Source organism: Pseudomonas sp. NY11955 (assembly GCF_048068035.1).
Lineage (GTDB): Bacteria > Pseudomonadota > Gammaproteobacteria > Pseudomonadales > Pseudomonadaceae > Aquipseudomonas.
In genome coordinates this window covers 56558-170784 of the sequence record NZ_JBLUPS010000002.1, presented here as the reverse complement: position 1 = coordinate 170784, position 114227 = coordinate 56558, and the positions used below count along the sequence as shown (strand labels likewise).

Here is a 114227-nt window from a genome sequence, read left to right as displayed (position 1 = left end):
GGCCAGCGGGTAGGCCTTGGCCTTTTCGATGTCCTTGACGGTCATCATGCCCTTGAGGTTGAACTTGTCGTCGACGATCAGGACTTTTTCCAGGCGGTGCTTGTGCAGCAGCTCGCGGACTTCGTTCTTGTCGGCGCCTTCGCGGACGGTGACCAGGCGCTCTTTCGGCGTCATCACGTCGCGCACTTTGGCATCCAGACGGTTTTCGAAGCGCACGTCACGGGAGGTGACGATACCGACCAGGTCGCCGTTGGCCAGCACCGGAACGCCGGAGATGTTGTTCAGGCGGGTCAGCTCGAACAGATCGCGCACGGTGGCGTCGGCGTCGATGGTGATCGGGTCCTTGACCACGCCAGCCTCGAACTTCTTGACCTTGCGCACTTCGCCGGCCTGCTGTTCGATGGTCATGTTCTTGTGGATGATGCCGATGCCGCCTTCCTGGGCCATGGCAATGGCCAGACGCGCTTCGGTCACGGTATCCATGGCGGCGGAAACCAGCGGAATGTTCAGCTCGATGCCACGGGTCAAACGGGTCTTGAGACTGACTTCATTAGGCAGTACCTCGGAATAGCCAGGTACAAGGAGGATATCGTCGAAGGTCAGGGCTTCTTGGCTGATACGCAGCATCGCGGGGGCTCCCGGGCGGGAAAAATGGAAGCGCGCCATTATACTCATGCACGGCGCGCCGCTCAATGCAAAATAAGGGCCTTCGGTCAGCCTTGTGGCAGTTTTACCTGTACCACCGTCACCGGCTGGTCGAGCCAGTCGGCGAAGCTGTCGAGAAAGGCCGGGGTGAACCCGGCCTCGCCCCAGTTGTTGAAGATGAACCCCAGGTTGGAAAAGGCACATGGCTGCAGGTAAATGAAGCCATTGATGTCATCTTCGAAGCCGCACAGCGGGCAGGTGAAGTTGTCGCTCACTGCCGGCATCCACTCTTCCAGGCTTTCGAACAGCGGCTCGCCCACCTCGCGCCGGCACTCCGGGCAACCGGCTTCTTCGAGGAAGCCCTCGGTGGGGGTGTAGATGCAGCGTTTAAGCATCACTTCCAGGCCGTTCACCTGCTCGCCGAAGGGCAGTTTTTCCGGGTGCAGGGCCACTTTGCGCGCCCCCGCAGCCAGGGCATGGCCCATGCGGTTGCCGGTGCGGCCACAGGTGGTGAGCTGCTCCTCGACGACTTTCTCGCGCACCAGCCAGCGCAGAATGGCGCGGGCGCGGGCCTCGTGCACTGGGACGGTAGACAGTTTGGGAACGATGATGCTCTGGGTGTTCATGAACGGGACAAGCCTGAAAAACCGCGGTAATGACGCAATTCTACCGCTCAGGCGCTCAGGTAGCGACCGATCAACGCCAGGCCGCTGGCCAGCACCAACCAGGTGACCAAGCGCACGAAGGCTTCACGGGACAGCCGGCTGGTCAGGCGGCGCCCTACCCAGAGACCGACGAACATGACGGGCAGCAAGCAGGCGGCGAGCAGCAGCAGGCCTTGATCGGCATAGACGCCAGCGATCAGGAACAGCGTCAGGCGCACGACCGTGCTGCAACTGATCAGCGCGCTCTGGGTCGCACGCACCTGCTCCTTCACGTCCAGCCGAGCGCTCAGGTAGAGGGCGTACAAAAACCCGCCGCTGCCGAAAAGGGCACCGAACAGGCCACCTGCCGTTCCCATCGGCACGGCCCAGAGCCCGGACAAGCGGGCGGGCCGCACCTTCACCGCCAGCCCGTATAGCGCGTAGGCCGTGACGAACACGCCCATCAGCAGCAATAACAGGTCGGATTTGAGCTGCAGCAGGAACACCACGCCCAGCGTGCAGCCCACGGCCATGAACGGCAGCAGGCGCAGCAACTCGCCCCGCACCACATCGCGGCGCGATGGCAGCAGGTTGCCGAACGCGGCGACGAAGTCCAGCAACACCAGCAACGGGATGATCCGCGACAGCGGCATGAAGTGGATCAGCACCGGGCCGGCCACCAACGCGGTGCCGAAACCAGCGATACCAAAGACGATGTAGGCGATACCGACACCGAGCAGGATGGGTAGCCAGTCAAGGCCGGAGAACGACAATTGGGCAAGCATGGCAGCAGTTCCTGGGAAGACAGGCAAAGGTTAGCCAGGCACGAGAGATGCCGACTAATATGCCTTTATCGCCAAAGCCATCTCAAAAAGGCATGACATGACGTCGATCCGCCAGTTGCGTTACTTCGTGGAAATTGCTGAATGTGGCAGCTTCAGCGGTGCCGCCGAGCGGCTGTACATCGCCCAGTCGGCACTGAGCCGGCAGATCAAGGAACTGGAGCAGCAACTGGGCACGCCGCTGTTCGAGCGCACCGCACGCCTGCCGCGCCTGACATTGGCCGGCCAGGCCTTTCTGGAGCGCGCACGCCGCTTGTTGGCCGACCTGGCGCAAGCAGAGCGGATAACCCGCGACATCGGCGAAGGGTTGCAGGGCAGCCTGCGCCTGAATCATTCCAGTACCGTGCCACTGACCGGCCCCCTGCTGGCTCGTCTGGGGGGCTATCTGCGGGACAACCCGGGGGTTTCGCTGGAAATCGCGCAGCAGTCGTCAGAGGCCCAGCTGGAAGATATTGCCGCCGGGCGGCTGGATATCGGCCTGCTACGCTTGCCGGTGCTGCGCCAGCATGATGGCGTGGTGCTGCATGAACTGCTCAGCGAACCGTTGTCGTTGGCGGTCGCCGCTGGGCATCCGTTGGCCAACGCGCAGTGCGTTCAACTGGAGCAGCTGAAAGAAGAACGCTTCATTTCCATCCCGCATCGCGACCGTGGCGGGCTGAGTTATCTATCGGCTTCGTTGTGCATGGAGGCAGGCTTCTTCCCGCAAGCCGCACAGGTGCTGTCGCGCAAGACTACGCAGTTGCAGCTGATTCAGGCGGGGTTCGGGGTGGCGTTGCTGCCGGAATGCATGCGGGAGATCGCACCGGCCTCGGTCAGCTTCGTGGCGCTGGAGGGTGATTGCCAAAGCACCGTAGCGCTGGCCTGTCGGCGTGATGCAGGGCAAATGGCAAGGCAGTTCGTAACGGCCATGCAAGCATGAAGGGCCACAGGTACTGCGCCACCCTTCAGGTCGGCGCCGTGCCTGTAGGAGCAGCCTTGTGCTGCGAAGAGGCCATTGCAGCCGAGGAGGGTCTCTAGCCATACCGGCCTCTTCGCAGCACAAGGCTGCGCCTACACGGCGACAGGGCCGGGACAGACAACCGGGGCCGATGTCCTTTATGATGCCCGCCATGATCAAAGACCCCTTCGAACGACTCGGCCTGGACCGCGAGGTCCTTACCGTCAGCCAACTCAACGGCCGCGCCCGCGTGCTGCTGGAAGACGTATTCCGCAGCGTGTGGGTGGAAGGCGAGATATCCAACCTCGCCCGCCCGGCGTCCGGCCACATGTACTTCACCCTCAAGGACAGTGGCGCCCAGGTGCGTTGCGCGTTGTTCCGGCAGAACGCCACTCGGGTACGCCAAGCCCTGCGCGACGGCCTGGCGGTGCGCGTGCGCGGCAAGGTTTCGCTGTTCGAGGGGCGAGGCGACTACCAGCTGATTCTCGACACCGTCGAGCCAGCTGGTGATGGGGCCCTGCGCCTGGCCTTCGAGGCACTGAAGGAAAAGCTCGGGGCCGAGGGGCTATTCAGCGCCGAACGCAAGAAACCGCTGCCAGCCCACCCGCAACGCATCGGCATCATCACCTCGCCCACCGGCGCGGTGATCCGCGACATCATCAGCGTGTTCGGCCGCCGCGCCCCGCAGGTGGAACTGAACCTGATCCCAACGGCGGTACAGGGCCGCGAAGCGATTGCGCAGATCGTGCGCGCCATCCGCCTGGCCGACAGCCTCGGCTTCGATGCGCTGATCCTGGCCCGTGGTGGTGGCTCGCTTGAAGACCTCTGGTGTTTCAACGAAGAAGCCGTGGCCCGTGCCGTGGCCGCCTGCGTCACACCGATTGTCAGCGCCGTGGGCCATGAAACCGACGTATCGATCAGCGACTTCGTCGCCGATGTGCGCGCCCCCACACCGTCTGCCGCCGCCGAGCTGCTGGCCCCCGACAACAGCGGCCTGCAGCAACGCCTGGATGGCCTGCAACGGCGCCTGCTGCTGCGCATGCAGAACCGCCTGAGCCACGACCGCCTGCGCCTGGAGTCGCTGACTCGGCGCCTGCGCCACCCAGGCGAGCGTTTGCGCCAGCAGGCCCAGCGCCTGGACGACCTGGACATGCGCCTGCGCCGCGCCTTCATGCTCAACCTCAACCAGCGCCGCGAGCGCCTGGCACGCCTGGACACCCGCCTGGCCGCGCAGCATCCGGGGCGTAACCTGAAGCTGTTGAAGCAACGCTTGGACAGCCTGGCCGAGCGCCTGCCACGGGCCATGCGCGAAGTGCTCAAAGACCGTCGTCAGCGCTTCCAGGCGCAGCTGCAGACACTGCAGGTGGTCAGCCCGCTGGCCACCCTGGCTCGCGGCTACAGCATTTTGCTGGATGAACAAGGCCAGGCCATTCGCAGCGCCGAACAAACCCGCAATGGCCAGCGCCTGACCGCCCGCCTGAACGAAGGCGAGCTGCTGGTGCGGGTCGAAGACAACCACTTGACCCCGGTCACCCTCTCACTACTGGACTGACACATGCCCCGCCTGTTCGCGCCTCTGCTTGCCCTTTCCCTGCTGCTGCTGGCCGGCGGCGCCCAGGCCAGCTACATCACCCGCACGCTGAACAAGCCAGTCCCCGGTGGTGTGGCGGTGGTCGACCTAGGCCCCGCCGCCAGCGCGCCCAGTGCCCGTTTCGACGGCAAGCCGGTACTGGTGGTGAAGGAGCAGGACAACTGGCTGGCCATCGTCGGCATCCCGCTGACCCAGAAACCCGGCACCGCAATGCTGAACCAGGGCGGACGCGCCCTGCCTTTCAGCATCGGCAGTAAAAAGTACCCAGAGCAGCGCATCACCCTGAAAAACACCCGCCAGGTCAACCCGAACCCGGCCGACCTCAAGCGCATCGACCGCGAACTGGCCGAGCAGATCAAGGCCTACCGCAGCTTCAGCCCGAACCTGCCGAGCAACCTGATCCTCGACAAGCCGGTCAACGGCCCGCTGTCGAGCAAGTTCGGCGTGCGCCGCTTCTTCAATGGCGAAGAACGCAACCCGCATGCCGGGCTGGATTTCGCAGTGCCGGCGGGCACGCCGATCAAGACCCCGGCCAATGGCAAGGTGATCCTGGTGGGAGATTACTTCTTCAATGGCCGCACGGTGTTCGTCGACCATGGGCAGGGCTTTATCAGCATGTTCTGCCACATGTCGAAGATCGATGTGCAGGTCGGGCAGCAATTGAGCCGCGGCGAAGTGGTCGGGCGCGTGGGCTCGACCGGGCGGGCTACCGGGCCACACATGCACTGGAACGTCAGCCTGAACGATGCGCGGGTGGACCCGGCGATTTTCATTGGCGCGTTCCAACCCTGATATCGGCAGCGCCTGCTTCGCGGGCACGCCCGCTCCCACAGAAGCGGGCGTGCCCGCGAAGGGGCCAGCACCGCTGGTGTCAATTCCACTGGGTTGCGCCATCGAAAAATACCGCGCAACCATCGCTAAGCACTCTGTAAATTCCAGCCATAAAATCTCGCACAATCGTATTTTTTAAGCATTCCTCTCAATTTTCTCTGAACACTTGCCATCCCCCACCCCACTGGTTAGGGTTGAAGGCATGAAAACCTTCAGCACCCTCATCCTGCTCCGACAACATCGCAGCCTCTGCCTGGTCAGCGCCCGACTACCAGGCTGAATCGCGTCGCCTCGCCTCCTCATCTCGTTATCGCTCGGCAGGCCCGATCTCGGCCGCACACAAAAGGATTGCTTCCATGACCATGCTCAAAGACCCTTCGAAGAAGTACCGCGCTTTCCCGACCATCGACCTGCCTGACCGCACCTGGCCGTCGAAGACCATCACCCAAGCACCCATCTGGTGCAGCTCCGACCTGCGTGATGGCAACCAGTCGCTGATCGAGCCGATGGATTCGGAGAAAAAACTGCGCTTCTGGAAGACCTTGGTGCAGGTGGGCGTGAAGGAGATCGAAGCGTCGTTCCCGTCCGCCTCGCAGACCGATTTCGACTTCGTGCGGATGCTCATCGAAGAAGGCCACATCCCTGACGACACCACCATCCAGGTGCTCACCCAGGCCCGTGAAGACCTGATCGCTCGCACCTTCGAGTCGCTGCGCGGTGCCAAGAAAGCCATCGTCCACTTGTACAACGCCACCAGCCCGTCGTTCCGCCGCATCGTCTTCAATCAGGACAAGCAAGGCGTGAAGGACATCGCGGTGAACGCGGCCAAGCTGTTCGTCAAATACGCCGCCCAGCAGCCGGAAACCCACTGGACCTTCCAGTACTCGCCAGAAACCTTCAGCGCCACCGAAATGGAATTCGCCAAGGAAGTCTGCGACGCGGTCATCGAGGTGTGGAACCCTACCCCTGAGCACAAGATCATTCTCAACCTGCCGGCGACCGTGGAAGTGTCCACGCCAAACATCTACGCCGACCAGATCGAGTGGTTCTGCCGTAACGTTAGCCGCCGCGACAGCGTGATCATCAGCCTGCACTGCCACAACGACCGTGGCACCGGCATCGCGGCCACCGAGCTGGGCCTGATGGCCGGTGCCGACCGCGCCGAAGGCTGCCTGTTCGGCAACGGCGAGCGCACCGGTAACGTCGACCTGGTGACCTTGGCACTGAACCTCTACACCCAAGGCATCGACCCGTTGCTGGACTTCTCCGACATCGACGGCGTGCGCAAGGTCGTCGAAGAGTGCAACCAACTGCCGGTACACCCACGTCACCCGTATGTGGGCGACCTGGTCCACACCGCGTTCTCCGGTTCGCACCAGGATGCCATCCGCAAGGGCTTCGCCAAGCAGCAGGAAGGCGAATTGTGGGAAGTGCCTTACCTGCCAATCGACCCGGCCGACATCGGCCGCAGCTACGAGGCGGTGATCCGCGTCAACAGCCAGTCGGGCAAAGGTGGCATTACCTACCTGCTCGAACAGGAATACGGCATCAGCCTGCCACGCCGCATGCAGATCGAGTTCAGCCAGGTCGTCCAGGGTGAAACCGACCGCCTGGGCCTGGAAATGACCGCCCAGCAGATCTACAGCCTGCTGCACAAGGAATACCTCCAGGCCAACGCACCCTATGCACTGGTCAGCCATCGCCTGCAGGAAGAAAACGGCCACAGCGCCGTGGAAGTGGAAGTGGCCGGTGAAGGCGAAACCACACTGCACTGGCGCGGCAAAGGCAACGGCGCGCTGGAAGCACTGGTGGCCGGCCTGCCGATTGCCGTAGAGATCATGGACTACAACGAGCACGCCATTGGCGCAGGTACCAATGCCAAGGCAGCGGCCTACATTGAACTGCGCGTGGCCGGTGGCCGCCCGGTGCATGGCGTGGGCATCGATGAAAACATCACCACTGCAAGCTTCAAGGCACTGTTCAGCGCGCTGAACCGGTCGCTGAGCCAGCAGGAAGCCAAAGCGGCTTAAGCACTGTCGCACGCGATGAAGAAGCCCGCATTTTAGAATGCGGGCTTTTTTTTACCGCCTTTCAGTATTGACTCCCCGGACGGCTATAGGCCTTCCAGTCAAAGGCAAAGCGGCCACTATTGTTATCTACGTCGTAGCCCTGCATGAGCGCAGCGGCCTGTATCTCTTCCCACCGCAAGGGCGCAATGGAATACTTGGCCGCAACAGCCACGGTCGTTTCAGTCGCCACCGATGTCAGGAAATACAGGTCTTCCCGCTGATTGACCCGCCTGAATTTCGAATAATTGAAAAAGTCCACGTAGTTCCCCGCCGACGTAACACAATGCGCATACACATAATGCACTTGGTAGATATTGAAAACTCCGGGGCCTTCCATTTCAATTTTACGGGTATTGACCGAGGAACCATGAATGCCCTCAGTGGAACTGCTCGTCAACCTTCCACCCACTGCGCTGAGCAGAAAACCGGCCCCCAGGCCGATTTCCGTTTCCAGTGTCGACGTGAATGAGTGACTGTAGCCTTCTGTCACAGCCACTTCCTGCACATGTTTGACGCTGCTGGGTACGCGCACGGTATTCAGATGAACAAGATATGCCATGATCGGCGTGCTGTAGGTCCCCCAGTTCTGAGGCCCCAGCCGCATGTCGCCGTACACAGTCTTATCGTATACCCAACACCCTGCATTCACTGCCCCATCACTGCCGAACAGATAGTTTTCGATTTCATAAGCTCCACGCTTGTGCGGAAAGTTACCGATAGATTTGATCATCGCTTTGTCAATAAAACTCATAGGGCACCTCTTCTTGCCGGCCGTCGCTATTTATATCGATAGAAGGGAACGTCCTTAACCGATCTGTCAAACTGCAGGGCATCCTGGTGTAAGCGCTCGAGCACTGCCTGCTTGATCGACAGCCAGTCAGCAACATCAACTGCCTGTGACTCGGCGACAGCTACCAAGTTACGGGTAGCAATGGACGATACCAGCACTTGCTGCTCATTCACTTGCTCGAACGCAGCGCAAAACGCCGAGCTGTCTTGCCCGTCCGTATCACGGCAATGTGCATAGGCAATATTCACTTGGTAAATCAAGAAGGCTTGGCTGCCGCTCAAATAGATATCACGCTCGTACTCGAGGGGGTGCCCCCAGACCTCTTTCGCCGGCAATTCGGTGACAATACCGGACAGTGCGTTCATTCGATTGATTCCTTCACTCACTCGGAATGAAACACCAAGGTCCCCCACAAAGTCCGGGGCAAGCCCACACCAATAACGCTGCCGCCTGACATATTCATCCGAGCGATTTTCCTGCACCCTGGAACAATAAGAGAGGTAGGCATAGGCGGGGCGAGTGAAGCACGCTGCAGAGGCCCCACTCACTTCAACTCTGCCAAAAACCGTTTGCCCGGCAACCCACCCCCTGCCTGCACCCCAGACTCGCCGTAGAGGTAGCGTTCAATCTCATACGACCCCTTGAGTTCACATGCTTCAAAACTACTCACTGCGCCCACTCCTACAGACCAATCGAGCCACCAACCTAACGCTCGGCCAACCGGCCCATCAGCAGGAACACTTTCTTGCAGGCAAAAAAAAGGGGCGCCGACCAAGCGCCCCATAAGCCGTAAAGCACACAACAAATTCAGTTGGCGTCCAGCAGCGCCATCGCCTCCGCACTGCACGCCTCGATCCGCGCCCAGTCGCCGTTCTTGATCCAGCTGCTGTCGAGCATCCAGGTGCCACCCACGCACATCACATTGGGCAGCGCCATGTAGTTGCGCACGTTGGCCGGGTTCACGCCGCCCGTGGGGCAGAAGCGAATATCACCGAACGGGCCGGCAAATGCCTTGATCGCCGCCACGCCGCCGCTGATTTCCGCCGGGAACAGCTTGAAGCGACGGTAGCCCAGGGCGTAGCCCATCATGATTTCGGAGGGTGTGCTGATGCCCGGCAGCAGCGGGATCTCACTGTCCACACCCGCTTCGAGAATGTCCTGGGTAATGCCAGGCGTTACGACAAACTGTGCACCTGCGGCCTCGACAGCGGCGAACATGCTGCGGTCGAGCACGGTGCCGGCGCCGACGCACAACTCCGGGCGCTGCTCACGCAGCACCTGGATGGCCTTCAGGCCATGCTGCGAACGCAGGGTCACTTCCAGGGTACGGATGCCGCCAGCGGCCAGGGCATCGGCCAGCGGCAGAATGTCTTGCTCACGCGCAATGGTGATGACCGGCAGGATGCGTGCATTTTCGCAAATGGCGTCGATCCGCGCGGCTTTATCAGCCATCGAGAGCTTGGGCTGTGGGCGTTCGAGGGTGGTCATGACTGTGGATCCTTGGCTCATGGGCACCAGTAGATGTCCAGGGGGGCGTGAAGAAAAGCGCGAATCGGCATTTCAGTAAGGTCGTTGCCAGCCAGCGCGGCGCGCAGGGTAGCGAGTTTGCCCTGGCCTTGCACGGACAGCGCAATGAAGGCTGCACTGGCCAGCAGCGGGCGCGTCATCGACAGACGCTGATGTGGCACGCTCGGCGCAAGCAACGGCAGGCAGCGACGCGGGCTGGCCAGGTCCAGGCCTGGCTCCAGGTTAGGGCTGCCAGGGAACAGCGACGCGGTATGGCCATCGTCCCCCATGCCCAGCACCAGCACGTCGATCGGCGGTAGCCCGGCCAAGACCTGGTCGGCCTTGAACGCAGCGGCATCGAGGTTCTCCGCCTGTTGGTACAGGCCTACGAAGCGGGCCTTGGCCGCTGCGCCCTTGAACAGGTGGCGGGCCAGCAGGCCGGCATTGCTGTCAGCATGCTCCACCGGCACCCAGCGCTCATCGGCCAGGCTGACGGTGACCTTGGCCCAGTCCAGGCTTTCGCTGGCCAGCTTTTCCAGGAACGGAACCGGGCTGCGACCGCCAGACAGCACCACACAAGCCTGCCCCTTGGCGGCAATGGCCGCGCGCAGGCGCTCGGCCACATCATGGGCCAGGGTCGCGGACAGCGCCTTGGCATCCGCCAGATCATGCGCCTTCACGGCTGCCGGTAGTTTCAGTTCAGATATCCCCATACCACGCCCTCCCATCGCGTGTGATCAGTGCAATCGAGCTCATCGGCCCCCAGGAGCCCGCGGCGTATGGCTTGGGCGCATCGCCCGCGTTACGCCAGCCGGCGATCAACTGGTCGCACCACTTCCAGGCATACTCGATTTCGTCCTTGCGCACGAACAGGTTCTGGTTGCCGCGCATCACTTCGAGCAACAGCCGCTCGTAGGCATCCGGAATTCTTGCGCTGCGCCAGGTGTCGGAAAAATTCAGTTGCAGCGGGCCGCTGCGCAGCTGCATGCCTTTGTCCAGGCCCTGTTCCTTGGTCATCACCCGTAAAGAAATGCCCTCGTCCGGTTGCAGGCGGATGATCAGCTTGTTACCGATCTGCATACGCTGTTCCGGGGCGAAGATGTAGTGCGGCGTTTCCTTGAAATGGATGACGATCTGCGACAGCTTCTGCGGCATGCGTTTTCCGGTACGCAGATAGAACGGCACGCCCGACCAGCGCCAGTTGCGGATGTCGGCGCGCAGAGCGACGAACGTTTCGGTGTCGCTCTGCGCGTTGGCATTGTCTTCTTCCAGGTAGCCCGGCACCGGTTTGCCTTCGCTGTAACCTGCAATGTACTGACCGCGCACCACGCGGGTGCTCAGGCCGTCGCCGGTGATCGGTGCCAGGGCTTTGAGTACCTTCACCTTCTCGTCGCGGATGGCATCGGCGGACAGTTCGCTGGGCGGGTCCATGGCGATCAGGCACAGCAGCTGCAGCAGGTGGTTCTGAATCATGTCGCGCAGCTGGCCGGCCTTGTCGAAGTAACCCCAACGGCCTTCGATGCCGACCTTTTCCGCGACGGTGATCTCCACATGGGAAATGGAATTCTGGTTCCACTGGGTTTCGAACAGGCTGTTGGCAAACCGCAGGGCAATCAGGTTCTGCACCGTCTCTTTGCCCAGGTAGTGGTCGATGCGGTAGACCCGGCTTTCAGGGAAGAACCGTGCCACGGCATCGTTGACCCGGCGCGACGACTCCAGGTCGTGGCCGATAGGTTTTTCCAGTACCACGCGCGTGCGCGGGGCCAGCCCGGCCTTGTCGAGGTTTTCGCAGATTGCCCCGTATACCACGGCTGCCGTAGCGAAGTAGGCGATCAACGGTTGCTCGCCTGGCAGTCGTTCGGCCAGGCCCTGGTAGCCCTCGGCCTGAAGGAAGTCCAAGTGCTGGTAGTGCAGCCGGGCGAGGAAGCGCCCCAGCGCAGCAGGCTCGATATCGGCCTCGGGCACATGGCGGCGCAGGTGTGCCTCGATACTGTTCAGGTGCTCCTGCGCACTGCCGGCCTCGCGGGCCAGCGCCAGCAGGCGGGTGTCCGGGTGCAGCAAGTTGGCCCGGTCGAGCTGGTAGAGCGCAGGAAACAGCTTGCGCAATGCCAGGTCGCCGAGGGCGCCAAACAGGGCAAAGGTGCAAGGTTCGACACTGATCGCAGCCATGATGTTGGTTCTTTCCTAAAGTTGGTCTAGGAATACCGCTTTCACATACGGTTTTCAAGGGATAATGTAGTAAAAACCACAACATTACACACAAGTGTTACAGACAAGTGGTACGCCAACCGCACCGACAGTACGATAGACGACCGTGCAAAAAGCCTGCTGCTTCCACAGCCGGCTGTCTTCCCGACCCAAGGACACACCCATGGACCGCGTGCGAAACCTCCTGGAACAGATCCAGGGACGCCTCGACGAGCTGAACAAGGCCGAACGCAAAGTCGCCGAAGTCATCTTGCTCAACCCACAACAAGCCACCCGTTTCAGCATCGCTGCGCTGGCCCAGGCGGCCAAGGTCAGCGAACCGACCGTCAACCGCTTCTGCCGCTCGTTCGGCGTCAGCGGCTACCCCGAGCTCAAGCTGCAGCTGGCGCAGAGCCTGGCCAGCGGCGCCGCCTATGTCAGCCGCGCGGTAGAGGCCGACGATGACCCGGCAGCCTACACCCAGAAAATTTTCGCCAGCGCCATCGCCTCGCTCGACGGCGCCTGCCAGCAACTGGACCCGCAGCAGGTCAGCCGGGCGGTGGACATGATGATCCAGGCCCGGCAGATCCACTTCTTCGGCCTCGGTGCTTCGGCCCCGGTGGCCCTGGATGCGCAGCACAAGTTCTTCCGCTTCAACCTGGCGGTGTCGGCCCACGCCGACGTACTGATGCAGCGCATGCTGGCCTCGGTGGCGCATACCGGTGACCTGTTCGTGATCATTTCCTACACCGGGCGCACCCGCGAGCTGGTCGAAGTGGCGCGCCTGGCTCGCGAAAACGGCGCCTCGGTACTGGGCCTGACCGCCGCGGGCTCGCCGCTGGCCAATGCCTGCAGCCTGAGCCTGCACATCCCGCTGCCGGAAGACACCGACATCTACATGCCGATGACCTCGCGAATCATCCAGCTGACCGTGCTCGATGTGCTGGCCACCGGCATGACCCTGCGCCGCGGCGTGGACTTCCAGCCGCACCTGCGCAAGATCAAGGAAAGCCTCAACGCCAGCCGCTACCCGATCGAGGACGACGAACTCAACTGAGCCGGTGCGCCTGCAAGCGCAGGTGCGCACGCTGACCTGGCGCCAGGCTCAGCCCCTCACCACTGCCGCTGGTAGCCTCGACACAGACGAAGCGCTGGCTCTCGCGCCCGCTCACGCCCATCAGCGGGCGATTACCCGGGTGCCAGACCACGGTGTCGTCGCTGTCTCCGGTGTCGATGCACAGCTCGCGCTGCCAGGCCGGATCCTGCAGCTGCACGCGCGGTGTGCCCGGGTAGACCTTCTGGCAGCCGCCCCTGAGCTTCAGCGCGCCCTCTTCACGGCAGGTCTGGCGGCTGAGGCGGTCGTAGCCTTCGATATCCTCCAGCCCAGACAGCGCTATCTCAGACACGTCACTGATGCGCCAGTAAGCCAGCAGCGCATGGCTCAGCTGGCAGGGTTCGCTGTCCTGGTGCTCGGTACTCAGGCTCAGCTCCATGCGGCTGCCCAAGCGGGCATGCAGGTCGACCTGCCAGTCGCACAGGTCCAAGCGCCATTTCAGGGTCACGCCCTCCTCGTCTTCGCGGCTGTCCACCAGCTTCCAATCCAGCAACCTTGCCCAGCCGTGGGCCGGCCACAGGTCCTCGCTGGGGTGGCGGCCATACCACGGCCAGCACACCGGCACGCCCCCACGGATCGCTCCCACCTGCGGCCATTGCTCGGCGCACCACAGCCACGGCCGCTCACCCGCCGGTTGAAAGTGCAGCAACTGCGCACCCTGGCGGCTGAATACCGCCTGGCAACGGGGATGATCGATGATCAGCACATCGCGCTGCTGGTAACGCTCCCACTCGAATGTCGGCCGTGGCCGCTGCGAGGAAAAGAAGCGATGGAGCGGATGTTCAGGCATGGTTCAGAGCTCTTGTTGTTTGAGATAGCGCTGTCTCGGCCTATCCCCGACAACCACTGCAGGCCAGTGGGTGCCGGGAACCGAAAATGGATTGGCGTAAATTTACAACAATTGCCCTCAGAATGACGACTGAATCTTCAAGCCTGCGACCAGCGCGTTATCCACCTCGTCCACCCCGCCCGGGCTTTTGATGTACTGCAGGTTAGGCCGCACGGTCAGCCAGTTGGTGACGTGGAAGCCGTAATAGAGCTCGGCGTTGTACTCGGTGCGCTGCAGCGGCACGAAGCCTGGGTTGTCGTAATCGCTGATGCCGCTCTGGGCATTGAGCAGTTCGGCACGCTTCTTCACGTCGTCATTCACATGAATACGTGCCACGCCAAAACCGATGTCATCCTTGGGGCGAGCGTCGAAGGCGCCTTTGTAGACCAACCCCACCTGCTGGTAGTTGTCGACCACGTTGGTGGCCTTGTCATGCACGGTGAAGTTGGCGAACAGGCTGAGGCCACGGTTGACGTCGCCACCCTGAGCGGTGACCTGCTGCTGCGCCACCACCCACCAGCCGTGCTTGCTGGAATGCGACTTGAAAGCCTCGCCGCTCAGCGCCTGCGGGTTGCCGTTGACGTCGTCGAACACATCGTCGGCCTTGGCCGTGCTGTAGTAGTAGCCCAGGCGGTACTCGCCCGGCAGGCCGTTGACCTTGGGTGACCACACCGCTTCCACCGGCAATATCGCTCCCTTGGTGCCGCTGCCGCTTAACTTGAAGCCGTTGCCGGTTTCCAGGTTGGAGGGATTCTGCTCGAAGGCACCGACCTGCACGAAGAATTCCGGGGTGATGTTGTACTTCACTCGCAGCGCCCACTGGCTGACCGGCCAGTTGTACCAGATGCCGCCGACCCAGTTGCCCACCTGGGAGCCGCAGAAGGCCAGGTTCTGGAAGTCGCAAGGGAAGCTGTTGAAGTCTTCGCCCTCGCCGAAGCGGCCGAATTTCACATCCAGCGCGCCGTCGAAGTACTTCTGCTTGACCCACATCTGGCTCAGGCGCCAGGTCTGGCCACGGCCCCACACCTCCTGCACCGAGCTGAACTGCCCGGCGCGCGGGTCGCTGATGCGGTCGTTGGACAGGTTGCGGCCGCTGCGCTCGGTGATTGCCAGCTTGAACTCGGCATCGTGCCAACCGAAGATTTTCTGCAAGTCCAGGTGTGCGCCAAGGGCGAACTGGTCGCTGTAGCGTGCCGTCTTGTCGTCGTTGTAGCCACCGTGCAGGTTGCCGGCCACCTCGCCGACGTAGTCGAGGGTGAAATCGTAGCCCTTGTCCAACAGCTCGGTACGGGTGCCGCCCCAGTCGCCGGTCATCCATTTTGATTCGCTGGAAAAGGCCTCGGCAGCCTGAGCGCCGTTGCTGCCGACCACGGCAAGCAGGGCCAGCGATGCCAATGTCCTGATACGTTTGCGCTGTTCCATCCCTTTACGTCCTCTTTTTTCTTATTGGTGGTGTAGACGAGTCAACGGCCTTTGAAGTGAGCCACGTTGTCCTTAGCGGTTGTGGCAGTGCTGGCCAGGTGCACGCGCTCGCCGCTTTCGGCGTCGAACAGCAGCACCCGAGCCGGGTCGAATTGCAGGTTGAGGGTGTCCCCCACCCTGCACGCCACATCCGGCGCCAGGCGGCAGCACACCTTGGTTTGGTTGAGGGTGACGAACACCAGCAGGTCCGGCCCGGTGGGTTCGGTAACCTGCACCTCGGCGCGAATGCCCGGCAAACCATTGCCCTCTGCGGCACCCAGGGCAATTTGCTCAGGACGGATGCCCAGAATGATTTCGCGGCCATCGAACTCGTCAGCGGCCATTCCCAACGGCAGCTCGCAGCGCGCCTGGCCGCTGTCGAGCAGCGCCAGCAAGCGGCCATCCCGCCTGGCCAGGCGCACCGGAACGAAATTCATCGGCGGCGAACCGATGAAGCTGGCGACGAACTGGTTGGCCGGGTCGTTGTAGATCTGCTGCGGGGTGCCGAACTGCTGGATGATGCCGTCCTTCATCACCGCCACTTTGTCGCCCAATGTCATGGCCTCGATCTGGTCATGGGTGACGTACACGGTGGTGGTCTTGAGACGCTGGTGCATCAGTTTCATTTCGGTGCGCATCTCGACCCGCAGCTTGGCGTCGAGGTTGGACAGCGGTTCATCGAACAAATAGATCTTCGGCCGCCGCGCCAGCGCCCGGCCCATGGCCACGCGCTGCTGCTGGCCACCGGAAAGCTGCACCGGCTTGCGCGCCAGCAGGTGCTCGATCTGCAGCAGCTTGGCCACCCGCGCCACTTCCTCGTCGATGGCCACCTGAGGCAGCTTGCGGATCTTCAGGCCGAACTCGATGTTCTCACGCACGCTCATGGTCGGGTACAGCGCATAGGACTGGAACACCATGGCGATGTCGCGGTCCTTGGGGCTCATGCCACTGACGTCCTGCTCATCGATGAGAATCGCGCCGCCGGTGATCTGCTCCAGGCCCGCGATGCAGTTCATCAAGGTGGACTTGCCGCAGCCAGAGGGGCCGACCAGGATCAGGAACTCGCCGTCCTTGATCGACAGCTGGATGTCCTTGAGGGTGTCCGGCAGGCCGCTGCCGTAGGTTTTGTTCACATTGCGAAGTTCGAGCGTTGCCATGGCTTACCCCTTGACCGCGCCGGCTGTCAGCCCGCGCACGAAATATTTGCCTGCCACCACGTAGACCAGCAGGGTTGGCAGGCCGGCGATCATCGCCGCCGCCATGTCGACGTTGTATTCCTTGGCCCCGGTGCTGGTATTGACCAGGTTGTTCAGGGCCACGGTGATCGGTTGCGAATCGCCGCTGGAGAACACCACGCCGAACAGGAAGTCGTTCCAGATCTGGGTGAACTGCCAGATCAGGCAGACCATGATGATTGGCGTCGACATCGGCAGGATGATGCGGTTGAAGATGGTGAAGAACCCGGCGCCGTCCAGCCGTGCAGCCTTGACCAGCGCATCGGGAATGCTCACGTAGAAGTTGCGGAAGAACAGTGTGGTGAAGGCCAGGCCGTAGACCACGTGTACCAGCACCAGGCCGCTGGTGGTGCTGGCCAGGCCAAGCTTACCGAGGGTGAACGAGGCCGGCAGCAGCACGGTCTGGAATGGCAGGAAGCAGCCAAACAGCAGCAGGCCGAAGAACAGCTGCGAGCCACGGAAGCGCCACATCGACAGCACATAGCCGTTAAGCGCACCAATGGCGGTGGAGATCAGCACCGCTGGCACGGTGATCATGATCGAGTTCCAGAAGTAGCCGCTGACTGTGCCCCAGGCCTTGACCCAGCCAATGCCAGTGATCACCTGCGGCCAGCTCAGCAGGTTGCCGGTGCTGATGTCTTCCGGGCTCTTGAAGCTGGTCAGGAGCATTACCACCAGCGGCACCAGGTACAGCAGAACAGCGATCAGCAACAGTGCGTGGATGGCGATGCGGCTCGGACTCAGCGGTGTTTTTCCGACAGGGCTATGCATGGCGTTTGCTCCGCAGCTCCGAGTACAGGTAAGGCACGAGAATCGCCAGGATCGCGCCGAGCATGAGGATGGCGCTGGCCGACCCCATGCCCATCTGGCCGCGGCTGAAGGTGAACGAGTACATGAACATCGCTGGCAGATCAGACGAGTAACCCGGGCCGCCCGCCGTCATCGCCGCCACCAGGTCGAAACTCTTGATGGCGATATGCGAAAGGATCATCAGCGCGCTGAAGAACACCGGGCGCAGGCTGGGCAGCACCACGGTCCAGTAGATGCGCGGCAGGCTGGCACCATCCATCTGCGCAGCGCGGATGATCGACGGGTCGACACCACGCAGGCCGGCCAGGAACATCGCCATGATGAAGCCCGAGGCCTGCCACACTGCGGCGATCACCAGGCAGTACACCACCCGGTCGGGGTCGATCAGCCAGTCCAGGCGAAAGCCCTCCCAGCCCCAGTCGCGCAGCAGCTTGTCCAGGCCCATGCCGGGGTTGAGCAGCCACTTCCAGGCGGTGCCGGTGACGATCATCGACAGCGCCATGGGGTACAGGTAAATGGTGCGAATGAAGCCCTCGCGGCGGATGCGCTGGTCCAGCAGCACCGCCAGCAACACACCGATGGCCAGGCTGATGGCGATGAACAGGCCGCCGAACACCAGCAGGTTCTTGCTCGCCACCCACCAACGGTCGTTGTCGAACAACCGGGCGTATTGCGCCAGGCCCGCCCATTTGTAGGTGGGCAGGAAGGTCGAGGTGGTAAAGGACAGGACGAAGGTCCAGAGGATGTAGCCGTAGAAGCCCACCAGGACGATGAACATGCTGGGCGCCAGCACCAGTTTGGGCAGCCAGCGCTGAAGCGCGTCCAGGGGTGAGGCCCGCAGTTGGGCGGTCGTTGTGGTCATGGTTCAGATCCCCGTTCAGGAACGGCACGCACGCTTGTGTAGGAGCAGCCTTGTGCTGCGAAGAGGCCATTGCAGGCACAGCAACGCCTCAAGCCAGGGGGCCTATTCGCAGCACAAGGCTGCTCCTACAGGATGATTGCCAGCTTTACTGGGCAGCCTTGATCGCCGCTGCCAGCTTCTTCGCCGCATCGGCCGGGTCGGCCTTGGGGTCGTTGATGTAGTTGGTCACTACGTCGAAGAACGCGCCCTGCACGGCCAGCGTGGTGGCCATGTTGTGCGCCATGCTCGGCTGCAGGCCGCCATTTTTGGCGTCGGCCAGGAAGTCACTGGCAGAGCGCTGCGCACAAGCATCGAAGCCATACTTGCCCATGTCGGCAAGCATGTCGTTGCGCACCGGGATCGAACCCTTGTTGCTGCTGAAGACCTTCTGGAAGTCCGTACCCAGCACTTTGCGGGCGATGTCCTGCTGGCCGGCAGAGGTGCCGGCGTTGTTCTGCTTGAACACCACCAGCGAGTCGATGTTGTAGAGGAAGGCCTTGTCGGTGCCGGGGAACGGCACACACTGGTAATCCTTGCCGGCGGTTTTCTTCGCCAGGGTCCATTCGCTCTTGGCCCAGTCGCCCATGATCTGCATGCCAGCCTTGCCGTTGATGACCTTGGCCGCTTCCAGGTTCCAGTCCTGACCTTTGCCATCCGGGTCCATGTAGGTGGCGACCTTTTTCAGTTCGCTCAGCGCCTTGACCATGTCCGGGCCGGTCAAGGCCGCGTCGTCGAGGTCGACCATGGCCTTCTTGTAGCCATCGGCGCCCATCACCGCCAACACCACGCTTTCGAACACGGTGCTGTCCTGCCACGGCTGACCGCCATGGGCGAGCGGGATGAAACCGGCGGCCTTGAGCTTGTCGGCGGCGGCATAGAACTCATCGAGGGTGGCTGGCGCCTTGTCGATGCCAGCTTGCTTGAAGACTTCGGGGTTGATCCACAGCCAATTGGTACGGTGGATGTTTACCGGCACGGCGACATAGTCACCGTCGTACTTCACGGTGTCGGCGACCTTCTTGTCGAGCAATGTGTCCCAGTGCTCGGCCTTGGCCACATCCTTGAGCACATCGCCGTCGAGCAGGCCGGTGGCCGCCCAATCCTGGATGTCTGGCCCTTTGATCTGAGCGACGCCCGGCGGGTTACCGGCTACGGCGCGGCTCTTGAGCACGGTCATGGCCGTGGCACCGCCACCGCCAGCGACAGCGCCATCCTTCCACGTGAAGCCGTCTTTCTCGACCTGGGCCTTGAGCACATCGACGGCCGCTTTTTCACCACCGGAGGTCCACCAGTGCACCACCTCGACACTGCCTTTGGATTCGGCAGCCTGGGCGCTGAGCGGGAGTAAGGAAGCCAGGGAGATTGCGGCAGCGAGACGGAGCGAGGGGTTCATCGAAGCACCTTTCTTGTTGTTATACCGTGCAAGTCGGTCGCTTGCGTTACATGAAGTCTAAACAGACTGCCCGCCCCTCCAGGTAACGAAGCGATGCATCAATGTCATCGTTTGGTTACATTGCCGGCGCAGGCAACGCAGCGTTTCACTCCAGGCCCCGCGGCAGGTACAACGTCACCCGCAAACCACCCTCGCGCAGGTTCAGCAAGCTCACCTCGCCCCCATGGCTATGGGCAATATTGCGCGCAATCCCCAACCCCAGCCCATACCCCTGCTGCTGCCCGGCCAAACGGAAATGCGGCTCGAACACCTGCTCCAATTGCTGCTCTGGCACTCCCGGCCCCTGGTCGTCCACCTGCAGCACAAAGCCCTCGGCACTGTCGATGATGCGCAGCCGCGCCCGCTCGCCATACTTGATGGCGTTGTCGATCAGGTTGCCGATGCAGCGGCGCAATGCCAGCGGCTTGCCCGGATACGCCGCCAGCGCTTGGCCCTCGACGGTGATGCGGCCATCGCCCAGGTAAGGCTCGGCCAGAATGTCCAGCACCTGATTGAGGTCGACTGGCTCGATGTTTTCGTGGATGTCGGTGTCTTTCACACACTGCAGGGCACCTTTGACCAGCAGCTCCAGCTCATCCAGGTCCTGGCTGAACTTGGCCTGCAAGCGCTCATCCTCCAGCAGTTCGACACGCAGGCGCAGGCGGGTAATCGGCGTGCGCAGGTCATGGGAAATGGCGCTGAACAGCTGACTGCGCTCGGTCAAATAACGGCTGATACGCTCGCGCATGCTGTTGAACGCCCGGCTAACCTCGACCACTTCGCTGCCACCCCCTTCGGCCACCGGCGCCACGTCGGCGCCCAGCGACATCTCCCGCGCGGCCCGTGCCAGGCGCTTGAGCGGCCAGCTCTGCCAGTGCACCAGCAGGCCGATGAACAACAGCAGCAAGGCGGTGGTGAGCACGATGAAACCGATCTGCTGGCGTGGCAGGCGTTCTGCCTCCAGGCTGGTATAGGGTTCGGGCAGCAACGAGGCGATGTACAGCCACTCGCCTTCACCCAGGCGGATCTGCGTCACCAGCACCGGTGGGTTGAGCGGCTCCAGGGTCAACGAGTAATGCGCCCAGGAACGTGGCAGTTCGTCGAGCTTCAGGCCACTGTTGAAGATGCGCAGGTCGTCAGGGGCGACGAACTCCACGGAAATGTCCATCTGCGGCCCCAGGCGCTCGTGCAGCACCTGCTGGAACACGTCGATCACCGCCTGCTTGCGCGGGGTGATGGGCAGTACCGGCATGTCCAGTGGCTTGGCATTGAGCGACACGAAAAAGCGCGTGCCGCCCATGCTGCGCAGTTGGTCGAGCACCATCGGCCGATAGGCCACCGGCAACGAGCGGAAGTAACTGACACTGGCACTCATCGAGTGAGCCAGGCTGCTGGCACTGGCACGCAGGCCCTGCAACTGGCTGGCACGCAGTTGGGCAACCCAGATGATGCTCGACAAACCTTGGGCCAGCAGCACCACCAGCAGGGTCAGCAGCAGCATGCGCCCCAGCAGTGAGCGCGGCAGCAAGCGCCAGCGCCGCTCAGGGCGCACTGCAGACATGCGCCGCCAACAGGTAGCCACTGCCGCGCACGGTGCGGATCAGCCGGGGTGGTTTGTCGGTATCGCGCAGGCGCTGACGCAGGCGGCTGACCGCCATGTCGACGATGCGGTCCAGCGGCATCGGCTCGCGACCACGGGTGGCGTTGCCGATGGTGTCGCGGTCGAGAATCTGCTGCGGATGGTCGAGGAATAGCTTGAGCAGGGCAAAGTCGGCGCCGGAAAGCATCACCTCTTCACCGTCGTGATGGAACAGACGGTGGCTGACCGTGTCCAGGCGCCAGTCATCGAAGGCCAGCACCGCACCGCCCGGTGCCGTCTGGCCGAATTCGGCGCGGCGCAGCAAGGCCTTGATGCGCGCTTGCAGTTCGCGGGGGCTGAACGGTTTGCCCAAATAATCGTCAGCGCCCAGCTCCAGGCCGATGACCCGGTCGGCTTCGTCGGAGCTGGCGGTGAGCATGATGATCGGCACCCGCGCCTGGCGCGGATGCTGGCGCACCCAGCGACACAGGCTGAAGCCGTCTTCGTCGGGCAGCATGACGTCGAGGATGACCAAGTCGCAGGGGGTACTTTCCAGGGCGCGGCGAAAACCCTTGCCGTCGGCTTCGGCATGCACCTGGAAGCCGGAGCGGCTCAGGTAGGTTTGCAATAGTTCGCGTATTTCCTGGTCGTCGTCGACCATCAGGATCGATTTGCCGGCAGTGCTCAAGGTGGTCCGTCCTCTTGTTGATTGCAGGTCTTCGTTGCCTGCTTTTAGCTGGGCCGCAAAGCGGCCTCAGTCAGTGATCCAACGCCTGCTGCAAGGCCACCCCGGCCCCTAGCAACCCGGAAAACTCCGCCGTCACCAGCCACACGGGCACGCCAGCAAAATAACCACTCATGCAGCCCTTGTCGGCGAAGCTGGCGGCAAACCCACTGCGCAGGAACAGCTCGGCAAAGCGCGGAATCACCCCGCCAACAATATAAACCCCTCCCCGCGCGCCCAGCGTCAGCACATTGTTACCCGCCACGCGCCCAAGGAACCGGCAAAACTGTTCGACCACCGCCAGCGCTCGCGGCTCGCCGCCCAGTGCCGCATCGGTGATCTGCGCCGGGGTCTGGTGCCTGGGTGTATCACCGTCCAGCGCACAGATCGCCTGGTACAGCCGCACCAGGCCACCACCGCTGAGCACGGTCTCGGCACTGACATGGCCGATCTGGCCATGGATCTGTTGGTGGATCGCCGCTTCACGGGCATTGCCCACCGGCAGGTCCACATGCCCGCCCTCACCCGGCAGGGCTTGCCAGTGCTGCTCGCCGAGGCGCAGCAGCGAGCCCACGCCCAGCCCTGTGCCAGGCCCGATCACCAGCGCCGGCCGCAAGGGGTCGGCCTGGCCAGGGCATACTTCACGGAACTCCCCTTCGCGCAGGCGGGTCATGCCCAGCGCCATGGCGGTGAAATCGTTGATCAGTAACAGTCGCTCGACCTGCAAGGTCTTGCAGAAGGCCGTGCGGCTCAGGCGCCAGTGGTTGTTGGTAAAGCGAAATTCATCGCCATCGACCGGCCCGGCCACCGCCAGGCATACGGCCGCCAACCCGCCACGGGCGATACCCTGGCCTTCGAGGTAAGCTTCAATGGCCTGCTCCGGGCTGGTGTAGTCCGCAGTGGCGAAAACCTTTACCTCATGCAACTGGTTGTCACGCCACAACGCGAAGCGGGCATTGGTGCCGCCGATGTCGCCAACCAGCAGGTCCTTCATTTGAGGTTCTCCAGGGCCGAGGTAAAGGCACTGGCGCCCTGCTCTGCCGGGCTGAACGCCATGCGCATGAAGCCGAACAACTCTCGCCCGCAACCCAGGTCATTGCCCTGGGGCGCTGGCGGCAGGTCGCGGCTGGCCAGCTCCTCGGCCGACACCATGACCCGCAGCGTGCCTTCGACACCGTCGACCCGCACGATATCACCATCGCGCACCCGTGCCAGCGGGCCGCCGTCATAAGCTTCGGGGCAGACATGGATGGCCGCCGGGATTTTGCCCGAGGCGCCCGACATGCGACCGTCAGTCACCAGCGCCACCTTGAAGCCACGGTCCTGCAGCACACCCAGGAATGGCGTGAGCTTGTGCAGCTCTGGCATGCCGTTGCAACGCGGGCCCTGGAAACGCACCACGGCGACGAAGTCACGCTCCAGCTCACCGGCCTTGAACGCATCGGCCAGCGACTGCTGGTCATGGAACACCCGCGCCGGGGCCTCGACCACCTGATGCTCGGCGGCGACGGCGGACACTTTCATCACACCACGGCCCAGGTTGCCTTCCATCACCCGCAGGCCACCTTCGGCCGAGAACGGCCGCGCCACCGGGCGCAGGATGCTCTCGTCCAGGCTCTGCCGCGGTCCTTCGCGCCACACCAGCTTGCCGTTGTCGAGGAACGGTTCCTGGGTGTAGCGCCGCAGGCCGTGGCCGGCCACGGTGTTGACATCTTCGTGCAGCAAGCCGGCATCGAGCAGCTCGCGGATCAGGAAGGCCATGCCACCGGCAGCCTGGAAGTGGTTGATGTCGGCCTTGCCGTTGGGGTAGACGTGCGACAGGGTCGGCACCACTTCGGACAGGTCGGCCATGTCCTGCCAGGTCAGCTGAATACCTGCCGCCTGGGCAATCGCCGGGATGTGCAGGGTGTGGTTGGTTGAACCACCCGTGGCGTGCAGGGCGACGATGGAATTGACCAGCGCCTTCTCGTCGACGATTTCGCCCAGCGGCATGAAGCTGCCACTGGCCTTGGTCATGCGCGTCACCTGCTGCGCGGCCTCGGCGGTGAGGGCATCGCGCAGCGGCGTGTACGGGTTGACGAACGAAGCGCCTGGCAGGTGCAGACCCATCACTTCCATCACCAACTGGTTGGTATTGGCAGTGCCGTAGAAGGTGCAGGTACCGGGGCTGTGGTAGGAATTCATCTCCGACTCCAGCAGCTCTTCGCGGCTGGCCTTGCCTTCGGCATAGCGCTGGCGCACGTCGGCTTTCTGCTTGTTGGAGATGCCGGACACCATCGGCCCACCCGGGACGAAGATGGTCGGCAAATGGCCGAAGCGCAGCGCGCCCATCATCAGGCCGGGGACGATCTTGTCGCAGATGCCCAGCATCAGGGCCGCGTCGAACATGTTGTGCGACAGCGCTACCGCAGTGGACATGGCGATCACTTCACGGCTGGCGATCGCCAGCTCCATGCCCGGCTCGCCCTGGGTCACGCCGTCGCACATGGCCGGCACGCCACCGGCGAACTGGCCGACCGAACCGACCTCGCGCAGGGCCTGCTTGATCTGCTCGGGGAAGTGCAGGTACGGCTGGTGGGCAGACAACATGTCGTTGTAAGCCGAGACGATGGCCACGTTGGCCGCGTTCATCAGGCGCAGCGTCTGCTTGTCTTCGCTGCCGCAACCGGCCACGCCGTGGGCGAAGTTGGCGCACTGCAGGCTGGCACGCATGGGCCCTTCACTGGCCGCGCCGCGAATCAGTTGCAGGTAGCGTTCGCGGGTGGCACGGCTGCGCTCGACCAGCCGCTGGGTGACCTCAAGGATGCGCGGATGCATGTACTGGACTCCAGGCTAATTGTAAGGGCGGTTTACCGGGCATTTCCCCTCCAAACGATTGCGGCCTAGGCTCAAGGTTGGGAGCCCGCTGCATCGGTGGAGGCACGTCGCCCAACCACTCGTTGTATGTTTAAACAAAATACTGCCACTAAAAAGGCTTGTTTTCTATCAGCCAGTGAATAATCTTGTAATTCCAACAACAAAACCGTTTCAGTGAAGCTCCTTTGTGCCACAGGTTTCACTCGGACTGCCAGAGGTACTGCCATGACCCTTCGCATCGCCATCAATGGATTCGGCCGCATCGGGCGCAACGTCCTGCGCGCACTGTATACCCAAGGCTACCGCCAGGACTTGCAGGTCGTCGCCATCAACGACCTGGGCGACAGCGCCATGAATGCCCACCTGCTCAAGTACGACAGTGTGCACGGCACCTTCGACGCCTGCGTCGAGGCCGACCACGAAAGCCTGACGGTCAATGGTGACCGCATCGCGGTCAGTGCCATCCGCAACCCGGCCGAACTGCCCTGGAAGGCCGAAGCGATCGACGTGGTGTTCGAATGCACCGGGCTGTTCACCGACCGCGCCAAGGCCGCTGCCCACCTGGCCGCAGGTGCTGGCAAGGTGATTGTCTCGGCGCCGGCCAAAGGTGCCGACGCCACCGTGGTCTACGGGGTCAACCATGACATCTTGCGAGCCTCGCACCAGGTCATTTCCAACGCCTCCTGCACCACCAACTGCCTGGCGCCGATCGCCCAGGTACTGCACCGCGAGTTCGGCATCGAGCAAGGCCTGATGACCACCATCCACGCCTACACCAACGACCAGGTGCTGACCGACATGTACCACAGCGACCCCTACCGCGCGCGCTCGGCCACCCAATCGATGATCCCCAGCAAGACCGGCGCCGCCGAGGCCGTGGGCCTGGTGCTGCCGGAGCTGGCCGGCAAGCTGACCGGCATGGCGGTGCGGGTGCCGGTAATCAACGTGTCGCTGGTGGACCTCACCGTCAACCTCAAGCGCGAGGCCACGGCCGAGCAGGTCAACCAGCTGTTCCTTGAAGCCAGCAAGCATTCCAAGGTATTGGGCTACAACGCCTTGCCGTTGGTTTCCTGTGATTTCAACCACAACCCGCTTTCGTCCATTTTCGATGCCAACCATACCCGGGCCAACGGGCGCATGCTCAAGGTGCTGGCCTGGTATGACAACGAGTGGGGGTTCAGCAACCGCATGCTGGATAACTGCCTGGCGCTGAGCAACGCCCGGTGAGTATGACGGGGCATTTCGGGTGCCCGTGAGTCGAGCGCCGCCCGCGCGGCGCATCGCGAGCAAAGCTCGCTCCTACATTTGTTTCGGGCCAGTATCGCCTGTGGCAGGCGCGCGCGACCGCCTGGTTTGTACGACGCGATATCGAGCCATGCGCCAAAGGGCCGCGCGCCCTTGCCACAGGCATAATTGGCCCGAAACAAATGTAGGAGCGAGCTTTGCTCGCGATGCGCCGCGCGGGCGGCGCTCGATTTCACAGGCGCTGCAATAACTGCGGCGAACACAAAATCCCAACTGGCTCTCACAATCTTTACCTTTTCCTAACACTTCCACACTTGACCTTCGGCATAGATGATAAGCATTATCATTAACCTTTCGTCGGCCAGGTTCCCCCGTGAGTCAGTCCCGGTTCAACTCCGTCTTCCTCGTCCAGCGCCTTACCTTGCTGCGTACCTTGCAGCGCATGGTCGGTAACCCCAGCACGGCCGAAGACCTGCTGCAGGAAACCTACCTGCGGGTGTCCCGCGCCCTGGGTGAGCGGCCCATCGAGCACATCGAGCCGTTCGTGTTTCAGACCGCGCGCAACCTGGCGCTCGACCACCTGCGTACGCGCCGGGTGCAAGCGCGCATGCTGGTCGACGACGTGCCCGACGAAGTGCTGCACAGCGTGGCCGCGCCCGCCACCAGCAGCGAGGATGCCGCCCACGCCGAGCAGTTGCTTAAGCACCTGAGCATCAGCCTCAACCAACTGAGCGAACGCCAGCAGCGCATTTTCATCCTTAGCCGCCTGCATGGCGCCACCTATCTGGAAATCGCCGAGCAACTAAGTGTTTCGCCCAGCACCGTGCAAAAGGAATTGAAACTGATCATGGCGATCTGCATGGGTGTTGCCGAGCGCCTCAAATGAGCTGACCTCAGGCGAACGGTAACGCAAAGCCCTTGCCACACCCCGCCTTAGCCTTGATCATTCGCAAAAAACCATTCAAGGATTCACCGTGACCGACAGCCCCGCCCCTCGCCCGTCACCTGCCGGGCCTAGTGCCCGTGCTCGTGCCATGGACGAGGCGTTGGACTGGCTGGTACGCCTGCAATGCGCAGATGCCGCAGACACCCAGGCCTTTGAAGCCTGGCTGAGCGCCGCGCCGGAAAATGCCGAGGCCTATGTCGAGGCAGAGGCACTGTGGAACGGTACGCCGTTGCACCAGGCGGCCACACAGCTGCACCAGCAACAACGCCGTTCATGGCGCGGGCGCCTGCGCAGCCACTGGAAACCCCTGGCCACCGCCGCGGTGCTGCTGGTCGGGCTGTTCACCGTCGGCAACCTGCCCATGCGCCTGCAGGCGGACCACCTCACCGTGGTCGGCGAGCGCCAGCGCCTGCAACTGGAAGATGGCGCAAAAGTGCTGCTCAACACCAACTCGGCATTTGCCAGCGACCGCCAGGACGGTCGCCAGATCGCCCGCCTGCTGCAGGGCGAGGCATACTTCCAGGTCCCAGAGGGCGCGCTGTTGCCGCTGGAAGTGGAGGCCGGTCCCTTACGCGCACAGGTGCGCGATACCGATTTTGCAGTGCGCTACCTCGACGGCGAGGCCCAGGTGCGGGTGCAACGCGGCGATGTCGACCTGCAGGGCGCACGCGACCAACGCATCCGCCTGAGTGCCGGCGACAGCATCAGCGTCGGCCCGCAAGGCTTTGGCCAGCGCCAGCGCCCCGACATGCACAAGGACCTGGCCTGGATCGATGGCCGCCTGGTGTTCGAGAACTGCCCGCTGAGCCAGGTGCTGGCCGAAGTGCGGCGTTACTACCCGGGCTGGATCATCAACCGCAATGCGCAGCTGGAAGACGTCGCCGTCACCGGCAACTACCGTCTCGACCAGCCGCTGGAAACCCTGCGCGCGCTGGCCCACATCACCTCGTCACAGCTGCATGAGTACCCGTCGCTGGTCATCCTGAACTGACCTTGAAATTATTTTTACGCGGTCGTGCTACCCCGCTCGTCTCGTTATAGCTAATGCAACTGATTCTTGTTTGAAAACGAGAACAGTCATCACCTATAACAGTCCGCGCGTCTGGGAGCGCTTCCGATGTCCACTGGTCCTACCCGCTCGTCCACCCTACCCCGCCGTACAGGGCAACTGTCCCTGCTTACCCTGGCCTTGCTTGCCAGCGGTGCCTGCAGCCTGCCGGCGCTGGCCGCCGAACCCGCCCAGGCCAGCAGCCCGCGCATGGGCGACTACCGCTTCAGCATCGGCCAGCAGCCTTTGGTGTCGGCGATCAACGCCTTCAGCCAGGTCACCGGCTGGCAGGTCGGCTTCAGCGCCGAGCTGGCCGACGGCGTGGCCTCGCCAGGGGTACAGGGTTCGCTGCCGCCAGACGCCGCACTCAAGCGCCTGCTGCATGGCACTGGCCTGAGCTTTCGCAAGATCAGCAATGGCAACGTGGTGCTAGAGCGCCAGACCGGCAGCAACGTGATCGCCCTGCAGCAGGTGACCGTCAGCGCCACCCGTAGCGCCCAGGACGTCAGCCAGGTGCCGAGTACGGTCAGCGTGCAGACCCGCGAGCAACTGGACCGACAGAACGTCAACAACATCCAGGACCTGGTGCGCTACGAGCCAGGCGTGTCGGTGGCAGGTACCGGCCAGCGCAGCGGCCTGAACGGCTACAACATCCGGGGTATCGACGGCGAGCGGATCCTCACCCAGGTCGACGGCGTGTCGATCCCGGACAGTTTCTTCTACGGCCCCTATGCCCAGACCCAACGCAACTACGTCGACCCGGAAATCGTCAAGCGCGTGGAAATCCTCCGTGGCCCGGCCTCGGTGCTGTACGGCAGCAACGCCATCGGCGGCGCGGTTAGCTACTTCACCCTCGACCCGGACGACATCATCAAGCCCGGTAAAGACGTGGGTGCACGCCTGAAAACCGGTTACAGCTCGGCCGACGAAAGCTGGCTGACCTCCGCCACTGTCGCCGGCCGCCAGGGCGATGTCGACGGCCTGCTGCACCTGAGCCAGCGCAACGGCCACGAGACCGAAACCCACGGCAGCCACAGCGGCGCCGGCCTGTCGCGCACCGAAGCCAACCCGATGGACGTGCGCACCACCAACGTGCTGGCCAAGCTTGGCTGGAACTACGCCGACGACGCGCGCCTGGGTTTCACCTACGAGCGCTACAAGGATGACCGCGACCAGAACATCCTCAGCGCTGTGGGCGGGCCGTTCATTCCGGGCTTTGGTGGCATGGGCTACTACAAGGCGCGCAATGGTAACGACACCATCACCCGCGAACGCTTCGGCCTCAACCATGAGTTCGGCCTGGATTCGCTGGTTGCCGACCACGTCAAGTGGAGCCTGAACTACCAGATCGCCAAAACCGACCAGCACACCGAGGAAGTCTACGCGCCGCCTGGTCGCCAGGTGCTGCGTACCCGCGACACCACCTACAAGGACCGCCAGTGGGTGTTCGACGCCCAGCTGGACAAAGCCTTCAACATCGGCGCCACCGACCACCTGCTGACCTACGGCACCACGCTCAAGCACGAGAAAGTCACCGGTTCGCGCAGCGGCACCGGCACCTGCCTGACCATTGGCTCCGGTTGCACCGCCGTCGGCGCCGACCGCCCGGCAGACGGCCAGGCACTGGTCAGCGATTTCCCGGACCCGACCGTGAACACCTACAGCCTGTTCGTGCAGGACGAGATCCGCTGGAACAACTGGACCTTCATGCCCGGCGCACGCTACGACTACACGCGCATGGAGCCCAAGTTCACCGAGGAATTCCTGCGTGGCCTGGCGTCCAACGGCACGGCGCCTAGCTCCCAGGACGACTCGGACAAGAAATGGCACCGTGTCTCGCCCAAGTTCGGCCTGACCTACGCCTTCAACGACAACTACACGTGGTACGGCCAGTACGCCGAAGGGTTCCGCACCCCGACCGCCAAGGCCATGTACGGCCGCTTCGAAAACATCGAGCAAGGCTACCGCGTAGAGGGCAACCCGAACCTCGAACCGGAGAAGAGCAAAAGCTACGAAACCGGCCTGCGTGGCAACTTCGACGCCGGCAACTTCGACGTGGCGGTGTTCTACAACAAGTACCGCGACTTCATCGACGAAGACGCCGTGCAAAGCGCCAACCTGGAACAGACCTTCCAGGCCAACAACATCAAGCACGCCACCATCAAGGGTGCCGAGGTCAAGGGGCGCTTGAACCTGGACCACTTCGGCGCACCGCAGGGCCTCTATACCCAAGGCTCGATTGCCTACGCCTATGGCCGTAACGATGACACCGGTCAGCCGCTGAACAGCGTCAACCCGCTGAAGGGCGTATTCGGCCTGGGTTACGAGCAGCAGAATTACGGCGGCCTGCTGAGCTGGACGCTGGTCAAGCGCAAGACCCGCGTCGACGACAGCACCTTCTACTCGCCTGACGGTTCCACGTCGAAATTCCGCACCCCTGGCTACGGCGTGCTGGACCTGACCGGCTACTACAAGGTCACCGACGACGTCACCATCAATGCCGGGCTGTACAACCTCACCGACAAGAAGTACTGGCAGTGGGACTCGGTACGCAGCTACGACGGCCAGGGTGAAGCGGCTGTGACCCAGCCCGCCAACATCGACCGCCTGACCATGCCGGGGCGCAACTTCGGTATCAATGTGGTCTGGGATATTTGAGGCCTTTCGTTTTGCATTGGCTGTGAGATCGAGCGCCGCCCGCGCGGCGCATCGCGAGCAAGCTCGCTCCTACATTTGTTTCGGGCCAATTATTCCTGAGGCGCAGGCGCGCGGCCCTTTAGTGTCCGCCTCGATATTGTGTGGAACAAACAAGGCGGTCGCGTGCGTTGGCGCAAGCGTTACTGGCCCGAAACAAATGTAGGAGCGAGCTTGCTCGCGATGCGCCGCGCGGGCGGCGCTCGATTGCACAGACGCTATAGCTCTCCAGCCCAAAACCCAGTTTTTTTACTGTCCCACCCCCGCTATTTCGTCTTGTATCTAGACGCCCCTTTTTCCAAGGACTGCCCCATGACCGAACGCCCAGCCCCGCGCTCCCAGCGCCTGAACCAGATCACCCACGCCCCGCACGCCGAGCTGGATGCCCTGGTCAAATCCCACGCGCCCTTCGACAGCCGCGAGAGTTTCGCCCGCTTCGTCGTGGCCCAGTACCTGTTCCAGTCCGAACTGCAGGCCCTGTACAACGACCCGCAACTGATCGCCATCGTCCCCGACCTGGCCGAGCGCTGCCGCGCTGACCAGGCCCGCCTGGACCTGGCCGACCTCGACACCGAAGTACCGGCCGCCGTGCCCGGTGCCCTGGGCAACCCGAGCCTGGGCGAGGCAATGGGCTGGATCTTCGTCTCCGAAGGCTCCAAACTGGGCGCTGCGTTTCTGATCAAACGTGCCGTGGCCTTGGAGCTGTCCGACAGCTTCGGTGCCCGCCACCTGGGCGAGCCGGCCGGTGGCCGCGCCGAGGGCTGGAAGCAGTTCACGCGTATCCTGGATGGCCTTGAGCTGTCGGCCAGCGAGGAAGCCGCTGCCGAGCGCGGTGCAGTTGCCGCTTTCGAGCGTTTCACCGAGCTGCTCAAGCACGCCTATGCTGCAGATGCCGCGCTGGTTTGATACGCCGTAGCCGGCCACCCTTCCGGTGGCCGAACCGTTTTATGCAGTGAGAACATGACCCGACCCGCCCGCTCCAAACTCGCCCGCCTGTTGTATGGAATCCTGGCCTACGTGAGCCTCGGGGTGGGCCTGGTCGCCATCGTGATTCCCGGCTTGCCGACCACCGAATTCATCCTGCTGGCCGCCTGGGCCGCCACACGCAGCTCACCGCGCCTGTCCGCCTGGCTGGAGAACCACCGGTTGTTCGGGCCGATCCTGTACAACTGGCGCAACGGCAAGGTGATCCAGCGCCGGGCCAAGGTCAGCGCAACCCTCAGCATGCTGCTGTGCGCAGGGCTGATGCTGACCTTTCTGGAACACCACTGGCCGGTATTCCTGGCTATCGCGGGTATGACCCTGGGCAACCTGTGGATCTGGTCGCGCCCGGAGCACCCCTGCCCTGCTCCGTCACAAGCTCAGCAGCCCTGAATACAGGGCGTAGGCCGCCAGCGCAGCCCCCACCAGCACGGCGGCGAAAATGAGCTTTTCCCAGGTCGTGAACAAGGTCTGCCCCTGCTCATGCTTGGCCCTGGCGAACAGAATCACACCGGGGGCGTACAACAGCGCCGACAGCAACAGGTACTTGAGGCCGCCGGCATACAGCAGCCACACGGCATACAGCAAGGCAACCAGCGCCACCAGCAAATCCTTGCGCCGCAAACCCGGCTGCCCGGCATAGGTTTCCGCGCGCACCGCCAGCAGCACGGCATACGCCGCCGACCACAAGTAGGGCACCAGGATCATCGACGAGGCCAGGTAGATCAGGCTGGTGTACGTACCGGCCGAGAACAGCGTAATCAACAGGAAACCCTGGATCATGCAGTTGGTCAGCCACAGGGCGTTGGCCGGCACATGGTTGGCGTTTTCCTTGGCCAGAAAGCGCGGCATGGTCTTGTCCCGCGCCGTGGCGTAAAGGATCTCGGCACACAGCAACGCCCAGGACAGCAAGGCGCCGAGCAGCGACACCGCCAGGCCGATGCTGATCAGCAAGGCGCCCCAAGGGCCGACGATATGCTCCAGTACCGAGGCCAGCGAGGGGTTCTGCAGCCCGGCCAGTTCCGGCTGGGTCATCACCCCCAGCGACAGCACGTTGACCAGCACCAGCAGCGCCAGCACACCGAGAAAGCCAATGACCGTGGCCTTGCCCACGTCCGAACGGCGCTCGGCGCGCCCGGAATACACGCTGGCCCCCTCGATGCCGATGAACACGAATACGGTCACCAGCATCATGTTGCGCACCTGCTCCAGCACGCTGCCGAACTGCGGGTTGCTAAGGCCCCAGATATCCCGGGTGAAGATATCGGCGCGGAACGCAAACGCCGCGATCACCACGAAAATCAGCAACGGCACCACCTTGGCCACGGTGGTCACCTGGTTGATGAACGCCGCTTCCTTGATGCCGCGCAGCACCAAAAAGTGTACCGCCCACAGCAGCAGGGAGGCACAGCCGATAGCGATTGGCGTGTTGCCTTCACCGAAGATCGGAAAGTAGAAGCCCAAGGTGCTGAACAACAGCACGAAGTAGCCGACGTTGCCCAGCCAGGCACTGATCCAGTAGCCCCAGGCCGAGGAAAACCCCATGTACTCGCCAAAGCCGGCCTTGGCATAGGCGTACACCCCCGAGTCAAGCTCGGGCTTGCGGTTGGCCAGGGTCTGGAACACGAACGCCAGGGCCAGCATGCCGACCGCGGTGATGCCCCAACCAATCAGCACTGCACCCACATCGGCGCGCGCGGCCATGTTCTGCGGCAGCGAGAAGATCCCGCCACCGATCATCGAGCCGACCACCAGCGCGATCAGCGCGCCCAGGCGCAGCTTCTGTCCCGGTTCGCTCATGAGCCTCCCTTTTTCACGCCCTGTCATACGTTTGAAACAGCCTTGCGGGCCATATAAATGTTGTTACTTATTCTGAAGCTGCAGGTTCAACCTATAGCACTAATAACTGCTTTGTCTATGCACCCTCTCATTCAAAATTAGCAGCAGTCCAGCAACTAGAAAAGAAACTGATAAAACTCGAAATTCTTGTGAAAAATTTGCGAAAGCGGCAAAAGCGGCTAGTTTCAAGCATCGCAGGCTGAACAGAGCGTTTGCTCTAGTAGGACATGGAGGTGCCAGCGCGCAAGGCCTGCAGCTTAAGCTGTCGGCACTCTCCAGGAGCACCCGTGAAGGAAATTTCCCACCTTCACGTCGCCTTAAACTGACGCAAGTCAGCTTACGGCAAAGGCGTCGGATCTATTCTGTCGTCAACTTTCTCCTGGCAGGAGTTGTTAAATGTCTGATTCATCCGGAAAACTAAAGCTTGGTGCGTTAGTTGCACTTGTCGTCGGCTCGATGATTGGTGGCGGGATCTTCTCGCTGCCGCAAAACATGGCCGCCAGCGCTGGGGTTGGCGCTGTGCTGATCGGCTGGGGCATCACCGCGGTCGGCATGCTGACCCTGGCGTTCGTGTTCCAGACCCTGGCCAACCGCAAGCCTGACCTGGACGGCGGGGTGTATGCCTATGCCAAGGCCGGCTTCGGCGACTACATGGGCTTCTCCTCGGCCTGGGGCTACTGGATCAGTGCCTGGCTGGGCAACGTCGGCTACTTCGTATTGTTGTTCAGCACCTTGGGCTACTTCTTCCCGATCTTCGGTGAAGGCAACACCCCGGCCGCCATCATTGGCGCGTCGATCCTGTTGTGGGCCGTGCACTTTTTGGTACTGCGCGGTATCAAGGAAGCAGCGTTCATCAACCTGGTCACCACCGTGGCCAAAGTGGTGCCGCTGGTGCTGTTCGCCCTGATCTGCCTGTTCGCCTTCAGGCTCGACATCTTCACCGCCGACATCTGGGCCGTAGGCACACCAGAACTTGGCAGTGTGATGAACCAGGTGCGCAACATGATGCTGGTCACCGTGTGGGTGTTCATCGGCATCGAGGGCGCGAGCATCTTCTCGTCACGGGCGGAAAAGCGCTCTGACGTGGGCAAGGCCACGGTCATCGGCTTCGTTACCGTGCTGCTGTTCCTGGTACTGGTCAACGTGCTTTCGCTGGGCATCATGACCCAGCCAGAGCTGGCCAAGCTGCAGAACCCGTCGATGGCCGCGGTGCTGGAACATGTGGTCGGCCACTGGGGCGCGGTGCTGATCAGCGTCGGCCTGATCATCTCGCTGCTGGGGGCCCTGCTGTCGTGGGTGCTGCTGTGCGCCGAGATCATGTTCGCCGCCGCCAAAGACCACACCATGCCGGAGTTCCTGCGCCGCGAGAACGCCAACCAGGTACCGGCCAACGCCCTGTGGCTGACCAACGCCATGGTGCAGATCTTCCTGGTGATCACGCTGTTCTCCAACAGTACCTACCTGTCGCTGATCTACCTCGCCACCTCGATGATCCTGGTGCCCTACCTGTGGTCGGCGGCCTACGCGTTCCTGCTGGCACTGCGCAGCGAAACCTACGAACAGGCCCTGGCCGAACGCAAGAAAGACCTGATCATCGGCGGTATCGCCTTGTTGTACGCCGTCTGGCTGCTGTACGCCGGCGGTGTGAAATACCTGCTGCTCTCGGCCCTGCTCTACGCACCTGGCGCCATCCTGTTCGCCAAGGCCAAGCGTGAGGTAGGCCAACCTGTCTTCACCAACGTGGAAAAACTGATCTTCGCAGCCGTGGTCATCGGCGCCCTGGTGGCAGCCTTTGGCCTGTACGACGGCTTCCTGACCCTTTGACCCACGTCTTCGTTCAATTGGAGGAATGAAACCATGTCCGCTGAAAAACAGAAGTACGGTGTCCACTCCGAAGCCGGCAAACTGCGCAAAGTGATGGTTTGCGCCCCGGGCCTGGCGCACAAGCGCCTGACGCCGAGCAACTGCGACGAACTGCTGTTCGACGATGTGATCTGGGTCGACCAGGCCAAGCGTGACCATTTCGACTTCGTCACCAAGATGCGCGAGCGTGGCGTGGATGTGCTGGAAATGCACAACCTGCTGACCGACATCGTGCAGAACAAAGAAGCCCTGAAGTGGATCCTCGATCGCAAGATCACCCCCGACACCGTCGGCGTGGGCCTGACCAACGAAGTGCGCAGCTGGCTCGAAGGCCTTGACCCGCGTCACCTGGCCGAATTCCTGATCGGCGGTGTGGCTGGCCAGGACCTGCCACAGAGCGAAGGCGCCGATGTGGTCAAGATGTACAACGACTACCTGGGCCACTCCAGCTTCATCCTGCCACCACTGCCCAACACCCAGTTCACTCGCGATACCACCTGCTGGATCTACGGCGGTGTAACGCTGAACCCGATGTACTGGCCGGCGCGACGCCAAGAAACCCTGCTGACCACCGCCATCTACAAGTTCCACAAGGAGTTCACCGGCGCCGACTTCCAGGTGTGGTACGGCGACCCGGACAAGGACCATGGCAATGCCACCCTCGAAGGCGGTGACGTGATGCCGATCGGCAATGGCATCGTGCTCATCGGCATGGGCGAGCGCACCTCGCGCCAGGCCATTGGCCAATTGGCGCAGAACCTGTTCGCCAAGGGCGCCGTCAAGGAAGTGATCGTCGCAGGCCTGCCGAAGTCCCGCGCCGCCATGCACCTGGACACCGTGTTCAGCTTCTGCGACCGCGACCTGGTCACGGTCTTCCCGGAAGTGGTGAAAGAGATCGTGCCATTCATCATCCGCCCGGACGAAAGCAAGCCTTACGGCATGGACGTGCGCCGCATCAACAAGTCGTTCATTGAAGTGGTCGGCGAGCAACTCGGTCTCAAAGGTGGCCTGCGCGTGGTCGAGACCGGTGGCAACAGCTTCGCCGCCGAGCGCGAACAGTGGGACGACGGCAACAACGTGGTGGCCATCGAGCCGGGCGTGGTCATCGGCTACGACCGCAACACCTACACCAACACCCTGCTGCGCAAGGCCGGCATCGAGGTCATCACCATCAGCGCCGGCGAACTGGGCCGGGGCCGTGGCGGCGGCCACTGCATGACCTGCCCGATCGTGCGCGACCCGATCGACTACTAACGACCATTACGCCCGGCCGCACCCACGAAGTGGCGGCCGGGACATCACCGAACTCAAGGAGAAACTGTCATGGCGTTCAACATTCACAACCGCAACCTGCTCAGCCTGGAACACCACACCACGCGCGAGTTGCGCTACCTGCTGGACCTGTCCCGCGACCTCAAGCGCGCCAAGTACACCGGCACCGAACAACAGCACCTGAAGGGCAACAACATTGCCCTGATCTTCGAAAAAACCTCCACCCGTACCCGCTGCGCCTTCGAAGTGGCCGCCTATGACCAGGGCGCCAACGTCACCTACATCGACCCCAACTCCTCGCAGATCGGCCACAAGGAAAGCATGAAGGACACCGCCCGTGTGCTCGGGCGCATGTACGACGCCATCGAGTACCGTGGCTTCAAGCAGGAAATCGTCGAAGAGCTGGCCAAGTTTGCCGGCGTACCGGTATTCAACGGCCTGACCGACGAATACCACCCGACCCAGATGATCGCCGACGTGCTGACCATGCGTGAGCACAGCGACAAGCCGTTGCACGACATCAGCTACGCCTACCTGGGCGACGCCCGCAACAACATGGGCAACTCGCTGCTGCTGATCGGCGCCAAGCTCGGCATGGATGTACGCATCGCCGCGCCAAAGGCCTTGTGGCCACACGACGACCTGGTCGAGCGCTGCAAGAAGTACGCTGAAGAAAGCGGCGCGCGCATTACCCTCACCGAAGACCCGAAAGCCGCGGTCAAGGGTGTGGACTTCGTGCACACCGACGTGTGGGTATCGATGGGCGAGCCGATCGAAGCCTGGGGTGAGCGCATCAAGCAGCTCAAGCCTTACCAGGTGAATGCCGAGCTGATGAAGTCCACCGGCAACCCACGGACCAAGTTCATGCACTGCCTGCCGGCGTTCCATAACTCCGAAACCAAGGTAGGCAAGCAGATCGCCGAACAGTACCCGGACCTGGCCAACGGCATCGAAGTGACCGACGACGTGTTCGAGTCGCCAGCCTGCATCGCCTTCGAGCAGGCGGAAAACCGCATGCACACGATCAAGGCGATCCTGGTTTCGACCCTGGCTGACCTTTGACGGCGTACCTCGCCCCCTCGCGGGGCGAGGTGTACCCCTCTTCTGCAAATGCAAAGGACATTCCCCATGCGTATCGTTGTTGCATTGGGCGGTAACGCCCTGCTGCGTCGCGGCGAGCCCATGACCGCTGACAACCAGCGCGCCAATATCCGCACCGCCACCGAACAGATCGCCAAGATTCATCCCGGCAACGAGCTGGTCATCGCCCACGGTAACGGCCCGCAGGTCGGCCTGCTGTCGCTTCAAGCCCTGTCCTACAAGCCCGACGAGGCGTACCCGCTGGACGTGCTGGGTGCCGAAACCGAAGGCATGATCGGCTACATGATCGAACAGGAACTGGGCAACCTGCTGGCCTTCGAAGTGCCGTTCGCCACCTTGCTGACCCAAGTGGAAGTGGACGCCAACGACCCCGCCTTCAAGGACCCGACCAAGTTCATCGGCCCGGTCTACAGCAAGGAAGAGGCCGAACGCCTGGCGAAGGAGAAGGGCTGGGTGGTCAAGGCCGACGGCGACAAGTACCGCCGCGTGGTGGCCAGCCCGAAACCCAAGCGCATCTTCGAAATCCGCCCGATCAAGTGGCTGCTGGAAAAAAGCAGCATCGTGATTTGCGCCGGCGGTGGCGGCATCCCCACCATGTACGATGAAAACCGCAAGCTCAAAGGCATCGAGGCGGTGATCGACAAGGACCTGTGCTCGGCGCTGCTGGCCGAGCAATTGGAAGCCGACCTTTTGATTATCGCCACCGACGTCGATGCGGCCTACATTGACTGGGGCAAACCGACGCAGAAAGCCATTGCCCAGGCCCACCCGGACGAACTCGAACGCCTGGGCTTCGCTGCCGGCTCCATGGGACCGAAAGTTCAGGCAGCCAGCGACTTCGCCCGCAACACCGGCAAGGTCGCGGTGATCAGCTCGCTGGAAAACATCGAGGGCATCGTCAAAGGCACCGCCGGCACTCGGGTTTCCACCGCGAAGCCTGGGATCAGCTACCGTTGAATGCAGTCGGCGGGCTCACGCGGCCCGCCATTTTCGACCTTCCAAAGGAGCTAGCCATGGCCCAGTACCACCCCGGTCATGTACACATCGAGCGCACAGCGCTGAACAGTGCCGACCACAGCTATGACCTGAACATCGAGTACGAGGCAGTGTCGGACCCCAAGGAAGGCAGAGGCATTCAGTTCCACATGCATGGCAGCATCGAAGGCAAGACGGTGGAAGAAAAGTTCTTCCTGGCCAAGGACCAAGTCTTGCCCAGCTTCCTCATGCTGCTGACCCGCAAGGCGCAGTCGTACCTGGCGCCACCGAAGAAATTCGAAACGCTGAGTTCGCCGCACAAGCTCTATGACTACATGTTCGCCGACATTCGCGAAAAGCTCGATGTGAAATCAGGCGACCCGATCAAACCTGAACATCTGGAGTGATTGCGCAAACGAGTGCTGCTCTGCAGCCCATTCGCGGCACAAGGCCGCTCCCACAGGCCCAAAGCTGACGCGATCCCTGTGGGAGCGGCCTTGTGCCGCGAATGGGCCGCACAGCGGCCCCAGCGATGTTGAGGCATACTACCGCCCTCTCTCCAGCCAAAATCCCATTGCCCCATGCGCATCCACGTCAGCTTCATCGACCGCGTCGGCATCACCCAGGAAGTCCTCGCCCTGCTCGGTGCCCGCAACCTCAACCTGGACGCCGTGGAGATGGTCCCGCCGAACGTCTACATCGACGCCCCCACCCTCAGCCCCGCCGTGCTCGAAGAACTGCACGACGCGCTGTTCGAAGTTCACGGCGTGCAATCGGTGGATGTGGTCGACATCCTCCCCGGGCAACGCCGCCACCTGCAACTCGATGCCCTGCTGGCCGCCATGAGCGACCCGGTGCTGGCAGTGGACAGCGCAGGCCTGGTACTGCTGGCCAACCCGGCGCTGATCGAGCTATGCGGCCGCGAATCCGCCGGGCGCTCGGTGGGTGAACTGTTTGGCGACCCGGCACTGCTGCAAGCCCTGCTGGACAACAACTTCCACCTGCCCATGCGCGAAATGCAGCTGAACGGCCAGAGCCTGTTGCTGGACGCCATGCCGATCACCAACGCCGGGGGCCTGCTGACGCTGTACCCACCGTCGCGCATGGGCGAACGCCTGTCGGCCCTGCACCACGACCACGCCGATGGCTTCGATGCCTTGCTTGGCGAATCGCCGGCCATTCGCACCCTCAAGGCCCGCGCCCTGCGCGTGGCAGCGCTGGATGCGCCGCTGCTGGTGCATGGCGAAACCGGCACCGGCAAAGAGCTGGTAGCCCGCGCCTGCCATGCCATCAGCAGCCGCCACGCGGCACCGTTCCTGGCCCTGAACTGCGCCGCACTGCCGGAGAGCCTGGCCGAAAGCGAGCTGTTCGGTTACGCCCCCGGCGCCTTCACCGGCGCGCAACGCGGTGGCAAGCCCGGGCTGATGGAGCTGGCCAACCAGGGCACGGTGTTCCTTGATGAAATTGGCGAAATGTCGCCGTACCTGCAGGCCAAACTGCTGCGCTTCCTCAGCGATGGCAGCTTCCGCCGGGTGGGCGGCGACCGCGAAGTGAACGTGGATGTGCGCATCATCAGCGCCACCCACCGCGACCTGGAGCGCATGGTCGCCGAAGGCAGCTTCCGCGAAGACCTGTTCTACCGCCTGAATGTGCTCAACCTGCAGGTGCCGCCACTGCGCGACCGTGGCCAGGACATCCTGATGCTGGCGCACTTCTTCATGCAGCAGGCCTGCACGCAGATCCAGCGCCCACCCTGCCGACTGGCCCCGGCCACCCATTCGGCCCTGCTGGCCAACCCTTGGCCGGGCAATGTGCGACAGCTGCAAAACGTGATTTTCCGTGCGGCAGCCATCTGCGAGAGCAACCTGGTGGACATCGGCGACCTGGACATCGCCGGTACCTCGGTGGCCCGCGGGCAAGATGGAGAAGTGGCCAGCCTGGAACAGGCCGTGGGCGATTTCGAGCGCGAACTGTTGCAGCGCCTGTATGCCAGTTACCCATCGACGCGGCAGCTGGCCGGGCGCCTGCAAACTTCACATACCGCTATCGCCCAGCGGCTGCGTAAATATGGGATACCCGGAAAACCATGAAACCCATGGTCAAAACCGTTGATTGAATCAGACTTTTCCTAGCCGCCCAGCCGCAATTAACTGGAGTGCTCACCGTAGAATGGCGACATTGAAATTTCGCATGTCACCCTGAACGAAGAGTACCTGATGATTGAACTCGATTTTTACGGGACACTTGTAGCCGCTTCTTTAGTATTGCTGCTGGGGCGCGGTTTGGTTGCACGCGTGGGTTTCCTGCGCACTTACAATATCCCGGAGCCTGTTGCTGGCGGCTTGGTCGTTGCCGTGTCACTTTTGGCGTTGCGCAGTTTCGATGTACACGTCCAGTTTGATACCTCGTTGCAAACACCGTTGATGCTGGCGTTTTTCGCCACCATTGGCTTGAGTGCAGACTTCGCCAGCCTGAAAAAGGGCGGGCGCGTGGTCGCGGTGTTCCTGCTGGTGGTGACGGGCATGCTGCTGGTTCAGAACGCCATGGGCATCGGCCTGGCAACAGCCTTGGGGCTCGACCCACTGATGGGGCTGCTGGCCGGTTCGATCAGCTTGTCGGGCGGCCACGGCACTGGCGCTGCCTGGGGCGCGACCTTTACAGAAAAATTTGGCCTGGCTTCGGCATCTGAACTGGCAATGGCCTCTGCCACTTTCGGTCTGGTGCTGGGCGGTTTGATAGGTGGCCCCGTTGCCAAGTTGCTGATCAAGCGCGTCAAGACGCCGGCTATCGAAGAAGAAGTGCCGCAGTTGCCGAAGGGCTTTGAGCAGCCACACAAAGAGCGCCTGATTACATCGTTTTCATTTATAGAAACCTTGGCACTTATTGCCGTCAGTTTACTGGCTGGCACTTTACTCAACGGCTTTTTGAAAGGCACGGCACTCGAACTACCGACGTTCGTTTGCGTACTGTTCGTCGGCGTATTGCTGCGCAATGGGCTTTCGGCAATCGGCTTTTACCGTGTATTCGAGCGGGAAGTTTCGGTACTGGGCAACGTGAGTTTGTCTTTGTTCCTGGCCATCGCCTTGATGTCCCTCAAACTATGGGACCTGGCGGCCCTGGCGTTACCTTTCTTCATCTTGTTGGCCGCACAGACACTGGTCATGGCGCTGTTCGCAATCTTCGTGACATTCAGGGTGATGGGCCGAAACTACGATGCGGCCGTCCTGTCTGCCGGGCACTGCGGCTTCGGCTTGGGTGCGACACCGACAGCCATCGCCAACATGCAGGCGGTGACCCAGCGCTACGGCGCCTCGCCTATGGCCTTCCTGGTCGTGCCGATGGTGGGCGCGTTCTTCATCGACATCATCAATGTCATCGTCATCAAGCTGTACCTGGCATTACCCTTTCTGACGGGCGGATGAAGCCCGACAGCGCGCCACGTATCGATTTCAATACAGCGGATTGAAATCGATACACGGCCATCCAAATGCGTCTACGCAAGGGTTTGATCGCAAAACCTTTTCCCTTGCCTCGCCAGCTGTAGCGTTATCGTTCCAAAAGAATTTCGAACGCATCATGGAAATATTTTAACTATATGATTTATAACGATTTTTAGTGATTGGCCGCATTATTGCTTAGGGAATCCCAACCCAAGAGCGCGGAGCCACCGCGCCCAACGCCCTGCTTCCCGAGGATTCCCCATGAGCGAGTTGCGTTTCACTGAAGATCACGAATGGCTGCGCGTCGAAGCCGATGGCAGCGTCACCGTGGGCATCACCGCCTACGCCCAGAACGCCCTTGGCGATGTGGTTTTCGTGCAACTGCCAGAGTTGCAGCAGTATGAGAAAGGCAGCGAAGCGTCCACCGTCGAGTCGGTCAAGGCCGCCAGTGGCGTCTACATGCCGCTGACCGGCGAAGTGGTCGAAGTCAACGGCCAGCTCGAAGACAGCCCGGAACTGGTCAACGAAGACCCGATGGGCGAAGGCTGGTTCTTCCGCTTCATCCCTGCCGATACCAGCGCCGTGACCGCCCTGCTCGACCAGGACGCCTACGACCGCCTGCTCAAAGCCAACGACGACGCCTGAGGAACCCCGCCATGACCATCAACCTCGGCACCGCCAACGAATTCATCGCCCGTCACATCGGCCCGCGCGCCGCTGACGAGCAGGCCATGCTCGCCGCCCTGGGCTTCGACTCGCTGGAAGCCATGACCGCCGCGGTCATCCCCGACAGCATCAAAGGCACCAGCGTACTCGGCTCGCACGACGGCCAGAGCGAAGCCGACGCGCTCGCCGCGCTCAAGGCCATCGCCAGCAAGAACCAGCTGTTCAAAAGCTACATCGGCCAAGGCTACTACAACACCCACACCCCGGCGCCGATCCTGCGCAACCTGCTGGAAAACCCGGCCTGGTACACCGCCTACACCCCGTACCAGCCAGAAATTTCCCAAGGCCGCCTGGAAGCACTGCTGAACTTCCAGACCCTGATCAGCGACCTGACCGGCCTGCCGATCGCCAACGCCTCCCTGCTCGACGAGGCCACTGCCGCCGCCGAGGCCATGACCTTCTGCAAGCGCCTGTCGAAGAACAAGGCCAGCCACGCCTTCTTCGCCTCCGTGCACTGCCACCCGCAAACCCTGGACGTGCTGCGCACCCGTGCCGAGCCGCTGGGTATCGAGGTGGTGGTCGGCGACGAGCGCGAGCTTAACGATGTCAGCGCCTTCTTCGGTGCCCTGCTGCAGTACCCTGCCAGCAACGGCGACGTATTCGACTACCGCGACGTGGTGCAGCGCTTCCACGCCGCCAACGCCCTGGTCGCCGTAGCCGCCGACCTGTTGGCCCTGACCCTGCTGACCCCACCTGGCGAATTCGACGCCGACGTGGCCATCGGCAGCGCCCAGCGCTTCGGCGTGCCACTGGGCTTCGGTGGCCCGCACGCGGCCTACTTCGCCACCCGCGACGCGTTCAAGCGCGACATGCCGGGCCGTCTGGTCGGCGTGTCGATCGACCGCTTCGGCAAGACCGCCCTGCGCCTGGCCATGCAAACCCGCGAGCAGCATATCCGCCGCGAGAAGGCCACCAGCAACATCTGTACCGCCCAAGTGCTGCTGGCCAACATCGCCAGCATGTTCGCCGTGTACCACGGCCCGGCCGGCCTCAAGCGCATCGCCGAGCGTACCCATGCGCTGACCGCGATCCTGGCCGCCGGCCTGAAGGCACTGGGTGTATCGGTAGTGGGCGCCAGCGCCTTCGACACCCTGACCCTGGCCACCGGCACTGCCACCGCTAACCTGCATGACAAGGCACGCGCCCAGGGCATCAACCTGCGCCAGATCGACGCCGCCCACCTGGGCCTGTCGCTGGACGAAACCAGCAGCCAGGCGGACGTCGAGTCGCTGTGGCAGCTGTTCGCTGGCGACCAGGCTCAACCTGACTTCGCCGCCCTGGCCGCCAGCACCGGTTCGCTGTTGCCCGCTGCCCTGCTGCGCCAGTCGGCCATCCTCGAACACCCCGTGTTCAACCGCTACCACAGCGAAACCGAACTGATGCGCTACCTGCGCCGCCTGGCCGACAAGGACCTGGCGCTGGACCGCAGCATGATCCCGCTGGGCTCGTGCACCATGAAGCTGAACGCCGCCAGCGAAATGATCCCGGTCACCTGGGCCGAGTTCGGCAACCTGCACCCGTTCGCCCCGGCCGAGCAGAGCCAGGGCTACCTGCAGATGACCACCGAGCTGGAAGCCATGCTGTGCGCCGCCACCGGCTATGACGCCGTGTCGCTGCAGCCCAACGCCGGTTCCCAGGGCGAGTACGCAGGCCTGTTGGCCATCCGCGCCTATCACCGCAGCCGTGGCGAAAGCCACCGCGACATCTGCCTGATCCCATCGTCGGCCCACGGTACCAACCCGGCTACCGCACACATGGCGGGCATGCGCGTCGTCGTCACCGCCTGTGACGCCCGTGGCAACGTCGATGTCGAGGACTTGCGCGCCAAGGCGATCGAGCACCGCGAGCGCCTGGCCGCGATCATGATCACCTACCCGTCGACCCACGGCGTGTTCGAAGAAGCGATCGGCGAAATCTGTGCGATCATCCACGACAACGGTGGCCAGGTGTACATCGATGGCGCCAACATGAACGCCATGGTCGGCCTGTGCGCCCCGGGCAAGTTCGGCGGCGACGTCTCCCACCTGAACCTGCACAAGACCTTCTGCATCCCGCACGGTGGTGGCGGCCCGGGCGTCGGCCCGATTGGCGTCAAGTCGCACCTGGCGCCGTTCCTGCCTGGCCACGCGCAGCTTGAAAACACCGAGGGCGCGGTTTGCGCCGCGCCGTTCGGCAGCGCCAGCATCCTGCCGATCACCTGGATGTACATCCGCATGATGGGCGGGGCCGGCCTCAAGCGTGCCTCGCAGATGGCGATCCTCAACGCCAACTACATCGCCCGCCGCCTGGAAGAGCACTATCCTGTTCTGTATACCGGTGGCAATGGCCTGGTGGCGCACGAGTGCATCCTCGACCTGCGCCCGCTGAAGGACACCAGCGGCATCAGCGTCGACGACGTGGCCAAACGCCTGATCGACTTCGGCTTCCACGCACCGACCATGTCCTTCCCAGTGGCCGGCACGCTGATGATCGAACCGACCGAAAGCGAGTCCAAGGAAGAACTCGACCGTTTCTGCAACGCGATGATCCAGATCCGCGAAGAAATCCGCGCGGTCGAGAACGGTAGCCTGGACAAGGACGACAACCCGCTGAAAAACGCCCCGCACACGGCGGCCGAGCTGGTTGGCGAATGGGCCCATGGCTACAGCCGCGAGCAGGCGGTTTACCCACTGCCGAGCCTGGTGGAAGGCAAATACTGGCCGCCAGTCGGCCGGGTCGACAACGTGTTCGGCGACCGCAACCTGGTGTGCGCCTGCCCGTCGATCGAGAGCTATCAGGACGCCTGATAGCCCCTGCCCCGCCACCTGTATCGGGTGGCGGGCGCTGTAGGAGCGGGTTCACCTGTCCGCCCACTAAACCTGGCAGGAGGTCACCATGTCATTGAGTGTCTTCGACCTGTTCAAGATCGGCATCGGCCCCTCCAGTTCGCACACGGTCGGCCCGATGCGCGCCGCCGCGCGCTTCGCCGAGGGGCTGCGCCGTGACGGCCTGCTGACCCGCACCGCCAGCGTCAAGGCCGAGTTGTATGGCTCACTGGGCGCCACCGGCAAAGGCCACGGCAGTGACAAGGCCGTGCTGCTGGGCCTTGAAGGCGAACACCCGGACATTATCGACACCGACAGCATTCCCACCCGCCTGCAGGCCATCCGCGACAGCGGCCGCATCAACCTGCTGGGCGAGCACAGCATTGCGTTCATCGAAAAGCAGCACCTGGCAATGATCCGCAAGCCGCTGGACTACCACCCCAACGGCATGATCTTCCGCGCCTTCGACGAGGCCGGCCTGCAAATCCGCAGCCGCGAGTACTACTCGGTGGGCGGCGGTTTCGTGGTCGACGAGGACGCCGCCGGCCATGACCGCATCGTCGAGGACAGCACCGTGCTGGCCTATCCGTTCAAGACGGCCAAGGAACTGCTCGGCCATTGCGGCGCAATGCAGCTGTCGGTCAGTCAAGTGATGCTGGCCAACGAGGCCGCCTGGCGCCCCGAAGCGGAAACCCGCGCCGGGCTGCTGCGCATCTGGCAAGTGATGCAGGATTGCGTCGAAGCCGGTTGCCAGCATGAAGGCATATTGCCAGGAGGGCTGAAGGTCAAACGTCGTGCGCCAGCCCTGTACCGCCAGCTGAGCCGTCACCCGGAAGCCAGCCTGCGCGACGCCCTGTCGGTGCTTGACTGGGTCAACCTTTACGCCTTGGCCGTGAACGAGGAAAACGCCTACGGCGGGCGTGTGGTTACCGCACCCACCAACGGCGCGGCGGGGATCGTCCCGGCGGTCCTGCACTACTACATGCGCTTTGTACCGGGTGCCAGCGAGGACGGGGTGGTGCGCTTTCTGCTCACCGCCGCAGCCATCGGCATCTTGTACAAGGAAAACGCCTCCATCTCCGGCGCCGAAGTGGGCTGCCAGGGCGAAGTCGGCGTGGCCTGCTCGATGGCTGCCGGGGCGTTGTGCGAAGTGATGGGCGGCAGCGTACAGCAGGTGGAGAACGCCGCCGAAATTGGCATGGAACACAACCTGGGCCTGACCTGCGACCCCATCGGCGGGCTGGTTCAGGTGCCCTGCATCGAGCGCAACGCCATGGGTTCGGTGAAAGCCATCAATGCGGTGCGCATGGCCTTGCGCGGCGACGGGCAGCACTTCGTGTCGCTCGACAAGGTCATCCGCACCATGCGCCAGACCGGCGCCGACATGAAAAGCAAATACAAAGAGACCGCCCGAGGCGGCCTGGCCGTCAACATCATCGAATGTTGACCCGACAACAACAGCAAGGAGTCACCGATGTCCGAAACACTGCTCAAGACCCCACTGCACGCCCTGCACCTGGAACTGGGTGCGCGCATGGTGCCATTCGCTGGCTACGACATGCCGGTGCAGTACCCGCTGGGCGTGCTCAAAGAGCACTTGCATACCCGCGAGCAGGCCGGCCTGTTCGATGTCTCGCACATGGGCCAGATCATCCTGCGCGGCGCCGATGCCGCCAAGGCCCTGGAAAGCCTGGTGCCGGTGGATATCATCGACCTGCCGGTGGGCATGCAACGCTATGCCATGTTCACCAATGAGCAAGGCGGCATCCTTGACGACCTGATGGTCGCCAACCTGGGCGACGACACCCTGTTCCTGGTGGTCAACGCCGCCTGCAAGGACCAGGACCTGGCCCACCTGCAAAAACACATTGGCCACCGTTGCGCAGTGCAGCCGCTGTTCGAGGAGCGTGCCCTGCTCGCCCTGCAAGGCCCGGCAGCGGTCAACGTGCTGGAGCGCTTGGCCCCGGAAGTGGCCGGCATGACCTTCATGCAATTCCGTCCGGTAAAACTGCTGGATGAAGACTGCTTCGTCAGCCGCTCGGGCTATACCGGCGAAGACGGCTACGAGATCTCTGTACCGGTCGCCGCCGCCGACGCCCTGGCCCGCCGCCTGCTGGCCGAGCCGGAAGTACAGCCAATCGGCCTGGGTGCACGCGATTCGCTGCGCCTGGAAGCCGGCCTGTGCCTGTATGGCCACGACATGAACAGCAAGACTACCCCGATCGAAGCCAGCCTGCTGTGGGCGATTTCCAAGGTGCGCCGAGCCGATGGCGCACGCGCTGCAGGTTTCCCGGGCGCCGAGGCGATCTTCGCCCACCAGCGCGACGGTGTGACGCGCAAACGTGTCGGCCTGCTGCCACAAGAACGCACTCCAGTGCGTGAAGGTGCGGACATTGTCGATGCAAACGATAAACCGGTAGGTAAAGTGTGCAGCGGTGGCTTTGGCCCGACACTCGGCGCCCCTGTCGCAATGGGTTATATCGATAGTGAACATACTGCACTCGACACTGCCTTGTTTGCCGTGGTGCGCGGCAAGAAGGTGGCCTTGAAAGTCAGCAAAATGCCTTTCGTGGCACAACGTTACTACCGTGGCTGAAACGACTTTGTGAAGGTTGTGGGCAGGTTCCACATATTCGTTTTCGAACCTGCCCAATAACTTTTGAACATGACCCCAGGCCAGGCGCCATGCTGTTTCCGACAAAGCGGTCGGTTATCGGCAAACGGCCAGTTTTCCATACGACCAAGGGCTTGTTTTTCGCTCGGGAGTTGGCGTAGAGTCACTGCACTGTGTTTGCATGGGTCGCAACAGTTCGTGACCTGGGCCAGTAGCCGAGATTTGCTACAACCCGTTTGACGTCTCTTACTTTCCTGCAACCCAGCCCAGTAATCTTTCGCTTACACACAAGTGCGAAAGTAACTGTCATCAAAATTCAAGCTTCATAGGAAATAAGACAATGGCTGAGCGTCAGAACGGTACCGTCAAGTGGTTCAATGACGAGAAAGGTTACGGTTTCATCACCCCAGAAAGCGGTGCTGATCTGTTCGTGCACTTCCGCGCTATCGAAGGCAACGGCTTCAAAAGCCTGAAAGAAGGCCAGAAGGTTACCTTTGAAGCAGTCCAGGGCCAGAAAGGCCTGCAGGCTGACAAGGTTCAGGTCGTCGCCTAAGCGAATACCAGACACCCAAAAGCCCCTGCCAAGTGCAGGGGCTTTTTTTTGCCCGTAGAATAGTGGCTTCGTCTTCTGGAGCCGTCCTGCATGTCCAAGCCTCTGCTCACACCCCAGGGTGATTTTCCGCCGGTCGGCCTGGGCCGGCGCCTGGCGGCGATGTTCTATGACTTTTTGCTGTGCACGGCGCTGCTGATCGTGACCGCCGGTGCCTACAAGATGATCCAGATGTCGATTATCGGCGAAGCACGCATGCGCGAGCTGACCGAAGCCGGCGCACTGGATGGCGACCCGCTGCTGTCAACGGTGTTGCTGTTTGCCCTATTCGGCTTCTTTGCCAAGTTCTGGACCCACGGTGGGCAGACCCTGGGCATGCAGGTGTGGGGGGTGCGGGTGCAGAACGCCGATGGCTCGGCCATCAGCCTGTGGCAGGCGCTGTTGCGGTTTGTGGTATCGATCGCCTCGTGGCTGTGCCTGGGGCTGGGGTTCTTCTGGGCGCTGATCGACAAGCGCAAGCGCGGCTGGCATGACATCTACTCGGAAACCCAGCTGGTGCGGGTGCCGAAGCAGAAGAAATAGGCCGAGGCCATCGCAGAATCGAACCCATGAAAAAGCCGACCCTGAGGTCGGCTTTTTTGTGCTGCTCAGGCCTCTACCCGGCCCGGCGCAACAACCACACACCGGCCAAGGCACAGATCCCCGCCGGGATCACCACCGCCAGCAACGGCGGGAAGCCAAAGACCTGGCTCGAAGGCCCCAGCAGGTCCTGGCCGATGCGGAACACGAAGCCCACCAGTACACCGGTGAACACGCGCTGGCCAAGGGTCACCGAACGCAGCGGCCCAAAGATGAACGAGATCGCCATCAGCACCAGCGCCGCCGTCACCATCGGCTGCAGCACCTTGGTCCAGAATGCCAACCAGTAACGGGCATTGTTCAGGCCCTGGTCGGACAAGTAATGGATGTAGTCCCACAGCCCGGTGATCGACAGCGACTCCGGCGCCAGGATCACGGTATTGAGCAGCTCAGGCGTGAGCGAAACGTCCCAACGTTCCTGAGGCGCGTTGACCACTTCGGTGTGGTCGCCACGGAAGTAGGTGGTGCGCACGTCGGCCAGCAGCCAGTGATCGTCCTGGTACTGCGCGCGGCGGGCGAAGCTCGAGGTGACGATCTTGCGCTCGTTGTCGAAGCGGTAACGGGTCACACCCAGCAGCAGGCCGTTGGGCTGCACGGCGTTGATGTGCACGTACTCCTCGCCCTGGCGGTGCCACATGCCGCGCTTGGAACTTTGCGCTTCACCGCCGCCCTGGGCCAGGGAACGGTCGGCCTGGGCCTTGTTCTCGGTCACCGGTGCCACGTACTCGCCAATCAGCAGACCAACCAGCATCAGCACCAGCATCGGCTTCATCACCGCCCAGACGATACGGCCGATGGAAACACCCGCCGCACGCATGATGGTCAGTTCGCTGCTGCTGGCCAGGCTGCCCAGGCCGATCAGGCAGCCGATCAATGCCGCCATCGGCAGCATTTCGTACAGCCGCCGTGGTGCGGTAAGCAGGACGAAGTTGCCCGCTTCCATCACCGTGTAGGTGTCACTGAGGTCGCTCATCTCATCGATGAAGGCGAACAGCGAGGCCAGGCCGAGGATGATCCCCAGCACCGCCAGGATGGCCAGCAGCACGCTCTGGCCGATGTAGCGGTCGAGCTTAGCCATGGGCCACCTCCGCACGGCGGGCGGCGCGCTTGAGGCGCAGCGGCTCCCAGTACATCAGGCCAAGGCCGATCAGCAGGAACAGGCCGTGGACCCACCACATGCCCAGGCCAATCGGCAATTTGCCCTTCTCGAGGGCGCCGCGTACGGAAATCAGCATTGTCAGGTAGGCCATGTACAGAAGAATTGCCGGCAACAGCTTGAGGAAGCGGCCTTGGCGTGGGTTAACCCGCGACAACGGTACCGCCAGCAGGGTGACGACGAACACCAGGATCGGCAGCGACAACCGCCATTGCAGCTCGGCGCGCTCGCGCAGGCCCTTCTTGCCGATCAGTTCGGAGGTCGGGATGGCTTCGCGCTCGGTCACTTCCTCGGCGACCTCCGGCTTGGGCAGCAGCACGCCGTAGGTGTCGTACTTGATGGCGCGGTAGTCGGCCTGGCCCGGGTTGCCGTCGTAGCGGTAGCCGTTTTCCAGCACCAGGTAGCGGTTGCCGTCGGCCTGGATTTCCTGGTGGCCTTTTTCGGCGACCAGCACCGACGGGGCGCGGTCCTTGGTCTTGTCCTGGTTGAAGCGCTTCTCGGAGATGAACACCCCGGCCAGGTTGATGCGGTCATCCGACAGCTGCTCGGTGTAGGTTACCCGCGAGCCATCGCGCAACGTCTGGAAGCGGCCCGGCACCAGGGTGTCGAACTCGGTCAGGGCATCCTGCTGGCTGATGATCTGCTGCACCTGGGCCACGCCCAGCGGTGCCAGGCTCAGGCTCAGCCAGGCCACCAGCAGGGCGACGAGGGCGGCTGGCGCCATGGTCAGGCCCAGCAAGCGTTGCTGGCTCATGCCGGTTGCCGACAGCACGGTCATCTCGCTTTCCAGGTACAGGCGCCCGTAAGCCAGGAGAATGCCGAGGAACAGCCCCAACGGCAGGATCAGCTGCAGGAAGCCCGGCAGGCGGAAGCCCATGATCAGGAACAGCACACCCGGATCGAGCACGCCTTGGGCAGCCTGGGCCAGGTACTTGATGAAGCGCCCGCTCATGATGATCACCAGCAGCACAGCGCTGACGGCGCTCAAGGTCACCAGGACCTCGCGGGACAGATAACGAAAGACGATCAAACCAGACACTCCTGGGTTGTCAGGGCGGACTGCCATGCAATGGCGCCAAACAATGACTTAGTACATCCAAGACCAATGCCGGTTCGCCAAAGGCGAACCTCCATGTAAAGTGCGCGCATTATCCTGTGATTGACCGCCCCTGTCACTTGGCCGCGCATGAAGGTGCACAACGGGGTTGTCAGCACGCTTGCCGCAGGCTCAAACTGGCAGCTTTTCCGCTGGTGCGCGACGACGCGGCCAGGCCCGTCCAGAGCGCTGGAACACACAGCGCCATTCGTATCGATCATTCGGGGACCCTGACATGGAACTGGTTGTAAAAAGCGTAGCTGCTGCATCCGTAAAAACCGCCACGCTGGTTATTCCGGTAGGTGAAAATCGCAAGCTCGGCGCTGTTGCCAAGGCAGTCGACCAGGCCAGCGAAGGTGCCATCAGCGCCGTGCTCAAGCGCGGCGACCTGGCCGGCAAGCCGGGCCAAACCCTGCTGCTGCAAGCCCTCCCAGGCCTGAAGGCCGAGCGCGTGCTGCTGGTGGGCAGCGGCAAGGACGAAGCCCTGGGCGACCGCGCCTGGCGCAAACTGGTCGCCAGCGTCGCTGGCGTGCTCAAAGGCCTGAACGGCAGTGACGCCGTCCTGGCCCTGGATGATATCGCGGTCAGCAACCGCGATGCCCATTACGGCAAGTACCGCCTGCTGGCCGAAACCCTGCTCGACGGCGAATATGTGTTCGACCGCTTCAAGAGCCAGAAGGCTGAGCCGCGCGCCTTGAAAAAGGTCACCCTACTGGCCGACAAGGCCGGCCAGGCCGAAGTGGAGCGCGCGGTCAAGCACGCCGGCGCCATCGCCACGGGCATGGCCTTCACCCGCGACCTCGGTAACCTGCCGCCCAACCTTTGCCACCCAAGCTTCCTGGCCGAACAGGCCAAAGACCTGGGCAAAGCGCACAAGGCGCTCAAGGTTGAAGTGCTGGACGAGAAAAAGATCAAGGACCTGGGCATGGGCGCGTTCTATGCCGTGGGCCAGGGCAGCGACCAGCCGCCACGCCTGATCGTGCTCAATTACCAGGGCGGCAAAAAGGCCGACAAGCCGTTCGTGCTGGTCGGTAAAGGCATTACCTTCGACACCGGCGGTATCAGCCTCAAGCCAGGCGCCGGCATGGACGAAATGAAATACGACATGTGCGGTGCCGCCAGCGTGTTGGGCACCCTGCGTGCGGTGCTCGAGCTGCAACTGCCGATCAACCTGGTGTGCCTGCTGGCCTGTGCCGAGAACATGCCAAGCGGTGGCGCCACTCGCCCAGGTGACATCGTCACCACCATGAGCGGCCAGACCGTGGAAATTCTCAACACCGACGCCGAAGGCCGCCTGGTGCTGTGCGACACCCTGACCTACGCCGAGCGCTTCAAGCCGCAGGCGGTGATCGACATCGCCACCCTGACCGGCGCCTGCATCGTGGCCCTGGGCAGCCACACCTCCGGCCTGATGGGCAACAATGACGACCTGGTCGGCCAACTGCTCGATGCCGGCAAGCGCGCCGACGACCGTGCCTGGCAGTTGCCGCTGTTCGACGAATACCAGGAGCAGTTGGACAGCCCGTTCGCCGACATGGGTAACATCGGCGGGCCGAAGGCCGGCACCATCACCGCTGGCTGCTTCCTGTCGCGCTTCGCCAAGGCCTACAACTGGGCGCACATGGATATCGCTGGCACCGCGTGGGTAAGCGGTGGCAAGGACAAGGGCGCCACTGGCCGTCCGGTGCCCCTGCTGACCCAGTACCTGCTCGACCGCGCTGGCGCCTGACGCCGTGAAGCCGGTGGTGCCTTGCGCGCCACCGGCCGGTGATTCCGACCATGAGCAAAGTCGACTTCTACATTTTGCCCACCGACTCGCTGTCGGCGCGGCTCGATTTCGCCTGCAAGCTGTGCGAAAAGGCCTGGCGCCTCGGCCACCGTGTTTATCTGCACTGCCAGGATGCTGAACAGCGCAGCGAGCTGGACCAGCGCTTGTGGCGCTTCAAGGGCGAGGCGTTCGTGCCCCACGACCTGGCCGAGGTGCATGCCGATGCTGGCGTTGCGCTGGGCCTGGCGGACACTGCCGGCGAGCACCATGACCTGCTGATCAACCTGGGCGCCAGCGTACCGGGCTTTGTCGGCCAGTTCGACCGGGTGGCCGAAATCGTCGTCGAAGCGCCTGGCATCCGCCAAGCAGCCCGTGAGCGATTCCGTTTCTACCGTGAACAGGGCTATGCTCTGCAAGACCACCGCTTACAGCGACTTTGACGACGATGGACAAGCCCTCCCCTTTGCCCGACTCCGCCCACCTGCTCGATGACCTCGAGTCGATCCGCCAACTGCTTGGCGACGCCGACCTGCAACCGCCGCTGTTGACCGAGACGGTGGAGCAGATTCCATTGCTGCTGGAAGAACCTGCCGGCAATAGCGTACCTGTTGCCGAACCGGCCGCCGCCGAACCCGAGGACGACCCGCAGACCCGCCGCCAGGACACCCTGCTGCACCTGGAGAGCGAGTTGCGCGCAGCGGCGCAGATGATCATGCAGGACGTGATCAACGACTTTACCCCGCACATCGAGAACGAGATCAAGCGCCGTCTGGATGCGCGGATCGAGCGGTTGATCAAGCGTTCGGAATGAGATTCGGGGGCCGCGTTGCGGCCCATTCGCGGCACAAGGCCGCTCCTACAGGGATCGCGGTGCCTGTAGGAGCGGCCTTGTGCCGCGAATGGGCTGCAAAGCAGCCCCAGCGGCTGTCGCCTCAGCACCCCAGCTTGGTTATACTTCCCGGCTTTCCCGAATAAATGCACAGGGTCCCGCCGCGCATGGATAAGACCTACCAGCCGCACGCCATTGAAACTTCCTGGTACAACACCTGGGAGTCCGAGAACTATTTCGCCCCACAAGGTGCAGGCGAGTCCTACACCATCATGATCCCGCCGCCGAACGTGACCGGCAGCCTGCACATGGGCCACGGGTTCAACAACGCGATCATGGACGCCCTGATCCGTTTCCGCCGCATGCAAGGCCGCGACACCCTGTGGCAGCCGGGCACCGACCACGCCGGTATCGCCACGCAGATGCTGGTCGAGCGCCAGCTCGAAGCCAAAGGCCAGAACCGTCATGACCTGGGCCGCGAAAAGTTCCTGGAAAAGGTCTGGGAGTGGAAGGATCAGTCCGGTGGCAACATCAGCCGCCAGATCCGTCGCCTGGGCTCGTCGGTAGACTGGAGCCGCGAGCGCTTCACCATGGACGACGGCCTCTCCGAAGCCGTCAAAGAAGCGTTCGTGCGCCTGCATGAAGACGGCCTGATCTACCGCGGCAAGCGCCTGGTCAACTGGGACACCAAGCTGCACACGGCCATCTCTGACCTCGAAGTGGAAAACCACGACGAGAAAGGCCACCTGTGGAACCTGCGCTACCCGCTGGCCGACGGCGCCAAGACCGCCGAAGGCCTGGACTACCTGGTGGTTGCCACCACCCGTCCGGAAACCCTGCTGGGTGACGCCGCCGTGGCCGTCAACCCGAACGACGAACGCTACCAGGCACTGATCGGCAAATTCGTCGAACTGCCACTGGTCGGCCGCCGCATCCCGATCATCGCCGACGACTACTGCGACCCCGAGTTCGGTACCGGTTGCGTGAAGATCACCCCGGCTCACGACTTCAATGACTACGAAGTCGGCAAGCGCCACAACCTGCCGCTGCTGAACATCTTCGACAAGAACGCCTTCGTGCTGGCCAGCGCCCAGGCCTTCAACCTCGACGGCAGCGTCAACGAGCAGGTCGACACCCAACTGCCGGCCCAGTACGCCAACCTTGACCGCTTCGTCGCGCGCAAGCAGATCGTCGCCGACCTGGAGGCCCAGGGCCTGCTGGTGAGCATCGACGACCACGCCCTGAAAGTGCCGAAGGGCGACCGCTCCGGCACCGTCATCGAGCCGTGGCTGACCGACCAGTGGTACGTTTCCACCAAGCCGCTGGCAGAGCCTGCCATCGCCGCCGTGGAAGATGGCCGCATCCAGTTCGTACCCAAGCAGTACGAGAACATGTACTTCTCCTGGATGCGTGACATCCAGGACTGGTGCATCAGTCGCCAGCTGTGGTGGGGCCACCGCATCCCGGCGTGGTACGACGAGGCCGGCCAGGTCTATGTCGGCCGCGACGAGGCAGAAGTGCGTGCCAAGCACAACCTGGGCAGCGACGTGGCCCTGCGCCAGGACGACGACGTGCTCGACACCTGGTTCAGCTCGGGCCTGTGGACCTTCTCCACCCTGGGCTGGCCGGAGCAGACCGAATTCCTCAAGAAGTTCCACTCCACCGACGTACTGGTGACGGGCTTCGACATCATCTTCTTCTGGGTTGCGCGCATGATCATGCTGACCATGCACCTGATCAAGAACGAGGACGGCACCCCGCAGGTACCGTTCAAGACCGTGTACGTGCACGGCCTGGTACGTGACGGCCAGGGCCAGAAGATGTCCAAGTCCAAAGGCAACGTCCTGGACCCGCTGGACATCGTCGACGGCATCACCCTCGATGCCCTGCTGGAAAAACGCACCAGCGGCATGATGCAGCCCAAGCTTGCCGAAAAGATCGCCAAGCAGACCAAGGCCGAGTTCCCCGAAGGTATTGCCAGCTACGGCACCGATGCCCTGCGCTTCACCTTCTGCTCGCTGGCCTCGACTGGCCGCGACATCAAGTTCGACATGGGCCGCGTCGAAGGCTACCGCAACTTCTGCAACAAGATCTGGAACGCCGCCCGCTACGTGCTGGACAAGGGCGAGGACTGCGGCCAGAACGGCGAAGCCTGCGAACTGTCGCTGGCCGACCGCTGGATCATCTCGCAGTTGCAGCGTACCGAAGCCGAAGTGACCCGCCAGCTGGAGCAGTTCCGCTTCGACCTGGCCAGCCAGGCACTGTACGAGTTCATCTGGAACCAATACTGCGACTGGTACCTGGAGCTGTCCAAACCGGTACTGTGGGACGAAAACGCCCCGGTCGAGCGCGCCCGTGGCACCCGCCGCACCTTGGTACGCGTGCTGGAAGTGGCGCTGCGCCTGGCGCACCCGTTCATGCCGTTCATCACCGAAGAAATCTGGCAGCGCATCGCGCCGCTGGCCGGTATCGATGGCAAGACCATCATGCTGCAGCCGTGGCCGGTGGCCAATGAAACCCGCATCGATGCCGCCGCCGAAGGTGACATCGAGTGGCTGAAAGAGCTGATGGTCGGCCTGCGCAACATCCGCGCCGAGATGAACATCGGCCCCGGCAAGCCGCTGCCGCTGTTCCTGAAGAACGCCAACGCCGACGACCAGCGCCGTCTGCAGGAAAACGAAGCACTGCTGAAGAAGCTGGCCAAGGTCGAGTCGTTCACCGTCCTGGGCGATGCCGACGAAGCGCCGCTGTCGGCCACCGCCCTGGTGGGTGACCTGCAAGTGCTGGTGCCAATGGCCGGGTTGATCGACAAGGATGCCGAGCTGGCGCGCCTGAACAAGGAAATCCAGCGCCTGCAGGGTGAAGTGCAACGCGTCGGCGGCAAGCTGTCCAACGCAGCCTTCGTCGACAAGGCCCCGCCTGCGGTGATCGAGAAGGAACGCGCCAAGCTGGCCGAGTCCGAACAGGCCCTGGCCAACTTCACCGAGCAGCATGCGCGGATTGCAGCGCTGTAACCTGACATTGCTGATCTGACCAGCGAGGGCCATGCCCTCGTTCGCGGCACAAGGCCGCTCCCACAGGAATGGCGCAGCCTGCAAGGCGCACCACTATCCTGTGGGAGCGGCCTTGTGCCGCGAATGGGCCGCACAGCGGCCCTCTGTCCAGCACATGCAACACCGGACCCAAGCATGACCCAGAACAAACCCACCCTGCACCCGCGCAACCGCCACCAGGGCCGTTACGACTTCCCCAGCCTGATCAAGGCCCACCCTGACCTGGCTCGCTTCACCATCACCAACCCCCACGGCAAACCCAGCATCGACTTCGCCAACCCCGAAGCCGTGCGGGTGTTCAACCGCGCCTTGCTCAAGGCCCAGTACGGTATCCAGCACTGGGATATCCCGGCCGACTACCTGTGCCCACCGATCCCTGGCCGCGCCGACTACATCCACGTGGCCGCCGACCTGCTGGCCGATGACAACGCCGGCGAGGTCCCCAAGGGCGCTCAGGTGCGTGTGTTGGACATTGGCGTAGGCGCCAACTGCATCTACCCGTTGCTGGGTCACAGCGACTACCGCTGGCGCTTCCTGGGCTCGGACATCGACGCTGTGGCCCTGGCCTCGGCCAAGGCCATCGTTCAGGCCAATGGCCTGGGCAAGGCCATCACCCTGCGCCAGCAAGCCAACCGCGCCCACATCCTCAGCGGTCTGCTGCAGGACGACGAGCGCTTCGAGCTGACCCTGTGCAACCCGCCGTTCCATGCCTCGCGCGAGGAAGCCACCCGCGGTAGCCAGCGCAAGTGGAAGAACCTCGGCAAGCAGGACCCCAAGCGCAAGCTGCCGGTGCTGAACTTTGGCGGCCAGAACAACGAACTGTGGTGCGAGGGCGGCGAAATCCGCTTTGTCACCCAGTTGGTTGGGGAAAGCGTGCAGTACGCCGAACGGGTGCTGTGGTTCACCAGCCTGGTGTCCAAAGCCAGCAACCTGCCGGGGATAGAGGCGGCGTTGAAGAAGTCTGGCGCCAAGGCCGTGCGCATCATAGAAATGGGCCAGGGGCAAAAGCAGAGCCGCATGGTCGCCTGGAGCTTCCATGACGATGCCGCGCGCCAGGCCTGGCACGCCCGGGGTAAATCACAGGCATGAAAAAACCGCGCCCGGGCAAGCCGGGCGCGGTTTCGTCAAAGCTTCAACAATTACTTGTTGATAGCGTCGGTCAGCACTTTGGCTGGAACGAACTTGACGACTTTCTTGGCAGCGATTTCGATGGCAGCGCCGGTCGAAGGGTTGCGGCCGGTACGGGCAGGACGCTCGGAGACTTTCAGTTTGCCGATGCCTGGCAGAGTGATTTCAGCGCCGTTTTCCAGTTGGTCGGCAACGATCTGGCCCAGTTGCTCCAGAGCGTTCTTGGCGGTGGCTTTTGGCGCGGCGATCGATTCGGCGATGTCGGCAATCAGTTGGTCTTTGGTCAATGCCATGGTGGTGTTCCTTCCCTATCAAATTCGATGGTTATGCAGCGAACTACGACGTTATCGGGCCAGCCCCTTTAAGTGGAGGGCCGCGCCAATCGCGTATGTAGATACGTAAATCGGCGTTTGGTTCGACACGACGAAAGCACGCTGCCAGCAATGCGCCACACGAGGGGCGCAAGACCGCGCAAAACTACCACAGGAATGGATAAATATCCGCTGCGCACTTCGATTTAATGCAGGTTTTTCGGGGGTTTTAGCTTAAATCGCACAAAATTGAACAAAAAACGAACAACCGACATATCTGCCAACATACGGCCACTGCATCACCTTGTGTCTAGGGTAAACTTGGCAACTTTTGCAGCTCGCCGAGAATTCCATGCCAATCCGTCATTGCATCGTTCACCTGATCGACAAAAAGCCCGATGGCAGCCCCGCCGTGCTGCATGCTCGCGACTCCGAGTTGGCTGCCTCCGACGCCATCGAGAACCTGCTGGCCGACCTCAATGACAGCTATAACGCCAAGCAAGGCAAGGCCTGGGGCTTTTTCCACGGCGAGTCGGGGGCCTATCCGCTCAGCGGCTGGCTGAAGCAGTACCTGGATGAGGAAAAGGACTTCACCGCCTTCAGCCGCGTGGCCGTCGAGCACCTGCAAAAGCTGATGGAAGAGTCCAACCTGTCCACCGGCGGCCACATCCTGTTCGCCCACTATCAGCAAGGCATGACCGAGTACCTGGCGATCGCCCTGTTGCACCACAGCGAGGGTGTGGCGGTGAATGCCGAGCTGGACGTGACCCCGTCACGTCACCTCGACCTTGGCCAACTGCACCTGGCGGCGCGCATCAACCTGTCGGAGTGGAAGAACAACCAGAACTCCAAGCAGTACATTTCGTTCATCAAGGGCAAGAACGGCAAGAAGGTCTCGGATTACTTCCGCGACTTCATCGGCTGCCAGGAAGGCGTTGACGGCCCGGGCGAAACCCGCACCCTGCTCAAGGCCTTCAGCGATTTCGTCGAAAGCGAAGACCTGCCGGAAGAATCTGCCCGCGAAAAGACCCAGACCCTGGTCGAGTACGCCACCACCCAGACCAAGCTAGGCGAGCCGGTGACGCTGGAAGAGCTGTCCAGCTTGATCGACGAGGACCGGCCCAAGGCGTTCTACGACCATATCCGCAACAAGGACTACGGCCTGTCGCCGGAAATCCCCGCGGACAAACGCACCCTGAACCAGTTCCGCCGCTTCACCGGGCGTGCCGAGGGGCTGTCGATCAGCTTCGAGGCGCACTTGCTGGGGGACAAGGTGGAATATGACGAAGCGGCAGGCACCTTGATCATCAAGGGGCTGCCGACGACGTTGGTGGATCAGCTGAAACGCCGCAAGGACTGATTCCCGCAAAGCCGTTGAAGGAGGCCACCAGCGCCTCCTTCGCCGACTTGCGCAGCCGCTTGACCAAGCGCTCCTGGCGCAACGCCTCGCCCTTGTCCGGCCACTGCTCCACATACACCAGCGCCTGGGCCGGGCTGGTTTTGAAATAGCGGGCGCCCTGCCCTTTCTGGTGGGCCATGAAGCGCCGCAGCGGATCGTCGCTGATACCGCAATACAACGAACCATTGGCCGCCCTTACCAGGTAGACAAACCAGGGTTTAGCAACGACAGGTGCGACGACTTCACTCACCCTGGGCCTGCTGGAATGCGCGCAACCCCTTGAATGCCTGCAGGCGGACCTTGTTCTGCAGCAGCGGCGACCAGCCCAGCAACAGGCCGGGCACCCCAAGCGCTTGCCGCGACCAGCGCCACAGGTCGAAGGTGTCGTCATGCTGGCAGATCAGCCCATCGCGAATGACAAAGCGCGCCTGGATGTCGTTGACCACGATGCGGCCAGTCTGGCTGAACAGGTAGGTTGCCACCCAGTGCGCAGCGCCAGTGCGCTCATCGGCGCGGACGCTGTCGAATGTCAGGGTGAAGTTCTTGGCGCGGCTGGTGAGCATCCGCCACATATCGCCTGCGTCCTTGCCGCGCAGGGTGCCGAACACCGGGTCGCTGAAAACGATATCGTCGCTGTAGCAGGCCAGCATGGCGTCGGCATCCAGGCGCTGGAAGGCCTGGTAGAAGCGGGTGATCAGGTCGCGGTTGGCATCGCTCATGGGGGCTGGTCCGTGCTCGGGTCGAAGACAGCACGATAATCTGCCCCGATGGCTTATGCCAGTACCGGCCTCTTCGCGGGCACGCCCGCTCCTACAGGTTGAATGCTGCCGCTATCCCTGTGGGAGCGGGCGTGCCCGCGAAGAGGCCAGTACCGCACACACAGGCCTCAGACCTTTTCGCAGGTCACCTGCACGTGCAGCGCACGCCCGGCCCCCAGGCCGAACACAATGGCGCCAATACCCAGCACGGCGAAGATCCACCCCACTGCCGCCCAGCCCCCGGTCAGGTCATGCACCAACCCCACCGCGAACGGCCCCATCGATGCCAGGGTGTAACCCACCCCCTGGGCCATGCTCGACAGGTTTGCCGCCACGTGAGCGTCCTTGGAGCGCAGTACGATCAAGGTCAGCGCCAGGGCAAAGGTCCCGCCCTGCCCCAAGCCGAGCACCACGGCCCATCCCCACAGCCCGGAAAGCGGTGCATACAGGCAACCGAACAGCCCCGCCAGGGTGATCAACATGACCACCACGATTGCCAGCCGCTGGTCCTTGCCACGGGTGGCCAGCCAGGGTGCACTGAGCGAGCTGATCAATTGCACGATCACCGAGCCCGACAGCACCAGCCCCGCCTCGGTCGGGCTCAAGCCACGGCCGATCAGGATCGACGGCAACCAGCCGAAGACGATGTAGGCCAACGACGACTGCAGGCCCATGTACAGGGTCACCTGCCAGGCCAGCGGGTCTCGCCACAGGCCACGCACGCGATAGGCGACCTTGTGCAGGCCATGCCCCTGGCGGGCCTGTGGCAGCCACACCAGCATCGCCAGCAAGGCCGGCAGCACCCAAAAGCCCAGCCCCAGCGCCCAGCTGCCGTCGAAATGCAGCGCCAAGGGTACGGTCGCCCCCGCCGCCATGGCCGCGCCCAGGCACAAGGCCATGGTGTATACACCGGTCAGCGTGCCAGCGTGTTGCGGGAAATCGCGCTTGACGATACCCGGCAGCAGCACGCCGATAATGCCAATACTGGCACCCGCCATCAGGCTACCGAGAAACACCCCAACGGCACCGAAGCTGCTTCGCACCACGATCCCCAGCGCCAGGGTGACAAGGATGCCAAGGATCACTCGCTCGCTGCCATAGCGCCGCGCCAACGCTGGCGCCAAAGGCGCGAAAAGGCCCAGGCACAGCACCGGCAAGGTGGTCAGCAAGCCTGCCTGCGAGGCATTGAGCCCCAGGCCTTCGGCAACCTGGCCCAGCACCGGCGCCATGCTCGACAGCGCCGGGCGCAGGTTCAAGGCTACCAGTACCAGGCCCAGCAACAGCAGCCAGGGCCGCTGCAGCAGCACGGGTTGGTGCTGGACCTGCTCGTCGTCTGCTTCGGCGTCGATCAGCAGCTCATCGAGTTCCCGCGCTTTCGGCGGGGTATTGCGGGTAATGGATTCAGCCATGGCCTTCTCGGGGTCAGGATTCGATGAGGATACGGCTCAAGCGCTTGGCCCGCTCCGCATCACGTTGTTCGATGGCGTCGAGGATTTGCCCATGCAAGTCGAACGTTGCCTGGCAACGCGGCACGGTTGCCATGTTGTGTTGCAGCGCGGCAGCCACTACCCCGGAAAAGTAGCGGTACAGCTCGCTTAGCGCCGGGTTGTGGGCGGCATCGACCAGACGCTGGTGGAACACCAGGTCACAGGACACATAGGTATCGACATCGCCATGAAAGTGCCCGGCACTCCCGTCCAGGGCGTCGCGCAACGCTTGCAGGTCGCCGTCGGTGCGGCGCAGCGCTGCCAGGCCGATGGCCTCGGTTTCGAGGATGTGGCGGGTTTCACGGGCCTGCTCAGGGGTGCAACGGGACATCGCTTGCACCGCCTGCAGCGGGTCCTGGGCGGTGCGCAGGTAACTACCGTCACCCTGGCGGATTTCCACCAGGCCGCTGAACGCCAGCACGCGCATGGCCTCGCGCACGGTATTGCGGCTGATGCCCAACTGCAGGGCCAGCTCCGGTTCGGTCGGCAGCCGCTGACCGACCTGCCAGTCGCCCACAACGATGCGTTCGCGCATACGTTCGACCGCCAGCTCCACCAAGGAGCGCTTGGTCAACTCTGTACTCATACTACTCAACCAATCATCCGATGAATTTGCGCAGCTTACTGGATGGCGACCAACGCCGTAAACCACCTGTCATTTCTGCCAGTTGCGGGCAAGCGCCGTTGTTGCAACGCTCATGGCGAACTCTCAAGGGTGTATCTGGATGCGACTAGCGAGCCTGTGGATCCTGCTGGTACTCGCCCTTCTGCCAGCCTGCGAACCGGCCCGACAACAAAGCCGGCCGAAGGCCTTGTTCATCGGCCTCGGCGGCGTGCAACTGCAGCAGTACCTGCAACTGGGCGACGCCACCAACCTGAATCAGCGGCTTTACTACGGCAAAGCGTACGCCGGAGGCATCAATGGCAAGGCCAGCGAGCAACTGACCTTGAGCGGTCCCGGCTGGGCCACCTTGCTGACCGGCGTGTGGAGCAACAAGCATGGCGTTGATTCGGACGCCGACTCGCAACGGCTGAACCCGGCGTTTCCCAGCCTGTTCAAGCGGCTACGGCAAGCCTTCCCCAATGCCTACCTCTCCAGCATCGTCAACTGGCCCCCCATCAATACGGCATTTCTGCTGGAAGACGCGCATGGCGCCGATGTGCGCGAAAGTGGTTTGACCGATGCGCAGGTGATCGAGCGAACGTTGCAGATCCTCGGCAACACACCCGCCGACTTCACCTTCATTCAACTGGACGAACCTGACAAGGTCGGTCATCGCGAGGGTTACGGCGAGCGCTATCAGCAGGCACTGCGCAGGGCCGACAGCGAGATCGGGCGATTATTGGACAAGGTAGACCAGCGACGTCGCCTGTTCCCACGGGAAGACTGGCTGATAATCATCAGCACCGACCACGGCCGGGATTATTGGGGGAAAAACCATGGCAGCGCTTCAGAGCAGGAAAAGAGCATCTTCATCGCCAGCAACAAGCCGCTAAATCAAGAACTGACCGAGCCGAGCGTTCCCGTGGAAATGCCCGGGCCCCACAACCTGTACGGGTTACCCGCGCAGACCTCGGTAGCGCCCACTGTGCTGCGCCACATGGGCCTCAAGCTGCAGCCGGAGTGGCTGCTGGATGGTACGCCTTTACTGGGCGACACCGGCGTACGCAAGGCGCGGGCCGACGAGAACAAAGGGCAGTTACGCTGGAATAGCAACGCCAATGGCTACCTGACGATCATCAAGAACGGGCAGGTGGTTGCCCAGGTTGCGGCCAGAGACCAGCAATGGACTGATCCGGAGGGGATGGGGAAGCAGAACGACTACGTGCTGGTGCTGAATGACACACCGGCCGCGGTGCGCAACAAGCCGGCTACCAAGGCGGATGGACGGTTGCCCCCTGTAGGAGCAGCCTTGTGCTGCGAATGGGCCGCAAAGCGGCCCCGGCAATATCCGCACTCACGCTAAATGCGCAGATCCGCTTCGCAGCCCCTTCCCGCTCCAAGGCCGCCCCAAAAAACGAAAGCGTCAGCCCAAAGCATCCAGCAGCGCCTGGTTCATCTCCGGCGTACCGATGGTGATACGCAGGAACTGGGCAATGCGCGGCTGCTTGAAGTGGCGCACGATCACACCCTGCTCGCGCAGGCGTGCCGCCAGCTCACCGGCATCCTGCTGCGGGTGGCGGGCGAAGATGAAGTTGGCAGCCGATGGCAGCACCTCAAAACCTTTGGCCTGCAACTGACCGACCAACACCTCGCGGCTGTCGATCACTTTACGGCAGGTTTCCTCGAAGTACTCACGGTCTTCGAACGCCACCGCCGCGCCGACGATTGCCGCACGGTCCAGCGGGTAGGAGTTGAAGCTGTTCTTGATCCGCTCCAGCGCCTCGATCAGGTCCGGGTGCCCCACCGCCAGGCCAACGCGCAGGCCAGCCAGTGAGCGAGACTTCGACAGCGTCTGGGTGACCAGCAGGTTGTCGTAGCGGTCCACCAGGCTGATGGCCGTTTCACCCCCGAAATCAATGTAGGCCTCATCCACCACCACCACCGAATCACGGTTGGCCTGCAGCAACTGCTCCACCGCCTGCAGCGGCATCAGGCAGCCAGTCGGCGCGTTGGGGTTGGGGAAGATGATGCCGGCGTTGGGCTTGTTGTAGTCCTCGATGCGGATCTGGAACTGCTCATCCAGCGCCACCTGTTCGAAGGCAATACCGTACAGGCCGCAGTAAACCGGGTAGAAGCTGTAGCTGATGTCAGGGAACAGCAACGGTGCATCGTGTTGGAACAGGCCGTGGAAGATGTGCGCCAGCACCTCGTCCGAGCCGTTGCCAACGAACACTTGTGCCGGGGTCACGCCGTAATACGCGGCCACCGCTTGCTTGAGCCGGTCACCGTTCGGGTCCGGGTACAGGCGCAGGTTATCGTTCAGCTCGCCGCGCATGGCCTCCAGGGCCTTGGGCGACGGGCCATAAGGGTTTTCATTGGTGTTCAGTTTGACCAGGCGGGCCAGCTTGGGTTGCTCGCCCGGCACGTAAGGCACCAGGTCCTTGACGAAGGGGCTCCAGAATCGACTCATGCTCAGTTCCCCTTGTCTTGGGTCAGGATACGGTATTCAGCGCTGCGGGCGTGGGCGGTCAGCGACTCGCCACGGGCTAGGACCGAGGCAGTGTGGCCCAGTTCGGACGCGCCCTGCTCGGAGCAGAAGATGATCGACGAACGCTTCTGGAAGTCATACACCCCCAGCGGCGACGAGAAACGCGCAGTGCCGGAGGTCGGCAACACGTGGTTGGGACCGGCGCAGTAGTCGCCCAGCGCTTCGCTGGTGTGGCGGCCCATGAAGATCGCGCCAGCATGGCGAATGTGCGGCAGCCAGGCCTGCGGGTCCGCCACCGACAGCTCCAGGTGCTCCGGAGCGATACGGTTGGCCACGTCCATGGCCTGCTGCATGTCGCGCACCTGGATCAGTGCGCCACGGCCATTGATCGACTTCTCGATGATCTCGGCACGCTCCATGGTTGGCATCAGCTTGTCGATGCTGGCGGCAACGCGGTCGAGGAAGGCGGCATCCGGGCTGACCAGAATGGCCTGGGCGTCTTCGTCGTGCTCGGCCTGGGAGAACAGGTCCATGGCGATCCAGTCCGGGTCGGTCTGGCCGTCGCACACCACGAGGATTTCCGACGGGCCGGCGATCATGTCGATGCCTACCTGGCCAAACACGTGGCGCTTGGCGGTAGCGACGTAGATGTTGCCCGGGCCGACGATCTTGTCTACCTGCGGCACGCTCTCGGTACCGTAGGCCAACGCGGCGACGGCCTGGGCGCCGCCCACGGTGAACACGCGGTCAACACCGGCGATGCAGGCCGCAGCCAGTACCAGTTCGTTGACCTCGCCCCGCGGGGTCGGCACCACCATCACCACCTCGGCCACACCGGCAACCTTGGCTGGAATGGCGTTCATCAGCACCGACGACGGGTACGACGCCTTGCCGCCCGGCACATACAGGCCAGCACGGTCCAGCGGGGTAACCTTCTGGCCGAGCACGGTGCCGTCGGCCTCGGTGTACTGCCAGGAATCCTGCTTCTGCCGCTCGTGGTAAATGCGCACACGGTTGGCGGCCTTTTCCAGGGCTTCGCGCTGGGCCGGGGTAATTCGGGTCAGCGCCAGTTCCAGGCGTTCGCGGTTGAGGATCAGGTCGTCAATCGACTTGGCGTCGACACCATCGAAACGCTGGGTGAACTCCACCAGCGCCGCATCGCCGCGCTCGCGCACGGCCTTGATGATGTCGAGCACGCGCTGGTTGACCGCGTCATCGGACACACTTTCCCAGCTCAGCAGATGATCCAGATGTCGGGCGAAATCCGGGTCAGCAGCGTTGAGACGGGCAATTGCAGTGGACACGGTCATGGCGAGGGCCTCGATTATTAGCGAATGCTCAGGCGCCCTAGGCTACCAGTCCATCCGCGCGGGCACCTGAGAAAAATGGCTATGACGCGGATAGAGGGCGCGACAGCGAAGGCCGCGCACGTAGGTAGAGAGTTAACCGCGGTGTCGCGATTCGACCGCTCCGCGCAGCGTGTCGATCAAGCTCTGGATGCGGGCGTGCTGCATTTTCATGGAAGCCTTGTTGACCACCAGGCGCGAGCTGATCGTGGCGATCAGTTCCTGGGGCTCCAGGCCATTGGCACGCAGGGTGTTGCCGGTGTCGACCACGTCGATGATCTTGTCGGCAAGGTTGATCAGCGGTGCCAGCTCCATCGAGCCGTACAACTTGATGATGTCCACCTGGCGACCTTGTTCGGCGTAGTAACGCTTGGCTACGTTGACGAACTTGGTGGCCACGCGCAGACGGCCCTTGGGCTCGGGTGCGCCGACCGCACCAGCGGTCATCAGCTTGCACTGGGCAATCTGCAGGTCCAGGGGCTCGTACAGGCCCTGGCCGCCGTACTCCATCAGCACGTCCTTGCCGGCCACGCCCAGGTCGGCGGCGCCATGCTCGACATAGGTCGGCACATCGGTGGCACGCACGATCAGCAGGCGTACATCGTCCTGCGTGGTGGGGATGATCAATTTGCGGCTCTTGTCCGGGTTCTCGGTCGGCACGATACCGGCCTCGGCCAGCAACGGCAGGGTATCGTCGAGAATACGGCCTTTGGAAAGCGCGATGGTCAACATTGGAACGTCGGTCCTTAAGCGGCTGCTGCCGGCCAGGTCATCGACCTGGCCGCATTCAATTCGAAAGGTGCGTCCTTGCACCAGCGGGCTATTAGCCCGGTACGCGGCGGATTTTCGCGCCGAGCATCTGCAGTTTTTCTTCGATGCACTCGTAACCACGGTCGATGTGGTAGATGCGATCGATCAGCGTATCGCCTTCGGCAACCAGTGCCGACAACACCAGGCTGGCGGAAGCTCGCAGGTCGGTGGCCATGACCGGCGCGCCTTTCAACGCCTTGACGCCGGTGACGATGGCGGTGTTGCCTTCGACCTGGATCTGCGCGCCCATGCGGTGCATTTCGTAAACGTGCATGAAGCGGTTTTCGAAGATGGTCTCGATCACTGCGCCAGTGCCTTCGGCAATGGCGTTCAGCGAGATGAACTGCGCCTGCATGTCGGTCGGGAACGCCGGGTACGGAGCGGTACGCAGGTTGACGGCTTTCGGCCGCTTGCCGTGCATGTCCAGCTCGATCCAGTCTTCGCCGGTGTTGATGTCGGCGCCGGCTTCCTTGAGCTTTTCCAGTACGGCTTCAAGGATGGTCGGGTCGGTGTCCTTGACCTTGACGCGGCCACCGGTCACGGCAGCAGCGACCAGGTAGGTACCGGTCTCGATGCGGTCCGGCATCACGCGGTAGTTGGCCGAGTGCAGACGCTCCACGCCATCGATGGTGATGGTGTCGGTGCCCGCGCCCTCGACTTTGCCGCCCATGGCGTTGATGAAGTTGGCCAGGTCGACCACTTCAGGCTCACGTGCGGCGTTCTGCAGCACGCTGCGGCCCTTGGCCAGGGCAGCAGCCATCATGATGTTCTCGGTACCGGTCACGCTGACGGTGTCGAAGAAGAAGTGCGCGCCACGCAGGCCACCTTCCGGCGCCTTGGCCTTGATGTAGCCACCTTCGACTTCGATCTTCGCACCCATGGCTTCAAGGCCACGGATGTGCAGGTCGACCGGGCGCGAGCCAATGGCGCAACCGCCAGGCAAGGCCACTTCGGCTTCGCCGAAACGGGCGACCATCGGGCCCAGCACCAGGATCGAGGCGCGCATGGTCTTGACCAGCTCGTAAGGCGCGACCAGGGTCTTGATGGTGCGAGGGTCGATCTCCACCGCCAGCTTTTCGTCGATCACCGGCTCAATGCCCATGCGGCCGAACAGCTCGATCATGGTGGTGATGTCGTGCAGGTGCGGCAGGTTGCCCACGGTGACCGGGCCGTCGGCCAGCAGGGTCGCCGCCAGAATTGGCAGGGCTGCGTTTTTCGCGCCCGAAATGCGGATCTCGCCGTCAAGGCGAGCGCCGCCAGTAATAATCAGTTTGTCCATTGGAATCTCGCCGCCAAGTTGGCTCAGGTGCGCTCAGCCCAGGCTGCGCTGCTGAAAAATTTCATGGTTACCGCATGGATGCTGCCATTGGCGATCCACGGATTCAGGTGAGCATAGATCGCCTGCTGGCGTTTGACCGGGCTCAGGCCAGCCAACTCGTCGCTGATCACGTTCAACTGGAAGTTGCAGCCTTCGCCTTCAACTTCGACCCGGGAACCCGGCAATTTCTCTTCAAGGAAGCTTTTAACTTCTACGGCCTGCATGCTCAACCTCAATCGGCGCCCGATGCGCACGGGTCGGCCATCATACAAAAAAGCCCCTCGCCTGCGAAGCCCAACGAAGGCTTCGCTGACCGAGGGGCCATCATCCGTGCCGGGCCATCAGGTTGCCAGCACTTCATCGAGGTCATAGACCTCGGCAATTTCCCGCATGTCGTCGGGCATGCCACGCACCTCGCACACCTTGCCGGTGGCCTGGCCATCGCGCATGTACGCAAGCAGCAGCGACAAGCCGACACTCGACGACTTCTCGACCGCCGAGCAGTCAAGCACCAGGCGCGGCTCGCGAGAACCATCGATCAGCGCCTTGCCCTGCTTGCGCAAGGCCGGGCCGCTGCGGTAGTCCAGCACACCGGCCAGGCGCAGTACGCCCGGCTCGGCCATGCTTACAGCGGCCTCACTCATTTGACGGTCTTCTCTGGCGAGTTGTCGGCAGCCTGCTTGGCCTTGGCCACTTCGCCGGCCCAGCCGTCGATGGTCTTGTCCAGGTCGTTGCCGTTGCGCTGCATGGCGTCGGCGAACTGGTCACGGAACAGCTTGCCGATGTTGATGCCGTTGACGATCACGTTACGCACCTTCCACTCGCCGCCGATGTTCTCCAGGGTGTACTGCACCGGGTAGACAGCACCGTTGTTGCCGGTGACCTTCATGCCGACGCTGGCGCGCTTGCCGTCATCGGCCTTGGCCGGGTCGACGACGATACCCTGGTTGTTGTACTCGAGCAGGGCATTGCCATAGAACTGCATCAGGCTGCGTTTGAAGTTTTCCTGGAAGCGCTGCATCTGCTCCGGGGTGGCCTTGCGCGAGTACTTGACGGTCATGATGCTGCGAGAAATACCGTCGGCGTCCACCACCGGCCCGAGGATGCGGTTGAGCGAATCATAGAACGCGTTGGGGTTGGACTTGTACTGTTCCTTGTTGGCCTTCAGGTCGCCGAGCAGTTCGTTGGTGGTGCCCTGAACCACGTCGTGCGGTGTCTGCGCGGCCACGGTCAGCAGGGGGAAGGCCGCCAGCAGGACCAGCAGGCCACGTTGCAGGATCGAAATCATGGAAACTCCTTAATTAGCCGGTTGCGCTTCTTTCGGTTCCTTGCCAACGGAGTTGAGCAGGAACTTGCCAATCAGATCTTCCAGCACCAGTGCCGACTGGGTGTCATGGATGGTCGCGCCATCCTTGAGCACCTGGTCTTCGCCACCCACGCTGATGCCGATGTACTTCTCGCCAAGCAGGCCCGCAGTCAGGATCGAGGCAGTGGAGTCGGTCGGCAGGTTGTCTACCGACTTGTCCAACTGCAGCGTCACCCGACCGGTGTAGGAATCACGGTCCAGATCGATGGCGGTGACCTTGCCGATGGTGACACCGGCCATTGTCACTTTAGCTCTGACCGTCAAACCGGCGATATTGTCGAAGTAGGCATAAACTTTATAGGTATCGCTGCTCGGGCTGGCCGACAGCCCGCTGACACGCAGGGCCAGCAGCAGCAGCGCCAGGATCCCGGCCAGGAGGAACAGGCCGACACCGATTTCCAGGGTGCGGTTTTGCATCAGAAATCTCCAAACATCAAGGCGGTCAGAATAAAGTCCAGACCCAGCACTGCCAACGAGGCGTAGACCACGGTCTTGGTGGTGGCACGGCTGATCCCTTCTGAAGTGGGCTCACAGTCGTACCCCTGGAAAACGGCGATCCAGGTTGTGACGAAGGCGAACACCAGGCTCTTGACCAGCCCGTTGAGCACGTCGTCAGTGAAAGAAACGCTGTTCTGCATGTTGGCCCAGAACGAGCCTTCGTAGACACCCAGCCAGTCCACGGCCACCCACGAGCCACCCCAGATACCGACCACACTGAAGATCAGCGCCAGCAGCGGCAGCGAGATGAAACCGGCCCACAGGCGCGGCGCCACGATGTACTTGAGCGGGTCGACGCCGATCATTTCCAGGCTCGACAACTGCTCGGTGGACTTCATGTTGCCGATTTCGGCGGTCAGCGCGGAGCCGGCACGACCGGCGAACAGCAACGCCGTCACCACCGGACCAAGCTCACGCAGCAGGGTCAGGGCGACCATCTGCCCTACCGCCTGCTCCGAGCCGTACTTGGTCAGGATGCTGTAGCCCTGCAGCGCCAGCACCATGCCGATGAACACCCCGGAGACGACGACGATCGCCAGCGACAGCACGCCCACCGAGTACAGCTGCTTGGTCAGCAGCTGGAAGCCACCGCCAATGCCGCCACGACCGACCAGCGCATGGAACAGGAACAGGCACGAACGCCCGAGCACGGCCAACACGTCGATTGCCGAACGGCCCAGCAGGCGGACACGTTCGAGTAAGGATTTTCTGCGCATCAACGCGCCCCCAGCAGGTCGGCGCGGTAGTCAGGCGCGGGAAAGTGGAAGGGTACCGGGCCGTCCGGGTCGCCTTTCATGAACTGGCGAATCCGTGGGTTGTCCGAGCCCATCAGCTCATCGGGCGTGCCCTGGCCCAGCACCTGGCCATCACCGACCACGTAGATGTAATCGGCGATGCTGGCGGTTTCCGCCAGGTCATGGGACACCACGATGCTGGTGATGCCCAGGGCATCGTTGAGCAAGCGGATCAGGCGCACCAGCACCCCCATGGCAATCGGGTCCTGGCCGACGAACGGTTCGTCGTACATGAGGATCTGTGGGTCCAGGGCGATCGCCCGGGCCAGCGCCACCCGGCGCTTCATGCCACCGGAGAGCTCGTCGGGCATCAGGTCGATGGCGCCGCGCAGGCCCACGGCCTGCAGCTTCATCAACACGATGTCACGGATCATTTCGTCCGACAGCTGGGTATGCACGCGCAGCGGGAACGCGACGTTCTCGAACACGTCGAGGTCGGTGAACAGCGCGCCGCTCTGGAACAGCACGCCCATCTGCTTGCGGGCGTCGAACAGGTCGCTGCGCGACAGCGTCGGCAGGTTCTGCCCGGCAACCCATACCTCACCGCTGGACGGGCGCAGTTGCGCGCCCATCAGGCGGAGCAACGTGGTCTTGCCGCAACCCGATGGCCCCATGATGCCGGTGACCTTGCCGCGCGGGATGCGGATGTCGACGTTGCTGAAAATGCTGCGCGAACCGCGTTTGAAGGTAACCCCCTTCAACTCGACCGCGTAGGCGCTATCCACACTCATCTAGACTCCTTGCTAGTGCAGCCTCGTCCTAATGGACGCCGGCCTCCATCAGGAAGGCACACGCACCCCTGGCAGGCCGAATAGCGGCGAACTATAGCACCGCTCACAGCGCCGCCCCAAGGCCAGGCAAGCAGTCGTTCAGCCCCGCGACAGGCTTTGATGACATTCGCTACAGCAATCGAAGGGGTGAGGGTTTTCTTCATTGCGCGTATAATCGCGGCCTTTTCATCAGGCATTGCTTTTTCGACATGAGCCAATCCAGCGAGCTGATCCAATCCGCCCAACGCACCCTGCGCCTGGAACTCGAGGCCGTAGAGGCCCTGCTGGCGCGCATCGACGACAATTTCGTCAAGGCCTGCGAACTGATCCTGGCCAGCAAGGGCCGGGTCGTCGTGGTCGGCATGGGCAAGTCCGGGCACATCGGCAACAAGATCGCCGCGACCCTGGCCAGCACCGGCACCCCGGCATTTTTCGTCCATCCCGCCGAAGCCAGCCATGGCGACATGGGCATGATCACCCGCGACGATGTCATCCTTGCCCTGTCGAATTCTGGCAGCACCGCCGAAATCGTCACCCTGCTGCCGCTTATCAAACGCCTGGGCATCAAGCTGATCAGCCTGACCGGCAACCCCGACTCGCCGCTGGCCCAGGCCGCCGAGGTCAACCTCGACGCCCGTGTCGAGCAAGAGGCCTGCCCGCTGAACCTGGCGCCCACCTCTTCCACCACGGCATCGCTGGTACTGGGCGACGCGCTGGCCATCGCCCTGCTCGAAGCCCGCGGCTTCACCGCCGAAGATTTCGCCTTCTCGCACCCAGGTGGCGCACTGGGCCGTCGCCTGCTGCTGAAGGTGGAGAACGTGATGCACAGCGGCGAAGAGCTGCCCCAGGTGCCACGCGGCACCTTGCTCAAAGATGCGCTGCTGGAAATGTCCCGCAAAGGTTTGGGCATGACCGTGATCGTCGAGGCCGATGGCAAACTGGCCGGTATCTTCACCGACGGTGACCTGCGCCGCAGCCTGGACCGCAACATCGATGTGCACACCACCCTGATCGAGCAGGTCATGACCGTTCATGGCAAGACCGCGCGCGCCGAAATGCTCGCCGCCGAAGCCCTGAAGATCATGGAAGACCACAAGATCGGCGCCCTGGTGGTGGTGGACCGCGAGGACCGCCCGACCGGCGCCCTGAACATGCATGACCTGCTGCGCGCCGGCGTAATGTAAAGGAGCGATGGAATGAACCAGGACCTCATGCAACGCGGCAAAGGCATCAAGCTGGCAGTTTTCGACGTGGACGGCGTGCTCACCGACGGGCGCCTGTACTTCCTCGAGGACGGCAGCGAGTTCAAGACCTTCAATACCCTCGACGGCCAGGGCATCAAGATGCTGATGAACTCGGGCGTCACCACCGCCATCATCAGCGGCCGCAAGACCCCGGTGGTCGAACGCCGGGCGAAGAACCTCGGCATCCCCCACCTGTACCAAGGCCGCGAGGATAAATTGGTTGTGCTTGACGGCCTGCTCGCCGAACTGGGCCTAAGCTATGATCAAGTAGCCTACCTGGGGGACGACCTGCCCGACCTGCCGGTGATTCGCCGGGTAGCGCTGGGCATGGCTGTAGCCAACGCCGCACCCTTCGTACGCGAGCACGCCCACGGCGTGACCCAGGCACGTGGTGGCGAAGGCGCGGCCCGTGAATTCTGCGAACTGATCATGCAGGCCCAGGGCACCCTGGACGCTGCCAACGCCAACTACCTGTAAGGCTGCCCATGTTCAGCAAGAAAGCCCGAAACATTGTGCTGCTCGGGGCGATCGCCGCCCTGTTGGTAGCCATTGGCTACTGGAATGTCAGCCCGGAAAGCTTCCTCGACAAGCCGGTGGCCCAAGTCGACGAAAGCGCCATCGACTACTACGCGATCAACGCCCACAGCGTGCAGTTCCTGCCCGACGGCAAGCTGCAATACGAAATGACCGCCGACAAGGTCGAGCACCTCAAGGCCAGCGAAATCACCCTGCTGACCACGCCGGATCTGCACATGTACCGCGGCACCGAATACCCATGGCATGTGCAGAGTACCCGCGCCGAGGTCAACCCGGACGGCACCGAGGTCGAACTGATCGACAAGGTACGGGTTGCCCGCACCGACGAAAAGCAGCGTGAAACCATCATCACCAGCTCACGCATGACCGTGTTCCCGCAGAAGCAATATGCGCAGACCGAGCAAGCCGTTAGAATCGACGGCGCCGGTGGCACGACTACGGGCAAAGGAATGAAAGCGTATTTGAAAGAAGGCAAGATGGACTTGCTCTCTAACGTAAGAGGACAGTATGAGGCTCGTTAAAACCCTCCCCCTTTTGCTCAGCCTGAGCGCAGCACTGGGAAGCGCGAGCGCCCTCGCCCTGCCGAATGACCGTGACCAGCCTATCCGCATCCAGGCCGACAACGCCCACCTGGATGACAAGCAAGGCGTGGCCACCTACACCGGCGACGTGATCATCACCCAGGGTTCGATGATGATCAAAGGCAACACCGTGACCATCACCCGCTCCGCTTCCGGCGATATCGACGTGGTGACCTCGGTGGGCAACCTGGCCTACTTCGAGCAGCAGCAGAGCGCGGCCAAGCCGGACAAGATGAAAGGCTGGGGCGTGACCATCCAGTACCAGTCGCAGAAAGACCTGGTGATCCTCACCGATCGGGCCAAGGTCGAGAACGAAGGCAACACCACCGAAGGCGAGAAGATCGTCTACAACACCCAGACCCAGGTGGCGACCGCCGGTCGCGGTGGCAACGTGACTACACCGCGTCAGCGTATCGACATGGTGATCCAGCCCAAGAAGAAGGCCGAGTAAATGGCAACCCTCAAAGCCCAGCACCTGGCCAAGAGCTACAAGGGCCGGCAGGTGGTACGTGATGTCAGCCTGTCGATCGACAGCGGCCAGATCGTCGGCCTGCTCGGCCCCAACGGCGCCGGCAAGACCACCTGCTTCTACATGATTGTCGGGCTGGTCCAGGCCGAACAGGGCCGGGTACTGATCGACAACCTCGATGTCAGCCACCAGCCCATGCACGGCCGTGCTCGCGCCGGTATCGGCTACCTGCCGCAGGAAGCCTCGATCTTCCGCAAGCTGTCGGTAGCCGACAACATCATGGCCATCCTCGAGACCCGCAAGGACCTCGACCGCGAAGGCCGCCGCAAGGAGCTGGAAAGCCTGCTGCAGGAATTCCACATCAGCCACATCCGCGACAACCTCGGCATGAGCCTGTCCGGCGGTGAACGCCGCCGCGTCGAGATTGCCCGCGCCCTGGCGACCGCACCCAAGTTCATCCTGCTGGACGAACCGTTCGCGGGTGTCGACCCGATTTCGGTCGGCGACATCAAGCAGATCATCCACCACCTCAAGGCCAAAGGTATCGGTGTACTGATCACCGACCACAACGTGCGTGAGACCCTGGATATCTGCGAAACCGCCTATATCGTCAACGATGGCCGGTTGATCGCCGAAGGCGACGCCGAAACCATCCTGGCCAACGACCTGGTCAAAGAGGTGTACCTGGGCCACGAGTTCCGCCTCTGACCCTAGACGCGTCTAGAGTACTGGCAAATAGCCCTGAAACTGCGGGTAAAGTTGTTACGGTACTCTAGGCAAACGCTACAATTTAAGGCATAAAACTTGCTTGATCTGGCGCCTCGGCGCCCTCGTGTAGTGGATGGCGCATGCGCGCCGGCGAACAAGGTATTAAGCCCCTGCCATGAAACCATCGCTCGTCCTAAAAATGGGCCAGCAACTGACGATGACACCGCAGTTGCAACAGGCCATCCGTCTGCTCCAGCTTTCCACCCTGGACCTCCAACAGGAAATCCAGGAAGCGCTGGAATCGAACCCGATGCTCGAACGTCAGGAAGACGGCGACGACTTCGACAACAGCGACCCGATGGCGGACAACGCCGAGAACAAGCCGGCCGCCGAAGTACAGGACAACAGCTTCCAGGAAAGCACGGTCAGTGCCGACAACCTGGAAGATGGCGAGTGGAGCGAGCGCATCCCCAACGAGCTCCCGGTCGATACCGCCTGGGAAGACATCTACCAGACCAGCGCCAGCAGCCTGCCGAGCAACGATGACGACGAGTGGGACTTCACCACCCGCACATCGGCCGGCGAGAGCCTGCAAAGCCACCTGTTGTGGCAGCTGAACCTGGCGCCGATGTCCGATACCGACCGCCTGATCGCCGTCACCCTGATCGACAGCATCAACGGCCAGGGCTACCTGGAAGACACCCTCGAAGAAATCTGCGCGGGCTTCGACCCGGAGCTGGATATCGAGCTGGACGAAGTCGAAGCGGTACTGCACCGTATCCAGCAGTTCGAGCCCGCAGGCGTAGGCGCTCGCAACCTGGGCGAATGCCTGCTGCTGCAACTGCGCCAGTTACCCGCCAATACCCCGTGGATGACCGAAGCCAAGCGCTTGGTCACCGATTTCATCGACCTGCTCGGCAGCCGCGACTACAGCCAGCTGATGCGGCGCATGAAAATCAAGGAAGACGAGCTGCGCCAGGTCATCGAGCTGGTGCAAAGCCTCAACCCGCGCCCCGGTTCGCAGATCGAGTCCAGCGAACCCGAGTACGTGGTGCCTGACGTGATCGTGCGCAAGGACAGCGAGCGTTGGCTGGTAGAGCTGAACCAGGAAGCCATCCCACGCCTGCGCGTCAACCCACAGTACGCGGGCTTCGTGCGCCGCGCCGACACCAGCGCCGACAACACCTTCATGCGCAACCAACTGCAGGAAGCGCGCTGGTTCATCAAGAGCCTGCAAAGCCGCAACGAAACCCTGATGAAGGTTGCCACGCAGATCGTCGAGCACCAGCGCGGCTTCCTCGACCACGGCGACGAAGCGATGAAGCCGTTGGTGCTGCATGACATCGCCGAAGCGGTGGGCATGCACGAGTCGACCATTTCCCGGGTTACCACGCAGAAATACATGCACACACCGCGTGGCATCTACGAACTGAAATACTTTTTCTCCAGCCACGTCAGCACCTCCGAAGGCGGAGAATGCTCGTCCACGGCGATCCGCGCGATCATCAAGAAACTGGTTGCGGCGGAAAATCAGAAAAAGCCATTGAGTGACAGCAAGATCGCTGGTTTACTGGAGGCACAAGGCATCCAGGTAGCCCGTCGCACCGTCGCCAAGTACCGCGAGTCCCTCGGCATCGCACCGTCGAGCGAGCGCAAGCGACTGATGTAGCCCCTGAGATGTGCCACAGCGTTTGTGGGGCAGGTGCAAGATCTGCCTCTTTATGCACGGGCAACAAAGGAGAAGCTGTATGCAAGTCAATATCAGTGGACAGCATGTAGAAGTCACCCAGCCACTTCGCGATTATGTGCTTGAAAAGCTCGCTCGCGTGGAAAGTCACTTCGACAAGATCACCAACGTGCAGGTCATCATGAAAGTCGAGAAGCTGCAGCAGAAGGTCGAGGCGACCCTGCAGATTCCTGGCGGCGAAGTGGTAGCCAACGCCGAACACGAAGACATGTATGCAGCGATCGACGCCTTGGCCGACAAGCTCGACCGCCAACTGAAAAAACACAAGGAAAAACAGCAAAGCCTGCTGCAAGGTGCAGCTGCCCGCTGATCCCCCTCATCCATGATCCGACTTGAAACCATCCTGACCCCCGGCCGTTCCCTCGTGAACGTGCCGGGCGGCAGTAAGAAGCGCGCCCTGGAAAAGGTCGCCACCGTCATCGCCGAACAAGTGCCAGAACTGGAGATGCAAGACGTCTTCGAAAAGCTGGTCGCTCGGGAAAAACTCGGTTCCACCGGCTTCGGCAATGGCATCGCCATCCCGCACTGCCGGCTTGAAGGATGTTCTGCTCCAGTCAGCGCCCTGCTGCACCTGGAAGCCCCTATCGATTACGACGCCATCGATGGCGCGCCGGTGGACCTGCTGTTCGTCCTGCTGGTGCCTGAAGCCGCCACCGATGCGCATCTGGAACTGCTGCGTCAAATCGCCAGCATGCTCGATCGCAAGGAGGTCCGTGATCGGCTGCGTGCGGCCACCAGCAGTGAGGCCCTGTTCCAGGTTGTCCTGGACGTACAGAACGAGCACTGAACATGCGCCTGATCATTGTCAGCGGCCGGTCCGGCTCCGGCAAGAGCACCGCCCTCGATGTCCTGGAAGACAACGGTTTCTACTGCATTGACAACCTGCCCGCCGGGCTGCTGCCGCAGCTGGCGGAAGACGCACTGATCAACACCGAACTGCTGCAGCCCAAGGTTGCCGTGTCGATCGACGCACGCAACCTGCCCAGCCACCTGACGCGCTTCCCTGAACTGCTCGAAGAAGCCCGCTCGCGGAACATCCAGTGCGATGTCTTGTTCCTGGACGCCGACGAAGACATGCTGCTCAAGCGCTTCTCGGAAACCCGCCGACGCCACCCGCTGACCAACGCCAATCGTTCGCTCGCCGAAGCCATCCGGGTGGAAAGCGACTTGCTGGGGCCAATCGCCGACCTGGCCGACCTGAAGATCGACACCACCAGCCTGAACCTGTACCAGCTGCGTGACTCGATCAAGCTGCGCCTGCTCAACCAACCCGAGCCTGGCACGGCGTTCCTGGTCGAGTCGTTCGGTTTCAAGCGCGGCATGCCGGTCGACGCCGACCTGGTGTTCGACGTGCGCTGCCTGCCCAACCCCTACTGGAAGCCAGAGCTGCGTGAACACTCGGGCCTCGACCAGCCCGTGATCGACTACCTGGCCGCACAGCCGGATGTCGAAGACATGTACAACGACATTTCCACCTATCTGCTCAAATGGTTGCCACGCTTCGCCGCCAGCAACCGTGCCTACGTCACCATTGCCATCGGCTGCACTGGCGGCCACCACCGTTCGGTCTACATCACCGAACGCCTTGGCCAACAGTTGCAACAAACCCTGAAAAACGTCCAGGTCCGCCACCGCGACCTCTAGCCCAAGGATCCGCCCCACGATGCCCGCCCGCGAAATCACCATCATCAACAAGTTGGGCCTGCATGCCCGGGCGGCAGCCAAGTTCGTCGGCGTGGCCGGCCGCTTCCCCTGCCAGGTGCGGGTTGGTCGTGCGCCGGACAAGCTGGTGGATGGCAAGAGCATCATGGCGGTGATGATGTTGGCTGCCGGCAAAGGCACCCAGGTGCATCTGCATACCGAAGGCGAGCAGGACAACGACGCCATGGATGCACTGGTCGAGCTGATCAACAACTTCTTCGACGAAGGCGAGTAAGCTGCAGGGCCCGACAGAACACTTTCAGCGCCTGTTGTATCGAGCGCCGCCCGCGCGGCGCATCGCGAGCTAACGCTCGCTCCTACGTTTGTTTCGGGCCAGTCATGCCTGGGACAGATGTGCGCGACCCGCCGTGTCTTTACGACGCAATATCGCGCCATGCGTCAAGGTGGCGCGCGTAAATCCCACAGGACAAATTGGCCCGAAACAAACGTAGGAGCGAGCGTTAGCTCGCGATGCGCCGCGCGGGCGGCGCTCGATCTCACAGGCGCTGAAAATCTCCAGACGAACACTGCCGCCCAATCACGAAAGCGCGGTATCCATCACCATCATCAGACAGAAGCCGATACACAATCCCAGGCTGGCCAGGCGATGATGACCGTTGCTCCGCGATTCGGGGATGATTTCCTGGGTGACCACCAGCAGCATCGCCCCCGCCGCACAGGCCAGGCCCAGCGGCAGCAGCAGTTCGGCAACATTCACCAGCCAGGCGCAGATCACCGCCGCCACCGGCTCGACCAGCCCTGAGGCTGCGCCGATCAGAAAGGCTTTGAAACGCGGCATACCCGCCCCTGCCAGCACCAGCGCAATCACCAACCCCTCAGGCACGTCCTGCAAGGCAATGCCCATGGCCAAGCTGTCGGCGTCGGCCATGCCGCCCCCGGCCGACACGCCAATGGCCATGCCTTCAGGGATGTTGTGGGCAATGATCGCGATCACGAACAGCCAGATGCGCGCAGCAATGACCGGCTGGTTCTCCGTGCCAACCAAGGCCTCCGGCGAAGCACCGGACACCTTGAGATCGACCAGGAACAGGCACAACGCCCCGAACATGAGGCCGAAACTGATAAGGCCCCCTGCCCCCCAAGGGCTGAAGCCGATAGCCTGGGCTGCATCCAGGCCTGGAATGATCAGGGAGAATGCAGTGGCCGCCAGCATCACGCCGGCACCGAAGCCCAACAGCGTATCAGCCAGCGCCACGGGCATGTTGCGAATGACCAGTACCGGTACTGCGCCCAGTGCCGTGCCCAGTGCACACAAAGCACCGCCCTCCAGGGCGCGCAGCATGCGCGGCTCCAGGTCCAGCCAGGCGAGGCCACGCGCCACCAGCAGCGCGGTGCCGGCCAGCAACAACAAAGTCCCAAGCGCCAGGCGGAACAGGCGCACACTGCTGACAGACATTACCTCAGAGCGCATACCGGTCCGACTCACTTCAGGGCTTCGAGGTAACGGCGTTCCACTTGCGCCCAGTCAATGACGTTGTAGAAGGCACCGATGTATTCCGGACGACGGTTCTGGTACTTGAGGTAGTAGGCGTGCTCCCACACGTCCAGGCCCAGGATCGGCGTATTGCCGTGCATCAGCGGGCTGTCCTGGTTGCCACTGCTCTCAACCACCAGGGTTTTCTGTGGCGTCACGCTGAGCCAGGCCCAGCCGCTGCCGAAGCGGGTCAACGCGGCCTTGGTGAAAGCCTCCTTGAAAGCCTCGAAACCGCCCAGTTGCGCAGTGACAGCCTGCGCCAACTGGCCTACTGGCTCGCCACCGCCCTGTGGCGACATGACAGTCCAGAACAGGCTGTGGTTGGCATGCCCGCCACCATGGTTGGTCACTGCGCCACGCAGGTTTTCCGGCAGTTGTTTGACCACGCCGACCAGCTTTTCCACCGGCCATTCGGCCCACTCGGTGCCTTCGATTGCGGCGTTCAGACCATTCACGTAGGTCTGGTGATGCTTGGTATGGTGAATTTCCATGGTCTGGGCGTCGATGTGCGGCTCCAGCGCGTCATAGGCGTATGGCAATGCAGGCAAGGTATGGGGCATGTCAGTGAATTCCGTAGGCATGGGTTCTGGGCGCCACGACCGGCTGGGCAGCGAGTTCGCTGGCCCCGGCGCTGTGGCGGTTGAGCAGGCGCTCGGTGCGTGGGTACTGGCCGTACTCGGCAATGAAACTCAGCAATTCGGTGTAGGTGCGCCCGCTGTGGCGCAGGGCTGCATCACGCAGCGCCTGCGGCAAGCGCGCCTCCTGGCTGGCCTGCAACAACCGCTGGTGAACGGCGCACAGGTAGTCGGCGCTTTCCTGCGGCTGGTTCAGGCGCAGGTGCAGGTCGGCCAGGTTGTGGTGGGCGATAACGAAAGCGGCCACCGCTTCGTCGACGTCATGCCAGCGCTCGAACAGCACCTGGGCCAGCGCCAGGGCTTGCAGGTAATGTTCCCGGGCATCGACCAGCTCGCCTTGTTCGAACAGGCGGTTGGCGGTTTCCGTGGTGCGTTTCCAGTGCTGCATGGTTGCCTCCTGGGCGGTGGCGCAGTGTCAGATACCGCCGGCGGTGAGTTTTTCCGGGTCCAGCAACGCCTCCAGCTGGTCACGCGACAAGTCGGTGTGCTCCAGCGCCACATCGATGATCGGGCGGCCCTGCTTGTAGGCGGTCTTGGCGATTTCGGCGGCCTTGAGGTAACCGATGATCGGGTTCAGCGCAGTAACCAGGATCGGGTTGCGCGCCAGGGCCTCCTTGAGCTTGCCCTCGTTGACCTTGAAGGTGGCGATGGCCTTGTCGGCCAGCAGGCGGCTGACGTTGGCCATCAGCTCGATGCTCTCCAGCAGGTTGCGGGCGATCACCGGCAGCATCACGTTCAGCTCGAAGTTACCGGACTGGCCAGCGACGGCGATGGTGGCGTCGTTGCCGATCACCTGGGCGGCGACCATGGCAGTGGCCTCCGGGATCACTGGGTTGACCTTGCCAGGCATGATCGAAGAGCCAGGCTGCAGGCCTTGCAGCTCGATTTCACCCAGGCCGGCCAGCGGGCCGGAGTTCATCCAGCGCAGGTCGTTGGCGATTTTCATCAACGCAACCGCAGTGGTCTTGAGCTGGCCAGACAGGGCCACAGCGGTATCCTGCGACCCGATCAGGGCAAACAGGTTTTGCCCGGGAGTGAACTCGACTTGGGTCAGGCCACTGAGCTGGCGGGCAAAGCCGGCAGCGAACTGTGGGTGGGCATTGATGCCGGTACCCACGGCGGTACCGCCCTGGGCCAGCGCCTGCAGGCTCGGCAGGGTGGCTTCGAGGTGCGCCTTGGCGCCATTGATCTGCGCCGCCCAGCCATCCAGCACCTGGCTCATGCGCACCGGCATGGCGTCCATCAGGTGGGTGCGGCCAGTCTTCACATACGGGTGCACCTGAGCCGACTTGGCCTCGATCACCTGTACCAGGTGCGCCAGGGCTGGCAACAACTGCTCGTGCAGGGCCAGCGCGGCACTGACATGAATGGTGGTCGGGATGATGTCATTGCTGCTCTGGCCACAGTTGACGTGATCGTTGGCATTGACTGCCTCACCCAGTACACGGCTGGCCAAGGTAGCGATCACCTCGTTGGCGTTCATGTTCGAGCTGGTGCCGGAGCCCGTCTGGAACACGTCGACCGGAAAGTGCTGGATGAAGTCTTCGGCCAGCAGCTGCTCGACAGCCTTGACGATGGCTTGGCCCTGCGCGGCGGAAAGCTGCTCCAGTTCGATGTTGGCCTTGGCCGCAGCGGCCTTGGCCAGCAGCAAGGCACGAATGAACTGGGCTGGCATGCGCTGGCCACTGACCGGGAAGTTGTCGACCGCGCGCTGGGTCTGGGCACCGTACAGGGCCTGGGCCGGCACCTGCAGTTCACCCATGCTGTCACGCTCGATACGGGTATCACTCATCATCAAATCCTTGCATCAGTTCATCGGGGGAAATCGACGGCAGCAGACGGCAATTGGCCAACTGCAGGGCGTAGGGTTGCCAACGCTGGTTCTGCGCCTGGCGGTCGAGGTTGCGCAGGTCCAGCAGCGGACGCCAGGCCTGGTCCAGGCACTGGCAGCGCCAGTGCCACGGCAGCATGCGGTCGCAGGCGGTATCCAGCAGTAGGCGGAAGGAGGTCAGCGCCACCGTCCACGGCGAGGTTTCGGTGCAGCACACCAGGTAGCGGCCTTCGGCCAGGTAATGTTCGATCAGGCGCGGCTCGTCGGGCTCGAGCGCGCAGCGGATGCGCCGACTGAGCCAGCGCCAGTTTTCCAGGTAGGGCAGTTCGCGGAGGACGGGTTTCATGAACATCATCGCCGGGTGACTGGATAATGATATTCATTATTAAGTGATAACTAGAATCACTTCAAGTAGACAATGGTGAAAGAAAAACCCGGCGCGATGGCCGGGTCTTCGGTGCCACTGGGCATTTCTGGCGGCAATCAGCTACCCGCGACCGTCATCCGCTCGATCAGCACCGACCCTGTGTGGATATTGCTGCGAGTTTCAAGATCGTTACCGATCGCCACAATCTGCTGGAACATATCTTTCATATTGCCGGCGATGGTCACTTCTTGAACGGCATGCTGGATCTCGCCATTCTCGACCCAGAAGCCAGCCGCACCACGGGAATAATCCCCCGTCACCATGTTCAGCCCGTGACCCATCAACTCGGTCACCAGCAACCCGCGGCCCATACGGCGGATCAATGCGGCCTGGTCTTCGACGCCGTGAGTGACGAACAGGTTGTGCACGCCACCGGAGTTGGCCGTGCTTGGCAAGCCCAGCTTGCGCCCGGAATAGGTCCCCAGCAGGTACGACACCAGCTCGCCTTTGTCGACGAACGGCTTGGCGTAGGTGGCCAGCCCATCTCCGTCGAACGCAGCACTGCCCAACGCGCGCGGAATGTGCGGACGCTCGTCGAGGGTCAGCCAGGAAGGGAACAGGCGCTGGCCGATGGTACCTTCGAGGAACGACGACTTGCGGTACAGGTTGCCGCCGGAAATTGCGGAGAGGAAGCTGCCGAACAGGCCACCGGCCAGCTCGGCAGAAAACAGCACAGGCACCTCGCAGGTGGGCACCGGGCGCGCGCCCAGCCGGCTGGCGGCACGCTGGGCTGCGCGTACACCGATGCTGCGCGGGTCGGCCAGCAGGTTGCCTTGACGGTTCACGTCATACCAGTAGTCGCGCTGCATCTGCCCGTCGCCTTCGGCGATCATCACGCAGCTCAAGCTGTGCCGGGTCGAAGCATAACCGCCAATGAAACCATGACTGTTGCCATACACACGGCAGCCCTGGTGGGTATTGAGGGTAGTGCCGTCGGCGTTGAGGATGCGCGGGTCGGCATCGAACGCCGCGGCCTCGCATGCCAGGGCCATCTCGATGGCCTTTTCCGGTTCGATATCCCAGTCGTGATACAGGTCCAGGTCGGGGATGTCGCGAGCCATCAGCGCTGCGTCGGCCAGGCCGGAACATTCGTCCTCGGAGGTATGCTTGGCAATCGCCAGGGCAGCAGCGACAGTCTCACGGATCGCGTCCGGGCCACTGGCCGACGTGCTGGCCGAGCCTTTGCGCTGGCCCACATAAAGGGTGATGCCAAAACCTTGGTCACGGTTGAACTCGACCGTTTCAACCTCACGCTGGCGTACCGTGGTGGACAAGCCCTGCTCCAGCGACACCGCCACTTCGCAGGCACTGGCCCCCTGGCGGCGCGCCTCGGCGATGATCGCCTCGACCTGCTCCTGCAATGCTGGCAGGTCCTTCGGACCCACGCTCTGGACTGCACTCATGGTTTTCTCCACTCAAATTCTGCGTACGGCTTGGGGTCATTCTACGACCGGGCCGGACAAGCGGCCCCCGACTGGTTATCATGGCGGCGATTTCTAGCGGACTGCCACCATGGTTGATTCAAACAACGACGCCTTCGACGGCGAAAAAAGCAAAACCCAGATCAAGCGCGAACTGCATGAGCTGGTCGAACTCGGCGAGCGCCTTACCACGCTCAAAGCCGATACCCTGGCCCGCCTGCCGTTGACCGACGAGCTGCGCAAGGCCCTGGCCGAGGCCAGCAAGCACACCGCTCATGGTGCCCGTAAACGCCACATGTCGTTTGTCGGCAAGCTGATGCGCGTGCAGGACCTGGATGCCATCCATGCCTTGCTTGAGCAGATGGACAGCTCGACCCGCCAGTACAACGAGCGTTTCCACAGCCTCGAGCGCTGGCGTGACCGGTTGATCGACGGCAACGACGAGGACCTCGAGCGCTTCGTCAACGAGTACCCCGACACCGACCGCCAGCAGCTGCGCTCGCTGGTGCGCCATGCCCAGCACGAGAAGGCCCGGAACAAGCCGCCTGCCGCCGCGCGCAAGGTGTTCAAGTACATCCGCGACCTCGACGAGTTGCAGCGCGGGTTGCGTTGACAGACCGGGACCCTGTGGGAGCGGGCCCGCCCGCGAACACCGGCGAAGCCGGTGCCATGCACCGCGTCGCCTGCTTCGCGGGCATGCCTGCTCCCACAACGGTTCCCGAAGCCATCACGCCCCGGTACCACCCACGGTAATCGCATCCAGTTTCAAGGTAGGCTGCCCTACCCCCACCGGCACCGACTGCCCGTCCTTGCCGCACGTCCCTACCCCGCTGTCCAGCGCCAGGTCGTTACCGACCATCGACACCCGGCTCATCGCCTCAGGACCGTTACCGATCAGGGTCGCACCTTTCACTGGGGCGGTAATCTTGCCGTCTTCGATCAGGTAGGCCTCACTGGTCGAAAACACGAACTTGCCGCTGGTGATGTCCACCTGGCCACCACCGAGGTTGGCACAGTAGATACCCTTCTTCACCGACGCGATGATTTCCTGCGGGTCGCTTTCGCCGGCGCGCATGTAGGTGTTGGTCATGCGCGGCATCGGCAGGTGCGCGTAGGATTCACGGCGGCCGTTGCCGGTCACCGCCATGCCCATCAGGCGCGCGTTCAGCTTGTCCTGCATATAGCCTTTGAGCACGCCGTTCTCGATCAGCGTGGTGCATTCGGTCGGCGTGCCTTCGTCATCCACGCTCAGCGAGCCACGGCGGCCTTCGAGGGTGCCATCGTCGACGATGGTGCACAGGCTCGATGCCACTTTTTCGCCGATGCGGCCACTGAACGCCGAACTGCCCTTGCGGTTGAAGTCGCCTTCCAGGCCATGGCCGACAGCCTCGTGCAGCAGCACACCCGACCAGCCCGAACCCAGCACCACCGGCAAGGTACCCGCCGGCGCCGGGATCGCCTCCAGGTTGACCAGGGCCTGGCGCAGTGCCTCGCGGGCATAGCCCATCACCCGCTCTTCAGTGAAGAAGCGGTAATCGGTACGCCCGCCACCGCCCTGCCCGCCGCGCTCGCGACGGCCATTCTGCTCGACGATGACGCTGACGTTGAAGCGCACCAGCGGGCGCACGTCGGCAGCCAGGCTGCCATCGGCCGCTGCGATCAGAATGCGCTCCCAAACCCCGGCCATGCTCACGCTGACTTGCTGGATACGCGGGTCGAGGGCGCGGGTGGCGGCATCGACACGCTTGAGCAGCTCGACCTTTTCGGCACGGCTCAATACATCCAACGGGTTGTCCGCGGCATACAGGGCGGTCACCTCCTGACTGCGGAAGGCCTGCACCGTGCCGTTCTGCCCGGCGCGGGAAATCGAACGGGCCGCACGGGCTGCCGAGGTCAGCGCTTCGAGGTTGATGGCGTTGCTGTAGGCGAAACCGGTTTTTTCACCGGATTGGGCACGCACGCCCACGCCTTGGTCGAGGTTGAAACTGCCCTCTTTGACGATGCCGTCCTCCAGCGCCCAGGTTTCCGAGATCTGGCCTTGGAAATACAGGTCGGCGGCGTCGATGCCGGGGCCGGCCAACTCACCCAGCACGCTCTGCAGGCTGTCCAGGGTCAAGCCGCCTGGGGCCAGGAGTTGCTCACTGACGGTGGATAACATCTGGCTCATAGTCACTCCGAGGTGTGCGCAGGCCGCAACGCGCCCTGCGAGAAAAAGCGCCGGTGCGATACCACCGGCATGCGCGCCCGAATGGACGCTTGTTCGTCAATGTCGCGCTCGGCAAGCAGTACCGCTTCGCCTTGCGCCTGTTCTGCGACGATACGCCCCCAAGGGTCGACGATCGCCGCATGGCCATGGGTTTCCCGTGGGCCTGGATGGGTGCCTCCCTGCGCTGCAGCCAGCAGGTAGCACTGGGTTTCAATGGCCCGGGCGCGCACCAGCACCTCCCAATGTGCCGCGCCGGTCACGGCGGTAAAGGCAGCCGGCGCAGTGATCAGTTCCGCGCCAGCCGCGCGCAGTGCGCTGTACAGTTCGGGGAAGCGCAGGTCGTAGCACACACTCAACCCCAGCCGTCCTACTGGCGTATCAGCCACCACCACCTGAGCACCATGGGCGTAGTCATCCGACTCGCGGTAACGACCGCGGTTGTCGGCGACATCCACGTCGAACAGGTGCAACTTGTCATAGCGTGCCGCCACCTCGCCGTGTTCGTCGATAAGCAGCGAGCAGGCATGAGCCTTGGCCTCGGGCTGGCCGACCGGTGGCAAGGGCAAGGTACCGGCAACAATCCATAACTTGAGGTCGCGGGCGGTGCGTTTCAACCATGGCAGAATCGGCCCGTCACCCAAGGCTTCGGCACGGCCGATTGCAGCGGCGTCCTTACGGCCCATGGCGGCGAAGTTTTCCGGCAGCACCGCCAGCCGTGCGCCGCCCAACGCGGCCTGCTCCAACAGGGCACCGGCACGCTGCAGGTTGGCCAGCACGTCGTCCTGACTGACCATCTGGATTACCGCTGCCTTCATGGGCACTCCTAGCGGGATTTCTCGAAAGGTTTCACAAATGTGATTCTAGGCTCTTTCCACGGGCCTTCGACACGGTAGTGCACGCTGGCAAAGCGCGACACACGGTCACCGATCAGCCGGTCGACCAGGAACAGCGCGCCGCCCACAGCGGGTGCGCCGACGATCAACGCCGCCAGCGGCAGGTTGTTGGTCACCGGCAGGCTCACCTGCAGGTTGGCATCCACCCGGTCACGCACCATGTCCAACGTGCCATCCAGTTCGAAGTTGCTGGACGGGCCGGTCACGGTGATCGGTTCGCGAGTCACGTACACGCCGCTACTGGCGACCAGCAAACCCTTGACCCGGTCATAGGCCAGGCCCTTGTCGAACAGGTCGGAGAAGTCCAGACGCAGGCGCCGGCCAATCGAGTTGAAGTTGAGCAAGCCGAACACCCGCAGTGCCTGGGCGCTGCCTTCAACCTCGACGAACTGGCCCGTGCGCAGCGCCGCGTCCATGCTGCCCGAAAAATGCGTCAGGCTCACCGCAGCTGGCGAACCCGGCCAGCGGCCATCCACATCCAGGCGGAAGTCGCGGCTGGTCACGGTCGGAGCGAAGCCCCAGGCTTTGAGCACATCCGCCAGGTTCTTGCCGTCCAGACGCCCTTTGTACCAGCTGCTGGTTTTGCCCGTTTCACCTTCCCAGCCGCCACCGCCATCGATGCGCAAGCCTTTGAAGTCAAGGTCGATATCGCTGGCGGTAACGCCACGCGCAGTCGGCCGCAGCTTGATCGAAGCGCTGCCGAAGAGGTCGTCACCGCGGTAGAGCTTGTCGATGCTCAGGTCCAGCGCCGGGACCTTGCGCGGGTCGAACGAGGCCAGCGGGTCCGGGCCGTCTTCAGCCTGCTGTTCAGCAGCGCTGGCGGCGGGCAGGCGCAAGGTCTGCATGCGCACGACCATGGGCGCACCCTTGGCATCCGGCACTCGCGCGTTGCCAATGACTTCCTTGCTATCGAGGCGCAAGTCCCAGGCCGGGCCACCTCGGGCCAGCCGTACCACGGCCTGATTCAAGTCCATACCGAAGGCTTTCAACTGGCCGATGCTCAGGTCGACGCTTTGCAGGTTCTGCCGCGCACTGCCACTGGGGTCGTCACCGGCCAGGCGGGCCGCCTGCTCTTGCCAAGGGGCCAGGTCCAGGGCCTGCAAATGCCCGCGCACTCGCAGGCCCTGGCTGGCAGGTAGCTGGGCGTCACCTGTGCCCAGCAGTAACTCGCCACGGCCCTGGGCCAGCTTGTCGGCCGGTGCGGCATAGGCAAAGCGGGCCAAGTCGGTGTAGGCGGCATCGAAGCGCCGCTCCGGGCCTTGCAGGTTCATGCTGAAACGGCTGTCGCGGGCATCCGCCGCCGCCTTGCCAAACGGCGCCGGCAGGTCGATCGCCAGGCCCTTGAGGCTGGAGGTGACGCTCAGGGTGTTTTCCCGGCTGCCCAGGCTGACTTGCAACTGGTACGGCAGGTCGCCGGACGCCGGCAAGGACTGGTTGAACTGCAGCCAGTCGGTCAGCGCCTTGAGCGGCACCTGGCCATTGGCATTGATGCGGGTCTGCATCTGCCCAGCTTGGCCTTCAGCGGTAATTTGCGCCGTTACCGGCTTGCCGAAGGCCTGCAAGCTGATGCCCTTGCCACTCAGGCCCTTGTCGAAGTCGAAGCTGAAGTCACCCTTCAGGCGGTTCAATTCCAGGCTAGGTGGGGCGACTTTAAGCCGCGCATCGCTGGTGGCGAAGTCCACCTGCACTTTCGGCCGCTGCCCATGGGCCAGCGGGATGTCGAGCTTGACCTTGCCCTTGAGCGGCCCCTCACCTTCCCAGCCGGCGAAAATCTCACCGGTGCCGATTGGCGCTTCCTTGAGGATTTTCAGGCCATCGCCCAGGCTGCCGTCGAAATCGCCATCCAGGTAAAGGTGGCTGTGCTGATCGCCATCGACATGCGGGATATCGACCTGTACATCGCTGACCTTGGTGTCGAGCAACACGCCGCGCTGGGCCTTGATGCGCACGCCGCTGTCCTCGATGAACACATCGCCATCCACATGCTGCACTTGCGGCCAGCCGGGCTGGAAGTCCAGGGCCGCGTCATGCACCTTGAAGAACAGGCTGATGCTGCGCGCCTCTGGCGCCGCGCCATGATTCAACGAGCCCTGGTACTGGAAGTAACCTTCATCCACCGCACCTTTGACGATGGCGCTGCGCAGCCACTCGTCGAGCGCCGGGCTGAGCACTTCGGGCAGGTATTTGGCGGTATAGCGACCATCGCCGTCGGTCAGACCGACGCGCAGGTCCATGTAGTCCTCGCGGCCTTCCTCGAACAACAGGCGGATCAGGAAGTCGCCGGCGATTTTGCCCTCCTCGCCCAGCACCTTGAGGTACGGCGCGATCAGGGTGAAACCGTCCTTGTCCAAGGTCCAGGTCAGCTGTGCATTGGCCTTCTGGTAGTGCCAAGGTTTGGCGAAGATGGGGTACAGATGCAGCATGAACGCATCGGTATCCAGGCGCAGCTCACCGTGCCCCAGGTCACCGCTGATACTGCCACTGACGTTACCGGCGGCCGGGGCATTGTGGTAAGCCTCGAAGCCGACCTTTTCCAGGTTGGCGGCGAACCGCAGGCGCTGATCACCTTCGGCCTTGGGCCTGGCCTCCAGGCGCACATTGCGCAGCGCGCCGGTCACCTTCAAGCCATCGACCACCTCCATGACTTTGTTTGGCAGGGGTGCCAGGGCATCGATCAGCGGGGTCAGTGGCGTCAGGTCCAGGCGGTCGGCCTGCACTTGCCAGCTTTCATCGGCTGCACTCTGGCCAGGGCGCTGCTGCAGTTGCAGGTGCGATTCCCAGCGGGTCTTGCCGATGTCCATGGCCAACGAGTCGAGCACCACATCGAAGCCCTGCTCCCGGCGCTGGAACCAGGCACCCAAGGCCAAGTTATTCAGTTTGGCTGCCTTGCGTCCGGCGTAGGCGCCTTCTAGTTCGGGCGCGTTGAGCCGTACTACGGCCTGCTGCAACTGCCCCTTGCTCCAGTCGACCCAGAACTCACCACCCGCACGCAAGGTGTCAGCGTGCCACTGCCCCAGCAGGCTGGGCGGCAACCAATGCGACCAGTCGCTTTGCGGCAGGCTCAGATAAGCTTCGACCTGGCCATCGCGCCAGGCCTTGGCCGACATACGGCTGCGCAGGGTCAGCGCCAAGGGCTGGCCGTCAGGCAAGGTCGCCCGCAGGTCAACGGCCTGGCGTGTTGCCCCGGCCTGCAGGCCAGCACTCACATAAGTCAGGGTAAGCGGGTCGCGCTGCCAGGGGTGCAGGGTGACCTGGCTGTCGAATACATCGACGCGGCCTAGCTGGCGCAGGCGCTGCAGCAGGTCGGCCGGGTCCAGTGGCGCATCGTCCTTTTTCGGTAGGCCTTCGAGGTTCCAGGCGCCCTGCTCATTCTCGCGCAGAATCAGCTGCAGGCCGCCCAGCTGAATGCGCGCCAGGCGCACTTCGCGGGCGGTGAGGCTGGCCCAGACGTCGGGCACCACCATGACCTCATCCAGGCGCAGCGCCGTGGCGCCTTCGCCCAATTGCAAGTCGCGCACCCGCAGCACCGGTGCCAGCCCGCTCCAGCGGCCCTCCAGCGCGCCCACATGCACGGGCAGGCCCAGGGCCTGCTCGGCCTTGCTCTCTACATCGGCGCGGTACTCGGCCACCAGCGGCACCAGCTCGCGGCCGAGGCTGACATACAGCGCCACCAATACCGCCAGCAGGGCGCATATGCCCAGCCCCCAGCGGGTCAGGGCGACAAGAACGCGGTTCAGACGTCCCATGGCCGTGGCCCTCCAAGTCGTTTATCCATCATGGCCCGTAGTGCCGGTTTTGCCAGCCCGGCGATGCCGCGGCGTATTTCAGAAGGCCTCAGAGCAGCACCACGTCGTATTGTTCCTGCGAATACATCGACTCGACCTGGAAGCGAATGGTTCGGCCGATGAAGGTTTCCAGTTCCGCCACGTTGCCCGACTCCTCATCCAGCAGGCGATCGACCACCTTCTGGTTGGCCAGCACACGGTAGCCTTCGGCCTGGTAAGCACGGGCCTCGCGGAGGATCTCGCGGAAGATTTCGTAACAAATGGTCTCGGGCGTTTTCAGCTTGCCGCGGCCCTGGCAGGCCAGGCACGGCTCGCACAGCACCTGCTCCAGGCTTTCCCGCGTGCGCTTGCGGGTCATCTGCACCAGGCCCAGCTCGGTGATACCGATGATGTTGGTCTTGGCGTGATCGCGCTCCAACTGCTTTTCCAGGGTACGCAGCACCTGGCGCTGGTGCTCCTCGTCTTCCATGTCGATGAAGTCGATGATGATGATGCCGCCAATGTTGCGCAGGCGCAGTTGCCGGGCGATGGCAGTGGCGGCTTCGAGGTTGGTCTTGAAGATGGTCTCTTCGAGGTTGCGATGGCCGACGAACGCCCCGGTGTTGACGTCGATGGTGGTCATCGCTTCGGCCGGGTCGACCACCAGGTAACCGCCGGACTTCAGCGGTACCTTGCGCTCCAGGGCACGCTGGATCTCGTCTTCGACGCCGTACAAGTCAAAAATTGGTCGCTCGCCTGGGTAGTGTTCCAGGCGATCGGCAATTTCTGGCATCAGCTCGCCGACGAACTGCGTGGTCTTCTGGAAGGTTTCCCGCGAGTCGATGCGGATCTTTTCGATCTTGGGGTTGACCAGGTCGCGCAGGGTACGCAGGGCCAGGCCCAGGTCTTCGTAGATGACCGTGGGCGCGCCGCAGGTCTTGATCTGCGTGCCAATCTGCTCCCACAAGCGGCGCAGGTAGCGGATGTCCTGCAAGATTTCTTCGGCACGCGCGCCCTCGGCGGCGGTGCGCAGGATGAAGCCACCGGCATCCTTGATGTTCTCGCTGTCCATGCAGTCGCTGACCACCTGCTTGAGGCGCTCGCGCTCGGCTTCGTCCTCGATTTTCAGCGAGATACCGACGTGGCTGCTGCGCGGCATGTACACCAGGTAACGCGACGGGATCGACAGCTGGGTGGTCAGGCGCGCCCCTTTGGTGCCGATCGGGTCCTTGGTCACCTGCACCACCAAGGCCTGGCCTTCGTGAACCAATGCGGTGATGTTCTCCACCGCCGAGCCTTCGCGCTGGGATATTTCCGACGCATGGATAAACGCCGCGCGCTCCAGGCCGATGTCGACGAACGCCGCCTGCATGCCCGGCAGTACACGCACCACCTTGCCCTTGTAGATATTGCCGACGATGCCACGGCGCTGGGTGCGCTCGACGTGCACTTCCTGCAGCACCCCGTTTTCCACCACCGCCACACGTGACTCCATCGGGGTGATGTTGATCAGGATCTCTTCACTCATGGCAGGCTCTCGTCAAAGGTCTTTTGTAATGATGGATGGCGTATGCACTGCTGGCTACCGCGGGTTTGTTACCTCTGGCGTATGCGCGAGCGATTGCCAGCAGGTGATGCCGAACTGGCCAAGCAAATCGGCCGTTTCGCTGAGCGGCAAGCCGACCACCGCCGAGTAGCTGCCGGTAAGGCCGGTGACGAACACCGCGGCCAACCCCTGAATGGCGTAGCCGCCAGCCTTGTCCGCCGGCTCGCCACTTTCCCAGTAGCGTTGCGCTTCATCGGTGCCGATGGTTCGAAAACGCACCGTGCTGGTCACGCAAACGCTCTGCACACGCAGGCCTTCGACGAGAGCGACTGCCGTCAGTACCTGATGTTCGCGGCCTGACAGGTCGGCCAGCATGGCCAAGGCATCTTCGCGGTTTTCCGGCTTGCCGAGAATACGACCATCGAGCACCACCGCCGTGTCCGCGCCGAGCACCACAGCCGGGCCCTCGACATTGGCCAGGCCAGCGGCAGCCTTGGCCCGGGCCAGGCGTTCGACGTAGGCCGGGGCGCTTTCGTTGGGTAGCGGGGTTTCATCGATGGGCGCGCTGACAACGCTGAAAGGCACGCCGATCTGGGTCAGCAATTCACGACGACGGGGCGAGCCGGAGGCCAGGTATAGCGGGTTCATGCAGACATCTCCCTGTCAGTGGCGCGTTGCCGTCAGTTGATATGCAAGCGTCGGCGCAGGTCGCGCAGGGCGAAGCTGATCCACGGCCAGAGCAAGGCACTGATCACTGCAGACCAGACCAGCGCCAGGGTAGGCAGACGGTTGCCAGTCAATGCGCTGAGCCACAGCTGAATCAGCTGGGCGATGCCGAAGATCACCAGTATGACCAGGCTCTGCTGCCACATGGGGAACATGCGCAAGCGCTGCTGCAGGGACAGCACCAGGAAGGTGATGAGGGTAAGGATCAGCGCGTTCTGCCCCAGCAAGGTGCCATACAGCACATCCTCGGCCAGACCCAGCAAGAACGCCGTGGTCATGCCGACCTTGTTCGGCACGGCGAGGGTCCAGAACGACACCAGCAAGGCCAGCCACATGGGCCGGAACACTTCCATGAACTGCGGCATGGGCGAAACGCTGAGCAGCAGGCCGATGGCGAAAGTCAGCCAGATGACCCAGCCGTTGTTGCGGCGTGATGCAGCCATCATTGTCTCCGGGGGTGAGCGGGTGCGGCCGGCGTGGCCGGTGCGGCAACCGGGGCCGCAGGCTGCGCGACCGGTGTAGCCGGAGTTGCCGGTGTGGCCGGCACGGCAGGCGCAGCAACGGCAGGTACAGCCTGATCACCGGTAGTGGCCGGTTGGCCAGCAGGCGCAACGCCCTTGCGGTCGGCTTCTTCCTGGGCAATGGCGGCATCGGTGGCACGCTGCTCCGGGCTACGCCGGTCGCTGAACACCAGCAACATGTAGCGGCTGCGGTTGAGCGCGGCCGTGGGGATGGCACGGACGATGGCGAATGGCTGACCGGAGTCGTGGATCACTTCGTTGACCGTGGCCACCGGGTAGCCGGCCGGGAACCGCTGACCCATGCCGGAACTGACCAGCAGGTCGCCTTCCTTGATGTCGGCGGTGTCGGCCACATGGCGCAGCTCCAGGCGCTCCGGGTTGCCGGTGCCGCTGGCGATGGCACGCAAGCCGTTGCGGTTGACCTGCACCGGAATGCTGTGGGTAGTGTCGGTCAGCAACAGCACCCGCGAGGTGTAGGGCATCAACTCGACCACTTGGCCCATCAAGCCACGGGCATCGAGCACCGGCTGACCCAGGAACACACCATCACGCTCACCCTTGTTGATCAGGATGCGATGGGTGAACGGGTTGGGGTCGACACCGATCAGCTCGGCCACTTCGACCTTTTCGTTGACCAGCGCCGAGGAGTTGAGCAACTCGCGCAGCCGCACGTTCTGCTCGGTCAGGGCCGCCAGCTTTTGCAGGCGCCCTTGCAGCAGCAGGGCTTCGGTCTTGAGCTTCTCGTTTTCGGCGATCAGCTCGGTGCGGCTACCGAACTGGCCGGCCACGCCTTGCCAGGCACGCTGCGGCAAGTCGGTGATCCAGTACGACTCCATCAGCACCAGGCCCATCTGGCTGCGCACGGGCTTGAGCACGTCGAAACGCGCGTCGACAACCATCAACGCGACAGACATCACCACCAGAACGAGCAGGCGAACGCCCAGCGAAGGGCCCTTGGAGAAAAGCGGTTTAATGGGCCGTTCCTCGTGGACGACTCAGGAGGTCATTGGACATGGGACAACGCACCAGCCTGGTTGCGGGTTGACGGATACGGCGCCGCAAACGGGCGCCAGCCCAGCACATACAGGTAGCACTGTGCGTACTACCTGTAAACCGGGCGCTCGTGAACAGCGAGCGGGATCACTCGCTGGAGAGCAGGTCCATCGCGTGCTTGTCCATCATTTCCAGGGCGCGACCGCCGCCACGGGCGACACAGGTCAGCGGGTCCTCGGCAACGATCACCGGCAGGCCGGTTTCCTGGGCCAGCAGCTTGTCGAGGTCACGCAGCAGCGCACCACCACCGGTCAACACCAGGCCACGCTCGGCGATGTCCGAGGCCAGCTCCGGCGGCGATTGCTCGAGGGCGCTCTTGACCGCCTGGACGATGGTCGCCAGCGACTCCTGCAGCGCTTCGAGCACTTCGTTGGAGTTCAGGGTGAAGGCACGCGGTACACCTTCGGCCAGGTTACGGCCGCGCACGTCGACTTCACGTACTTCGCCGCCTGGGTAGGCAGTACCGATTTCCTGCTTGATGCGTTCGGCGGTGGACTCGCCGATCAGGCTGCCGTAGTTGCGGCGCACGTAGGTGACGATGGCTTCATCGAAGCGGTCGCCGCCAACGCGGACGGACTCGGCATAGACCACGCCGTTCAGCGAGATCAGGGCGATTTCAGTGGTACCACCACCGATATCGACGACCATCGAACCACGCGCCTCTTCGACCGGCAGGCCGGCACCGATGGCAGCGGCCATAGGCTCTTCGATCAGGAACACTTCACGGGCACCGGCACCCAGTGCCGACTCGCGAATGGCGCGGCGCTCTACCTGGGTCGACTTGCACGGCACGCAGATCAGCACACGCGGGCTTGGCTGCAGGAAGCTGTTCTCGTGAACCTTGTTGATAAAATATTGCAACATTTTTTCGCACACGCTGAAGTCGGCGATTACGCCGTCCTTCATCGGACGAATGGCAGCAATGTTGCCGGGCGTGCGGCCCAGCATGCGTTTGGCTTCGGTACCGACGGCGACGACGCTTTTCTGGTTGCCATGGGTACGGATGGCAACAACCGAGGGCTCATTCAGGACGATACCGCGCTCACGCACGTAAATAAGGGTGTTGGCAGTACCCAGGTCGATGGAAAGATCGCTGGAAAACATGCCACGCAGTTTCTTGAACATGGGAAAGTGACCCTGGGGAAAGCGTGGGTAAAAAAGTGCGGCAAACTCTAACAATGGCAGGGATTTTGGGCAAGGAGCCAATATGTTAAATTGGCTGTTTTTCCGAGCACGCCAGCAGAAATTCGCGGCCGTTAGACCGTCAGAAAGCTGACATGTTCCTCACCGCGGACCCAAATTCCGTTCTTTGTTTCCCTTGGAGATCCTCATGGCGCTTGAACGCTGCGACGTGGAAAAGATCGCCCATCTGGCCCGCCTGGGCCTGAATGATGGCGAACTGCCACGCATTACCGACGCCCTGAACAGCATTCTCGGGCTGGTCGACCAGATGCAAGCGGTCGATACCACGGGTATCGAGCCCTTGGCCCACCCGCTGGAAGCCAGCCAGCGCCTGCGCCCCGACCAGGTCACCGAAAGCAACCAGCGTGATGCCTACCAGGCGATCGCGCCGTCGACCGAAAGCGGTCTGTACCTGGTTCCCAAAGTCATCGAGTAAGGGATAGAGCCTGCCATGCATCAATTGACCCTGGCCGAGATCGCCCGCGGACTCGCCGACAAATCGTTTTCTTCCGAAGAGCTGACCGGCGCGCTGTTGGCGCGCATCAAGCAGCTCGACCCGCAAATCAACAGCTTTATCAGCGTCACCGAAGACCTGGCCCTGGGCCAGGCGCGTGCCGCCGACGCCCGTCGCGCCGCTGGCGAAACCGGCGCGCTGCTGGGTGCGCCGATCGCCCACAAAGACCTGTTCTGCACCAACGGCGTACGCACCAGCTGCGGCTCGAAGATGCTCGACAACTTCAAGGCGCCGTATGACGCCACCGTGGTCGCCAAGCTGGCCGAAGCCGGCATGGTCACCCTGGGCAAGACCAACATGGACGAATTCGCCATGGGTTCGGCCAACGAGTCCAGCCACTATGGCGCGGTGAAGAACCCGTGGAACCTCGAGCACGTCCCAGGCGGCTCGTCGGGTGGTTCGGCTGCCGCAGTGGCCGCGCGCCTGCTGCCGGCCACCACCGGCACCGACACCGGCGGCTCGATCCGCCAGCCAGCGGCACTGACCAACCTCACCGGCCTCAAGCCGACGTACGGTCGCGTGTCGCGCTGGGGCATGATCGCCTACGCCTCCAGCCTCGACCAGGGCGGCCCGCTGGCCCGCACCGCCGAGGACTGCGCCCTGCTGCTGCAAGGCATGGCCGGCTTCGACGCCAAGGACTCCACCAGCATCGAAGAGCCGGTGCCGGACTACAGCGCCAACCTCAACGCTTCGCTGCAGGGCCTGCGCATCGGCCTGCCGAAAGAGTACTTCGGCGCCGGCCTCGACCCACGCATCGCCGAGCTGGTCCAGGCCAGCGTCAAAGAGCTGGAAAAACTCGGCGCGGTGGTCAAGGAAATCAGCCTGCCGAACATGCAGCACGCCATCCCGGCCTACTACGTGATCGCCCCGGCTGAAGCCTCTTCCAACCTCTCGCGTTTCGATGGCGTGCGCTTCGGCTACCGCTGCGAAGAGCCGAAAGACCTCACCGACCTGTACAAGCGCTCCCGTGGCGAAGGCTTCGGCGTTGAAGTACAGCGCCGCATCATGGTCGGCACCTACGCCTTGTCGGCTGGCTACTACGACGCCTACTACGTGAAGGCGCAGCAGATCCGCCGCCTGATCAAGAACGACTTCATGGCCGCGTTCAACGATGTCGACCTGATCCTCGGCCCGACCACGCCAAACCCGGCCTGGAAGCTGGGCGCCAAGAGCAGCGACCCGGTCGCCGCCTACCTGGAAGACGTCTACACCATTACCGCCAACCTGGCGGGCCTGCCGGGCCTGTCGATGCCAGCCGGCTTCGTCGACGGCCTGCCGGTCGGCGTGCAACTGCTGGCGCCTTACTTCCAGGAAGGCCGCTTGCTCAACGTCGCGCACCGCTACCAGCAAGTGACCGACTGGCACACCCGCGCCCCCAACGGCTTCTGAGGAATTCACACATGCAATGGGAAGTTGTGATCGGGCTGGAAATCCACACTCAGCTCGCCACCCAGTCGAAGATTTTCTCCGGCAGCGCCACCACCTTTGGCTCCGAGCCGAACACCCAGGCCAGCCTGGTTGACCTGGGCATGCCTGGCGTACTGCCGGTGCTGAACCAGGAAGCCGTGCGAATGGCGTGCATGTTCGGCCTGGCCATCGATGCCGAAATCGGCAAGCGCAACGTGTTCGCGCGCAAGAACTACTTCTACCCGGACCTGCCCAAGGGCTACCAGATCAGCCAGATGGACCTGCCGATCGTCGGCAAGGGCCACCTGGACATCGCCCTGGAAGACGGCACCATCAAGCGCATCGGCGTAACCCGCGCGCACCTGGAAGAAGACGCCGGCAAGAGCCTGCACGAAGACTTCAGCGGCTCCACCGGCATCGACCTGAACCGTGCCGGCACCCCGCTGCTGGAAATCGTCTCCGAGCCGGACATGCGCAGCGCCAAGGAAGCCGTGGCTTATGTCAAGGCGATCCACGCGCTGGTGCGCTACCTGGGCATCTGCGATGGCAACATGGCCGAAGGCTCGCTGCGTTGCGACTGCAACGTGTCGATCCGCCCGAAAGGCCAGGCCGAGTTCGGCACCCGCTGCGAGATCAAGAACGTCAACTCGTTCCGCTTCATCGAGCGTGCGATCAACAGCGAAATCCAGCGCCAGATCGACCTGATCGAGGACGGCGGCAAGGTGGTGCAGGAAACCCGCCTGTACGACCCGAACAAGGACGAAACCCGCTCCATGCGCAGCAAGGAGGAAGCCAACGACTACCGCTACTTCCCCGACCCGGACCTGCTGCCAGTGGTCATCGAGGACAGCTTCCTCGAAACGGTGCGCGCCGGCCTGCCGGAGCTGCCACCCCAGAAGGTCGAGCGCTTCCAGAGCCAGTACGGCCTGTCGGCCTACGACGCCAACGTGCTGGCTTCCAGCCGCGAACAGGCGGACTACTTCGAAGAAGTGGTGAAGATCGGTGGCGATGCCAAGCTGGCAGCCAACTGGGTCATGGTCGAACTGGGCAGCCTGCTGAACAAGCTGGGTGTGGAAATCGACCAGGCGCCGGTCAGCTCCGCTCAGCTGGGTGGCATGCTGCTGCGCATCCGCGACAACACCATCAGCGGCAAGATCGCCAAGACCGTGTTCGAGGCCATGGCCGCCGGTGAAGGCGATGCCGACAGCATCATCGAAAGCAAAGGCCTGAAACAGGTTACCGACACCGGCGCGATCGACAAGATGCTCGACGAAATGCTGGCAGCCAATGCCGAGCAGGTCGAACAGTACCGCGCAGCCGATGAGGCCAAGCGTGGCAAGATGTTCGGCTTCTTCGTCGGTCAGGCCATGAAAGCCTCCAAAGGCAAGGCCAACCCGGGGCAGGTGAACCAATTGCTCAAGGCCAAGCTCGAAGGGTGACCTGAAAATCGGCGAGGGCTTGGCCCTCGTTCGCGGGCAAGCCCGCTCCCACAGGTACCTGTGGGAGCGGCTTTAGCCGCGAATGGCCGCACTGGAGAGCACCTGACTTGCTAAAACGATCCCTCGGCACCCTGGCCCTCTTCTCCTTCCTGGCCGGCTGCGCCAGCCACGACATCGACCCTCGCGGCTACGACCAGACGGGCACCGCTTCCTATTACGGCTCGCGCCACCACGGCAAACGCACCGCCAGCGGCGAACCCTTCAACCAAAACGGCCTTACCGCCGCCCACCGCAGCCTGCCTTTCGGCACCCGCGTACGGGTCACCAACATGGCCAACCAGCGCAGTGTGGTAGTACGCATCAACGACCGTGGCCCGCACACCCGTGGTCGCCTGATCGACCTGTCACGCGCCGCCGCCGAAAAAATCGGCATGCTCCGTAGCGGAACGGCCCGCGTGCGAGTACAAGGGCTTAGCGACTGACACGACAGGAGTCCGACCATTTTCGACCTGGCCACCCTCCCTACCTTTAGCCTGCTGCAACTGGGCATCGCCCTGCTGTTGCTGATCGGCGGCGCCGAGCTACTGGTGCGCGTCGCGTTGCGCCTGGCGCAGCGCCTGCACGTGCGCCCGCTGATCATCGGCCTGAGCCTGGTGGCCTTCGGCAGTACCGCGCCACAACTGACCGTAAGCCTGCAGGCGGCCTACCAGGGCGCGCCAGATGTGGCGGTAGGCAGCGTGATCGGCAGCAACATCTTCAACGTCCTGGTGATTCTCGGCCTGGCGGCACTGATCATCCCGCTACGCGTATCACGCCAACTGGTGCGCCTGGACATTCCGTTGATGATCATCGCCAGCGGGCTGGTGTACGCACTGTCCGCCAATGGCCACCTGGGCCGAGCCGAAGGAGCGCTGCTACTGCTGGGGCTGGCCGGCTACCTGGCAATGCTCTGGCACCAGTCCCGCCACTATGCACGCACCTACCCCGCCCCGGACAGCGCCAGGGCCAGCGCCGGGCGCTTCTGGTCAGGCACGCTGCTGCAAGTGCTGGTCGGCCTCGGCCTGCTTAGCCTGGCAGGCCACTTGCTGCTGGAAGCCGCCGTCGAAGTGGCCACAGACCTGGGCCTGTCCGAGCGCATCATCGGCCTGACGGTGGTCGCCATCTGCACCTCCCTGCCGGAACTGGCCGCCGCGCTGATCGCCGCCTTGCGTGGCGAACGGGAGATCGCCGTGGGCACAGTGATCGGCAGCAACCTGTTCAACCTGCTGGCCGTTCTGGGGCTGACCGCACTAGTCACCCCACAGCCACTGTCGATCTCGCCCAATGCGCTGTCTTTCGACCTGCCGGTAATGCTCGGCGTTGCCGTGCTGAGCCTGCCAGTGTTCTATTCCGGCTACCGCATCACCCGCGCCGAAGGCCTGGTGTTCCTTTGCCTGTACGTAGCCTACGGCCTGCACGTGGCGGCCTTCACCATGGGTATGCCGCTGGCCGGCCGCCTGGAAAAATTGATGCTGTTCTATGCACTGCCGGTGCTCGCGATGGTGTTGCTGTACACCACCGTGCGTGCCTGGCGCCGCCAACACTAAGGAAAACAACATGGCTGATAGCAAGACGACCGGCGAGCAGATTCGCCGCCAGGTAATGGGTGACGCTTTCGTCGACCGCGCGCTGGGCAATGCCACCGACTTCACCCAGCCGCTGCAGGACTTCGTCAATGAACATGCCTGGGGCAGCGTGTGGGCCCGCGACGGGCTACCGTTGAAAACCCGCAGCCTGATCACCCTGGCCACGCTGACCGCGCTGAAGTGCCCGCAGGAGCTCAAGGGGCATGTGCGCGGGGCGCTGAACAATGGCTGCACAGTCGAGGAAATCCGCGAGGCGTTGCTGCATTGCGCAGTGTATGCGGGCGTGCCGGCGGCGATCGATGCCTTCAGGGCGGCACAGGAAGTGATCGACAGCTACCAAGGCTGATACAGCCCTTTTCAAGCCCGGCCTCTGCGCGGGCACGCCCGCTCCCACTGAGCCCCCACAGGCCTTGAAACCTGTGCTGTACCTGTGGGAGCGGGCGCGCCCGCGAAGAGGCTGGTACGGCCTTACCTATTTGGCTTGGCGAGCCTTCTTCATCTTGAAGGCCACCCACAGCACGGCAATCCACGCTGGGATCAGCATCACCGAGATGCGAATCGGCGGGGTCAGGTACATCACCACCAGAATCAGCACGATGAACGCCAGGCACAGATAGTTGGTCAGCGGGTGCCCCAGGCTTTTGTAGAAGGGGGTGATGCCGGCAGCCAGTTTGGCCTTGCGGAACTTCAGGTGGGTAATGCTGATGCTCGCCCAGTTGATCACCAGCGCCGACACCGCCAGCGCCATCAGCAAACCAAAGGCCTCACCCGGCATGAGGTAGTTGATCACCACGCACAGGCCGGTCGCGAACGCCGACACACCCAATGCGGTCAGTGGCACGCCACTGCGGCTCACCTTCAGCAGCTGGCGTGGGGCATCGCCCTGGCTGGCCAGGCCGAACAGCATACGGCTGTTGGCGTACACACAGCTGTTGTAAACCGACAGCGCAGCCGTCAGCACCACGATATTGAGAATGGTCGCCACCAAGTCGCTGTCCAGTTCGTGGAAGATCATCACGAACGGGCTACCGCCCTGCACCACTTTCTGCCACGGGTACAGCGACAACAGTACCGCCAGGGCACCGATGTAGAAGATCAGGATGCGGTACACCACCTGGTTGGTGGCCTTGGGGATGCTCTGGCGCGGGTTGTCGGCCTCGGCGGCGGTGATACCCACCAGCTCCAGGCCACCGAACGAGAACATGATCACCGCCAGCGCCATCACCAGGCCGGTGACCCCGTTAGGGAAGAAACCACCGTACTGCCAAAGGTTGGCCACACTGGCATCCGGGCCACCATGGCCGCTGCTCAAAAGCCAGGCGCCAAAGCCGATCATGCTGACGATGGCCACCACCTTGACCAGGGCGAACCAGAACTCCATCTCGCCGTAGACCTTCACCTGGGTCAGGTTGATCAGGTTGATCACCACGAAGAAAATCGCCGCCGTGGCCCAGGTGGGGAAGTCCGGCCACCAGTACTGCACGTAAATGCCGACCGCCGTCAGCTCGGCCATGCCGACCAGGACGTACACCACCCAGTAGTTCCAACCCGAGACAAAGCCTGCGAACTCGCTCCAGTACTGGTGGGCAAAGTGGCTGAAGCTGCCTGCGACCGGCTCTTCCACCACCATTTCGCCCAGCTGGCGCATGATCAGAAAGGCCATCAGGCCGGCGATGGCGTAGCCCAGCAGCACGGAGGGGCCGGCCAGCTGGATGGTCTGGGCGATACCCAGGAACAAGCCGGTACCGATGGCCCCGCCCAGCGCGATCAGCTGGATATGGCGATTCTTCAACCCGCGCTGTAACCGCTCGGGCGTGCTCTGGTCTTGCATGAAGTGTCCTTTAGCTCAGTGAGGCAGTGTTGTTGCTGTTATTTGCAGTCAAGGATCTAGATCCATCCGCCCCACTGCAAGATGAAAATACCAATGTTGGTGGTGATCGCCGCCATTAGCGTGGTAATGACGATGATCGACGCGGCCAGCTCATGGTTGCCGTTGGCCGCCCGCGCCATCACATAACTGGCCGCCGCGGTCGGGCTGCCGATGTACAGAAACAGGATGCCCAACTCCGCACCACGAAAACCACACAGCCAGGCACCAAGGGTACCCAGCAGCGGCAGGCAGACCATTTTTACCAGGCTGGCATCGATGGCCAGCCGGCCACAGTCACGCAACGCCGCCAGCGACAACGTGCCACCGATGCAGATCAACGCCAGCGGCAGGGTCATCTGCGCCAGGTAGTCGCCCGACGTCAGCAGCCAGTTGGGCAGCGGCACCTGGCCGTAAGCCATCGGCGTGGCCACCAGCACGCTGATGATCAACGGGTTGCTGAAAATGCTCTTGCAGATGCTCCACGGGTCGGACTTCAGATCCGGGCTGTACACCGCCAGCACCACCGCCGACAGCGAGTTGTACATGAGGATGACCAGCCCGGCGAGCACCGCCCCCAGGGAAATACCATAGTCACCGTACAGGCTGGCAGCCAGGGCCAGGCCGATCACGCCGTTGTTGCCGCGGAATGCGCCCTGGGTATAGATGCCCCGGTCGGCCAACGGGCTGCGCCAGATGGCCAGGCCCCAGGCAATGGCGAAGCCGACCAGGGTGGCAGCGATGAAGTACAGCATGACACCGGGTTTGACCGCTGCGGACAGATCGGCATGGTAGATGCCAAGGAACAGCAGCGCCGGCATGCACACATTGAACACCAGCTGCGAGGCGACGCGGTTGAAGTTGTCGTCGATCAGGTGGATGCGTTTGAGCAGCACGCCCATGAACAGCATGGCGAAAACCGGGGCCGTGATGTTCAGCGTCTGGATAAGAAGGGCGAGCATGCGCAAGCGATCCTGGAGGGGGTTGCCGTTAGGCGGCTAATGATACGCCAACGGCCGGAATTTGCGGGGATCGCGGGATGTTATAGATAAATTTCTGTCCGTACCGGCCTCTTCGCGGGCAAGCCCGCTCCTACAACAACCGCGTCAGCCTGTAGGAGCGGGCTTGCCCGCGAAGAGGCCGGCACTGCCAGTAAAGACTCAGCGCCGAACCGGCCGCTTCTGCAGCTTGCGTTGCAAGGTCCGCCGGTGCATGCCCAGCGCCCGCGCGGTGGCCGAGATGTTGCCCTCGTGCTCGTTCAGTACGCGCTGAATGTGCTCCCACTGCAGGCGGTCGACCGACATCGGGTTTTCTGGCACCAGGGTATCCAGGTCGGTGTGCTCCGACAGCAGCGCTGCCAGCACATCATCGGCATCAGCCGGCTTGCACAGGTAGTTGCAGGCACCACGTTTCACCGCCTCCACCGCAGTGGCAATGCTCGAGTAACCGGTCAGGATCACCACGCGCATTTCCGGGTCCAGCTCCAGCAGCTTGGGCAGCAGCACCAGGCCGGAGTCGCCGTCCATCTTCAGGTCCAGCGTGGCGTAGTCCGGCAGGTCCTGCTGGGCCAGGATCAAGCCTTCCTCGGCAGAGCTGGCGGTGCTCACGCGGAAACCGCGACGGCTCATGGCCCGCGCCATGACCCGGGTGAAGGTGGCATCGTCATCCACCAGCAGCAGGTGCGGCAGCTCTTCGCTTTCGACCTGGTTTTCTTCGCTCATCATTCATCTCCTCGCTTGCCATAGGGCAGGCGCAGTTCGGTCAGGGTGCCACCCTGTTCATGACTATAGAGTTTTACCGAACCGCCCGCACGGGTCACGCTGGCCTTGCTCAAGAACAGGCCCAGGCCGAAGCCTTTGCCCTTGGTGGTAATGAAAGGTTTGCCGATGGCTTCGGCAATGGCCGGCGGCACGCCGGGGCCATGGTCGCGGATGCTGATGACGATGTCCTGGGCGTCCCAGTCAAGGCGCACTTCCAGGTCATCGGGGCAGGCATCGGCGGCATTGTTCAACAGGTTGAGCAGCGCTTGGGTCAAGTCCGGTGGCGGCGTCAGCCGCGGCACCTTGCCATCGCGCAGGCGCTGGAAGCGGTAGCTGGCTTCCGGACGCATCAAGTGCCAGCGGTTCAGCGCTTCGTCCAGCCAGGCGGTTACATCCTGCTCCACGATCGCCAGGCGTCGGTTGGCTTCGGCAGCGCGCACCAGCTGTTGCAAGGTTTCCTTGCACAGCTTTACCTGGTCCTGGAGGATTTGCAGGTCCTCCTGCAACAGCGGGTCGGTGTGGTCCTGGCGCATTTCGTTGATCAGCACGCTCATGGTCGCCAGCGGCGTCCCCAGCTCATGGGCGGCACCCGCGGCCTGGGTGGCCACGGCCAGCAGCTGCTCGTCGCGCAGGCTTTCTTCACGCCGTTCGGAACGCAATTGCTCCTGGCGGCGCAGCTCTTCGGCCATGCGCGCGGCAAAGAAGGTGATCACTGCCGCAGCCAGGGCAATACTCAGCCACATGCCGTAGACCTGCATCTTGTCCCGCGCCATGGGCAGGCCTTCCAGCGGGTAGAACTGCACCAGCAGCAGGCTGTAGGCCGTCAGGGCAATGCCCGAGAGGATCAGCGAATACAGCCACGGCAAGGTCACCGCGGCAATCGCCAGCGGCACCAGGTAATAGGAAACGAACGGGTTGGTCGAGCCGCCGGAGTAATACAGCAAGGCACTGTGGATCAGCAGGTCACATGCCAACTGCAGGGCATACTCCATTTCGGTCACTGGCAGCGACAGGCGCAGGCGCAGGGCCGTGAAGGCACACAGCAGCGAAGACAAGGCCAAGGTGCCGGCCAGCGACAGCCAGGGCAACGGCAGCAGTTCGGTCCAGTAGGCAACGCCCACCGAGCCGGCCTGGGCAGCCAGGACCAGGACCCGAATGACGGTCAGGCGCCAGAGGTTCTGGCGGGTAGCGGACAACGGTTGTACGGCAGCGAGCATGAGCTCTCCTGATGAGTGCTCCAGAAAATCGGCTGGAGTATACCGAAGCCGGGCGCCTCGCTGCAGCGATGCGGCAAAGCGCCACACTTTGTCACAGGTTGATGATGGCACTTTTGAACCCACTACACTGTTGCCGGTCTGATGGGCCATGCGTGGAATGGACGACCAGACCCCACGCCTTTCATTGTCAAGGAGTACCCCATGCAAATCCCACGTCGCGGCGCCGCCCTCATCCTCTCTTGCGGCCTGCTCGCCAGCCTGCCGGCGCTGGCTGCCGATGAACCACGTTTCAACCAGGTATCGCTGCGTGCTGAAGTCAGCAAGGAAGTGGCGCGCGACCTGATGGTCGTGACCCTGTACAGCGAAGCGCAGAACAGTGACCCGGGCAAGCTCGCCAAGCAGATCACCGAAACCATGAACAAGGCCGTGCAGCAGTCGCGCCAGGTCAAGGACGTGAAAATCAGCCAGGGCAGCCGCAACAGCTACCCGGTGTATGACAGCAAGGGCCAGAAGATCACCGGCTGGCGCGAACGCGCCGAACTGCGCCTGGAGAGCGCCAACTTCCCGGCCTTGTCCCAGCTGACCGCCGACTTGCTGCAAGAGCTGAAAATGGGCGGCATGGACTTCTCCATCGCCCCCGCCACGCGCAAAGCCAGCGAGGATGCACTGCTCAAGGATGCGGTCGATGCCTTCAAGGCCCGCGCACAACTGGCCACCGAGGCGCTGGGCGGCAAGGGCTACAAAGTGGTCAGCCTGAACCTCAACAGCAGTGGCTACCCACGCCCGTACCTGCGTAGCGCACCGATGGCAATGAAGGCCATGGGGGCTGATGAGGCGGCACCGGCGCCGGACATCGAGGCAGGCACCAGTGAAGTGAGCATGAATGCCGATGGCCTGATCGAAGTACAGATGCCTTAACGGGTTCACCAAGCACCTGTGGGAGCGGGCCGGCCCGCTGCCACAGGCATTGCTTCAAATGCAGATTTGACGCCCCTTCCTACGCACCAACAAGGTGCTTCCTACATACACTCCCGCCTCGAAACATCTTGCAAAATGCCATCATTTTGCCTGCGCAAACGTTTAACTTCGCCGAAAGTTATACCGATGCGACATCCATGTACGGTCGTACCACTTTTCCGGCGCCAACTATCCTTCTTCCTGTTGCATTGGGAACACCCCCTGCATAAGTATCCGCAGGTCGGCTCACGAGGCCACCTCATCCAAAAAATGACAACAATGAGGCCACCATGCTTAAACACGCAGTCATTCCGTTCCTGCTTGGCGCAGGCTTGCTCACCGGCGCACCGTCGGCCCTTGCCGTGTCCAACCTGGTGTTCTGCTCCGAAGGCAGCCCGGCCGGTTTCGACCCAGGGCAGTACACCACCGGGACCGACTTCGACGCCTCGGCCGAGACCGTGTTCAACCGCCTGACCCAGTTCGAACGTGGCGGCACCGCGGTCACCCCGGGGCTGGCGACCCAATGGGACGTGTCCGACGATGGCAAGACCTACACCTTCCACCTGCGCGAAGGGGTCAAGTTCCATACCACCGACTACTTCAAGCCCAGCCGCCCGTTCAACGCCGACGACGTGCTGTTCACCTTCAACCGCATGCTCGACAAGGAGCAACCGTTCCGCAAGGCCTACCCCACCGAGTTCCCGTACTTCACCGACATGGGTATGGACAAGAATATCGCCAAGGTGGAGAAGCTCGACGAGCACACGGTGAAGTTCACCCTCAACGAAGTGGATGCCGCGTTCATCCAGAACCTGGCCATGAGCTTTGCCTCGATCCAGTCCGCCGAGTACGCCGACCAGTTGCTCAAGAATGGCAAGGCCGCCGACATCAACCAGAAACCGATCGGCACCGGCCCGTTCGTATTCAGCAAGTACCAGAAGGACGCGCAGATCCGCTTCAAGGGCAACAAGGACTACTGGCAGCCCGATGACGTGAAGATCGACAACCTGATCTTTGCCATCACCACCGATGCCTCGGTGCGCATGCAGAAGCTGAAAAAGAACGAGTGCCAGGTCACGCTGTTCCCCCGCCCGGCCGATATCGAGCCGCTAAAACAAGACCCAAAGCTGAAAATGCCTGACCAGGCCGGTTTCAACCTGGGCTACATCGCCTACAACGTGATGGACAAGATCAAGGGCAGTAGCGACGCCAACCCCATGGCCCAGCTGAAAGTACGCCAGGCGCTGGATATGGCCGTGGACAAGAAGAAGATCATCGAGTCCGTCTACCAGGGCGCTGGCCAGTTGGCAGTCAACGCCATGCCACCTACCCAATGGTCCTATGACACCACTATCAAGGACGCGCCCTTCGACCCCGAGAAAGCCAAGCAACTGCTCAAGGAAGCCGGCATCAAGGAAGGCACTGAGATCACCCTGTGGGCCATGCCGGTACAACGCCCGTACAACCCCAATGCCAAGCTGATGGCCGAAATGCTCCAGGCCGACTGGGCCAAGATCGGCATCAAGGCCAAGATCGTCAGCTACGAATGGGGCGAGTACATCAAACGCTCCAAAGGCGGCGAACAGGGCGCCATGCTGATTGGCTGGAGCGGTGACAACGGTGACCCGGACAACTGGCTGGGTACGCTCTACGGTTGCGATGCCGTGGATGGCAACAACTTCTCCAAGTGGTGCTACAAGCCCTACGACGACCTGATCAGGCAGGCCAAGGCCACTTCCGACCAGGCCAAGCGCACCGAGCTGTACCAAAAAGCACAACACATCCTCAAGGAGCAGGTACCGATCACTCCGATCGCCCACTCCACCGTGTACCAGCCCATGAGCGCCAAGGTAAAGGACTACAAGATCAGCCCATTCGGCCTGAACTCCTTCTACGGCGTCAGCGTGGACAAATAGGCTGATCGTGGCACCCGCTGAGCGGCGGGTGCCCCTTACCACCCTTTCATGTCGTCCTGCGGCTATCCGCCGCGGGGTCGGCGAACTGTTGCCGTCATTCGTACCCCGAGGCGGCGCAAACAGACGAAAAAGGACTTGCCATGCGTCACGCCAACCGCCTTTCTACCCTGCTGGCCCTGGGCCTGATCAGCCAATCTCCGGCCCTGCTGGCCAACAACCTGGTGTTCTGCTCCGAAGGCAGCCCAGCCGGCTTCGACACCGCCCAGTACACCAGCGCCACCGATAACGACGCCGCCGAGCCGATCTACAACCGGCTGGTCGAGTTCGAGCGCGGCGGTACTGCCGTACACCCTGCCCTGGCGACCCGCTGGGAAGTGTCCGACGATGGCCTGCGCTACACCTTCCACCTGCGTGAAGGGGTGAAGTTCCACAGCAACAAGGCCTTCAGCCCGAGCCGCGACCTCAACGCCGACGACGTGCTGTTCACCTTCAACCGCATGCTCGACAAGGGGCATCGGTTCCGCCAGGCCTACCCTACCGAGTTCCCCTATTTCATCAGCATGGGCCTGGACAAGAACATCGCCCGTGTCGAGAAGGTCGGCCCGCTGACCGTGGTATTCACCCTGAACACGGTCGATGCCGCATTCATCCAGAACCTGGCCATGAGCTTCGCCTCCATCCTCTCCGCTGAATACGCCGACCAGCTATTGGCCAGCGGACGCCCCAGCGACATCAACCAGCAGCCGATCGGTACCGGGCCGTTCGTGTTCCAGCGATACCAGAAGGATTCGCAGATCCGCTACAAGGGCAACCCGCACTACTGGGCACCGAACGAGGTGAAGATCGACAACCTGGTGTTCTCGATCAACATCGACCCCTCGGTGCGCATCCAGAAGCTGCGCCGCAACGAGTGCCAGGTCACCCTGCACCCACGCCCGGCCGACTTGCCGGCGCTCAAGGCCGACAGCAAGCTGCAAGTACTGCAGCAACCGGGCTTCAACCTCGGCTACATCGCCTACAACACCCAGCACCCACCGTTCGACCGCTTGGAAGTACGCCAGGCCATGGACATGGCGGTGAACAAGAAAGCCATCATCCAGGCGGTGTACCAGGATTCCGGCCAGCTGGCGGTCAACGCCATGCCACCGACCCAGTGGTCCTATGACGAAAGCCTCAAGGACGCACCCTACGACCCGGAGAAGGCCAGGCAACTGCTGCAGCAGGCCGGCGTCAAGCCCGGCACCGCAATCACCTTGTGGGCGATGCCGGTGCAACGTCCGTACAACCCCAACGCCAAGCTGATGGCCGAAATGCTCCAGGCCGACTGGAACAAGCTCGGTTTCAAGGTGCGCATCGTCAGCTACGAATGGGGTGAATACCTCAAGCGCATGAAAAGCGGCGAGCACGATATCGCCCTGATCGGCTGGACCGGTGACAACGGCGACCCGGACAACTGGCTGGGCACCCTCTACAGCTGCGATGCCATCGGCAGCAACAACTACTCGCTGTGGTGCGACCCGCAGTACGACAGCCTGGTCAAGCAAGCCAAGCAGGTGACCGACCGTGCGCAGCGCACCGCCCTGTACCAGCAGGCACAGCAGCGGCTCAAGCAGCAGGTACCGATTACTCCGGTGGCGCATTCCACGGTGAACCAGCCGCTCAGCGTCAAGGTTTCCCAGTTCAAGGTCAGCCCATTTGGGCGCAATGATTTTTCCGGCGTGAGTGTTGATTGAGCACTGACCGCTAACGGCCCCTTCGCGGGCATGTCGGGTCGCCGCACCGCCGCTCCCACAGGATCACTACAGGTTCAGCACTTGCGAGCTGCCTGTGGGAGCGGGCGAGCCCGCGAAAGCGCCAGAACAGGCAACACATCTCCCCGATTCAGCCCGGCGACCCCGTGGCGACCCTGGCAACACCGCAACCCCATCCGGCCCACAAGGCTGGCAATAACTAGAAAACAAAGGGAGCTTCAACCTTGAGAGTATCCACCCTGACCGCACTGGCCCTATCCATCAGTGCCTTGTCCACCGTGGCCCTGGCTGACCCACAAAGCCAGGCCTACATCCCGCTCACCCTCAAAGACAGCAGCGAGCAAGCGCAGGCCAGCGGTTTCATCGATGGCCAGAGCCTGTCCGGCAGTACCCGCAACTGGTACGCCCGCGAGCGCGCCGCACGCGCCCCGTTGTGGAAGTACTACAGCAGCGACGGTACCCGCCACCCCACCCACACCCGGGAAAACTGGGTGCAGGGCACCATCCTCAACTACAGTTCCGGCTTTACCCAAGGCACCGTCGGCATTGCCGTCGAAGCCGCTGGCTACAACGCCATCGCTCTGCAGCAAAGCCGCGAGGCCGTCGCCGGCCCCAACAACCGCACCCTCACCCACAGCGATGGCGACCCCATTGGCCAGTGGAGCAAGTTGGGCCTGGGCAACATCAAGGCGCGCGTGTCCAACACCACCCTTACCCTCGGCCGCCAGACGGTGGACACGCCGATGATCGCCTACATCGGCAACCGCGCCCTGCCGTCGAGCTTCCAGGGCGCGTTCCTGCACAGCGCCGAATTCGACAACCTCAGCTTCGACCTGGGTACCTTCGACCGGGTCTCGCCACGCACCGAACAAAGCCTCAGCAAGTTCCGCAGCGAATACAGCGCCACCGGCGTGGAAACCGACCGCGCCAGCACCGCCGGCATCAACTACCAGCCGTTCAAGAGCCTGAGCACCAGCCTGTACGCCACCAAGGTCGACGACTTCTGGAACCAGTACTACGTCGGCGCCAACCACGTGCTCGGCGACAGCGCGGTGCTCAGCCTGAGCACCGGGCTGAACTACTACAAGACCGTCGATGCCGGCAGCCAGAAAATGGGCAAGATCGACAACGACACCTACAGCCTGTCGCTCGGTCTGACCCACCAGGCCCACACCCTCAGTGCCGCGTGGCAGCAGGTCAACGGCAACGAGTACTTCGACTACCTGCACGAAACCAATGGCATTTACCTGGCCAACTCGCTGTTGTCGGACTTCAACGGGCCCAACGAAAAATCGCTGCAGATTTCCTACGTGCTGAACATGGCGCCCTATGGCGTGCCAGGCCTGAAGTTCAACCTGTACAACGCCCGCGGCTGGGGTATCGATGGCACCCACTATCGCGGTACGGCCTACGACGTGAACGGTATGAATGGCGAAACCCACTATGAGTGGGGTATCGGTACCAGCTACGCGGTGCAGAGCGGCCCGCTGAAAGACACCAGCATCCGCGCCACCTATACCGCGCACCGCGCCAGCAAGGCCCAGGCCGATGGCAGCCTGGATGAATTCCGGGTGGTGACCACCATTCCGTTCAACATTCTCTGACCGTCGACGCCACGGCCCACTTCACAGCGGGCCGTGGCGGCTACGCTGGAACCAATGCAAGCAGGGAGTCATCAACCCATGCAGAGAGCTTTCATGAAATCGCTACCGCTACACCTGGCCCTGGCCGCACTGGTGCTGGGCAGCGCCACGCAACTGGCGGCCAAACCGCTGGTGGTATGCACCGAAGCCAGCCCGGAAGGGTTCGACGTTGTTCAATACACCACGGCGGTGACCTTCGATGCATCGTCCGAAACCCTGTTCAACCGCCTGGTCGACTTCAAACCCGGTACCACCGACATCCAGCCAGCCCTGGCCGAGCGCTGGGACGTCTCGCCAGATGGCCTGACCTACACCTTCCACCTGCGCCAAGGGGTGAAGTTCCACACCACCGACTACTTCAAGCCAACCCGTGAATTCAACGCCGACGACGTACTGTGGAGCCTCAACCGCCAGCTTGACCCCAACCATCCGTGGCACGACAAGACCAGTGTCGGCTACCCGTATTTCGAGAGCATGGCCTTCAAAGACCTGCTCAAATCGGTAAGCAAGGCCGACGACCACACCGTGGTGATCACCCTCACCCGCCCGGAAGCGCCCTTCCTGCACGACATGGCCATGGGCTTCACCTCGATCTACTCCGCCGAGTACGGCGACCAGTTGCTCAGGGCCGGGAAAACCGCCGAGCTGAACAGCAAGCCGATCGGCACAGGGCCGTTCATCTTCCAGCGTTACAACAAAGACGCACAGGTACGCTTCAAACCGAACCCGGATTACTTTCGCGGCA

General features: G+C 62.9%; 106 protein-coding genes and 1 pseudogene (2 of these 107 running past the window's edge). 53 read left to right on the top strand and 54 right to left on the bottom strand.

Going from position 1 to position 114227, the window contains the following annotated elements; all coding sequences use genetic code 11:
* The 3 genes from guaB to ACNFBR_RS03835 all read right to left on the bottom strand — a co-directional run.
* A protein-coding gene (guaB, locus tag ACNFBR_RS03845; RefSeq protein WP_003255025.1) for an IMP dehydrogenase crosses the window boundary here: on the bottom strand, nucleotides 1-627 show its beginning. It extends 843 nt beyond the left edge of the window; the window shows 627 of its 1470 coding nt (coding positions 1-627); the start codon lies at nucleotides 625-627; the stop codon falls past the left edge of the window.
* An 86-nt stretch (nucleotides 628-713) separates the two neighbouring features.
* The gene (locus ACNFBR_RS03840) at nucleotides 714-1271 is read right to left on the bottom strand and encodes a sugar ABC transporter ATPase (protein ID WP_416733734.1); all 558 of its coding nucleotides are present in this window, start codon (nucleotides 1269-1271) and stop codon (nucleotides 714-716) included.
* A gap of 47 nt (nucleotides 1272-1318) precedes the next feature.
* Complete coding sequence (locus ACNFBR_RS03835; RefSeq protein WP_416733733.1) at nucleotides 1319-2074, bottom strand: sulfite exporter TauE/SafE family protein; 756 nt, start codon at nucleotides 2072-2074, stop codon at nucleotides 1319-1321.
* A 97-nt stretch (nucleotides 2075-2171) separates the two neighbouring features.
* On the opposite strand from ACNFBR_RS03835, the gene ACNFBR_RS03830 reads away from it, so the two are divergent.
* From ACNFBR_RS03830 to leuA, 4 genes are all read left to right on the top strand, one after another.
* The gene (locus tag ACNFBR_RS03830; protein WP_416733732.1) at nucleotides 2172-3050 is read left to right on the top strand and encodes a LysR family transcriptional regulator; all 879 of its coding nucleotides are present in this window, start codon (nucleotides 2172-2174) and stop codon (nucleotides 3048-3050) included.
* Nucleotides 3051-3240: 190 nt separating this feature from the next.
* Entirely contained in the window at nucleotides 3241-4620 is a 1380-nt protein-coding gene (xseA, locus tag ACNFBR_RS03825) for an exodeoxyribonuclease VII large subunit (RefSeq protein WP_416733731.1), read from the top strand.
* Nucleotides 4621-4623: 3 nt separating this feature from the next.
* Nucleotides 4624-5451, top strand: a complete 828-nt coding sequence (locus ACNFBR_RS03820) for a peptidoglycan DD-metalloendopeptidase family protein (RefSeq protein ID WP_416733730.1) — start codon at nucleotides 4624-4626, stop codon at nucleotides 5449-5451.
* A gap of 395 nt (nucleotides 5452-5846) precedes the next feature.
* Entirely contained in the window at nucleotides 5847-7520 is a 1674-nt protein-coding gene (gene leuA / locus ACNFBR_RS03815) for a 2-isopropylmalate synthase (protein WP_416733729.1), read from the top strand.
* Nucleotides 7521-7581: 61 nt separating this feature from the next.
* On the opposite strand, the gene ACNFBR_RS03810 is transcribed toward leuA, so the two are convergent.
* The 5 genes from ACNFBR_RS03810 to zwf all read right to left on the bottom strand — a co-directional run bounded on the left by ACNFBR_RS03810 (nucleotide 7582) and on the right by zwf (nucleotide 12024).
* Nucleotides 7582-8310 (bottom strand): monalysin family beta-barrel pore-forming toxin, encoded by a 729-nt coding sequence (locus ACNFBR_RS03810; protein ID WP_416733728.1) that lies wholly within the window; start codon nucleotides 8308-8310, stop codon nucleotides 7582-7584.
* 26 nt (nucleotides 8311-8336) lie between these two features.
* Nucleotides 8337-8714, bottom strand: a complete 378-nt coding sequence (locus ACNFBR_RS03805) for a hypothetical protein (protein WP_416733727.1) — start codon at nucleotides 8712-8714, stop codon at nucleotides 8337-8339.
* Nucleotides 8715-9156: 442 nt separating this feature from the next.
* Complete coding sequence (locus ACNFBR_RS03800; protein ID WP_416733726.1) at nucleotides 9157-9837, bottom strand: bifunctional 4-hydroxy-2-oxoglutarate aldolase/2-dehydro-3-deoxy-phosphogluconate aldolase; 681 nt, start codon at nucleotides 9835-9837, stop codon at nucleotides 9157-9159.
* 17 nt (nucleotides 9838-9854) lie between these two features.
* Nucleotides 9855-10568 carry a 6-phosphogluconolactonase gene (pgl, locus tag ACNFBR_RS03795; RefSeq protein WP_416733725.1) on the bottom strand — a complete coding sequence of 238 codons (714 nt, stop codon included), beginning with the start codon at nucleotides 10566-10568 and terminating at the stop codon, nucleotides 9855-9857.
* A complete protein-coding gene (zwf, locus tag ACNFBR_RS03790) occupies nucleotides 10555-12024 on the bottom strand; it encodes a glucose-6-phosphate dehydrogenase (RefSeq protein ID WP_416733724.1) in 1470 nt (489 codons plus the stop codon). Before zwf ends, pgl begins: the two co-directional genes overlap by 14 nt.
* Nucleotides 12025-12235: 211 nt before the next feature.
* On the opposite strand from zwf, the gene hexR reads away from it, so the two are divergent.
* On the top strand, nucleotides 12236-13099 hold the full coding sequence (gene hexR, locus ACNFBR_RS03785) for a DNA-binding transcriptional regulator HexR (RefSeq protein WP_169725179.1): 864 nt from the start codon (nucleotides 12236-12238) through the stop codon (nucleotides 13097-13099).
* Here the strand turns inward: hexR and ACNFBR_RS03780 are convergent.
* The 10 genes from ACNFBR_RS03780 to edd all read right to left on the bottom strand — a co-directional run bounded on the left by ACNFBR_RS03780 (nucleotide 13092) and on the right by edd (nucleotide 24944).
* Entirely contained in the window at nucleotides 13092-13946 is an 855-nt protein-coding gene (locus ACNFBR_RS03780; protein ID WP_416733723.1) for a D-hexose-6-phosphate mutarotase, read from the bottom strand. The two genes, hexR and ACNFBR_RS03780, sit on opposite strands and share 8 nt — an antisense overlap.
* A 117-nt stretch (nucleotides 13947-14063) precedes the next feature.
* Nucleotides 14064-15407 (bottom strand): carbohydrate porin, encoded by a 1344-nt coding sequence (locus tag ACNFBR_RS03775; protein ID WP_416733722.1) that lies wholly within the window; start codon nucleotides 15405-15407, stop codon nucleotides 14064-14066.
* A 41-nt stretch (nucleotides 15408-15448) separates the two neighbouring features.
* Nucleotides 15449-16603 (bottom strand): ABC transporter ATP-binding protein, encoded by a 1155-nt coding sequence (locus tag ACNFBR_RS03770; RefSeq protein WP_416733721.1) that lies wholly within the window; start codon nucleotides 16601-16603, stop codon nucleotides 15449-15451.
* A 3-nt stretch (nucleotides 16604-16606) separates the two neighbouring features.
* Entirely contained in the window at nucleotides 16607-17452 is an 846-nt protein-coding gene (locus ACNFBR_RS03765) for a carbohydrate ABC transporter permease (RefSeq protein WP_416733720.1), read from the bottom strand.
* Entirely contained in the window at nucleotides 17445-18353 is a 909-nt protein-coding gene (locus ACNFBR_RS03760) for a carbohydrate ABC transporter permease (protein WP_416733719.1), read from the bottom strand. The genes ACNFBR_RS03765 and ACNFBR_RS03760 overlap by 8 nt, the downstream gene beginning before the upstream one ends.
* A gap of 145 nt (nucleotides 18354-18498) precedes the next feature.
* On the bottom strand, nucleotides 18499-19785 hold the full coding sequence (locus ACNFBR_RS03755; protein WP_416733718.1) for an ABC transporter substrate-binding protein: 1287 nt from the start codon (nucleotides 19783-19785) through the stop codon (nucleotides 18499-18501).
* Between the two features lie 145 nt (nucleotides 19786-19930).
* Entirely contained in the window at nucleotides 19931-21385 is a 1455-nt protein-coding gene (locus ACNFBR_RS03750; RefSeq protein WP_416733717.1) for an ATP-binding protein, read from the bottom strand.
* Nucleotides 21366-22091, bottom strand: coding sequence for a two-component system response regulator GltR (gene gltR, locus ACNFBR_RS03745; RefSeq protein WP_416733716.1), 726 nt, complete (start codon nucleotides 22089-22091; stop codon nucleotides 21366-21368). Before gltR ends, ACNFBR_RS03750 begins: the two co-directional genes overlap by 20 nt.
* A gap of 70 nt (nucleotides 22092-22161) precedes the next feature.
* Nucleotides 22162-23121: a glucokinase gene (locus ACNFBR_RS03740; protein ID WP_416733715.1), complete on the bottom strand. Its 960-nt coding sequence runs from the start codon at nucleotides 23119-23121 to the stop codon at nucleotides 22162-22164.
* Nucleotides 23118-24944, bottom strand: a complete 1827-nt coding sequence (edd, locus tag ACNFBR_RS03735; protein ID WP_416733714.1) for a phosphogluconate dehydratase — start codon at nucleotides 24942-24944, stop codon at nucleotides 23118-23120. The genes ACNFBR_RS03740 and edd overlap by 4 nt, the downstream gene beginning before the upstream one ends.
* 264 nt (nucleotides 24945-25208) lie before the next feature.
* On the opposite strand from edd, the gene gap reads away from it, so the two are divergent.
* The 6 genes from gap to ACNFBR_RS03705 all read left to right on the top strand — a co-directional run bounded on the left by gap (nucleotide 25209) and on the right by ACNFBR_RS03705 (nucleotide 32290).
* Nucleotides 25209-26210, top strand: a complete 1002-nt coding sequence (gene gap / locus ACNFBR_RS03730) for a type I glyceraldehyde-3-phosphate dehydrogenase (RefSeq protein ID WP_416733713.1) — start codon at nucleotides 25209-25211, stop codon at nucleotides 26208-26210.
* 391 nt (nucleotides 26211-26601) lie between these two features.
* Complete coding sequence (locus ACNFBR_RS03725) at nucleotides 26602-27114, top strand: RNA polymerase sigma factor (RefSeq protein ID WP_416733712.1); 513 nt, start codon at nucleotides 26602-26604, stop codon at nucleotides 27112-27114.
* Nucleotides 27115-27202: 88 nt separating this feature from the next.
* A complete protein-coding gene (locus ACNFBR_RS03720) occupies nucleotides 27203-28165 on the top strand; it encodes a FecR family protein (RefSeq protein WP_416733711.1) in 963 nt (320 codons plus the stop codon).
* Nucleotides 28166-28291: 126 nt separating this feature from the next.
* Nucleotides 28292-30880, top strand: coding sequence for a TonB-dependent receptor (locus ACNFBR_RS03715; protein ID WP_416733710.1), 2589 nt, complete (start codon nucleotides 28292-28294; stop codon nucleotides 30878-30880).
* Nucleotides 30881-31228: 348 nt separating this feature from the next.
* On the top strand, nucleotides 31229-31822 hold the full coding sequence (locus tag ACNFBR_RS03710) for a biliverdin-producing heme oxygenase (RefSeq protein WP_416733709.1): 594 nt from the start codon (nucleotides 31229-31231) through the stop codon (nucleotides 31820-31822).
* A gap of 54 nt (nucleotides 31823-31876) precedes the next feature.
* A complete protein-coding gene (locus tag ACNFBR_RS03705; protein ID WP_416733708.1) occupies nucleotides 31877-32290 on the top strand; it encodes a YbaN family protein in 414 nt (137 codons plus the stop codon).
* Here ACNFBR_RS03705 and arcD (ACNFBR_RS03700) read toward each other — a convergent pair.
* Nucleotides 32270-33697 (bottom strand): arginine-ornithine antiporter, encoded by a 1428-nt coding sequence (arcD, locus tag ACNFBR_RS03700; protein ID WP_416733707.1) that lies wholly within the window; start codon nucleotides 33695-33697, stop codon nucleotides 32270-32272. The two genes, ACNFBR_RS03705 and arcD (ACNFBR_RS03700), sit on opposite strands and share 21 nt — an antisense overlap.
* A gap of 435 nt (nucleotides 33698-34132) precedes the next feature.
* Between arcD (ACNFBR_RS03700) and arcD (ACNFBR_RS03695) the strand changes: the two genes are divergently transcribed.
* The 13 genes from arcD (ACNFBR_RS03695) to ACNFBR_RS03635 all read left to right on the top strand — a co-directional run bounded on the left by arcD (ACNFBR_RS03695) (nucleotide 34133) and on the right by ACNFBR_RS03635 (nucleotide 49663).
* Nucleotides 34133-35560, top strand: coding sequence for an arginine-ornithine antiporter (gene arcD / locus ACNFBR_RS03695; protein WP_416733706.1), 1428 nt, complete (start codon nucleotides 34133-34135; stop codon nucleotides 35558-35560).
* Between the two features lie 33 nt (nucleotides 35561-35593).
* Complete coding sequence (gene arcA, locus ACNFBR_RS03690) at nucleotides 35594-36853, top strand: arginine deiminase (protein ID WP_012270694.1); 1260 nt, start codon at nucleotides 35594-35596, stop codon at nucleotides 36851-36853.
* Between the two features lie 69 nt (nucleotides 36854-36922).
* On the top strand, nucleotides 36923-37933 hold the full coding sequence (locus tag ACNFBR_RS03685; protein WP_012270693.1) for an ornithine carbamoyltransferase: 1011 nt from the start codon (nucleotides 36923-36925) through the stop codon (nucleotides 37931-37933).
* A gap of 66 nt (nucleotides 37934-37999) precedes the next feature.
* Nucleotides 38000-38929, top strand: a complete 930-nt coding sequence (arcC, locus tag ACNFBR_RS03680) for a carbamate kinase (RefSeq protein WP_416733705.1) — start codon at nucleotides 38000-38002, stop codon at nucleotides 38927-38929.
* 56 nt (nucleotides 38930-38985) lie between these two features.
* Nucleotides 38986-39354 carry a DUF5064 family protein gene (locus ACNFBR_RS03675; protein ID WP_416733704.1) on the top strand — a complete coding sequence of 123 codons (369 nt, stop codon included), beginning with the start codon at nucleotides 38986-38988 and terminating at the stop codon, nucleotides 39352-39354.
* 174 nt (nucleotides 39355-39528) lie between these two features.
* Complete coding sequence (locus ACNFBR_RS03670) at nucleotides 39529-41037, top strand: sigma-54-dependent transcriptional regulator (RefSeq protein ID WP_416733703.1); 1509 nt, start codon at nucleotides 39529-39531, stop codon at nucleotides 41035-41037.
* A 126-nt stretch (nucleotides 41038-41163) separates the two neighbouring features.
* Nucleotides 41164-42369: a sodium/glutamate symporter gene (gene gltS, locus ACNFBR_RS03665; protein WP_416733702.1), complete on the top strand. Its 1206-nt coding sequence runs from the start codon at nucleotides 41164-41166 to the stop codon at nucleotides 42367-42369.
* 279 nt (nucleotides 42370-42648) lie between these two features.
* Nucleotides 42649-43032 (top strand): glycine cleavage system protein GcvH, encoded by a 384-nt coding sequence (gene gcvH, locus ACNFBR_RS03660; protein WP_416733701.1) that lies wholly within the window; start codon nucleotides 42649-42651, stop codon nucleotides 43030-43032.
* 11 nt (nucleotides 43033-43043) lie between these two features.
* The gene (gcvP, locus tag ACNFBR_RS03655; protein WP_416733700.1) at nucleotides 43044-45899 is read left to right on the top strand and encodes an aminomethyl-transferring glycine dehydrogenase; all 2856 of its coding nucleotides are present in this window, start codon (nucleotides 43044-43046) and stop codon (nucleotides 45897-45899) included.
* Between the two features lie 88 nt (nucleotides 45900-45987).
* On the top strand, nucleotides 45988-47364 hold the full coding sequence (locus tag ACNFBR_RS03650) for an L-serine ammonia-lyase (RefSeq protein WP_416733699.1): 1377 nt from the start codon (nucleotides 45988-45990) through the stop codon (nucleotides 47362-47364).
* A 27-nt stretch (nucleotides 47365-47391) separates the two neighbouring features.
* Nucleotides 47392-48513, top strand: a complete 1122-nt coding sequence (gene gcvT, locus ACNFBR_RS03645; RefSeq protein ID WP_416733698.1) for a glycine cleavage system aminomethyltransferase GcvT — start codon at nucleotides 47392-47394, stop codon at nucleotides 48511-48513.
* A gap of 358 nt (nucleotides 48514-48871) precedes the next feature.
* Nucleotides 48872-49084 (top strand): cold-shock protein, encoded by a 213-nt coding sequence (locus tag ACNFBR_RS03640; RefSeq protein ID WP_050704121.1) that lies wholly within the window; start codon nucleotides 48872-48874, stop codon nucleotides 49082-49084.
* Nucleotides 49085-49174: 90 nt separating this feature from the next.
* The gene (locus ACNFBR_RS03635) at nucleotides 49175-49663 is read left to right on the top strand and encodes an RDD family protein (RefSeq protein WP_416733697.1); all 489 of its coding nucleotides are present in this window, start codon (nucleotides 49175-49177) and stop codon (nucleotides 49661-49663) included.
* 73 nt (nucleotides 49664-49736) lie between these two features.
* On the opposite strand, the gene lptG is transcribed toward ACNFBR_RS03635, so the two are convergent.
* Both lptG and lptF read right to left on the bottom strand, forming a co-directional pair.
* On the bottom strand, nucleotides 49737-50798 hold the full coding sequence (gene lptG / locus ACNFBR_RS03630) for an LPS export ABC transporter permease LptG (RefSeq protein WP_416733696.1): 1062 nt from the start codon (nucleotides 50796-50798) through the stop codon (nucleotides 49737-49739).
* Complete coding sequence (gene lptF / locus ACNFBR_RS03625; protein WP_416733695.1) at nucleotides 50791-51906, bottom strand: LPS export ABC transporter permease LptF; 1116 nt, start codon at nucleotides 51904-51906, stop codon at nucleotides 50791-50793. Before lptF ends, lptG begins: the two co-directional genes overlap by 8 nt.
* 301 nt (nucleotides 51907-52207) lie before the next feature.
* On the opposite strand from lptF, the gene ACNFBR_RS03620 reads away from it, so the two are divergent.
* The 5 genes from ACNFBR_RS03620 (at nucleotide 52208) to rlmF (ending at nucleotide 58711) form a co-directional block, all read left to right on the top strand.
* Nucleotides 52208-53701, top strand: coding sequence for a leucyl aminopeptidase (locus ACNFBR_RS03620; protein WP_416733694.1), 1494 nt, complete (start codon nucleotides 52208-52210; stop codon nucleotides 53699-53701).
* A gap of 50 nt (nucleotides 53702-53751) precedes the next feature.
* On the top strand, nucleotides 53752-54180 hold the full coding sequence (locus ACNFBR_RS03615) for a DNA polymerase III subunit chi (protein WP_416733693.1): 429 nt from the start codon (nucleotides 53752-53754) through the stop codon (nucleotides 54178-54180).
* A 5-nt stretch (nucleotides 54181-54185) separates the two neighbouring features.
* The gene (locus ACNFBR_RS03610) at nucleotides 54186-54551 is read left to right on the top strand and encodes a DNA polymerase III subunit chi (protein ID WP_416733692.1); all 366 of its coding nucleotides are present in this window, start codon (nucleotides 54186-54188) and stop codon (nucleotides 54549-54551) included.
* Nucleotides 54552-54736: 185 nt separating this feature from the next.
* The gene (locus ACNFBR_RS03605; RefSeq protein ID WP_416733691.1) at nucleotides 54737-57583 is read left to right on the top strand and encodes a valine--tRNA ligase; all 2847 of its coding nucleotides are present in this window, start codon (nucleotides 54737-54739) and stop codon (nucleotides 57581-57583) included.
* Between the two features lie 174 nt (nucleotides 57584-57757).
* The gene (gene rlmF / locus ACNFBR_RS03600; protein ID WP_416733690.1) at nucleotides 57758-58711 is read left to right on the top strand and encodes a 23S rRNA (adenine(1618)-N(6))-methyltransferase RlmF; all 954 of its coding nucleotides are present in this window, start codon (nucleotides 57758-57760) and stop codon (nucleotides 58709-58711) included.
* Nucleotides 58712-58761: 50 nt separating this feature from the next.
* On the opposite strand, the gene ACNFBR_RS03595 is transcribed toward rlmF, so the two are convergent.
* On the bottom strand, nucleotides 58762-59043 hold the full coding sequence (locus ACNFBR_RS03595; protein WP_003255106.1) for an HU family DNA-binding protein: 282 nt from the start codon (nucleotides 59041-59043) through the stop codon (nucleotides 58762-58764).
* A gap of 370 nt (nucleotides 59044-59413) precedes the next feature.
* On the opposite strand from ACNFBR_RS03595, the gene yejK reads away from it, so the two are divergent.
* Nucleotides 59414-60421, top strand: coding sequence for a nucleoid-associated protein YejK (gene yejK, locus ACNFBR_RS03590; RefSeq protein WP_012270676.1), 1008 nt, complete (start codon nucleotides 59414-59416; stop codon nucleotides 60419-60421).
* Here the strand turns inward: yejK and ACNFBR_RS03585 are convergent.
* The 4 genes from ACNFBR_RS03585 to ACNFBR_RS03570 form a co-directional block, all read right to left on the bottom strand.
* Nucleotides 60369-60710: a GIY-YIG nuclease family protein gene (locus tag ACNFBR_RS03585; protein ID WP_416733689.1), complete on the bottom strand. Its 342-nt coding sequence runs from the start codon at nucleotides 60708-60710 to the stop codon at nucleotides 60369-60371. The two genes, yejK and ACNFBR_RS03585, sit on opposite strands and share 53 nt — an antisense overlap.
* Nucleotides 60703-61179: a nuclear transport factor 2 family protein gene (locus tag ACNFBR_RS03580; protein WP_416733688.1), complete on the bottom strand. Its 477-nt coding sequence runs from the start codon at nucleotides 61177-61179 to the stop codon at nucleotides 60703-60705. The genes ACNFBR_RS03585 and ACNFBR_RS03580 overlap by 8 nt, the downstream gene beginning before the upstream one ends.
* Before the next feature lie 167 nt (nucleotides 61180-61346).
* Nucleotides 61347-62627 carry a CynX/NimT family MFS transporter gene (locus ACNFBR_RS03575; RefSeq protein WP_416733687.1) on the bottom strand — a complete coding sequence of 427 codons (1281 nt, stop codon included), beginning with the start codon at nucleotides 62625-62627 and terminating at the stop codon, nucleotides 61347-61349.
* Between the two features lie 13 nt (nucleotides 62628-62640).
* The gene (locus tag ACNFBR_RS03570; RefSeq protein ID WP_416733686.1) at nucleotides 62641-63291 is read right to left on the bottom strand and encodes a FadR/GntR family transcriptional regulator; all 651 of its coding nucleotides are present in this window, start codon (nucleotides 63289-63291) and stop codon (nucleotides 62641-62643) included.
* Between the two features lie 139 nt (nucleotides 63292-63430).
* On the opposite strand from ACNFBR_RS03570, the pseudogene ACNFBR_RS03565 reads away from it, so the two are divergent.
* Nucleotides 63431-64585, top strand: a pseudogene (locus ACNFBR_RS03565) (alkaline phosphatase family protein); the annotation flags it as partial.
* Nucleotides 64586-64732: 147 nt separating this feature from the next.
* Here ACNFBR_RS03565 and hisC read toward each other — a convergent pair.
* The 10 genes from hisC to ACNFBR_RS03515 all read right to left on the bottom strand — a co-directional run bounded on the left by hisC (nucleotide 64733) and on the right by ACNFBR_RS03515 (nucleotide 72660).
* On the bottom strand, nucleotides 64733-65779 hold the full coding sequence (gene hisC / locus ACNFBR_RS03560; protein ID WP_416733685.1) for a histidinol-phosphate transaminase: 1047 nt from the start codon (nucleotides 65777-65779) through the stop codon (nucleotides 64733-64735).
* Between the two features lie 2 nt (nucleotides 65780-65781).
* Complete coding sequence (gene hisD / locus ACNFBR_RS03555) at nucleotides 65782-67107, bottom strand: histidinol dehydrogenase (RefSeq protein WP_416733684.1); 1326 nt, start codon at nucleotides 67105-67107, stop codon at nucleotides 65782-65784.
* Nucleotides 67108-67239: 132 nt separating this feature from the next.
* Nucleotides 67240-67875: an ATP phosphoribosyltransferase gene (gene hisG, locus ACNFBR_RS03550; RefSeq protein WP_416733683.1), complete on the bottom strand. Its 636-nt coding sequence runs from the start codon at nucleotides 67873-67875 to the stop codon at nucleotides 67240-67242.
* A 91-nt stretch (nucleotides 67876-67966) separates the two neighbouring features.
* Nucleotides 67967-69232: a UDP-N-acetylglucosamine 1-carboxyvinyltransferase gene (gene murA, locus ACNFBR_RS03545; protein ID WP_416733682.1), complete on the bottom strand. Its 1266-nt coding sequence runs from the start codon at nucleotides 69230-69232 to the stop codon at nucleotides 67967-67969.
* Nucleotides 69233-69255: 23 nt separating this feature from the next.
* Nucleotides 69256-69495, bottom strand: a complete 240-nt coding sequence (locus tag ACNFBR_RS03540) for a BolA family protein (protein ID WP_003255121.1) — start codon at nucleotides 69493-69495, stop codon at nucleotides 69256-69258.
* 117 nt (nucleotides 69496-69612) lie between these two features.
* Entirely contained in the window at nucleotides 69613-69915 is a 303-nt protein-coding gene (locus ACNFBR_RS03535) for an STAS domain-containing protein (protein ID WP_416733681.1), read from the bottom strand.
* Nucleotides 69912-70559 carry an MlaC/ttg2D family ABC transporter substrate-binding protein gene (locus ACNFBR_RS03530; protein WP_416733680.1) on the bottom strand — a complete coding sequence of 216 codons (648 nt, stop codon included), beginning with the start codon at nucleotides 70557-70559 and terminating at the stop codon, nucleotides 69912-69914. The genes ACNFBR_RS03535 and ACNFBR_RS03530 overlap by 4 nt, the downstream gene beginning before the upstream one ends.
* A 9-nt stretch (nucleotides 70560-70568) precedes the next feature.
* Entirely contained in the window at nucleotides 70569-71054 is a 486-nt protein-coding gene (gene mlaD, locus ACNFBR_RS03525) for an outer membrane lipid asymmetry maintenance protein MlaD (RefSeq protein WP_016485045.1), read from the bottom strand.
* Entirely contained in the window at nucleotides 71054-71851 is a 798-nt protein-coding gene (gene mlaE / locus ACNFBR_RS03520) for a lipid asymmetry maintenance ABC transporter permease subunit MlaE (RefSeq protein WP_012270663.1), read from the bottom strand. The genes mlaD and mlaE overlap by 1 nt, the downstream gene beginning before the upstream one ends.
* Nucleotides 71851-72660: an ATP-binding cassette domain-containing protein gene (locus ACNFBR_RS03515; RefSeq protein ID WP_012270662.1), complete on the bottom strand. Its 810-nt coding sequence runs from the start codon at nucleotides 72658-72660 to the stop codon at nucleotides 71851-71853. Before ACNFBR_RS03515 ends, mlaE begins: the two co-directional genes overlap by 1 nt.
* A gap of 248 nt (nucleotides 72661-72908) precedes the next feature.
* Here ACNFBR_RS03515 and ACNFBR_RS03510 point away from each other — a divergent pair, with 248 nt between their 5' ends.
* The 10 genes from ACNFBR_RS03510 (at nucleotide 72909) to ACNFBR_RS03465 (ending at nucleotide 79921) form a co-directional block, all read left to right on the top strand.
* Nucleotides 72909-73883: a KpsF/GutQ family sugar-phosphate isomerase gene (locus ACNFBR_RS03510; RefSeq protein WP_416733679.1), complete on the top strand. Its 975-nt coding sequence runs from the start codon at nucleotides 72909-72911 to the stop codon at nucleotides 73881-73883.
* 12 nt (nucleotides 73884-73895) lie between these two features.
* Nucleotides 73896-74420 (top strand): KdsC family phosphatase, encoded by a 525-nt coding sequence (locus ACNFBR_RS03505; protein WP_416733678.1) that lies wholly within the window; start codon nucleotides 73896-73898, stop codon nucleotides 74418-74420.
* A gap of 8 nt (nucleotides 74421-74428) precedes the next feature.
* On the top strand, nucleotides 74429-75001 hold the full coding sequence (lptC, locus tag ACNFBR_RS03500) for an LPS export ABC transporter periplasmic protein LptC (RefSeq protein ID WP_012270659.1): 573 nt from the start codon (nucleotides 74429-74431) through the stop codon (nucleotides 74999-75001).
* Entirely contained in the window at nucleotides 74988-75512 is a 525-nt protein-coding gene (lptA, locus tag ACNFBR_RS03495) for a lipopolysaccharide transport periplasmic protein LptA (RefSeq protein WP_012270658.1), read from the top strand. Before lptC ends, lptA begins: the two co-directional genes overlap by 14 nt.
* The gene (gene lptB / locus ACNFBR_RS03490) at nucleotides 75513-76238 is read left to right on the top strand and encodes an LPS export ABC transporter ATP-binding protein (RefSeq protein WP_012270657.1); all 726 of its coding nucleotides are present in this window, start codon (nucleotides 75513-75515) and stop codon (nucleotides 76236-76238) included.
* Nucleotides 76239-76413: 175 nt separating this feature from the next.
* Nucleotides 76414-77907 carry an RNA polymerase factor sigma-54 gene (locus ACNFBR_RS03485; protein ID WP_416733677.1) on the top strand — a complete coding sequence of 498 codons (1494 nt, stop codon included), beginning with the start codon at nucleotides 76414-76416 and terminating at the stop codon, nucleotides 77905-77907.
* Between the two features lie 79 nt (nucleotides 77908-77986).
* Nucleotides 77987-78295, top strand: a complete 309-nt coding sequence (gene hpf, locus ACNFBR_RS03480) for a ribosome hibernation-promoting factor, HPF/YfiA family (RefSeq protein ID WP_003255135.1) — start codon at nucleotides 77987-77989, stop codon at nucleotides 78293-78295.
* 12 nt (nucleotides 78296-78307) lie between these two features.
* Nucleotides 78308-78772, top strand: a complete 465-nt coding sequence (ptsN, locus tag ACNFBR_RS03475; RefSeq protein ID WP_015269060.1) for a PTS IIA-like nitrogen regulatory protein PtsN — start codon at nucleotides 78308-78310, stop codon at nucleotides 78770-78772.
* A 2-nt stretch (nucleotides 78773-78774) separates the two neighbouring features.
* Entirely contained in the window at nucleotides 78775-79629 is an 855-nt protein-coding gene (rapZ, locus tag ACNFBR_RS03470; RefSeq protein ID WP_416733676.1) for an RNase adapter RapZ, read from the top strand.
* Between the two features lie 19 nt (nucleotides 79630-79648).
* Nucleotides 79649-79921, top strand: a complete 273-nt coding sequence (locus ACNFBR_RS03465) for an HPr family phosphocarrier protein (RefSeq protein ID WP_003255140.1) — start codon at nucleotides 79649-79651, stop codon at nucleotides 79919-79921.
* A 303-nt stretch (nucleotides 79922-80224) separates the two neighbouring features.
* Here the strand turns inward: ACNFBR_RS03465 and ACNFBR_RS03460 are convergent, their stop codons facing one another.
* The 6 genes from ACNFBR_RS03460 to pmbA all read right to left on the bottom strand — a co-directional run bounded on the left by ACNFBR_RS03460 (nucleotide 80225) and on the right by pmbA (nucleotide 85477).
* A complete protein-coding gene (locus ACNFBR_RS03460; protein WP_416733675.1) occupies nucleotides 80225-81118 on the bottom strand; it encodes a ZIP family metal transporter in 894 nt (297 codons plus the stop codon).
* Nucleotides 81119-81129: 11 nt separating this feature from the next.
* Nucleotides 81130-81741 carry a superoxide dismutase gene (locus tag ACNFBR_RS03455; protein ID WP_416733674.1) on the bottom strand — a complete coding sequence of 204 codons (612 nt, stop codon included), beginning with the start codon at nucleotides 81739-81741 and terminating at the stop codon, nucleotides 81130-81132.
* 1 nt (nucleotide 81742) lies between these two features.
* Nucleotides 81743-82204, bottom strand: coding sequence for a hypothetical protein (locus ACNFBR_RS03450; protein WP_416733673.1), 462 nt, complete (start codon nucleotides 82202-82204; stop codon nucleotides 81743-81745).
* Nucleotides 82205-82231: 27 nt separating this feature from the next.
* On the bottom strand, nucleotides 82232-83608 hold the full coding sequence (locus ACNFBR_RS03445; protein WP_416733672.1) for a class II fumarate hydratase: 1377 nt from the start codon (nucleotides 83606-83608) through the stop codon (nucleotides 82232-82234).
* Nucleotides 83601-84002 carry a FagA protein gene (locus ACNFBR_RS03440; RefSeq protein WP_416733671.1) on the bottom strand — a complete coding sequence of 134 codons (402 nt, stop codon included), beginning with the start codon at nucleotides 84000-84002 and terminating at the stop codon, nucleotides 83601-83603. Before ACNFBR_RS03440 ends, ACNFBR_RS03445 begins: the two co-directional genes overlap by 8 nt.
* 128 nt (nucleotides 84003-84130) lie before the next feature.
* On the bottom strand, nucleotides 84131-85477 hold the full coding sequence (gene pmbA / locus ACNFBR_RS03435; protein WP_416733670.1) for a metalloprotease PmbA: 1347 nt from the start codon (nucleotides 85475-85477) through the stop codon (nucleotides 84131-84133).
* Between the two features lie 109 nt (nucleotides 85478-85586).
* On the opposite strand from pmbA, the gene yjgA reads away from it, so the two are divergent.
* Nucleotides 85587-86108, top strand: coding sequence for a ribosome biogenesis factor YjgA (gene yjgA / locus ACNFBR_RS03430; protein ID WP_416733669.1), 522 nt, complete (start codon nucleotides 85587-85589; stop codon nucleotides 86106-86108).
* 114 nt (nucleotides 86109-86222) lie between these two features.
* Here the strand turns inward: yjgA and tldD are convergent, their stop codons facing one another.
* From tldD to mreB, 8 genes are all read right to left on the bottom strand, one after another.
* A complete protein-coding gene (gene tldD / locus ACNFBR_RS03425; protein ID WP_012270646.1) occupies nucleotides 86223-87662 on the bottom strand; it encodes a metalloprotease TldD in 1440 nt (479 codons plus the stop codon).
* A gap of 2 nt (nucleotides 87663-87664) precedes the next feature.
* The gene (locus ACNFBR_RS03420) at nucleotides 87665-88516 is read right to left on the bottom strand and encodes a carbon-nitrogen hydrolase family protein (RefSeq protein WP_416733668.1); all 852 of its coding nucleotides are present in this window, start codon (nucleotides 88514-88516) and stop codon (nucleotides 87665-87667) included.
* 8 nt (nucleotides 88517-88524) lie between these two features.
* On the bottom strand, nucleotides 88525-92340 hold the full coding sequence (locus tag ACNFBR_RS03415; RefSeq protein WP_416733667.1) for a YhdP family protein: 3816 nt from the start codon (nucleotides 92338-92340) through the stop codon (nucleotides 88525-88527).
* An 88-nt stretch (nucleotides 92341-92428) separates the two neighbouring features.
* Nucleotides 92429-93886, bottom strand: a complete 1458-nt coding sequence (gene rng, locus ACNFBR_RS03410; RefSeq protein ID WP_416733666.1) for a ribonuclease G — start codon at nucleotides 93884-93886, stop codon at nucleotides 92429-92431.
* 54 nt (nucleotides 93887-93940) lie between these two features.
* Nucleotides 93941-94552, bottom strand: coding sequence for a Maf family protein (locus ACNFBR_RS03405; RefSeq protein WP_416733665.1), 612 nt, complete (start codon nucleotides 94550-94552; stop codon nucleotides 93941-93943).
* 32 nt (nucleotides 94553-94584) lie between these two features.
* On the bottom strand, nucleotides 94585-95073 hold the full coding sequence (gene mreD, locus ACNFBR_RS03400) for a rod shape-determining protein MreD (RefSeq protein WP_012270641.1): 489 nt from the start codon (nucleotides 95071-95073) through the stop codon (nucleotides 94585-94587).
* A complete protein-coding gene (gene mreC, locus ACNFBR_RS03395; protein WP_416734024.1) occupies nucleotides 95073-96125 on the bottom strand; it encodes a rod shape-determining protein MreC in 1053 nt (350 codons plus the stop codon). Before mreC ends, mreD begins: the two co-directional genes overlap by 1 nt.
* A gap of 166 nt (nucleotides 96126-96291) precedes the next feature.
* Complete coding sequence (gene mreB / locus ACNFBR_RS03390; protein WP_003255163.1) at nucleotides 96292-97329, bottom strand: rod shape-determining protein MreB; 1038 nt, start codon at nucleotides 97327-97329, stop codon at nucleotides 96292-96294.
* 205 nt (nucleotides 97330-97534) lie between these two features.
* Between mreB and gatC the strand changes: the two genes are divergently transcribed.
* The 6 genes from gatC (at nucleotide 97535) to ACNFBR_RS03360 (ending at nucleotide 102717) form a co-directional block, all read left to right on the top strand.
* A complete protein-coding gene (gene gatC / locus ACNFBR_RS03385) occupies nucleotides 97535-97822 on the top strand; it encodes an Asp-tRNA(Asn)/Glu-tRNA(Gln) amidotransferase subunit GatC (protein ID WP_003255165.1) in 288 nt (95 codons plus the stop codon).
* Between the two features lie 15 nt (nucleotides 97823-97837).
* Nucleotides 97838-99289 (top strand): Asp-tRNA(Asn)/Glu-tRNA(Gln) amidotransferase subunit GatA, encoded by a 1452-nt coding sequence (gatA, locus tag ACNFBR_RS03380; protein ID WP_416733664.1) that lies wholly within the window; start codon nucleotides 97838-97840, stop codon nucleotides 99287-99289.
* A gap of 11 nt (nucleotides 99290-99300) precedes the next feature.
* On the top strand, nucleotides 99301-100746 hold the full coding sequence (gene gatB, locus ACNFBR_RS03375) for an Asp-tRNA(Asn)/Glu-tRNA(Gln) amidotransferase subunit GatB (RefSeq protein ID WP_416733663.1): 1446 nt from the start codon (nucleotides 99301-99303) through the stop codon (nucleotides 100744-100746).
* 107 nt (nucleotides 100747-100853) lie between these two features.
* A complete protein-coding gene (locus ACNFBR_RS03370) occupies nucleotides 100854-101228 on the top strand; it encodes a septal ring lytic transglycosylase RlpA family protein (protein WP_416733662.1) in 375 nt (124 codons plus the stop codon).
* A gap of 60 nt (nucleotides 101229-101288) precedes the next feature.
* A complete protein-coding gene (locus ACNFBR_RS03365; RefSeq protein WP_416734023.1) occupies nucleotides 101289-102332 on the top strand; it encodes a calcium/sodium antiporter in 1044 nt (347 codons plus the stop codon).
* Between the two features lie 10 nt (nucleotides 102333-102342).
* Nucleotides 102343-102717, top strand: a complete 375-nt coding sequence (locus ACNFBR_RS03360) for a carboxymuconolactone decarboxylase family protein (protein ID WP_416733661.1) — start codon at nucleotides 102343-102345, stop codon at nucleotides 102715-102717.
* Between the two features lie 126 nt (nucleotides 102718-102843).
* Here ACNFBR_RS03360 and ACNFBR_RS03355 read toward each other — a convergent pair whose 3' ends face one another.
* The 4 genes from ACNFBR_RS03355 to ACNFBR_RS03340 form a co-directional block, all read right to left on the bottom strand.
* Nucleotides 102844-104202 (bottom strand): amino acid permease, encoded by a 1359-nt coding sequence (locus ACNFBR_RS03355; protein ID WP_416733660.1) that lies wholly within the window; start codon nucleotides 104200-104202, stop codon nucleotides 102844-102846.
* A 56-nt stretch (nucleotides 104203-104258) separates the two neighbouring features.
* Entirely contained in the window at nucleotides 104259-105200 is a 942-nt protein-coding gene (locus ACNFBR_RS03350; RefSeq protein WP_416733659.1) for an AEC family transporter, read from the bottom strand.
* A 198-nt stretch (nucleotides 105201-105398) separates the two neighbouring features.
* On the bottom strand, nucleotides 105399-105959 hold the full coding sequence (locus tag ACNFBR_RS03345) for a response regulator transcription factor (protein WP_003255244.1): 561 nt from the start codon (nucleotides 105957-105959) through the stop codon (nucleotides 105399-105401).
* Nucleotides 105959-107215: an ATP-binding protein gene (locus tag ACNFBR_RS03340; protein ID WP_012270632.1), complete on the bottom strand. Its 1257-nt coding sequence runs from the start codon at nucleotides 107213-107215 to the stop codon at nucleotides 105959-105961. The genes ACNFBR_RS03345 and ACNFBR_RS03340 overlap by 1 nt, the downstream gene beginning before the upstream one ends.
* Before the next feature lie 201 nt (nucleotides 107216-107416).
* On the opposite strand from ACNFBR_RS03340, the gene ACNFBR_RS03335 reads away from it, so the two are divergent.
* From ACNFBR_RS03335 to ACNFBR_RS03315, 5 genes are all read left to right on the top strand, one after another.
* Nucleotides 107417-108133, top strand: coding sequence for an SIMPL domain-containing protein (locus ACNFBR_RS03335; RefSeq protein WP_416733658.1), 717 nt, complete (start codon nucleotides 107417-107419; stop codon nucleotides 108131-108133).
* Between the two features lie 329 nt (nucleotides 108134-108462).
* Entirely contained in the window at nucleotides 108463-110088 is a 1626-nt protein-coding gene (locus ACNFBR_RS03330; protein ID WP_416733657.1) for an ABC transporter substrate-binding protein, read from the top strand.
* A 140-nt stretch (nucleotides 110089-110228) separates the two neighbouring features.
* Entirely contained in the window at nucleotides 110229-111821 is a 1593-nt protein-coding gene (locus tag ACNFBR_RS03325) for an ABC transporter substrate-binding protein (RefSeq protein ID WP_416733656.1), read from the top strand.
* Nucleotides 111822-112063: 242 nt separating this feature from the next.
* Nucleotides 112064-113443: an OprD family porin gene (locus tag ACNFBR_RS03320; protein ID WP_416733655.1), complete on the top strand. Its 1380-nt coding sequence runs from the start codon at nucleotides 112064-112066 to the stop codon at nucleotides 113441-113443.
* A 78-nt stretch (nucleotides 113444-113521) separates the two neighbouring features.
* Nucleotides 113522-114227, top strand: partial view of an ABC transporter substrate-binding protein gene (locus tag ACNFBR_RS03315; protein ID WP_416733654.1) — the 5' portion only. 905 nt of this gene lie beyond the right edge of the window; 706 of the gene's 1611 nt are visible here — the first part of the coding sequence; the start codon lies at nucleotides 113522-113524; the stop codon falls past the right edge of the window.

Bases quoted from the DNA above. Each gene is read 5' to 3' on its own strand.
- ACNFBR_RS03840 (WP_416733734.1), bottom strand. From the start codon at position 1,271: ATGAACACCCAGAGCATCATCGTTCCCAAACTGTCTACCGTCCCAGTG.
- ACNFBR_RS03835 (WP_416733733.1), bottom strand. From the start codon at position 2,074: ATGCTTGCCCAATTGTCGTTCTCCGGCCTTGACTGGCTACCCATCCTG.
- ACNFBR_RS03830 (WP_416733732.1), top strand. From the start codon at position 2,172: ATGACGTCGATCCGCCAGTTGCGTTACTTCGTGGAAATTGCTGAATGT.
- xseA (WP_416733731.1), top strand. From the start codon at position 3,241: ATGATCAAAGACCCCTTCGAACGACTCGGCCTGGACCGCGAGGTCCTT.
- ACNFBR_RS03820 (WP_416733730.1), top strand. From the start codon at position 4,624: ATGCCCCGCCTGTTCGCGCCTCTGCTTGCCCTTTCCCTGCTGCTGCTG.
- leuA (WP_416733729.1), top strand. From the start codon at position 5,847: ATGACCATGCTCAAAGACCCTTCGAAGAAGTACCGCGCTTTCCCGACC.
- ACNFBR_RS03810 (WP_416733728.1), bottom strand. From the start codon at position 8,310: ATGAGTTTTATTGACAAAGCGATGATCAAATCTATCGGTAACTTTCCG.
- ACNFBR_RS03805 (WP_416733727.1), bottom strand. From the start codon at position 8,714: ATGAACGCACTGTCCGGTATTGTCACCGAATTGCCGGCGAAAGAGGTC.
- ACNFBR_RS03800 (WP_416733726.1), bottom strand. From the start codon at position 9,837: ATGACCACCCTCGAACGCCCACAGCCCAAGCTCTCGATGGCTGATAAA.
- pgl (WP_416733725.1), bottom strand. From the start codon at position 10,568: ATGGGGATATCTGAACTGAAACTACCGGCAGCCGTGAAGGCGCATGAT.
- zwf (WP_416733724.1), bottom strand. From the start codon at position 12,024: ATGGCTGCGATCAGTGTCGAACCTTGCACCTTTGCCCTGTTTGGCGCC.
- ACNFBR_RS03780 (WP_416733723.1), bottom strand. From the start codon at position 13,946: ATGCCTGAACATCCGCTCCATCGCTTCTTTTCCTCGCAGCGGCCACGG.
- ACNFBR_RS03775 (WP_416733722.1), bottom strand. From the start codon at position 15,407: ATGGAACAGCGCAAACGTATCAGGACATTGGCATCGCTGGCCCTGCTT.
- ACNFBR_RS03770 (WP_416733721.1), bottom strand. From the start codon at position 16,603: ATGGCAACGCTCGAACTTCGCAATGTGAACAAAACCTACGGCAGCGGC.
- ACNFBR_RS03765 (WP_416733720.1), bottom strand. From the start codon at position 17,452: ATGCATAGCCCTGTCGGAAAAACACCGCTGAGTCCGAGCCGCATCGCC.
- ACNFBR_RS03760 (WP_416733719.1), bottom strand. From the start codon at position 18,353: ATGACCACAACGACCGCCCAACTGCGGGCCTCACCCCTGGACGCGCTT.
- ACNFBR_RS03755 (WP_416733718.1), bottom strand. From the start codon at position 19,785: ATGAACCCCTCGCTCCGTCTCGCTGCCGCAATCTCCCTGGCTTCCTTA.
- ACNFBR_RS03750 (WP_416733717.1), bottom strand. From the start codon at position 21,385: ATGTCTGCAGTGCGCCCTGAGCGGCGCTGGCGCTTGCTGCCGCGCTCA.
- ACNFBR_RS03740 (WP_416733715.1), bottom strand. From the start codon at position 23,121: ATGAAGGACCTGCTGGTTGGCGACATCGGCGGCACCAATGCCCGCTTC.
- edd (WP_416733714.1), bottom strand. From the start codon at position 24,944: ATGCATCCGCGCATCCTTGAGGTCACCCAGCGGCTGGTCGAGCGCAGC.
- gap (WP_416733713.1), top strand. From the start codon at position 25,209: ATGACCCTTCGCATCGCCATCAATGGATTCGGCCGCATCGGGCGCAAC.
- ACNFBR_RS03715 (WP_416733710.1), top strand. From the start codon at position 28,292: ATGTCCACTGGTCCTACCCGCTCGTCCACCCTACCCCGCCGTACAGGG.
- ACNFBR_RS03710 (WP_416733709.1), top strand. From the start codon at position 31,229: ATGACCGAACGCCCAGCCCCGCGCTCCCAGCGCCTGAACCAGATCACC.
- ACNFBR_RS03705 (WP_416733708.1), top strand. From the start codon at position 31,877: ATGACCCGACCCGCCCGCTCCAAACTCGCCCGCCTGTTGTATGGAATC.
- arcD (WP_416733707.1), bottom strand. From the start codon at position 33,697: ATGAGCGAACCGGGACAGAAGCTGCGCCTGGGCGCGCTGATCGCGCTG.
- arcD (WP_416733706.1), top strand. From the start codon at position 34,133: ATGTCTGATTCATCCGGAAAACTAAAGCTTGGTGCGTTAGTTGCACTT.
- arcA (WP_012270694.1), top strand. From the start codon at position 35,594: ATGTCCGCTGAAAAACAGAAGTACGGTGTCCACTCCGAAGCCGGCAAA.
- ACNFBR_RS03685 (WP_012270693.1), top strand. From the start codon at position 36,923: ATGGCGTTCAACATTCACAACCGCAACCTGCTCAGCCTGGAACACCAC.
- arcC (WP_416733705.1), top strand. From the start codon at position 38,000: ATGCGTATCGTTGTTGCATTGGGCGGTAACGCCCTGCTGCGTCGCGGC.
- ACNFBR_RS03675 (WP_416733704.1), top strand. From the start codon at position 38,986: ATGGCCCAGTACCACCCCGGTCATGTACACATCGAGCGCACAGCGCTG.
- ACNFBR_RS03670 (WP_416733703.1), top strand. From the start codon at position 39,529: ATGCGCATCCACGTCAGCTTCATCGACCGCGTCGGCATCACCCAGGAA.
- gltS (WP_416733702.1), top strand. From the start codon at position 41,164: ATGATTGAACTCGATTTTTACGGGACACTTGTAGCCGCTTCTTTAGTA.
- gcvH (WP_416733701.1), top strand. From the start codon at position 42,649: ATGAGCGAGTTGCGTTTCACTGAAGATCACGAATGGCTGCGCGTCGAA.
- gcvP (WP_416733700.1), top strand. From the start codon at position 43,044: ATGACCATCAACCTCGGCACCGCCAACGAATTCATCGCCCGTCACATC.
- ACNFBR_RS03650 (WP_416733699.1), top strand. From the start codon at position 45,988: ATGTCATTGAGTGTCTTCGACCTGTTCAAGATCGGCATCGGCCCCTCC.
- gcvT (WP_416733698.1), top strand. From the start codon at position 47,392: ATGTCCGAAACACTGCTCAAGACCCCACTGCACGCCCTGCACCTGGAA.
- ACNFBR_RS03640 (WP_050704121.1), top strand. From the start codon at position 48,872: ATGGCTGAGCGTCAGAACGGTACCGTCAAGTGGTTCAATGACGAGAAA.
- ACNFBR_RS03635 (WP_416733697.1), top strand. From the start codon at position 49,175: ATGTCCAAGCCTCTGCTCACACCCCAGGGTGATTTTCCGCCGGTCGGC.
- lptG (WP_416733696.1), bottom strand. From the start codon at position 50,798: ATGGCTAAGCTCGACCGCTACATCGGCCAGAGCGTGCTGCTGGCCATC.
- ACNFBR_RS03620 (WP_416733694.1), top strand. From the start codon at position 52,208: ATGGAACTGGTTGTAAAAAGCGTAGCTGCTGCATCCGTAAAAACCGCC.
- ACNFBR_RS03615 (WP_416733693.1), top strand. From the start codon at position 53,752: ATGAGCAAAGTCGACTTCTACATTTTGCCCACCGACTCGCTGTCGGCG.
- ACNFBR_RS03610 (WP_416733692.1), top strand. From the start codon at position 54,186: ATGGACAAGCCCTCCCCTTTGCCCGACTCCGCCCACCTGCTCGATGAC.
- ACNFBR_RS03605 (WP_416733691.1), top strand. From the start codon at position 54,737: ATGGATAAGACCTACCAGCCGCACGCCATTGAAACTTCCTGGTACAAC.
- rlmF (WP_416733690.1), top strand. From the start codon at position 57,758: ATGACCCAGAACAAACCCACCCTGCACCCGCGCAACCGCCACCAGGGC.
- ACNFBR_RS03595 (WP_003255106.1), bottom strand. From the start codon at position 59,043: ATGGCATTGACCAAAGACCAACTGATTGCCGACATCGCCGAATCGATC.
- yejK (WP_012270676.1), top strand. From the start codon at position 59,414: ATGCCAATCCGTCATTGCATCGTTCACCTGATCGACAAAAAGCCCGAT.
- ACNFBR_RS03580 (WP_416733688.1), bottom strand. From the start codon at position 61,179: ATGAGCGATGCCAACCGCGACCTGATCACCCGCTTCTACCAGGCCTTC.
- ACNFBR_RS03575 (WP_416733687.1), bottom strand. From the start codon at position 62,627: ATGGCTGAATCCATTACCCGCAATACCCCGCCGAAAGCGCGGGAACTC.
- ACNFBR_RS03570 (WP_416733686.1), bottom strand. From the start codon at position 63,291: ATGAGTACAGAGTTGACCAAGCGCTCCTTGGTGGAGCTGGCGGTCGAA.
- hisC (WP_416733685.1), bottom strand. From the start codon at position 65,779: ATGAGTCGATTCTGGAGCCCCTTCGTCAAGGACCTGGTGCCTTACGTG.
- hisD (WP_416733684.1), bottom strand. From the start codon at position 67,107: ATGACCGTGTCCACTGCAATTGCCCGTCTCAACGCTGCTGACCCGGAT.
- hisG (WP_416733683.1), bottom strand. From the start codon at position 67,875: ATGTTGACCATCGCGCTTTCCAAAGGCCGTATTCTCGACGATACCCTG.
- murA (WP_416733682.1), bottom strand. From the start codon at position 69,232: ATGGACAAACTGATTATTACTGGCGGCGCTCGCCTTGACGGCGAGATC.
- ACNFBR_RS03540 (WP_003255121.1), bottom strand. From the start codon at position 69,495: ATGCAGGCCGTAGAAGTTAAAAGCTTCCTTGAAGAGAAATTGCCGGGT.
- ACNFBR_RS03535 (WP_416733681.1), bottom strand. From the start codon at position 69,915: ATGAGTGAGGCCGCTGTAAGCATGGCCGAGCCGGGCGTACTGCGCCTG.
- ACNFBR_RS03530 (WP_416733680.1), bottom strand. From the start codon at position 70,559: ATGATTTCGATCCTGCAACGTGGCCTGCTGGTCCTGCTGGCGGCCTTC.
- mlaD (WP_016485045.1), bottom strand. From the start codon at position 71,054: ATGCAAAACCGCACCCTGGAAATCGGTGTCGGCCTGTTCCTCCTGGCC.
- mlaE (WP_012270663.1), bottom strand. From the start codon at position 71,851: ATGCGCAGAAAATCCTTACTCGAACGTGTCCGCCTGCTGGGCCGTTCG.
- ACNFBR_RS03515 (WP_012270662.1), bottom strand. From the start codon at position 72,660: ATGAGTGTGGATAGCGCCTACGCGGTCGAGTTGAAGGGGGTTACCTTC.
- ACNFBR_RS03510 (WP_416733679.1), top strand. From the start codon at position 72,909: ATGAGCCAATCCAGCGAGCTGATCCAATCCGCCCAACGCACCCTGCGC.
- ACNFBR_RS03505 (WP_416733678.1), top strand. From the start codon at position 73,896: ATGAACCAGGACCTCATGCAACGCGGCAAAGGCATCAAGCTGGCAGTT.
- lptC (WP_012270659.1), top strand. From the start codon at position 74,429: ATGTTCAGCAAGAAAGCCCGAAACATTGTGCTGCTCGGGGCGATCGCC.
- lptA (WP_012270658.1), top strand. From the start codon at position 74,988: ATGAGGCTCGTTAAAACCCTCCCCCTTTTGCTCAGCCTGAGCGCAGCA.
- lptB (WP_012270657.1), top strand. From the start codon at position 75,513: ATGGCAACCCTCAAAGCCCAGCACCTGGCCAAGAGCTACAAGGGCCGG.
- ACNFBR_RS03485 (WP_416733677.1), top strand. From the start codon at position 76,414: ATGAAACCATCGCTCGTCCTAAAAATGGGCCAGCAACTGACGATGACA.
- hpf (WP_003255135.1), top strand. From the start codon at position 77,987: ATGCAAGTCAATATCAGTGGACAGCATGTAGAAGTCACCCAGCCACTT.
- ptsN (WP_015269060.1), top strand. From the start codon at position 78,308: ATGATCCGACTTGAAACCATCCTGACCCCCGGCCGTTCCCTCGTGAAC.
- rapZ (WP_416733676.1), top strand. From the start codon at position 78,775: ATGCGCCTGATCATTGTCAGCGGCCGGTCCGGCTCCGGCAAGAGCACC.
- ACNFBR_RS03465 (WP_003255140.1), top strand. From the start codon at position 79,649: ATGCCCGCCCGCGAAATCACCATCATCAACAAGTTGGGCCTGCATGCC.
- ACNFBR_RS03460 (WP_416733675.1), bottom strand. From the start codon at position 81,118: ATGCGCTCTGAGGTAATGTCTGTCAGCAGTGTGCGCCTGTTCCGCCTG.
- ACNFBR_RS03455 (WP_416733674.1), bottom strand. From the start codon at position 81,741: ATGCCCCATACCTTGCCTGCATTGCCATACGCCTATGACGCGCTGGAG.
- ACNFBR_RS03450 (WP_416733673.1), bottom strand. From the start codon at position 82,204: ATGCAGCACTGGAAACGCACCACGGAAACCGCCAACCGCCTGTTCGAA.
- ACNFBR_RS03445 (WP_416733672.1), bottom strand. From the start codon at position 83,608: ATGAGTGATACCCGTATCGAGCGTGACAGCATGGGTGAACTGCAGGTG.
- ACNFBR_RS03440 (WP_416733671.1), bottom strand. From the start codon at position 84,002: ATGATGTTCATGAAACCCGTCCTCCGCGAACTGCCCTACCTGGAAAAC.
- pmbA (WP_416733670.1), bottom strand. From the start codon at position 85,477: ATGAGTGCAGTCCAGAGCGTGGGTCCGAAGGACCTGCCAGCATTGCAG.
- yjgA (WP_416733669.1), top strand. From the start codon at position 85,587: ATGGTTGATTCAAACAACGACGCCTTCGACGGCGAAAAAAGCAAAACC.
- tldD (WP_012270646.1), bottom strand. From the start codon at position 87,662: ATGAGCCAGATGTTATCCACCGTCAGTGAGCAACTCCTGGCCCCAGGC.
- ACNFBR_RS03420 (WP_416733668.1), bottom strand. From the start codon at position 88,516: ATGAAGGCAGCGGTAATCCAGATGGTCAGTCAGGACGACGTGCTGGCC.
- ACNFBR_RS03415 (WP_416733667.1), bottom strand. From the start codon at position 92,340: ATGGGACGTCTGAACCGCGTTCTTGTCGCCCTGACCCGCTGGGGGCTG.
- rng (WP_416733666.1), bottom strand. From the start codon at position 93,886: ATGAGTGAAGAGATCCTGATCAACATCACCCCGATGGAGTCACGTGTG.
- ACNFBR_RS03405 (WP_416733665.1), bottom strand. From the start codon at position 94,552: ATGAACCCGCTATACCTGGCCTCCGGCTCGCCCCGTCGTCGTGAATTG.
- mreD (WP_012270641.1), bottom strand. From the start codon at position 95,073: ATGGCTGCATCACGCCGCAACAACGGCTGGGTCATCTGGCTGACTTTC.
- mreB (WP_003255163.1), bottom strand. From the start codon at position 97,329: ATGTTCAAGAAACTGCGTGGCATGTTTTCCAGCGATCTTTCCATCGAC.
- gatC (WP_003255165.1), top strand. From the start codon at position 97,535: ATGGCGCTTGAACGCTGCGACGTGGAAAAGATCGCCCATCTGGCCCGC.
- gatA (WP_416733664.1), top strand. From the start codon at position 97,838: ATGCATCAATTGACCCTGGCCGAGATCGCCCGCGGACTCGCCGACAAA.
- gatB (WP_416733663.1), top strand. From the start codon at position 99,301: ATGCAATGGGAAGTTGTGATCGGGCTGGAAATCCACACTCAGCTCGCC.
- ACNFBR_RS03360 (WP_416733661.1), top strand. From the start codon at position 102,343: ATGGCTGATAGCAAGACGACCGGCGAGCAGATTCGCCGCCAGGTAATG.
- ACNFBR_RS03355 (WP_416733660.1), bottom strand. From the start codon at position 104,202: ATGCAAGACCAGAGCACGCCCGAGCGGTTACAGCGCGGGTTGAAGAAT.
- ACNFBR_RS03350 (WP_416733659.1), bottom strand. From the start codon at position 105,200: ATGCTCGCCCTTCTTATCCAGACGCTGAACATCACGGCCCCGGTTTTC.
- ACNFBR_RS03345 (WP_003255244.1), bottom strand. From the start codon at position 105,959: ATGAGCGAAGAAAACCAGGTCGAAAGCGAAGAGCTGCCGCACCTGCTG.
- ACNFBR_RS03340 (WP_012270632.1), bottom strand. From the start codon at position 107,215: ATGCTCGCTGCCGTACAACCGTTGTCCGCTACCCGCCAGAACCTCTGG.
- ACNFBR_RS03335 (WP_416733658.1), top strand. From the start codon at position 107,417: ATGCAAATCCCACGTCGCGGCGCCGCCCTCATCCTCTCTTGCGGCCTG.
- ACNFBR_RS03330 (WP_416733657.1), top strand. From the start codon at position 108,463: ATGCTTAAACACGCAGTCATTCCGTTCCTGCTTGGCGCAGGCTTGCTC.
- ACNFBR_RS03325 (WP_416733656.1), top strand. From the start codon at position 110,229: ATGCGTCACGCCAACCGCCTTTCTACCCTGCTGGCCCTGGGCCTGATC.